This window comes from Neisseria sp. P0008.S002 (assembly GCF_051962805.1).
GTDB classification, from domain to species: Bacteria; Pseudomonadota; Gammaproteobacteria; order Burkholderiales; family Neisseriaceae; genus Neisseria; species Neisseria perflava.
This window is the reverse complement of record NZ_JBQCUY010000004.1, coordinates 171,001-283,010: the sequence shown is the minus strand read 5'-3', so window position 1 is coordinate 283,010 and position 112,010 is coordinate 171,001. Positions and strand designations below refer to the sequence as shown.

Annotated in this window: 102 protein-coding genes and 2 tRNA genes (1 of these 104 running past the window's edge); 40 read left to right on the top strand and 64 right to left on the bottom strand. The window is 48.8% G+C overall.

Annotated features, from left to right (window positions below; all coding sequences use genetic code 11):
• Positions 1-347 precede the first annotated feature (347 nt).
• The 6 genes from rpsT (at position 348) to lpxH (ending at position 7,135) form a co-directional block, all read left to right on the top strand.
• On the top strand, positions 348-611 hold the full coding sequence (rpsT, locus tag ACTHSA_RS06520) for a 30S ribosomal protein S20 (RefSeq protein WP_002212556.1): 264 nt from the start codon (positions 348-350) through the stop codon (positions 609-611).
• A 168-nt stretch (positions 612-779) separates the two neighbouring features.
• Positions 780-1,919 (top strand): phospholipase A, encoded by a 1,140-nt coding sequence (locus tag ACTHSA_RS06515; protein ID WP_070625057.1) that lies wholly within the window; start codon positions 780-782, stop codon positions 1,917-1,919.
• A gap of 152 nt (positions 1,920-2,071) precedes the next feature.
• Positions 2,072-2,773, top strand: a complete 702-nt coding sequence (locus tag ACTHSA_RS06510) for a DUF502 domain-containing protein (protein WP_070625058.1) — start codon at positions 2,072-2,074, stop codon at positions 2,771-2,773.
• 65 nt (positions 2,774-2,838) lie between these two features.
• Positions 2,839-4,647, top strand: coding sequence for an aspartate--tRNA ligase (gene aspS / locus ACTHSA_RS06505; protein WP_070625059.1), 1,809 nt, complete (start codon positions 2,839-2,841; stop codon positions 4,645-4,647).
• Between the two features lie 239 nt (positions 4,648-4,886).
• Positions 4,887-6,272: a PIG-L deacetylase family protein gene (locus ACTHSA_RS06500; RefSeq protein WP_070625060.1), complete on the top strand. Its 1,386-nt coding sequence runs from the start codon at positions 4,887-4,889 to the stop codon at positions 6,270-6,272.
• 152 nt (positions 6,273-6,424) lie between these two features.
• The gene (lpxH, locus tag ACTHSA_RS06495; protein ID WP_210386326.1) at positions 6,425-7,135 is read left to right on the top strand and encodes a UDP-2,3-diacylglucosamine diphosphatase; all 711 of its coding nucleotides are present in this window, start codon (positions 6,425-6,427) and stop codon (positions 7,133-7,135) included.
• A gap of 71 nt (positions 7,136-7,206) precedes the next feature.
• Here the strand turns inward: lpxH and serB are convergent, their stop codons facing one another.
• The gene (gene serB, locus ACTHSA_RS06490; protein WP_083307453.1) at positions 7,207-8,037 is read right to left on the bottom strand and encodes a phosphoserine phosphatase SerB; all 831 of its coding nucleotides are present in this window, start codon (positions 8,035-8,037) and stop codon (positions 7,207-7,209) included.
• Between the two features lie 1,122 nt (positions 8,038-9,159).
• Here serB and argC point away from each other — a divergent pair.
• Positions 9,160-10,206 carry an N-acetyl-gamma-glutamyl-phosphate reductase gene (gene argC / locus ACTHSA_RS06485; protein WP_070625062.1) on the top strand — a complete coding sequence of 349 codons (1,047 nt, stop codon included), beginning with the start codon at positions 9,160-9,162 and terminating at the stop codon, positions 10,204-10,206.
• 76 nt (positions 10,207-10,282) lie between these two features.
• Here argC and ACTHSA_RS06480 read toward each other — a convergent pair whose 3' ends face one another.
• The gene (locus tag ACTHSA_RS06480) at positions 10,283-10,558 is read right to left on the bottom strand and encodes a hypothetical protein (protein ID WP_003680156.1); all 276 of its coding nucleotides are present in this window, start codon (positions 10,556-10,558) and stop codon (positions 10,283-10,285) included.
• Between the two features lie 261 nt (positions 10,559-10,819).
• On the opposite strand from ACTHSA_RS06480, the gene ACTHSA_RS06475 reads away from it, so the two are divergent.
• The 3 genes from ACTHSA_RS06475 (at position 10,820) to ACTHSA_RS06465 (ending at position 12,987) form a co-directional block, all read left to right on the top strand.
• Positions 10,820-11,506, top strand: a complete 687-nt coding sequence (locus ACTHSA_RS06475; RefSeq protein WP_004518834.1) for a S24 family peptidase — start codon at positions 10,820-10,822, stop codon at positions 11,504-11,506.
• Between the two features lie 132 nt (positions 11,507-11,638).
• Positions 11,639-11,977 (top strand): iron-sulfur cluster insertion protein ErpA, encoded by a 339-nt coding sequence (erpA, locus tag ACTHSA_RS06470; RefSeq protein ID WP_003680162.1) that lies wholly within the window; start codon positions 11,639-11,641, stop codon positions 11,975-11,977.
• A 335-nt stretch (positions 11,978-12,312) separates the two neighbouring features.
• Complete coding sequence (locus tag ACTHSA_RS06465) at positions 12,313-12,987, top strand: hypothetical protein (RefSeq protein WP_004518836.1); 675 nt, start codon at positions 12,313-12,315, stop codon at positions 12,985-12,987.
• Positions 12,988-13,067: 80 nt separating this feature from the next.
• Here ACTHSA_RS06465 and ACTHSA_RS06460 read toward each other — a convergent pair whose 3' ends face one another.
• On the bottom strand, positions 13,068-15,257 hold the full coding sequence (locus ACTHSA_RS06460) for a primosomal protein N' (RefSeq protein WP_004518837.1): 2,190 nt from the start codon (positions 15,255-15,257) through the stop codon (positions 13,068-13,070).
• A 135-nt stretch (positions 15,258-15,392) separates the two neighbouring features.
• On the opposite strand from ACTHSA_RS06460, the gene ACTHSA_RS06455 reads away from it, so the two are divergent.
• Positions 15,393-16,184 (top strand): DsbC family protein, encoded by a 792-nt coding sequence (locus ACTHSA_RS06455; RefSeq protein WP_004518838.1) that lies wholly within the window; start codon positions 15,393-15,395, stop codon positions 16,182-16,184.
• Positions 16,185-16,320: 136 nt separating this feature from the next.
• Here ACTHSA_RS06455 and ACTHSA_RS06450 read toward each other — a convergent pair whose 3' ends face one another.
• The 7 genes from ACTHSA_RS06450 to ACTHSA_RS06420 form a co-directional block, all read right to left on the bottom strand.
• On the bottom strand, positions 16,321-17,004 hold the full coding sequence (locus ACTHSA_RS06450; protein WP_049337039.1) for a 2,3-diphosphoglycerate-dependent phosphoglycerate mutase: 684 nt from the start codon (positions 17,002-17,004) through the stop codon (positions 16,321-16,323).
• Positions 17,005-17,106: 102 nt separating this feature from the next.
• Positions 17,107-17,859 carry a class I SAM-dependent methyltransferase gene (locus ACTHSA_RS06445; RefSeq protein ID WP_070625063.1) on the bottom strand — a complete coding sequence of 251 codons (753 nt, stop codon included), beginning with the start codon at positions 17,857-17,859 and terminating at the stop codon, positions 17,107-17,109.
• A 48-nt stretch (positions 17,860-17,907) separates the two neighbouring features.
• A complete protein-coding gene (locus tag ACTHSA_RS06440) occupies positions 17,908-19,536 on the bottom strand; it encodes a sigma-54-dependent transcriptional regulator (RefSeq protein ID WP_004518841.1) in 1,629 nt (542 codons plus the stop codon).
• Complete coding sequence (locus ACTHSA_RS06435) at positions 19,529-21,115, bottom strand: two-component system sensor histidine kinase NtrB (RefSeq protein WP_070625064.1); 1,587 nt, start codon at positions 21,113-21,115, stop codon at positions 19,529-19,531. Before ACTHSA_RS06435 ends, ACTHSA_RS06440 begins: the two co-directional genes overlap by 8 nt.
• Before the next feature lie 69 nt (positions 21,116-21,184).
• Complete coding sequence (parC, locus tag ACTHSA_RS06430) at positions 21,185-23,488, bottom strand: DNA topoisomerase IV subunit A (protein ID WP_440366997.1); 2,304 nt, start codon at positions 23,486-23,488, stop codon at positions 21,185-21,187.
• Positions 23,489-23,696: 208 nt separating this feature from the next.
• The gene (locus ACTHSA_RS06425; RefSeq protein WP_049344509.1) at positions 23,697-25,019 is read right to left on the bottom strand and encodes an MFS transporter; all 1,323 of its coding nucleotides are present in this window, start codon (positions 25,017-25,019) and stop codon (positions 23,697-23,699) included.
• 194 nt (positions 25,020-25,213) lie between these two features.
• Entirely contained in the window at positions 25,214-26,257 is a 1,044-nt protein-coding gene (locus tag ACTHSA_RS06420) for a LacI family DNA-binding transcriptional regulator (protein ID WP_049344511.1), read from the bottom strand.
• A gap of 258 nt (positions 26,258-26,515) precedes the next feature.
• On the opposite strand from ACTHSA_RS06420, the gene pgi reads away from it, so the two are divergent.
• A complete protein-coding gene (gene pgi, locus ACTHSA_RS06415; protein WP_440366999.1) occupies positions 26,516-28,156 on the top strand; it encodes a glucose-6-phosphate isomerase in 1,641 nt (546 codons plus the stop codon).
• A gap of 171 nt (positions 28,157-28,327) precedes the next feature.
• Here the strand turns inward: pgi and ftnA (ACTHSA_RS06410) are convergent, their stop codons facing one another.
• Positions 28,328-28,825 (bottom strand): non-heme ferritin, encoded by a 498-nt coding sequence (gene ftnA / locus ACTHSA_RS06410; RefSeq protein ID WP_003686798.1) that lies wholly within the window; start codon positions 28,823-28,825, stop codon positions 28,328-28,330.
• A 16-nt stretch (positions 28,826-28,841) separates the two neighbouring features.
• Entirely contained in the window at positions 28,842-29,327 is a 486-nt protein-coding gene (ftnA, locus tag ACTHSA_RS06405) for a non-heme ferritin (protein WP_003686837.1), read from the bottom strand.
• 913 nt (positions 29,328-30,240) lie between these two features.
• Between ftnA (ACTHSA_RS06405) and ACTHSA_RS06400 the strand changes: the two genes are divergently transcribed.
• Both ACTHSA_RS06400 and ACTHSA_RS06395 read left to right on the top strand, forming a co-directional pair.
• Entirely contained in the window at positions 30,241-30,414 is a 174-nt protein-coding gene (locus ACTHSA_RS06400; protein WP_224783520.1) for a hypothetical protein, read from the top strand.
• Positions 30,415-30,671: 257 nt separating this feature from the next.
• Positions 30,672-31,949: an AmpG family muropeptide MFS transporter gene (locus tag ACTHSA_RS06395; RefSeq protein ID WP_371459658.1), complete on the top strand. Its 1,278-nt coding sequence runs from the start codon at positions 30,672-30,674 to the stop codon at positions 31,947-31,949.
• Between the two features lie 73 nt (positions 31,950-32,022).
• On the opposite strand, the gene hpf is transcribed toward ACTHSA_RS06395, so the two are convergent.
• From hpf to ACTHSA_RS06360, 7 genes are all read right to left on the bottom strand, one after another.
• Positions 32,023-32,337 carry a ribosome hibernation-promoting factor, HPF/YfiA family gene (gene hpf, locus ACTHSA_RS06390; protein WP_003686778.1) on the bottom strand — a complete coding sequence of 105 codons (315 nt, stop codon included), beginning with the start codon at positions 32,335-32,337 and terminating at the stop codon, positions 32,023-32,025.
• A gap of 49 nt (positions 32,338-32,386) precedes the next feature.
• Positions 32,387-33,742, bottom strand: coding sequence for an RNA polymerase factor sigma-54 (rpoN, locus tag ACTHSA_RS06385; protein ID WP_004518851.1), 1,356 nt, complete (start codon positions 33,740-33,742; stop codon positions 32,387-32,389).
• A gap of 165 nt (positions 33,743-33,907) precedes the next feature.
• On the bottom strand, positions 33,908-34,642 hold the full coding sequence (gene lptB / locus ACTHSA_RS06380) for an LPS export ABC transporter ATP-binding protein (RefSeq protein ID WP_107737380.1): 735 nt from the start codon (positions 34,640-34,642) through the stop codon (positions 33,908-33,910).
• 70 nt (positions 34,643-34,712) lie between these two features.
• Positions 34,713-35,243 (bottom strand): lipopolysaccharide transport periplasmic protein LptA, encoded by a 531-nt coding sequence (lptA, locus tag ACTHSA_RS06375; RefSeq protein ID WP_049328829.1) that lies wholly within the window; start codon positions 35,241-35,243, stop codon positions 34,713-34,715.
• Entirely contained in the window at positions 35,224-35,805 is a 582-nt protein-coding gene (gene lptC / locus ACTHSA_RS06370) for an LPS export ABC transporter periplasmic protein LptC (protein ID WP_107737378.1), read from the bottom strand. Before lptC ends, lptA begins: the two co-directional genes overlap by 20 nt.
• Complete coding sequence (locus ACTHSA_RS06365; protein ID WP_063069321.1) at positions 35,802-36,338, bottom strand: KdsC family phosphatase; 537 nt, start codon at positions 36,336-36,338, stop codon at positions 35,802-35,804. The genes lptC and ACTHSA_RS06365 overlap by 4 nt, the downstream gene beginning before the upstream one ends.
• A gap of 66 nt (positions 36,339-36,404) precedes the next feature.
• A complete protein-coding gene (locus ACTHSA_RS06360) occupies positions 36,405-37,379 on the bottom strand; it encodes a KpsF/GutQ family sugar-phosphate isomerase (protein ID WP_063076105.1) in 975 nt (324 codons plus the stop codon).
• A 134-nt stretch (positions 37,380-37,513) separates the two neighbouring features.
• Here ACTHSA_RS06360 and tal point away from each other — a divergent pair, with 134 nt between their 5' ends.
• From tal to ACTHSA_RS06345, 3 genes are all read left to right on the top strand, one after another.
• Positions 37,514-38,569, top strand: coding sequence for a transaldolase (gene tal, locus ACTHSA_RS06355; protein ID WP_440378836.1), 1,056 nt, complete (start codon positions 37,514-37,516; stop codon positions 38,567-38,569).
• Between the two features lie 152 nt (positions 38,570-38,721).
• Positions 38,722-39,609 (top strand): tRNA glutamyl-Q(34) synthetase GluQRS, encoded by an 888-nt coding sequence (gluQRS, locus tag ACTHSA_RS06350; protein ID WP_070459492.1) that lies wholly within the window; start codon positions 38,722-38,724, stop codon positions 39,607-39,609.
• Positions 39,610-39,847: 238 nt separating this feature from the next.
• On the top strand, positions 39,848-40,582 hold the full coding sequence (locus ACTHSA_RS06345; RefSeq protein ID WP_070459495.1) for a LytR/AlgR family response regulator transcription factor: 735 nt from the start codon (positions 39,848-39,850) through the stop codon (positions 40,580-40,582).
• A gap of 276 nt (positions 40,583-40,858) precedes the next feature.
• Here ACTHSA_RS06345 and pilC read toward each other — a convergent pair whose 3' ends face one another.
• The gene (gene pilC / locus ACTHSA_RS06340) at positions 40,859-44,221 is read right to left on the bottom strand and encodes a PilC family type IV pilus tip adhesin (RefSeq protein ID WP_283116651.1); all 3,363 of its coding nucleotides are present in this window, start codon (positions 44,219-44,221) and stop codon (positions 40,859-40,861) included.
• 500 nt (positions 44,222-44,721) lie between these two features.
• Here pilC and carA point away from each other — a divergent pair, with 500 nt between their 5' ends.
• The 12 genes from carA to ispH all read left to right on the top strand — a co-directional run bounded on the left by carA (position 44,722) and on the right by ispH (position 58,058).
• The gene (gene carA / locus ACTHSA_RS06335; protein ID WP_070625072.1) at positions 44,722-45,852 is read left to right on the top strand and encodes a glutamine-hydrolyzing carbamoyl-phosphate synthase small subunit; all 1,131 of its coding nucleotides are present in this window, start codon (positions 44,722-44,724) and stop codon (positions 45,850-45,852) included.
• Positions 45,853-45,992: 140 nt separating this feature from the next.
• The gene (locus ACTHSA_RS06330) at positions 45,993-46,250 is read left to right on the top strand and encodes a SemiSWEET family transporter (RefSeq protein ID WP_049331825.1); all 258 of its coding nucleotides are present in this window, start codon (positions 45,993-45,995) and stop codon (positions 46,248-46,250) included.
• 223 nt (positions 46,251-46,473) lie between these two features.
• A complete protein-coding gene (locus tag ACTHSA_RS06325) occupies positions 46,474-47,109 on the top strand; it encodes a DUF1643 domain-containing protein (RefSeq protein ID WP_141750537.1) in 636 nt (211 codons plus the stop codon).
• 23 nt (positions 47,110-47,132) lie between these two features.
• Positions 47,133-50,348 carry a carbamoyl-phosphate synthase large subunit gene (gene carB / locus ACTHSA_RS06320; protein ID WP_049348628.1) on the top strand — a complete coding sequence of 1,072 codons (3,216 nt, stop codon included), beginning with the start codon at positions 47,133-47,135 and terminating at the stop codon, positions 50,346-50,348.
• Positions 50,349-50,751: 403 nt separating this feature from the next.
• The gene (gene pilB, locus ACTHSA_RS06315; RefSeq protein WP_004518864.1) at positions 50,752-52,431 is read left to right on the top strand and encodes a type IV-A pilus assembly ATPase PilB; all 1,680 of its coding nucleotides are present in this window, start codon (positions 50,752-50,754) and stop codon (positions 52,429-52,431) included.
• A 79-nt stretch (positions 52,432-52,510) separates the two neighbouring features.
• On the top strand, positions 52,511-53,752 hold the full coding sequence (locus tag ACTHSA_RS06310; protein WP_004518865.1) for a type II secretion system F family protein: 1,242 nt from the start codon (positions 52,511-52,513) through the stop codon (positions 53,750-53,752).
• A gap of 1 nt (position 53,753) precedes the next feature.
• Positions 53,754-54,641, top strand: coding sequence for a prepilin peptidase (locus ACTHSA_RS06305; RefSeq protein WP_004518866.1), 888 nt, complete (start codon positions 53,754-53,756; stop codon positions 54,639-54,641).
• Complete coding sequence (gene coaE / locus ACTHSA_RS06300) at positions 54,641-55,261, top strand: dephospho-CoA kinase (protein WP_004518867.1); 621 nt, start codon at positions 54,641-54,643, stop codon at positions 55,259-55,261. The genes ACTHSA_RS06305 and coaE overlap by 1 nt, the downstream gene beginning before the upstream one ends.
• Positions 55,258-55,440 (top strand): DNA gyrase inhibitor YacG, encoded by a 183-nt coding sequence (yacG, locus tag ACTHSA_RS06295; RefSeq protein ID WP_004518868.1) that lies wholly within the window; start codon positions 55,258-55,260, stop codon positions 55,438-55,440. The genes coaE and yacG overlap by 4 nt, the downstream gene beginning before the upstream one ends.
• Before the next feature lie 81 nt (positions 55,441-55,521).
• Positions 55,522-56,421, top strand: coding sequence for a glycine--tRNA ligase subunit alpha (gene glyQ, locus ACTHSA_RS06290; protein WP_004518869.1), 900 nt, complete (start codon positions 55,522-55,524; stop codon positions 56,419-56,421).
• Between the two features lie 148 nt (positions 56,422-56,569).
• A complete protein-coding gene (lspA, locus tag ACTHSA_RS06285) occupies positions 56,570-57,076 on the top strand; it encodes a signal peptidase II (protein WP_070625073.1) in 507 nt (168 codons plus the stop codon).
• 13 nt (positions 57,077-57,089) lie between these two features.
• Positions 57,090-58,058: a 4-hydroxy-3-methylbut-2-enyl diphosphate reductase gene (ispH, locus tag ACTHSA_RS06280; RefSeq protein ID WP_004518871.1), complete on the top strand. Its 969-nt coding sequence runs from the start codon at positions 57,090-57,092 to the stop codon at positions 58,056-58,058.
• Positions 58,059-58,177: 119 nt separating this feature from the next.
• Here ispH and ftsZ read toward each other — a convergent pair whose 3' ends face one another.
• The 23 genes from ftsZ to mraZ all read right to left on the bottom strand — a co-directional run bounded on the left by ftsZ (position 58,178) and on the right by mraZ (position 82,042).
• A complete protein-coding gene (ftsZ, locus tag ACTHSA_RS06275; protein WP_004518872.1) occupies positions 58,178-59,377 on the bottom strand; it encodes a cell division protein FtsZ in 1,200 nt (399 codons plus the stop codon).
• A 252-nt stretch (positions 59,378-59,629) separates the two neighbouring features.
• Positions 59,630-60,880 carry a cell division protein FtsA gene (gene ftsA, locus ACTHSA_RS06270; RefSeq protein ID WP_004518873.1) on the bottom strand — a complete coding sequence of 417 codons (1,251 nt, stop codon included), beginning with the start codon at positions 60,878-60,880 and terminating at the stop codon, positions 59,630-59,632.
• 74 nt (positions 60,881-60,954) lie between these two features.
• A complete protein-coding gene (locus tag ACTHSA_RS06265; RefSeq protein WP_004518874.1) occupies positions 60,955-61,674 on the bottom strand; it encodes a cell division protein FtsQ/DivIB in 720 nt (239 codons plus the stop codon).
• Positions 61,664-62,578 carry a D-alanine--D-alanine ligase gene (locus ACTHSA_RS06260; RefSeq protein ID WP_049335322.1) on the bottom strand — a complete coding sequence of 305 codons (915 nt, stop codon included), beginning with the start codon at positions 62,576-62,578 and terminating at the stop codon, positions 61,664-61,666. Before ACTHSA_RS06260 ends, ACTHSA_RS06265 begins: the two co-directional genes overlap by 11 nt.
• Before the next feature lie 87 nt (positions 62,579-62,665).
• Positions 62,666-64,075 (bottom strand): UDP-N-acetylmuramate--L-alanine ligase, encoded by a 1,410-nt coding sequence (gene murC, locus ACTHSA_RS06255; protein WP_004518876.1) that lies wholly within the window; start codon positions 64,073-64,075, stop codon positions 62,666-62,668.
• Positions 64,076-64,241: 166 nt separating this feature from the next.
• On the bottom strand, positions 64,242-65,309 hold the full coding sequence (gene murG / locus ACTHSA_RS06250) for an undecaprenyldiphospho-muramoylpentapeptide beta-N-acetylglucosaminyltransferase (RefSeq protein ID WP_004518877.1): 1,068 nt from the start codon (positions 65,307-65,309) through the stop codon (positions 64,242-64,244).
• A 4-nt stretch (positions 65,310-65,313) separates the two neighbouring features.
• A complete protein-coding gene (locus ACTHSA_RS06245) occupies positions 65,314-66,576 on the bottom strand; it encodes an FtsW/RodA/SpoVE family cell cycle protein (RefSeq protein WP_004518878.1) in 1,263 nt (420 codons plus the stop codon).
• Between the two features lie 291 nt (positions 66,577-66,867).
• Positions 66,868-67,428 carry a L,D-transpeptidase family protein gene (locus ACTHSA_RS06240; RefSeq protein WP_004518880.1) on the bottom strand — a complete coding sequence of 187 codons (561 nt, stop codon included), beginning with the start codon at positions 67,426-67,428 and terminating at the stop codon, positions 66,868-66,870.
• A 13-nt stretch (positions 67,429-67,441) separates the two neighbouring features.
• A complete protein-coding gene (gene murD / locus ACTHSA_RS06235; protein WP_070625074.1) occupies positions 67,442-68,779 on the bottom strand; it encodes a UDP-N-acetylmuramoyl-L-alanine--D-glutamate ligase in 1,338 nt (445 codons plus the stop codon).
• Positions 68,780-68,823: 44 nt separating this feature from the next.
• Positions 68,824-70,086: a tetratricopeptide repeat protein gene (locus ACTHSA_RS06230; protein WP_004518882.1), complete on the bottom strand. Its 1,263-nt coding sequence runs from the start codon at positions 70,084-70,086 to the stop codon at positions 68,824-68,826.
• A gap of 70 nt (positions 70,087-70,156) precedes the next feature.
• Positions 70,157-71,062: an SEL1-like repeat protein gene (locus ACTHSA_RS06225; protein WP_049335334.1), complete on the bottom strand. Its 906-nt coding sequence runs from the start codon at positions 71,060-71,062 to the stop codon at positions 70,157-70,159.
• Positions 71,063-71,114: 52 nt separating this feature from the next.
• Positions 71,115-71,603, bottom strand: coding sequence for a group II truncated hemoglobin (locus ACTHSA_RS06220; protein WP_004518885.1), 489 nt, complete (start codon positions 71,601-71,603; stop codon positions 71,115-71,117).
• Between the two features lie 115 nt (positions 71,604-71,718).
• Entirely contained in the window at positions 71,719-72,801 is a 1,083-nt protein-coding gene (gene mraY / locus ACTHSA_RS06215; RefSeq protein WP_004518887.1) for a phospho-N-acetylmuramoyl-pentapeptide-transferase, read from the bottom strand.
• A gap of 101 nt (positions 72,802-72,902) precedes the next feature.
• Positions 72,903-73,052 carry a hypothetical protein gene (locus tag ACTHSA_RS06210; protein ID WP_049335337.1) on the bottom strand — a complete coding sequence of 50 codons (150 nt, stop codon included), beginning with the start codon at positions 73,050-73,052 and terminating at the stop codon, positions 72,903-72,905.
• A gap of 442 nt (positions 73,053-73,494) precedes the next feature.
• Positions 73,495-74,862, bottom strand: coding sequence for a UDP-N-acetylmuramoyl-tripeptide--D-alanyl-D-alanine ligase (locus tag ACTHSA_RS06205; RefSeq protein WP_070625075.1), 1,368 nt, complete (start codon positions 74,860-74,862; stop codon positions 73,495-73,497).
• Positions 74,859-75,371, bottom strand: a complete 513-nt coding sequence (locus tag ACTHSA_RS06200; RefSeq protein WP_070625076.1) for a hypothetical protein — start codon at positions 75,369-75,371, stop codon at positions 74,859-74,861. Before ACTHSA_RS06200 ends, ACTHSA_RS06205 begins: the two co-directional genes overlap by 4 nt.
• Positions 75,372-75,392: 21 nt before the next feature.
• The gene (locus tag ACTHSA_RS06195) at positions 75,393-76,247 is read right to left on the bottom strand and encodes a peptidase (RefSeq protein WP_070625077.1); all 855 of its coding nucleotides are present in this window, start codon (positions 76,245-76,247) and stop codon (positions 75,393-75,395) included.
• Positions 76,248-76,271: 24 nt separating this feature from the next.
• Positions 76,272-76,793 carry a M23 family metallopeptidase gene (locus ACTHSA_RS06190; RefSeq protein WP_049335339.1) on the bottom strand — a complete coding sequence of 174 codons (522 nt, stop codon included), beginning with the start codon at positions 76,791-76,793 and terminating at the stop codon, positions 76,272-76,274.
• A 180-nt stretch (positions 76,794-76,973) separates the two neighbouring features.
• On the bottom strand, positions 76,974-78,452 hold the full coding sequence (locus ACTHSA_RS06185) for a UDP-N-acetylmuramoyl-L-alanyl-D-glutamate--2,6-diaminopimelate ligase (RefSeq protein WP_070625078.1): 1,479 nt from the start codon (positions 78,450-78,452) through the stop codon (positions 76,974-76,976).
• Positions 78,453-78,478: 26 nt separating this feature from the next.
• Positions 78,479-80,227, bottom strand: a complete 1,749-nt coding sequence (locus tag ACTHSA_RS06180) for a peptidoglycan D,D-transpeptidase FtsI family protein (RefSeq protein ID WP_070606084.1) — start codon at positions 80,225-80,227, stop codon at positions 78,479-78,481.
• Between the two features lie 74 nt (positions 80,228-80,301).
• Positions 80,302-80,565 (bottom strand): cell division protein FtsL, encoded by a 264-nt coding sequence (gene ftsL / locus ACTHSA_RS06175; protein WP_003681879.1) that lies wholly within the window; start codon positions 80,563-80,565, stop codon positions 80,302-80,304.
• 62 nt (positions 80,566-80,627) lie between these two features.
• The gene (gene rsmH / locus ACTHSA_RS06170) at positions 80,628-81,590 is read right to left on the bottom strand and encodes a 16S rRNA (cytosine(1402)-N(4))-methyltransferase RsmH (protein ID WP_004518896.1); all 963 of its coding nucleotides are present in this window, start codon (positions 81,588-81,590) and stop codon (positions 80,628-80,630) included.
• Positions 81,587-82,042, bottom strand: coding sequence for a division/cell wall cluster transcriptional repressor MraZ (mraZ, locus tag ACTHSA_RS06165; RefSeq protein WP_039861849.1), 456 nt, complete (start codon positions 82,040-82,042; stop codon positions 81,587-81,589). The genes rsmH and mraZ overlap by 4 nt, the downstream gene beginning before the upstream one ends.
• 402 nt (positions 82,043-82,444) lie before the next feature.
• Between mraZ and ACTHSA_RS06160 the strand changes: the two genes are divergently transcribed.
• The 3 genes from ACTHSA_RS06160 (at position 82,445) to ACTHSA_RS06150 (ending at position 83,861) form a co-directional block, all read left to right on the top strand.
• The gene (locus ACTHSA_RS06160; RefSeq protein WP_070625079.1) at positions 82,445-83,596 is read left to right on the top strand and encodes a class I SAM-dependent methyltransferase; all 1,152 of its coding nucleotides are present in this window, start codon (positions 82,445-82,447) and stop codon (positions 83,594-83,596) included.
• Positions 83,597-83,702: 106 nt separating this feature from the next.
• Positions 83,703-83,779 (top strand) — tRNA-Met (locus tag ACTHSA_RS06155).
• Positions 83,780-83,785: 6 nt separating this feature from the next.
• Positions 83,786-83,861 (top strand) — tRNA-Ala (locus ACTHSA_RS06150).
• A 140-nt stretch (positions 83,862-84,001) separates the two neighbouring features.
• Here the strand turns inward: ACTHSA_RS06150 and ACTHSA_RS06145 are convergent.
• The 6 genes from ACTHSA_RS06145 to ACTHSA_RS06120 all read right to left on the bottom strand — a co-directional run bounded on the left by ACTHSA_RS06145 (position 84,002) and on the right by ACTHSA_RS06120 (position 88,860).
• Positions 84,002-84,406 carry a ClpXP protease specificity-enhancing factor gene (locus tag ACTHSA_RS06145; RefSeq protein WP_070587997.1) on the bottom strand — a complete coding sequence of 135 codons (405 nt, stop codon included), beginning with the start codon at positions 84,404-84,406 and terminating at the stop codon, positions 84,002-84,004.
• Positions 84,407-84,417: 11 nt separating this feature from the next.
• Entirely contained in the window at positions 84,418-85,023 is a 606-nt protein-coding gene (locus ACTHSA_RS06140; RefSeq protein WP_039861850.1) for a glutathione S-transferase N-terminal domain-containing protein, read from the bottom strand.
• A gap of 214 nt (positions 85,024-85,237) precedes the next feature.
• Positions 85,238-86,023, bottom strand: a complete 786-nt coding sequence (locus ACTHSA_RS06135; protein ID WP_199900956.1) for a cytochrome c1 — start codon at positions 86,021-86,023, stop codon at positions 85,238-85,240.
• A 14-nt stretch (positions 86,024-86,037) separates the two neighbouring features.
• Positions 86,038-87,387 carry a cytochrome b gene (locus tag ACTHSA_RS06130; RefSeq protein ID WP_003681866.1) on the bottom strand — a complete coding sequence of 450 codons (1,350 nt, stop codon included), beginning with the start codon at positions 87,385-87,387 and terminating at the stop codon, positions 86,038-86,040.
• An 18-nt stretch (positions 87,388-87,405) separates the two neighbouring features.
• A complete protein-coding gene (petA, locus tag ACTHSA_RS06125) occupies positions 87,406-87,987 on the bottom strand; it encodes a ubiquinol-cytochrome c reductase iron-sulfur subunit (RefSeq protein ID WP_049335346.1) in 582 nt (193 codons plus the stop codon).
• A gap of 123 nt (positions 87,988-88,110) precedes the next feature.
• Entirely contained in the window at positions 88,111-88,860 is a 750-nt protein-coding gene (locus tag ACTHSA_RS06120) for a Nif3-like dinuclear metal center hexameric protein (protein ID WP_070587994.1), read from the bottom strand.
• 175 nt (positions 88,861-89,035) lie between these two features.
• On the opposite strand from ACTHSA_RS06120, the gene ACTHSA_RS06115 reads away from it, so the two are divergent.
• Positions 89,036-89,962: a LysR family transcriptional regulator gene (locus ACTHSA_RS06115; protein ID WP_003748251.1), complete on the top strand. Its 927-nt coding sequence runs from the start codon at positions 89,036-89,038 to the stop codon at positions 89,960-89,962.
• A 75-nt stretch (positions 89,963-90,037) separates the two neighbouring features.
• On the opposite strand, the gene ACTHSA_RS06110 is transcribed toward ACTHSA_RS06115, so the two are convergent.
• From ACTHSA_RS06110 to ACTHSA_RS06090, 5 genes are all read right to left on the bottom strand, one after another.
• On the bottom strand, positions 90,038-90,688 hold the full coding sequence (locus ACTHSA_RS06110) for a TIGR01621 family pseudouridine synthase (RefSeq protein ID WP_070587992.1): 651 nt from the start codon (positions 90,686-90,688) through the stop codon (positions 90,038-90,040).
• 1 nt (position 90,689) lies between these two features.
• On the bottom strand, positions 90,690-91,268 hold the full coding sequence (locus ACTHSA_RS06105; protein ID WP_004518907.1) for a TMEM165/GDT1 family protein: 579 nt from the start codon (positions 91,266-91,268) through the stop codon (positions 90,690-90,692).
• 289 nt (positions 91,269-91,557) lie between these two features.
• On the bottom strand, positions 91,558-92,028 hold the full coding sequence (locus tag ACTHSA_RS06100) for an antibiotic biosynthesis monooxygenase family protein (RefSeq protein ID WP_004518910.1): 471 nt from the start codon (positions 92,026-92,028) through the stop codon (positions 91,558-91,560).
• Between the two features lie 39 nt (positions 92,029-92,067).
• Positions 92,068-92,505, bottom strand: a complete 438-nt coding sequence (locus tag ACTHSA_RS06095) for a cytochrome b (RefSeq protein WP_070625080.1) — start codon at positions 92,503-92,505, stop codon at positions 92,068-92,070.
• 23 nt (positions 92,506-92,528) lie between these two features.
• Positions 92,529-92,984 carry a hypothetical protein gene (locus ACTHSA_RS06090; protein WP_070625081.1) on the bottom strand — a complete coding sequence of 152 codons (456 nt, stop codon included), beginning with the start codon at positions 92,982-92,984 and terminating at the stop codon, positions 92,529-92,531.
• Positions 92,985-93,130: 146 nt separating this feature from the next.
• Here ACTHSA_RS06090 and ACTHSA_RS06085 point away from each other — a divergent pair, with 146 nt between their 5' ends.
• Positions 93,131-93,574: a MarR family winged helix-turn-helix transcriptional regulator gene (locus ACTHSA_RS06085; RefSeq protein ID WP_434061431.1), complete on the top strand. Its 444-nt coding sequence runs from the start codon at positions 93,131-93,133 to the stop codon at positions 93,572-93,574.
• Between the two features lie 65 nt (positions 93,575-93,639).
• On the opposite strand, the gene dnaJ is transcribed toward ACTHSA_RS06085, so the two are convergent.
• Entirely contained in the window at positions 93,640-94,797 is a 1,158-nt protein-coding gene (dnaJ, locus tag ACTHSA_RS06080) for a molecular chaperone DnaJ (protein WP_070459597.1), read from the bottom strand.
• Between the two features lie 470 nt (positions 94,798-95,267).
• Between dnaJ and leuS the strand changes: the two genes are divergently transcribed.
• On the top strand, positions 95,268-97,898 hold the full coding sequence (gene leuS / locus ACTHSA_RS06075; RefSeq protein ID WP_440378835.1) for a leucine--tRNA ligase: 2,631 nt from the start codon (positions 95,268-95,270) through the stop codon (positions 97,896-97,898).
• Positions 97,899-98,045: 147 nt separating this feature from the next.
• Here leuS and merA read toward each other — a convergent pair whose 3' ends face one another.
• The 5 genes from merA to ACTHSA_RS06050 all read right to left on the bottom strand — a co-directional run bounded on the left by merA (position 98,046) and on the right by ACTHSA_RS06050 (position 104,964).
• On the bottom strand, positions 98,046-99,686 hold the full coding sequence (gene merA / locus ACTHSA_RS06070) for a mercury(II) reductase (protein WP_001031935.1): 1,641 nt from the start codon (positions 99,684-99,686) through the stop codon (positions 98,046-98,048).
• Positions 99,687-99,714: 28 nt separating this feature from the next.
• On the bottom strand, positions 99,715-100,107 hold the full coding sequence (gene merR, locus ACTHSA_RS06065; protein ID WP_001863748.1) for an Hg(II)-responsive transcriptional regulator: 393 nt from the start codon (positions 100,105-100,107) through the stop codon (positions 99,715-99,717).
• A 197-nt stretch (positions 100,108-100,304) separates the two neighbouring features.
• Positions 100,305-100,586, bottom strand: coding sequence for a helix-turn-helix domain-containing protein (locus ACTHSA_RS06060; protein ID WP_070625083.1), 282 nt, complete (start codon positions 100,584-100,586; stop codon positions 100,305-100,307).
• Positions 100,587-100,711: 125 nt separating this feature from the next.
• Complete coding sequence (adhE, locus tag ACTHSA_RS06055; protein ID WP_070625084.1) at positions 100,712-103,327, bottom strand: bifunctional acetaldehyde-CoA/alcohol dehydrogenase; 2,616 nt, start codon at positions 103,325-103,327, stop codon at positions 100,712-100,714.
• Between the two features lie 317 nt (positions 103,328-103,644).
• A complete protein-coding gene (locus tag ACTHSA_RS06050; protein ID WP_440367283.1) occupies positions 103,645-104,964 on the bottom strand; it encodes an MFS transporter in 1,320 nt (439 codons plus the stop codon).
• Positions 104,965-105,314: 350 nt separating this feature from the next.
• Here ACTHSA_RS06050 and ACTHSA_RS06045 point away from each other — a divergent pair, with 350 nt between their 5' ends.
• Complete coding sequence (locus ACTHSA_RS06045; RefSeq protein ID WP_070625086.1) at positions 105,315-106,688, top strand: Na+/H+ antiporter family protein; 1,374 nt, start codon at positions 105,315-105,317, stop codon at positions 106,686-106,688.
• Position 106,689: 1 nt separating this feature from the next.
• Positions 106,690-106,917, top strand: coding sequence for a SlyX family protein (locus ACTHSA_RS06040; RefSeq protein ID WP_049348560.1), 228 nt, complete (start codon positions 106,690-106,692; stop codon positions 106,915-106,917).
• A gap of 101 nt (positions 106,918-107,018) precedes the next feature.
• Here the strand turns inward: ACTHSA_RS06040 and lysA are convergent, their stop codons facing one another.
• Positions 107,019-108,239 (bottom strand): diaminopimelate decarboxylase, encoded by a 1,221-nt coding sequence (gene lysA / locus ACTHSA_RS06035; protein WP_070625087.1) that lies wholly within the window; start codon positions 108,237-108,239, stop codon positions 107,019-107,021.
• A gap of 15 nt (positions 108,240-108,254) precedes the next feature.
• Positions 108,255-108,446: an LPS translocon maturation chaperone LptM gene (lptM, locus tag ACTHSA_RS06030; protein ID WP_003684659.1), complete on the bottom strand. Its 192-nt coding sequence runs from the start codon at positions 108,444-108,446 to the stop codon at positions 108,255-108,257.
• A gap of 50 nt (positions 108,447-108,496) precedes the next feature.
• Here lptM and cyaY point away from each other — a divergent pair, with 50 nt between their 5' ends.
• From cyaY to ACTHSA_RS06015, 3 genes are all read left to right on the top strand, one after another.
• Positions 108,497-108,820 carry an iron donor protein CyaY gene (cyaY, locus tag ACTHSA_RS06025; protein ID WP_070625088.1) on the top strand — a complete coding sequence of 108 codons (324 nt, stop codon included), beginning with the start codon at positions 108,497-108,499 and terminating at the stop codon, positions 108,818-108,820.
• A 54-nt stretch (positions 108,821-108,874) separates the two neighbouring features.
• Positions 108,875-109,381 (top strand): S-ribosylhomocysteine lyase, encoded by a 507-nt coding sequence (luxS, locus tag ACTHSA_RS06020; protein ID WP_049328425.1) that lies wholly within the window; start codon positions 108,875-108,877, stop codon positions 109,379-109,381.
• A 185-nt stretch (positions 109,382-109,566) separates the two neighbouring features.
• Positions 109,567-111,171, top strand: coding sequence for a hypothetical protein (locus ACTHSA_RS06015; RefSeq protein ID WP_440367286.1), 1,605 nt, complete (start codon positions 109,567-109,569; stop codon positions 111,169-111,171).
• Between the two features lie 110 nt (positions 111,172-111,281).
• Here ACTHSA_RS06015 and ACTHSA_RS06010 read toward each other — a convergent pair whose 3' ends face one another.
• Positions 111,282-111,971 (bottom strand): hypothetical protein, encoded by a 690-nt coding sequence (locus tag ACTHSA_RS06010; RefSeq protein WP_004518931.1) that lies wholly within the window; start codon positions 111,969-111,971, stop codon positions 111,282-111,284.
• Positions 111,953-112,010 carry the final stretch of a beta-ketoacyl synthase N-terminal-like domain-containing protein gene (locus ACTHSA_RS06005; RefSeq protein ID WP_070625090.1) on the bottom strand. Its footprint extends 998 nt past the window's final position, so the window shows 58 of its 1,056 coding nt (coding positions 999-1,056); the start codon falls outside the window, past its right edge; it ends in the stop codon at positions 111,953-111,955. Before ACTHSA_RS06005 ends, ACTHSA_RS06010 begins: the two co-directional genes overlap by 19 nt.

Sequence of the window (112,010 nt, the reverse complement as noted above, 5' to 3'; positions counted from 1 at the left end):
GATCTATCAACCATCTGAGGGTGGTATCAGATTGATGGGGTGAAGGTGCCCCATCAACCATTAAATCCGTATACCCTAAATAAGAAACCCTGCACCCCATAAACACCCCGGCGCAAAGTTAGGCTATTGTAATGGAAACGTAAGCAAACGCAAAGCAATATCCATCTGATTTTTATTGAAATAAGGCAAAGCAATATCATCTTTTTCCCAAAAGCGTTGCACCGGCTGTCGTTTTTGGGCAAAATACGGCTGATTTGCGCACGTTTATAGAGAAAAAACTTGCATACAAGGAAATCTGTCTTTAAAATTGCGCGTTTACAGAATTTATTTTTCAGGAGATATTCAATATGGCAAACAGCGCACAAGCCCGCAAACGTGCCCGCCAGTCGGTTAAACAACGCGCCCACAACGCCAGCCTGCGTACTGCATTCCGTACCGCTGTGAAAAAAGTGTTGAAAGCAGTTGAAGCCGGCGACAAAGCTGCTGCTCAAGCAGTTTACCAAGAATCCGTTAAAGTCATCGACCGTATCGCTGACAAAGGCGTATTCCACAAAAACAAAGCAGCCCGTCACAAAAGCCGTCTGTCTGCTAAAGTAAAAGCTTTGGCTTAATACTGATGCAGATGCTGGAAGTCCTGATAACCAAAGCAGGATAATCGAGCTGATACGATGCCCCTGAGGTCCTGCCTTTCAGGGGCATTGCCGTATTCACCGCCCAAACCAACTAAATAAAACCATTTACCCTTTCATCAGGCCGTCTGAAAAACAACGGAAACTCTCATGACCAAGATGTTGAAACATTCCCTAAGTATCGGATTCATTGCCGCAGCCCCGCTGGCCACCGCCGATACCGCCCTACACTGCACCACCATTCAAGACAACGCCACCCGTTTGGCGTGTTACGACAACATCTACTCGGCGCAACTCCCCCCTCAATTCCCACTGCCGCAAGCGCAAACCGAAACCGCCAAAACACCAGTTGACCTCGAACAAAGCGTCCGCAAGAGCATCGAGAAAAAAGAAGCGGCCATCGTATTCGACAACCCTACCCATCCGAATATTTCAGACGACGTATTAAGCGAAACTACCGACAGCTACACACCTTTAAGCCTGATGTACGATTTGGATAAAAACGACACACGCGGCCTGTTGAGCGTACGCGAGCACAACCCTATGTACCTCATGCCCGTTTGGTACAACAGCAGCCCCAACTACCACCCGGAATCCCCCAGTCGTGGCGTAACCACGCAGGAAAAATTCAGCGAGCAAAAACGCCTTGAAACCAAAATGCAGGTTTCCTTCAAAAGCAAGATTGCCGAAGATTTATTCAAAACCCGTGCCGACGTATGGTTTGGCTACACCCAAAAATCCGACTGGCAAATCTTCAACCAAGGCCGCAAATCCGCTCCGTTCCGCAATACCGACTACGAGCCTGAAATCTTCATTACCCAACCCGTTAAAGCAGACCTGCCTTTCGGCGGCAAACTGCGTATGGTTGGCGCAGGTTTTGTTCACCAGTCCAATGGTCAAAGCCGCCCCGAATCACGCTCATGGAACCGGGTTTACGCCATGGCCGGTATGGAATGGGGCAAGCTGACCGTCATCCCTAGAGTTTGGATGCGCGCCTTCGACCAAAAAGGGGATGACGATGACAATCCGGACATCAACAAATACATGGGCTACGGCGACTTGAAAGTCCAATACCGTTTCAACGATAAGCAAAATGTTTATTCCGTCCTGCGTTACAACCCGAAAAGCGGACGCGGTGCCGTTGAAGCGGCCTATACTTTCCCCATCAAAGGCAAACTCAAAGGCGTTGTCCGCGGCTTCCACGGCTACGGCGAAAGTCTGATTGACTACAACCACAAACAAAACGGCATCGGCTTCGGCCTGATGTTCAACGACTGGGACGGCATCTAAATGCCCCCATATTGTTTCAGACGGCCTATGCAATCAAGGCGGCTGTCTGAAACAATAAAACAAAACAAGCCATTCGTTTAAAATACTCGTTTCCTAGCGCCCAAACGCGTATAATGTAAAGTTTGGGCAAAACTTGCCGGAATGAAACAAAGATGACAGAAGCCGCAGCCGAAAGCGGAAAAATCGCCAAGGCTTTAAAGAAATACCTGATTACAGGCGTGCTGGTTTGGTTGCCGATTGCCGTAACCATCTGGGCGATGAGCTACATCATCTCCGCCGCCGACAGACTGATCAACCTATTGCCGGAAAGCTGGCAGCCCCAGCATTTCTGGGGATTCAACATTCCCGGCTTGGGCATCGTCGCCGCCACAGTCGTCTTGTTCGTTACCGGCGTATTCGCCGCCAACGTATTGGGTAGACGGATTCTCGGTGCATGGGACAGCCTTTTAGGACGCATTCCCGTCGTCAAATCCATCTACTCCAGCGTTAAAAAAGTTTCCGAATCCCTGCTCTCTGACAGCAGCCGCTCGTTCAAAACCCCCGTACTGGTTCCCTTTCCGCAACCGGGCATTTGGACGATAGCCTTTGTTTCCGGCCATATTCCCGCCAAACTCAAAGGCAGCCTGCCGCAAGATGACGACTATATTTCCGTTTACGTCCCAACCACGCCCAACCCGACCGGCGGCTATTACATCATGGTGAAAAAAAGCGACGTGCGCGAGCTGGACATGAGCGTGGATCAGGCATTGAAATATGTGATTTCACTGGGCATGGTCATGCCAGACGACTTGCCGGTTAAAGCCCTACCTGCCCAAAAACCGTCTAAAGACGGTGATACCGAACACAACAATTAAGGTCTTCTTTTTTTCAGACGGCCTTTCCTTCTTTTTCAAATTGAACAATATAAAAAGGTGATTTTATGCGTACCAACTATTGCGGCCTTATCAGCGAGCAATACTTAGACCAAACCGTTACCGTCAAAGGCTGGGTACACCGCCGACGCGACCACGGCGGTGTGATTTTTATTGACCTGCGCGACCGCGAAGGCATCGTTCAAGTCGTTATCGACCCTGACACTCCGGAAGCATTTGCCGCTGCCGACTCTTCCCGCAACGAATACGTTTTGAGCATTACCGGCCGCGTACGCAATCGTCCAGAAGGTACAACCAACGACAAAATGATTTCCGGCAAAATCGAAATCCTTGCCAAAGAAATCGAAGTCTTGAACGCTGCTGCTACGCCTCCGTTCCAAATTGACGATGAAAACATCAGCGAAAACGTGCGCCTGACCAACCGCGTTATCGACTTGCGCCGTCCTACCATGCAACGCAACCTGCGCCTGCGTTATCAAGTGGCCATGGGCGTTCGCCGTTATCTGGACGCGCAAGGCTTCATCGACATCGAAACCCCGATGCTGACCCGCTCCACTCCGGAAGGCGCGCGCGACTACCTCGTGCCAAGCCGCGTTCATCCGGGTGAATTCTTCGCTCTGCCGCAATCTCCGCAATTGTTCAAACAATTGCTGATGGTTGCCGGTTTCGACCGTTACTACCAAATCACCAAATGTTTCCGTGACGAAGACTTGCGTGCCGACCGTCAACCTGAATTTACCCAAATCGACTTGGAAACCTCGTTCTTGAACGAGGATGAAATCATGGACATCACTGAAGGCATGGCCAAACAAGTCTTCAAAGATGCTTTGAACGTAGATTTGGGCGACTTCCCACGCATGCCTTACTCTGAAGCCATGTTCTACTACGGCTCTGACAAACCGGATATGCGCATCAACTTGAAATTCACCGAGTTGACCGACCTAATGAAGACCGAAGAATTCAAAGTCTTCCGTGGTGCAGCCGACATGAAAGGCGGCCGTGTAGTCGCTCTGCGCGTACCTAACGGCGCGAAATTCAGCCGCAAAGAAATCGACGAATATACTAAATTTGTCGGCATCTACGGCGCGAAAGGTCTGGCATACATCAAAGTAAACGATGTGAGCAACCTCTCCAACGGCGAAGACAGCGGCCTACAATCTCCAATCGTCAAATTCCTGTCTGAAAACGCCCTGAAAGAAATCATTGCGCGTACCGGCGCGCAAAACGGCGACATCATCTTCTTCGGCGCAGACAAAGCCAAAGTCGTGAACGAAGCCATCGGCGCGCTGCGTATCAAAGTCGGCTTGGAACACGGCAAAGACAACGGCTACTTCGTAGACGAATGGAAACCTTTGTGGGTTGTCGATTTCCCAATGTTCGAATACGACGAAGAAGCCGACCGCTACGTTGCCGTACACCATCCGTTTACCGCGCCTAAAGAAGGTCATGAAGACCTGATGGTTTCCGACCCGGCAAACTGTTTGGCCCGTGCCTACGACATGGTGTTGAACGGCTGGGAAATCGGCGGCGGCTCTATCCGTATCCACCGCGCAGACGTACAAGAGAAAGTGTTTGCCGCGCTGAAAATCAGCCCTGAAGAACAACAAGAGAAATTCGGCTTCCTCTTGGACAACCTGAAATTCGGTGCGCCTCCTCACGGCGGCCTTGCATTCGGCCTCGACCGTCTGGTTACCCTGATGACTGGTGCGGAATCCATCCGCGACGTGATTGCCTTCCCAAAAACACAACGTGCACAATGTCTGCTGACCAATGCACCTAATGTGGTCGACGACAAACAACTTCGCGAGTTAAGCCTACGTCTGCGTCAGAAAGCAGTTGAAACAAAAGAAGCATAATTTACCGGCTTAACCTTTAAAATATCAAGGCCGTCTGAAATTTTTGAAATTTCTTTCAAATTTTTCAGACGGCCTTTCTACATTTTGGTCGTTTATATATAATCAACCCGCAAACTGTTTTATTTTAAATGTTCACTTTAATGACGTTAGAGTATGAAAAACAACCGTTTGTAAGAAAAACAAACAAATAAGCTCCACAAGCACTATCATGACTGTTACAACAATAAAGGAACCAAACAATGTTTCTGATACTGACGGGGCTGATACTGACTTTTTTTATTTTGTTGTTTATTATTACTTCAATTATTCACAAAAAACAGTTTGCCTATAACACACACCAAGACTATAACTATCCCTCCCTTCCCTCTACCGCGCATGCTACCCTCAAAGGCGGCAGCCTAACCTTGCCCGCCACTGTCAGCGGACAGGATACCGTCATTGCCAAAATCCGCATCAAGTCCAACTGGATGGGACTGTTGTTCTTGCCTTTTGTCGAAACCATTTCATCCAAAGGCAAATGGAAGCAATATTTCGAATACGGCGCAAAAGGCGTGCGCTATATCAATCTGAGCGACACCTTCTCCGACAGCGACAAAACTGTCCGCTTGGAAGGCAAATACCTGTCCTTGCCCGACCAAGAAATCGAACTCTCTGTTTATCCACGTGAAAACCTAGACGGCAAAAAAATCCTTGTCCTCGCGCCTCATGCTGACGATGCCGAACTCAGCGCATACGGTTTGTACGAAAAACACGCGGCCAATTCAATGATCTGCACTTTAACCGCCAGCGAAGGCGGCAGCTTTCACTATGGCAATCTTTACAGCACATGCGACTGCGATACTCAGGCACAATATCTGCAAAAAGGCCGGATGCGCGTTTGGAACAGCCTGACCGTTCCCCTTTTGGCCGGCGTGCCGTCTGAAAACATCCTGCAACTGGGCTACTTCGACAGCACATTGACCGCCATGCGCCAAAATCCGGAAAAAGAGATTAAATCGACCAAAATCGATACAGCCGATGTCGATATTTTTCGCCGTGCCAATACCTCCTCATTGGCGAAGCACCTCAAACCCGGCTCGACTTGGACCAGCTTAGTGGATAACCTTGGCTATCTGATAGAAACGTTCCAGCCGGATATTATCGTATCGCCGTCCCCCAATATTGATGCGCATCCCGACCACCAACATACTGCGCTGGCCGCCATCGAAGCCCTACGCAAAATCGATTACCGCCGTGGCAATCTGTTTTTACACACCATACATTATCTGAGCGACGACTTCCCTATCGGCAAAGTAGGTTCCTCCCTCAGCCTGCCGCCATCCTCCGAGCAACCGTTTTACTTCCAAAGCATCTATTCCCATCCTTTGGATAAAGAAGAGCAAAACCGCAAACTCCTCGCCCTTGACGCCATGAACGACATCCGCCCTAATTCAGACGGCTATATGCGTTGGAGTACCATGATATTCAAAGGCCTAAACAAACTGCGACACCACGTCCTCCATCTCGACAAAGACTTGGTCAACCGCTTTGTCCGTAGCAACGAATTCTTCTATACCGTCCCCATCAGCGACTTGTACCAAGAAGATACGCTGAAACAAATCACTTATCAGGGCAAAGCCCAATAAACCAAAAGGCCGTCTGAAAAGATGTTTCAGACGGCCTTTATCACACCAAATCAAAACAATAAAATCACTACATTACAAACGAAAAACACCAAGCCCAAATCCAAACGCGGCAACCCAAGTTATAATAAAACCCTTCCCATACGCCCCACATCATCATGCCGATTTACTTCATCGCCGATTTGCACCTGAGCGAATCCCATCCTCAGCTGACCGCACTCTTCCAAAAATTTATGCAAGAAAAAGCCGTCCACGCCCAAGCCGTATACATTCTTGGCGACCTTTTCGATTTTTGGATCGGCGATGACGAAAACAGCCCTTTGGTTCAAACCATCAAACAAACTATCCGCGGCCTGACCGAGCGCGGCATCGCCTGCTATTTTATCCATGGCAACCGCGACTTCCTCATCGGCAAAACCTTCGCCCGCGATACCGGCATGACCTTACTGCCCGAGTACGCTGTGATCGACCTGTTCGGCACACCCACCCTACTCTGTCACGGCGACACCCTTTGCACCGACGACCATTCTTATCAAAAATTCCGCCGTACCGTCCATCAAAAATGGCTGCAACGCCTGTTCCTGCTTTTGCCGCTCACACTCCGGCTAAACATCGCCACCAAAATCCGCAAGCAGAGTAAACAGGACAAACAACACAAAACCGCCGACATCATGGATGTCAATCCGGCCTTTACCCACGAAACCGTCCAACGCTTCCACACGCCCCTGCTCATCCACGGCCATACCCACCGCGAAAACATCCACCGCAACGCCGATTACACCCGTATCGTACTCGGCGACTGGCGCGACAATTACGCCTCCATTCTCGAAGTCGATGCCGAAGGTTACCGTTTTATCGCCTTATAAAACATCAGGCCGTCTGAAAACCGGTTTCCCGATTGTTCAGACGGCCTGACTGACAAACATCCTCAAACCGTTTACGCAAACCAACCGCGTATCCGTTCCAAACCACCAAAGCGCACACACGCATCCGCATTCGCTTCAGTTTTCGGTTTCGCCCGATAAGCAATGCCGAATCCCGCCTCCCGTATCATCGGAATATCATTCGCACCATCACCCATCGCCACCACCTGCCACGGAGCCAAACCCAGACGCTCACGGTATTCACGCAACAAATCCGCCTTAGCCTGCGCATCGATAATCCGCCCTTTCAGACGGCCTGTCAGCTTGCCGTTTTCCACTTCCAATACATTTGCAAAATGGAAATCCAAGCCCAAACGCCGTTGCAGGCGTTCCGTAAAGAACGTAAATCCACCCGACACCAGCATAAACTTCATATCATTCCGTTTACACTCTTCCAACAAAAATTCCGCGCCCGGCGACAGCTGCAACACATTCTCGTACACTTCCTCCAACACGCGCTCGTCCAAACCGGCCAGCAAAGCCACACGCTTACGCAAAGACTGCTCAAAGTCCAGCTCGCCGCGCATCGACTGCTCCGTAATTGCAGCCACCTCATCCTTCAGCCCGACACCGGCCGCAATCTCATCCACACACTCAATCGTAATCAGCGTCGAATCCATATCGCTGACAATCAGTCCCAAATCAGCAAAAGCCACATCCGGCAATACTGCGCCATCTATCTGCTGCGCAATCAACGCCGCACGCATCTCGTCCGTCAATTCAAAATCATCATCAACCGGCACACGCAACACCGACTTCCCTGATGGCGCAGACACCAAACCGCCAAACACCGACCAGTCGCACGCGCCCAAATCCCCATGTTGCAACACCAAAACCTTCTTCATCTCTTTCTCCTCATACCCCAAAAGCTTTGCAAAAAAATCTGGTACACATTCAGCTTAAAACAACAAAACCATATTTTTGCAAAGGCCTTAAAAAACCAAAACAGCATTATAGCCGAACAACCCCGGCAATTTTCAGACGGCCTATAACAATTCAGCTCAAGCTACCAATACCAATCCCAGCATCAACTAACCAAGCAATTACTTAAAAATTTGATTTTAGGCAAGCCGACTAAAAATTTTTGCCAGTAACAGGCAACTTGTGTTGATTTTTCTTACAGTTTCGATATAGTTACTTATAGCTAGTTTGGCACTACTCCTTATATCTAGCTTTCATTGCATTACCACCTCCATTCGTTGCCAACGGCTCCCCTTCCGATGGCAACCTTTTTTTGGCCCGATGGTTTAACAATATCAAAATTGAATGAAATAAATGATTTGTAAATTTATATTTAAAAACAAACCCTTCCTCATCGGCGCACGCATTTCATGCCTTTCAGCTATTTTATCAATCAGTTTGAAGAAGGCCTCACTTTAGCTCAACTCGGTTAGTTAGAAGGTTTCAGCTTCCCCCCCGACCGACTCAATCAATATTGCCATGTACACACACATCAGAGTAATGCTCAGAGTATGGCTGCTCCCAATCACTGATACCTGCCGTTTTAATTGTTCTTAGCCTATCCTCTATTACCATTATCTCAGGATTCGATCCCTATCTGATAGCTCGCTGAATTTGAATGAAAAAATTATTTAACCGTTAAAATGTGCAAAACGCTTGCTTTCAATCCTAACAAGGGATATAGTACCAAGTAACTAGTTCTTGTTGATGAGAGCTACTCCTTGGATACTTGCCTCCGGTCCTCCAACCCGGGGGCATTTTTTTACATTTTTATTGTGTATTCGTATGGATAGGATAAAGACGAAACACCCACCACAAATCAAACCGCAAACTGCGTTTTCCAAACGCTCAGGCCGTCTGAAATCCTCTCTCCAATATCGTTAATCCCATATTTCAGACGGCCTGTTTAGCCCTCTATTGCAAAGCTTGGCACAAGCACCGCTGACCGACGGCAATTAATTACTATATAATCAAACGCATTGTTACCCCTACAAAGGAGCCACACCATGACCACAAAAATTAAAATTGGTATCGTCGGTGCAACCGGTTACACAGGCGTTGAATTGTTACGCCTGCTCAGCAGCCACCCCAACGTAGAAGTCACTGCCGTCACCAGCCGAAGCGAAGCCGGTATTGCGGTTGCCGACTACTTCCCCAGCCTGCGCAGCATTTACGACCTTGCATTCCAAACGCCCGAGGATGCCGGACTTGACCGCTGCGACCTTGTGTTCTTCGCCACACCCAACGGCGTGGCCATGAAAGAAGCACCGTCCCTTGTCGAAAAAGGCGTACGCGTGATTGACCTGTCTGCCGACTTCCGCATCCGCAACATCCCAACATGGGAACAATGGTACAAAATGACCCATGCCGCGCCGCAACTCGTTTCCCAAGCAGTGTACGGTTTGTGCGAACTTTACAAAGACGACATCGCCAAAGCCATGCTGGTGGCCAACCCAGGCTGCTACCCTACCTGCGTTTCCCTGCCCTTATTGCCGCTGCTTCAGGCTGGCCGTCTGAAAGCCAACGCGCCTCTGATTGCCGACTGTAAATCCGGTGTTTCCGGTGCAGGCCGAAAAGCCAGTACCCATGCCCTGTTGTGCGAAGCAGGCGATAACTTCAAAGCCTACGGCGTCAGCGGCCACCGCCATCTGCCTGAAATCCGACAAACCCTGTCTGGGCTGCAAGACCATGTTTCAGACGGCCTGATTTTCGTGCCACACCTTGTTCCGATGATACGCGGCATGCACGCCACCCTGTATCTGCACCTGCAAGAACATACCGATCCTGAAGCCTTACTGCGCGAATACTACCGCGACAGTCCTTTTGTCGATATCCTGCCTTCAGGTTCGACACCTGAAACCCGCAGCGTGCGCGGCGCCAACCTTTGTCGTATCAGCGTTCAAAAAGCGCCCGAACAAGACGATGTGTGGATTGTTCTTTCCGTCATCGACAACTTGGTCAAAGGCGCAGCCGGTCAAGCCGTGCAGAATATGAACATCATGTTCGGCCTACCCGAAACCACCGGCCTGACTAATGCACCATTGATGCCTTAAGCCATCATTATTAAAAACACAAGGCCGTCTGAAACTTTGATCATTCAGACGGCCTTTATCGATTCATTCACAAACATCACTCATACACTACGCCGGCAAGCATTTCTTCTTCATTCAAGTTGCCGTACTGTTGCTCCCAATCGTGGGTAGCCTCCACCATATCGCATTCTTTGGCAAAAGCCAGCAGCCTGCCGTCCATCTGATCCAGACTCAAGCTGCCCAAGCGTTCGCATTCCGAAGCCGTCAGATTACCGTCCGCCTCATGCGCCTCCGAAGATCCGAAAGGCAGAGCAAAAAAACCCAGTACCAACGCCAGCAGCACCCAAAAAGTATTTTTACGCGAACGAGTCATTTCACACCTCTCATCATAATCATATAGCAGGTTTAAATCAGAAAAACTAAACCAAATAAAATTAAACTAAGAAAAATCGAACAGAAATTTAGAAATATCGATTTATCTAAGACAAAACGAATAATACTAAGAAAAAATAGAATATGCAATACTTTTTCTTAGATGAAGTAATTTTTTTCTTACAATTTTATAAAAACTAAGGTAAAATACACTCAAATCGTCCAAACCATATAAAAAACATACCTCCACAAAGGCATAAACATGGATACCTTTAAAGACCGCCTGGCTTTCTTATGGAAAGATGAAGCCCGCCAAGCCAAAATTGCCGCCGACATCGATATGACCATCGCCGGATTCAGCCGTATCTGGAACGAAGGAGGCCTGCCGAAATCGGAAACGCTAAAAAAAATCAAACAACTTAAAGGCTGCAGCATAGACTGGCTTTTAACAGGCGAAGGTTCTCCCTTCCCTGATTCCGAAGCCCCAAAGGCCACAGCAACCGACACACTAGGCAACCCTGTCGATATAGACGAATTTGTCTTCGTACCGCGTTACGACATCCAGGCCGCGGCCGGACACGGCCAGCTCGTCGGCGATGAGCAACCCATATTCGCCATGGCGTTCCGACGCTATTGGATTGAAAATTATGTAACGCGAGACATCAAAAACCTTTCCGTTATCTCAGTCAAAGGCGACTCGATGGAAGGCGTGCTGAATGATGGCGACACCATCCTCATCAACCACGGCCAAACCACGCCGCGCGACGGCCTCTATGTTTTACGCCTCAATGAAAACCTTTTGGTCAAACGCCTGCAACTGATACCCGGTGGCATCGTCAACGTCATTTCTGCCAACGAAGCCTACCCTACTTTTGAAATCGACTTGAAAAACCCGACCGACGACGTTGCCATCATCGGCCGTGTAGAATGGTTTGGCAGAAGCATCTAAATCTGACATACTGGTGCTTGAAATTTCTGCCATGCCCTCCATGTAAGCTGGCAGACCCTGTCTGCACAAACTTGCCTTGGCTAACGGTTTGAGCGACAATAGTAAAAATATTCATATAAAAGGAATCACATCATGTCAGACGAAAGCCCTATTATCTTTACTGACAGCTGCTGCACCAAAGTTGCCGACCTGATCGCCGAAGAGAACAATCCCGATTTGAAATTGCGCGTATTCGTCAACGGCGGCGGTTGCTCCGGCTTCCAATATGGTTTTACCTTTGATGAAATCAAAAACGACGACGATTTCGAAATCCAAAAAAACGGCCTGACGTTCTTGGTCGACCCGATGAGCTACCAATATCTGGTTGGTGCAGAAATCGACTACACCGAAAGCCTGCAAGGTTCTCAATTCGTCATCCGCAATCCGAATGCCGAAACAACTTGCGGTTGCGGCTCGTCCTTCTCCGTATAAATAATCCGTTTCTTCATGAAAAACAGGCCGTCTGTATCTTCAGACGGCCTTTTGTGTGAATTTATTTTAAACAATATTGGATTTATCTTATAATAATAATATCGGGCGTGAATATTTACTCTACAATAGACATAACATTGGACATGCATATTGCCATATAAATAAAAAATCATTGTCCAGCCGATTAACGACACAAAGGCACCCCCTATCCGGTCTGCCTAAGACTGCGGCCTCTGTTTTTGCCTGCATCGCAAGCCAAAACAGCTCAAACACAATAACAAAACCTCAGACCCAACCCATTTGGTTGATGCAGTCGAAATATTCATGGGATATCAATGAGCAAACAAGAAAAATTTTTCGACGTATACGTTTCCTATCCGCCGAACACGGATAGGGAGCGCATCCATGCCTGCCTGTATGACAACCTGCCTGAAAACGAAGTCGAGAGTCTGATTCAAGCTTTGGCCGAGCGTCCGCAAGCTATTGTGGCCGAGAAATGCACCCAAGACGAGCGCGAAAATGCGCAGCATTACTTCAGCTATTTAGGTTTGGACGTAATCGTCCGTCAGGCTATGGAGTTGGAAGCGGTTGAAGAAGAACCCGTGTTGGCAGTCAACACGCCCGACCCTATCCAATGCCCAGTCTGCATGACGATTATCGACGAACTCGACGCACAGGAATGTAAAACCTGCCACTTTGATTTGACAGAAAAAAATGAGCTGGCCATCCAGCGCAAGCGCATTGAATGGCAGGAAAAAATCTCTTTCGAGCATAAAAAACAAACCGAAATTGCCCACAAGCTCAAATATGAACGCGAGCAGGAAGAGAAAAAGCTGCGCAAGAAAATCCGTGCTGAATTGGAATCCCAACTACGCGAAGAGTTAGGCCAAAATCCTGAGCTGGCCGCACTTGCAGCAAGGAAGAAAACACAGTTTCTGCTTACAATGGCTATCGTATTCGCCGTTTTGAGTCTGCTTGCACTCGGCTATATCGCTGCAAAATTCTTCTAAACTGATTCCAAAACTTAAGGCCGTCTGAAAAACAGATTTTCAGACGGCCTTTTATTTCTATATTGATTGAATCATTTCAATCAAGCCTCTTGCACATCAACGTCCACCGACCATCGGATTTTGCCGTCCCTGTTTTGCTGTAACACTTGTACCCACAAACTCACGGCGCGATGCAAATCTTGTCGAGATGTCGATTCGAGGAAAACTTGCGCACGTTCGCGTTCGGCAAGGCGCACCATCAGCATGGGGGCGGCGCCGAACTGGGAGACGCTTTCAGGCAAAAGCGGAGCAATGGTTTCTTTGGCGGCGTTGAGAAACTCCATCGCATCGGCAACGCGCGGCGCGTCGGCGCGGACGGCAGTCTGGAAACCGAAGGGCGGCATGGCGAACATTTGTCGCTCGTTCAATTCGTTTTCGGCAAACACGGCGTAGTCCTGCGCTTTGACGGCGGCGAAGACGGGATGTTCGGGCAGTTGGGTCTGTATCAACACCTTGCCGGGTTTGTCGGCGCGCCCCGCCCTGCCGGACACCTGCATCAGCTCGGCGAACAGCCTTTCCGGCGCGCGGAAATCCGCGCTGTATAGACTGCCGTCGGCGTTTAACACGATAACAAGGTTGAGTCGCGCGAAATCATGACCTTTGGCGAGCATCTGCGTGCCGACCAGAATATCGATTTCGTTGTCGGCGATGCGGCGGTACAAATCCGCCCAGTCATTTTTGTGCGCGGTGCTGTCCCTGTCGACGCGGACGACGGCGGCCTTGGGCAGGAAGGCGCGCAGGGTTTCTTCGACGCGCTGCGTGCCGTGGCCGACGGCGGTCAGGTCTTGGTTGCCGCAGTCGGGGCATTTGAATGGGATGGGTTCGCGGTGGTCGCAGTGGTGGCAGCGCAGTTGGCGGGCGCGTTGGTGCAGCACCATCTTGGCGGAGCAGTTCGGGCAGCCGAAGGTATGGCCGCAGTCGCCGCAAAACAGCGCGGGCGCGAAGCCGCGCCGGTTGAGGTACACCAGCGACATGCCGCCTGCTTCAAAGTTCTGTTTCAAAAGCTGCAAGGCTTGCGGCGAGAAGCCGTTGTCGAGTTTCAGACGACCTACGTTGAGGATGTCTACTTGCGGCAGTTGCGCAGTGGTATGGGCGCGTTCGGTCAGTTGCAGCAGGCGGTACGCGCCGCTTTGCGCCTTGTGCCAGCTCTCCAAGCTGGGCGTGGCGCTGCCCAAGACGACGGGACAGCCGCTCTGCTTCGCCCGCCACACCGCCAAATCGCGGGCGTGGTAGCGTAATTCGTTGTCCTGTTTGAACGAGCCGTCGTGTTCCTCATCGACCACAATCAGCCCGACATCATCCATCGGTGTGAACACCGCCAGCCGCGTGCCGATGACCAATTTCGCCTGTCCCAACATCGCGCGCAGATAATCCTGCGTGCGTTTGCCTGCCGCCATTTGGCTGTGCAACACAGCGGTCGGCACATCGGCAAAACGGTCTTCCACCCGCTTCAAAAGCTGCGGCGTGAGGTTGATTTCGGGCAACAGAAACAACACCTGCCGCCCCTGCGCCAACACTTTCGCCATCGCATCGAAATATACCTCGGTCTTGCCGCTGCCGGTGATGCCGTACAGCAAAAACGGCTGAAATTTACCGAAGGCCGTCTGAATTTCATCGGAAGCCTTCTGCTGGTCAGCATTTAATACAAATTCAGAGTGCGAAGCCTGCCCATTGCACGACCTTAAAACGGGTTTCGCCGCTTCCATAGTTTCAATCCAACCCTGTTCCGCCCAATCTTCAATTAATTTCGCCGCCTGCGCGTTCACCTGCTTCAACGCCGCCATCGTCATCCCGCCCGACAGCAGCGCGTCCCACAAAGCCGCTTTTTTGTTGAACCGAGACGGCGGCGGCGTTTGCGCCCTACCCGCTTCGTTCAAAGCGTAAAACAACGGCGGCTGCGGCATTTCCACCACGCGCGTTTCCTTCAAACCTTGCGGCAATGCGGCAAACACCGCCTGCCCGGTCGGATAGTGGTAATAACGCGACGTAAATGCCAACAAATCACGCCAGCTTTGAGGCAACGGCTTTTCTTCCATAAAGGCCGTCTGAACACTCAAAATCCGCGCCGTATCCATATCCGGCGCAATATCCGTTTCCCACACAACCCCAACAACGGTTTTATTGCGGAAAGGCACAAGCACCCGCGTTCCCGGAGGAAGCGGCTCGGAATAGGAATACGTCAAAAGGCCGTCTGAAAGCGGCACGTTTACGGCAATACGGTGGTAGATCATACAAACAATCAAATCATTTTTTCGTATTTTAACAGCCGAAAGCTATTTTCAGACGATAATTTGAGCCTTAGTACAATGCAGACATGACAGAGGTTTGATACAATGCCTTACTTTCAACACACGCAAGTCTCTCGCATGAAAACCAAGTTAATCAAAATCTTAACGCCGTTTGCCGTCCTTCCTTTGTTGGCATGCGGTCAACCTGCCGTATCCAACGCCAATGCGGCGCCTGCTCCGGCCGCCAAAGCGGAAGCGCCTGCCGACAAATCCGTTGCCGCTTCTTTGAAAGCGCGTCTGGAAAAAGTCTATGCCGCCCAAGATTTGAAAGTTTTGAGCGTCAGTGAAACACCGATTAAAGGCATTTATGAAGTTGTCGTCAGCGGCAAACAAATCATCTATACCGATGCTAAAGGCGACTATATGCTCGTTGGCGACCTCATCAACGTCAATACGCGCCAAAGCATGACTGAAGAACGCGCCGCCGATTTGAACAAAATCGACTTCGCTTCCCTGCCTTTGGATAAAGCCATCAAAGAAGTACGCGGCAACGGCAAACTGAAAGTCGCTGTTTTCTCCGATCCGGACTGCCCGTACTGCAAACGCTTGGAGCATGAGTTTGAAAAAATGACCGACATCACGATTTATACATTCATGATGCCGATTCCGAGCCTGCACCCTGATGCCGCGCGCAAAGCCGAGCTGTTGTGGTGTCAACCTAATCCGACCCAGGCATGGATCGACTGGATGCGCAAAGGCAAACTCCCAAGCGGCAAAGCAAACTGCGAAAACCCTGTTGCAGAAACCACTTCATTGGGCGAACAATTCGGCTTCAACGGCACACCGACCGTGGTCTTCCCTAACGGCCGCAGCCAAAGCGGTTACAGCCCTATGCCTCACCTCAAAGAAATTATCGAGAAAAACCAGTAATACAGGGTTTAATCTCCATAAAGGACGCTTTACGCGTCCTTTTTTCATGTCACCCGCCATCAACTGCCTTCAGACGGCCTCGATACTGACAAGTACAAAAAAGGACGTGTCCAACACGTCCTTTTTTCTCTTTACCTTACAGGTAGAATTTTTCAATCACTTTCAGGTTTTCATCCAATTTGTACACCAGCGGCTGACCGGTTGGGATTTCCAAGCCCATGATGTCTTCGTCGGAAATGCCTTCGATGTGTTTTGCCAACGCACGCAGGGAGTTGCCGTGTGCCGCAACCAATACACGTTTGCCGCTCAAGATGGCCGGAGCGATTTGGTCTTCCCAGAAAGGCAGGACGCGCTCGAGGGTAACTTTGAGGTTTTCGCCATCAGGTACGACATCGCTAGGCAGGTTGGCATAGCGGCGGTCGTTGTGGGCGGAGTTAGGATCTTTAGGATCGAGCAGCGGAGGCAGGGTGTCGTAGCTGCGGCGCCAAATGTGGACTTGCTCGTCGCCGTATTTTTCTGCGGTTTGTTTTTTATCCATACCTTGCAGCTGACCGTAGTGGCGTTCGTTCAAACGCCATGATTTGATTTGTGGAACAAACAGTTGGTCGGATTCTTCCAAAACGATGTTACAGGTTTTGATGGCACGGGTCAGAACGGAGGTAAAGGCGATGTCAAACTCGTAGCCTTTCTCTTTCAGCTTTTTACCTGCTGCTGCGGCTTCTGCCAAACCTTGCTCGCTCAGCTTGACGTCGCGCCAGCCGGTGAAAAGGTTTTTCGCGTTCCATTCGCTTTGTCCGTGACGGATGAATACTAATTCCATGATAGTTTGCTCCAATGAAGTTTGGGAAAGGGTATTTATATCACACTTTGCCGCCGCGCTGATAACGCCGGCGGTTTCTTTTGATATGTTGCAAGTTTGCTTTTAGTCTTCAGACGGCCTTGTCGGAAGGTAAACGTCAAAACGCGTGCTTTTGCCTGTATATTGATAAGCAGGTTTGCGCCTATCGAGAAATTCACCCAAGCGCGGGCGTTTGACGACAATGCGCTTTTTGGCGGTATTCAATGCAACGTTCAGAAGCTCGGCTTCGTCTTGTGCCGCACCGACCAAATCGTGAAAGTAAGCCATTTCTTTTTTCACAGCGGCGGTTTTGCGACGCTCCGGATACATCGGGTCGAGGTACACCACATCGGGGCTGCCGTTTTGCGTGGACAATTCCTGCATTAAATCAGCGGCATTGCCGAAGTGCAAAATAATTCGCTGGGCAATCTCCCGTGTCTCTTCACTTTGCCCTGCCCTGTTGAGGCCGTCTGAAAGTAGACAGGCAACAGCAGGATTTTGTTCAAAAGTTTGTACATTCAAGCCCAACGAGGCAAGCACAAAACTGTCGCGCCCCAGTCCGCCGGTAGCGTCCCAGACAGTCGGTTGCGCAGTATGGTTGACGGCTTTGGCAATCAACTCGCCTCCACCTTTAGTGCGCCGATAATGGGCGGCACCGCCATCAAAATCAACGCGAACACGGCCTTTTTCACCGGCGCGGCACAAACTGATGCCGCTTTCGTCAGCGATAAGGAAACTGCCTTCTTCAGGCTGCCGATCAATAACGGTCAGCCCGAAAGGTGCAGCAAGGCTGCGAAGTTCGGTAGATGCGGTTTCGTCAAAATAAATCTTGTACATAAGGCTTATGTTTCAGACGGCCTTGAAAACTCAGGCCGTCTGAACGTTTTAATTGATGTCCAAGCGTTCCATACGGTAGCGCATAGAGCGGAAGCTGATGCCCAAAAGCTTGGCGGCTTGGGTACGGTTGTAACGGGTTTGCTGCAAAGCCTGCTCGATGATGCTGCGTTCCACTTGGTCGAGGTAATCCTGTATCTGCATGGTGCGTGGATCAAACGGTGGAATGGGACTGTGATTGAGCGTAGTTTCACGCGCGTCGGGTTCGGCAATATCGTCAAAAGAGAAGCCGCTGCGTTCTGCCTTAACCTGCGGAGCATTTTGAATCTGCAAGTCGTCCACTTGTATCACTTGGCCTACCGTTAGCGCAACGGCGCGTTCGAGGATGTTTTCCAACTCACGGAAGTTGCCGGGATAGCTGTAATGCAACAGGGCTTCTTGGGCTTTCGGGCTGAGTTTGTAGGTTTGATTGCCGTGACGGTGTTTATACAGCAGATACAGAATCAGCGCGCCCAAGTCTTCGCGCATTTCGCGTAAAGGCGGCATATGCAGAGAGACTACGTTGAGGCGGTAATACAAGTCCTGACGGAATGCGCCGCTTTCAACCAAAGCTTCGAGGTTTTTATGGGTCGCACAAATAATGCGCACATCCACAAAGGTTTCCCGCGCATCGCCGATACGACGCACGGCTTTTTCTTGAATGGCGCGCAGGAGTTTGACCTGCATGGCAAGTGGCAAATCGGCAACTTCATCAAGGAACAAAGTGCCGCCGTCAGCGTGTTGGAAAAAACCTAAACGGTCTTGATCCGCACCGGTAAAGCTGCCTTTTTTGTAGCCGAAAAATTCGCTTTCCATCAGGTTTTCAGGAATGGCACCGCAGTTGACGGCAATAAATGGTTTGTCGGCGCGGTCGGACAGCTCGTGAATCGTGCGCGCCGCCTGCTCTTTACCCGTACCGGATTCACCGGAGATATAAACAGGAACAAGGCTGCGGGCCAATCTGCGAATCAGGTGGCGTACTTCGACCATTTGCGGCGAAGTACCCAACAGGCGCGGCATATCGTCCTCGCCTTCCAATACAGGTGCGTCTTGTTGCAAAGCAGGATTGATGCTGCCGGCCGAAAAACGCTCTTTTAAGGAATTGAGCCCTTCCGGAACAGTCAAAGGCCGGTTAAATTCACTCTGTACGCTCTTAGGAGGCGTAACGACAGGCTTAGCCGGCTGAGGTTCGGGTTTATACAGGGCGGCAGAAACAGGCGCAGGCTGCGATTTGACTTTTTCAGACGGCGTGGGTTCGGCAGTATTGTCTGAAACCGACACTGCCGATTTAACCAATGAACGCAACTGCGACAGCGTAATCGGTTTTTGCAGATAATCAAACGCCCCTGCTTTCAAGGCTTCAACAGCTTGGTCGGCATTGCCGAAAGCCGTAATCACGGCGACGGGCGTATCGAGCATCAGTTCATCGATGTATTGGACAACCTCGAGGCCGGAGCCGTCAGGCATACGCATATCGGTCAACACCAGCGAATAATCGTTGTTGTCCAGCTTGTCTTTAGCCTCTTCAACACCAGCCGCAGTATCGACGTGCAGACCCATTTTCATCAGGGTCATTTCCATCAGGTCGCGGATGTCTGCCTCGTCATCGACAACCAAAACCGGCTCTTGCAATTTATTCATCCTGCGCTTGCTCCTTCGGTAAAATCAATTCAAACCCGTTCATTTCAGGGTGATAATGCAGCTGCCCCATATTGGCGTGTGCCAACTCGCGTGCGACGTAAAGCCCCAAGCCGGTGCCTTGTTTTTCGGTGGTGTAAAACGGCTCGAACAAATGATTTCGTACATCGGGCGGCACGCCTTTGCCGTTGTCCGCCACGACGATGGAAATATGCATCCTGCCGCTTGAACGGATAAGGACGGTAATGGCGTTTTCGTCCTGACGGCTGTGTCTCCAAGCGTTGTTGCACAAGTTCCACATCACTTGCTGCAAGTGCATAGGATCGACCAATACGGTCAGGTTGTTGCCGTCCATATTCATGCGCAGACAGCCGATGGCATCGGGATTATTCAAGGTAAATTCCTGCTTGAACTCCAACCAGAATTTCATCAGATTAATCGGCTGGCGGCTGATGTTGTCTCGTTTGTTAAGCAGGGATACGTCTTCCAACATCTTGTCGATACGTTGGATATTGCTGTCGATGATGTTGTAGAGCTTGGCCTTGAGCGGATCTGCCTCGTCGCCTTCCTGCAACAAATCGCTGGCATGACGGATGGCGGACATCGGGTTGCGGATTTCGTGGGCAAGGTTGGCAGTCAACTGTCCAAGCGAAGTTAGCTTGGTGGACATGGCCTCCGCAGCCACTTCACGCAATGAGCGGACGTACAACATCAGCAGCTCGGTTTGCTCCTGAATCAGTGGAACGGCACGAACGTGCATGGCATGTTGGAAAATATGGATATCAGTTTCAAAAGGTTTGTCGGGTTGACGCTGCCAACGTGCCACCAGCTCGCCAAACACGATTTCCTGCTGATCGATAATCAGGCTGGGGAAATAGATTTTTGCCTGCTTGTTAAACAGCCACACGCGTTGAGTCGCATCAATCACCACAACCGCTTCCTGTACGCGGTTCAAAACCAAATGGTTCAAGCCGCTGATACGGCGGTAGGCAAGTTGATGGCGGCTGGCGGACTCTGAGGCCTGCTCCAAATAACGGGCGGCAAACGAGGTCAGCATCGCCACCAGATAGCCTGCGCCGATCAGCATCGAAGAATTCACCATTGATTTCGCGTCCCAATTAAACGAATCGAAACGCATGCTGCCGTCTAAAAACAGGTTCAAAATAAACAGCATGGCCGTATAGCCTGCATACAGCATGGGGTAATGGCCATAACTGAGCAGACACGACGTAGCAACAAACGGCAAAACCAAAATCCCGAAACCGGAAGCCGTACCGCCGGAGATATACACCAAAACCATCATCATGGTAATGTCGACCACGGCACTGGCATTGGGCAAATCCAAAGACTGCCACTGCCAGCCCGGGCGGAACACGGAGAGCATAATCAGGAAGAAATACAGCGTTACCCAGATATAAAACTCAACGTCCGGCAACGAAACGCCAATCAGGTTGCCGCCTGTGTAGCTGCCGAAAGCGTGCAAAACCAAAAGCGGTAAGACGATGGCTATTCGGGCAATGTTGATTACACCGGGAATCCGCTCCCTCAGATTACCCAGTTCTTGAAGATTGGCTCTGTTCATAAGTGAACCTTTTTTATTATCATGCAATGTCGTATAAATTTAATTTATTTAGATATATTTGTTCTTGTTTCAGGACAAACTTTTCAGACGGCCTGATATTTCCAATACCTTGCCTTTTTTACCGCGCTTGCCGTCAATATCGGCAATACGTAGTTTTTCCTGATGTTCTGCACCGCGTCGGCCGACCGATACAACGGTAAACTCAGAAGAGGTCGTCACCATAATGTGTTCCAAAGATGCACCCTCAGCCAACGACATCAGCTGCAAACCGCGGCCTTTAGGCATGACTTTGAGTTCGCCGATGGAAAACGCCAAGAGACGGTGGTCGCTGCTGGCCAGTACGACTTTGCAGTCGGGATTGATCAGTGAAGAAGCATAGACGGCAACCGGAGGCAGGACGGTTTCGCCACTGTCCACGGTCATGACCAATTTACCCGCTTTCACGCGTCCGACCATATCGGCCAACTTGGTGATAAAACCGTAGCCGCCGTTGCCTGAGAGCAAGTAATGCTGTTCTGGCTGGCCGGTGAGCATGGCGACGGGTTTCGCGCCGTTTTGTAACTCGATTAAGGATGAAACCGGCACGCCGTCGCCGCGTCCGCCAGGGATTTCGGCGGCATCAAGCGTATAGGTTCTGCCCAATGAATCCAGGATGACGACGGGCAAAACCGTGCGGCCTTCGAGGGTTTGTTTGAGACGGTCGCCTTCTTTGAACGCGGTTTGGCTCAAATCAAGGTTGTGTCCGGCACGGCTGCGTATCCAGCCTTTTTCCGACAGAATCAGCGTGATGGGTTCGTCGGCGGTGGTTTGTGTCAGCACGGCGCGTCCGGCCTCTTCCACCAGCGTGCGGCGCGCGTCACCAAACTGCTTCATGTCCGCCTGCATCTCTTTGATAATTAGCTTACGTTTTTCGTTTTCGTCGCCCAAAAGAATATTCAGACGACCTTGTTCTTCGCGCAACTCGTTCAATTCTTTTTCGAGTTTGAAACCTTCCAAACGCGCCAACTGACGCAGGCGGATTTCCAAAATGTCTTCGGCTTGGATTTCGGTCAGCCCGAACGCCGCCATTAAATCGGCTTTCGGATCATCTGATTCACGAATGACTTTAATCACTTCGTCAATGTGCAGAAAGACTTTCAGACGGCCTTCGAGGATGTGCAACCGTTTTTCCACTTGACTCAAACGGAATTTCAGACGGCGTGTTACGGTAACGACGCGGAAATCCAACCATTCCTGCAAAATCGTTTTCAGGTTTTTCTGCGCAGGGCGGTTGTCCAAACCCATCATTACCAAGTTCATGGACACATTGCCTTCCAGAGAAGTCTGCGCCATCAGCGTGTTGATGAAAGTATCCGTATCGATGCGGCTGGATTTTGGTTCAAATACAAGACGCACAGGATGTTCGCCGTCTGACTCGTCGCGCACGCGGTCGATTAAATCCAGCATCAGCTTTTTGGTGTTGAGCTGGTCTTGGTTGAGCTGCTTTTTTCCCGCTTTCGGTTTCGGGTTGGTTTGTTCTTCGATTTCGGCAAGGATTTTGGCGGAATTGGCGTTCGGCGGCAGCTCGGTCACAATCACGCGCCATTGTCCGCGCGCCAGCTTCTCGATTTCATAACGCGCACGCACGCGCACGCTGCCTTTGCCGGTTTCGTAAATCCGACGCAATTCGTCTGCCGGCGTGATGATTTGACCGCCGCCGGCAAAATCGGGCGCAGGGATATACTGCATCAGGTCGGCGGTTTCCAGCGTCGGTTTCTTCAACAACGCAATCGCCGCCTGTGTGACTTCGTTTAAATTGTGCGATGGGATTTCGGTCGCCATACCCACCGCAATGCCCGACGCACCGTTGAGCAACACCATAGGCAGACGGGTGGGCAGGTGTACAGGTTCGTCAAACGCGCCGTCGTAGTTCGGCACAAAATCCACCGTCCCCTGATTGATTTCGGACAACAGCAATTCCGCAATCGGCGTCAGCCGCGCTTCGGTGTAACGCATCGCCGCCGCCCCGTCGCCGTCGCGCGAACCAAAGTTGCCGATGCCGTCGATTAAGGGATAGCGCAAGGTAAAATCCTGCGCCATGCGAACCATCGCTTCATAGGCAGAACTGTCGCCGTGCGGATGGTATTTACCCAAAATCTCGCCGACCACGCGTGCCGATTTCACCGGCTTCGCCCCCGCCGTCAAACCCATATCGCGCATGGCAAACAAAATACGCCGTTGTACAGGCTTTTGGCCGTCTGAAACTTCAGGCAGCGCGCGGCCTTTGACCACGCTCATGGCGTATTCGAGATAGGCGCGTTCGGCGTATTGACCTAACAGCAGGTAGTCTTCACCGACAGGAGATGGACTTGGAGCGGAAATGTGTTCTGTCATCAGGATGGTAAAACGAAATAAATTAAAGAAGGATATTGTAAAGCAAAATCGGTAGTCATAGCCAATTTGAGTGATGAACGGTAGCGCAGCGACAATAAGGCTTTCCGAATCAGGTCAGCAAATGGAATCCGTTTCGACAAAAAAGGCCGTCTGAAACCCTTTCATGTTTCAGACGGCCTTTTCATTTTGGTTTTAAATCAAAACTTCGTTATTCTGCAGTAGCCGGTTTGGCCGCAGTTTTAATGGTTAAGGTCACCGCTGCGGCAATGGCCAGGGAAACACCGGCAAAAGTCATCGCGTTGGCAGGGTTTGAACCCAAGAAAGTTCTGTACACCCAGCCGAAAGATACGGTTTCAATCAGCATTGGAATCACAATCATCATGTTCACAATACCCATGTACACGCCGTAACGTTCTTTCGGAATAGAACCGACCACAATCATAAACGGCACGCCCATCATACTTGCCCAACCGACACCGAAACCAATCATCGGCGCAAACATCAGGTATTTGTTGCCGATGTGCGGAATGGTGAGCAAGGCTAGTGCGGCAAGGGTTACGGCAAAGGCGTGAACATATTTGGCGGCGTATTTGCGCGCCATCCACATCAGGCCAAAGGCGGAGATAAAGGTTATCACGTTGTAAAAACCGTTTACCAGGCCGGTCCATGCAACCGCTTGGCTATACGCTTCGGTATTTTCAACGGTCGAATCCCAGACGGATTGGACGATACTGTGGGAAATATATTGCCAGTAGATGAAGAGCGCGTACCATTGGAAGAGATACACCAAGGCCAGTTGCCACAGGGCAGTCGGCATTTCGCGCACGGCAACGACAATATCTTTAACAGCATGGGCCGGACCGCTCGGCTGGGCTTTAATGGCCGCCATTTCTTCAGGGCTGGGCTCGCGTTCGGCCGTTGATAAAACGGTAATCAAAACCGAACCGATGGAGCAGACCGCACCAATATAAAACGAACCGAATACCCAATACGGAATGCCTGCTTCGGAAGTTTGTTGCAACCAGCCGATTTGTTGGAAGATATAGAGGGAAACGTTGGCCAGGGTAATGCCCAAGCCGGTAAACACAGACTGCATCAAGAAACCGGTGGATTGCTGGTGTTCAGGAACGGTATCGGCAATGAAGGCACGGAAAGGTTCCATTGCAGTATTATTACTGATGTCCAAGAGCCACAGCAGCAATACGGCCACCCACAAGGCGGTAACGTGCGGATAGATAAAGAGACAGAGACTGCAACCAATGGCGCCAATCAAGAAATACGGACGGCGGCGGCCCAATCCGGGCACCCAAGTGCGGTCACTCATCGCACCAATCATCGGCTGCACCAGCAAACCGGTAATCGGGCCTGCCATATTCAAAATCGGCAATTGGCTCGGATCGGCATGAAGAAAGCTGAAAATCGGGTTAATCGCAGTTTGCTGCAACCCGAAGCTATATTGAATACCGAAGAAACCGAAGTTCATCAGCATAATCTGGCGAAGTGTCATCGCCACTTGTGGGGAGATTTTCATAGTAAGGCTACTCCTGGATAATAAACTATGGAAACAACAAACTCCAATTTCAGCGGTATGACGCTTTTATTGTATTGGGCCGCCTTTTTAATGAGGCAATCCTGTTTTCAGACGGCCTTTATTTTGACCGTTTACATAATCTTATTTTGATGTGTGTTTGCGTTGTTTAAAGCTTATTTTCAGGCCGTCTGAAACTATTTATTAATCACAGACTGACGCCAGATGGTTTCCCCAACGACCTTGACTGACTGAACCGAGCCGGTCGGGTGTTCAATGTATTGAAACAGCAAATCCGCCGCCATCGCGCCCATGCGCAGATAAGGCAGCTCGGTACTGGTCAACGGCGGAAACAGCGTCTCCGCAATCGCGCTGTGGTTATCATAGCCGGCAACCGAAACTTGCTCGGGAACCCGCACGCCGCGCGTCCTCAAAATCCCGTACACGCGTACTGCCATTTCATCGTTACCGCAGCAAATGACCGTCGGCGGAAGCGTCAAAGACAACAGTTTCAAAATAGCCGAAATCAAAGATCCGCTGTCATTGCTGAAGTCAGGATAACCAGTTTGCACCAAATCAGGATCGAAGACAATATCCGCATCCGCCAAAGCCCGGCGGTATCCGGCCAATCTCAATCTCGTTGCTTCTACGCCCGGCTGCAAAGTCACATAAGCAATCCGTTTGTGTCCGCTTTGGATAATCCGGCGCACCAAGCCATACTGCCCTGCTTCATCGTCCGGCAAAACCGACGGCGTACCTGCCAAATCGAAACAGTTGACCAACACCATCGGGCAACGGTTGGGCACTTCCGGCAGCAATACTTCCTGATGGAAACCGGCCACATATAAAATCCCCTCGGCACGATGCTCCATAAAGGTACGGATCAGCGGCTCCATCTGACCGGGCTGCCCTGGCTTGTTGTCGATGTCGGCAATCATCAAAATCTTGCCTTGTGCACGAATCTGCTGCTGAATGCCCTTAATCAAGAACATATCCGGTATGCCGTGTCCGCCCGTATTCTCGCCTGTCCGCGAAATGGCGCCGGTAATCAGACCGACCAAGCCGGAACGGTGTGACCGCATAATCCGCGCCGCAGAAGACGGGATATAGCCCAAAGCAGCAATCGCTGTTTCTACTTTAGAACGGGTTTTATCACTGACCGGCGCATCGCCGTTAATCACCCGGCTGACCGTCTTGGGAGATACCCCGGCATAAGCAGCGACATCATAAATTGTAGCCATCTTACGGACCCGTCCCGACAAGATTTCAATAATGTTACATAGGATAACACAGCAGACATCGGTGTCATACCCCTTTTTTTTACAGAAACTTGATGATAATCAATCATTTCTTTTTCATTTTGCATACATTTCTTAAACAAAAACACCCCCGCCACCTCCCAAAACCTGTTCAAATTTGTTAAACTACAAGCCACTACAAAAAAGCAGGAAATACCTATCTATCCTGCTTATTTTACCGTTACATACTAAGGAAACGAGATGACCGCATACTCAGACGCATGGCAGGCCTTGGAAGCCCATCATGCCGATACGCAACACGTTACCCTGCGCGAACGTTTCGCTGCAGATGCCGAACGTTTCAACAATATGCACGAAATTCTGCACGGTTTGTTATTTGATTACAGCAAAAACCGTCTGGATGAAAATACCCTTAATTTATTGTGCCGACTGGCCGAAGCAGCCGATTTGCCACAATATATGCAGGCCATGATCAACGGCGAAAAAATCAACACCAGCGAACACCGCGCCGTCCTCCACACCGCCCTGCGCCTGCCGGCCAATGCCCAACCCATTTACGTTGACGGCGAAAACATCGTGTCCAAAGTTCATCACGAACTCAACCGCACACTCGAGTTCGCACGCCAACTTTTGGACGGCACCCACGCAGGCATTACCGGCAAACCGATTACCGACTTGGTTCACATCGGTATCGGCGGTTCCGATTTGGGCCCGCGCATGGCCACACAGGCGCTGCAGCCTTATTGGCAAAACATCCGCGTCCACTTTGTCAGCAATTCCGATGATGCCGACTTGACCCAAACCCTTCTCGGCCTCAACCCCGAAACCACCGTATTCAGCATTGCCAGCAAATCGTTCCGCACACCGGAAACCCTGCTCAATGCCTATGCGGCGCGTACTTGGTATCGCGATGCAGGTTTGCCCGATTCCGGCATCTACCGCCACTTCTGCGCCATTTCTGCCGATGTGGCCGCCGCCCAAAACTTCGGCATTTCCCCCGACAAAGTCTTCGCCATGTCCGACTGGGTCGGCGGCCGCTATTCCGTCTGGTCGCCCATCGGCCTGCCGCTGATGGTTGCCGTCGGCGAAAAAGCATTCCGCAAAATGCTGGCCGGCGCACACGCGATGGATACCCACTTCTTCGAAACGCCATTCCGCCACAACATTCCCGTCCTGATGGCGCTCATCAACGTTTGGTACAACAACTTCCAACATTCAGACGGCCAAACCGTTGTCCCATACAGCCACAACATGCGCCTCTTCACACCATGGCTCAACCAGCTCGATATGGAAAGCCTCGGCAAACAGCGTACTTCAGACGGCCAACCCGTTTCCTGCACCACTGGCGGCATTGTCTTCGGCGATGAAGGCGTCAACTGCCAACATGCCTACTTCCAGCTTCTGCACCAAGGCACGCGTCTGATTCCCGTCGACTTCATCGTCCCCATGACCACAGTCTACGGCAACCACCGCCAACACCGCTTTACCGTTGCCAATGCCTTCGCCCAAGCCGAAGCGCTGATGAAAGGCAAAACCTTAGACGAAGTGCAAATCGAATTGGCCGCCCTACCCCAAGACGAACGCGACCGCCTTGCACCGCAAAAAGAATTCCCCGGCAACCGTCCGAGCAACAGCCTGCTCATCGACAGCCTGACGCCTTTCAACCTCGGCATGCTGATGGCTGCTTACGAACATCGTACTTTCGTTCAAGGCGTGATTTGGCGTATCAACCCCTTCGACCAATGGGGCGTGGAATACGGTAAAGAGCTGGCCAAAACCATCGAACCCGAACTCGAACGCGGCACGCCTGCACACGACAGCTCCACCAACGGTCTGATCGCCTTCTACCGCAACTGCAACGCAAGATCGAAGGCCGTCTGAAAATAAAATGCCCGTAAGACAAGCATATCTGCCTGTCTTACGGGCATTTCAAAACCTAATCGGCGGTAAGAATGAACCGTTAAAGCACCGCACTTTTAGACAAAAGTAGCTAGATTTTGATATAAAAAAAGGCTAAATCGATAATGACTTAGCCTTTTTCATCAGACTTGATTAGTTGTTTGTTGTTAATGCGCCTAAATCTTTATCAACTAAGAACAAACCTTTACCATCTTCACCAAGAAGATTTAATTTATCCAAAATTCCACTGAATAATTTTTCTTCTTCATGTTGTTCAGCCACATACCATTGTAAGAAGTTAAAGGCAGAGTAGTCTTTCTCTTCAAAAGTTCTACCAACTAATTCATTGATTTTAGAGGTAATTAACTTTTCATGTTCATAAGTTAATTCAAGTACTTGTTTCAATGATGAAAATTGATGAGGTGGTTCATCAATTTGTGTGATGATAGCCAATGCGCCGGTCTCATTTAAATAAGTGAAGAGTTTACGCATATGCTGCATTTCCTCAGCCGCATGCTCTGATAAAAATTTTGCAGCTCCTTCGAAACCTTGTTGTTCGCACCAGGCGCTCATTTGTAAATATAAGTTAGAAGAATAAAACTCTAAATTCATTTGATCATTTAATAGTTTAATCACGCTATTTGATAACATTTTATTTCTCCTATTCTTATAAAGTTTTTAATTCACGATCAATGTAGTAGAGCGCTGTACCACTTTCACCAAGAAGTTTGAATTTATCAACAATACTGTTAAATAATTTTTCTTCTTCATGCTGTTCAGCTACATACCATTGTAAGAAGTTAAAAGTAGAGTAATCCTTTTCTGCAAAAGTACTCTCAACTAACTCATTAATTTTAGATGTCACTAGTTTTTCGTGTTCAAGTGTTGTTTCAAAAACTTCTTTTAATGAAGCGTAATCGTGTTTAGGGGCGTCAATTTTACCTAACAAAGGCATTCCACTGGTTTCGCTCACATAAGTAAACAACTTTTGCATATGTTCCAATTCTTCATCGGCATGACGAAGTAAAAATGCTGCAGCGCCTTCATAACCATGTTTATGGCACCATGCACTCATTTGCAAATAGACATTTGATGAATACAACTCGAGATTAATTTGTTCGTTTAATTTTGCTGTAATTGACTTACTTAGCATAACTAACTCCTTTTCTTAATGCGGTTATGATAGATGTATCACAATACAAAATTTGTATTTGCGGATGAATTTTACTCATTTTATTGAGAATAGTCAATTTTATTTTATCAATTTTTATTGTAACCCATTAATTTAAAAGGATTTTATAAATAAATTATTCTCATTTGGTTCCATTTAATGAAATGAGTTATCAATATCGCCTTTGCCTAAATTCTCTAGAGAAATGATGAGGTGTTGGAAGGAGAATCGTAGATTTCCAAAGTTTTTTGCTCTCACTTATCAACTCCAAAATACTGGATAAATAGAAAACATGAAAATTCAATGTTTTTTATAGAATTACGCATCAAAGCGATATAGTTTCAAAGTAGGTTATCCTTAATATTTGAATGTGACAATTACCATTTATTATTTAACATAATATACATATTGTTGAAAAATCTACTGGTTAACTTCAATCAGGGAAAGCATGAAGAAGTTAGGAAGTTGGTTGGAAAGTTGATTAGGGTAGATTTTATTCAAATGAAAGACTAGGCTATGAAATCAAAATTTGTGTATAAGTTACTGGTAATTTCAAAGTACCTGTACATTTTAATTTGTATATCAATACCAATCGTTTTTATTTATGAAAGCTACCAAGGAGATAATGTTGATTTTATGATTTATATTCATGCTTTTATTATTTTTTCCATATTGGGTGTATTGACTCAATATTCTACATCTAATTTTTTTGAAAAGGAAAAATAACATGATTGAACTATCCATTGAGGATCTGGAACTAATTTATGGAGGAGGCTTAGGAGAGAGAATCCTTCAAGGAGGAGCAAATGGTGCATAAATAGGAGGATCAATTGGTGCAGGTATTGGTCTGGGTGTCGGTATAGCTTTTGGCAGTATTCCTGCCGGACCAGCTATTATGGTCGGTGGCACAATTGGTGCTGCTGTTGGTGCTGCAACTGGTATGGGTGTTGCAGCATATGAGTATTACCAAGAAACTCAGCCTAAAGGGACAGTAACGGTCGGTCCGATTTCTGCTTTTGCTGTGGACAAATCAGGAAACGGCTACACTGACGGCACAAATTACCACTGATATTTCTCATCGTTCAAACGATCTCTAGGGGTCGTCTGAAACTTTCTTAACTTCAATTTTATGAATACACCCAAGCAACCCTTCTTCCGTCCTGAAGTCTCCGTTGCCCGCCAAACCAGTTGTTCCAACAAAAGGCCGTCTGAAACTTAATTTGTCAAAGTTTCAGACGGCCTTTATTCAATAAAGATAGCAGAAGTTAATTCGCCATATCCCCCATCTTTGCTACAATATCCCTTTCCTTTTTTATTGATTCCACTATGACCACCGCACCCCAAACCAGCACTTGGCGCAAGATTTTCTCGCGCAGTATGCTGATTTGTATCTTTACAGGCTTCACTTCGGGGCTGCCGCTTTATTTTCTGATCAACCTTATTCCTGCATGGTTGCGCAGCGAACATGTCGATTTGAAAACCATCGGCCTGATGGCACTTATCGGGCTGCCTTTCACTTGGAAATTTATCTGGTCTCCCGTCATTGATTTGGTCAGATTACCTTTTTTAGGACGGCGGCGCGGTTGGATGCTGGTTACGCAAATTGGTTTGCTGCTGACCTTGCTCATTTACGCCTTCCTAAATCCTGCTCAGCATTTATATGTAATTATGGGCTTATCGTTGGTGGTTGCCTTTTTCTCTGCCAGCCAAGATATTGTATTGGATGCATTTCGCCGCGAAATTTTGTCAGATGAAGAATTAGGCTTGGGCAACTCCATCCACGTCAATGCCTACCGTATTGCTGCTTTGGTACCTGGCTCACTCAGCTTGATTCTGGCTGATTTAATGCCTTGGCACAACGTATTCATCATTACTGCACTATTTATGCTGCCCGGTCTGCTGATGACCCTGTTTTTAGCTAAAGAGCCTGACATTCCGCCAACTGTGCCTCGTACATTTGCCCAAACAGTCTCTGACCCTTTCAGTGAGTTCTTCTCCCGCAAAGGCATCAAACAGGCCATATTGGTATTGCTGTTTATCTTTCTCTACAAACTGGGCGACAGCATGGCCACTTCTTTGGCTACACCGTTTTATCTGGACATGGGCTTCAGCAAAACCGACATCGGCCTCATTGCCAAAAATGCCGGCCTGTGGCCTGCTGTGATTGCCGGCATTGCCGGTGGTATTTGGATGTTGAAACTCGGGATCAACAGGGCATTATGGGTTTTCGGCGTGGCGCAATGGGTTACTATTCTAGGCTTTGCCTGGTTGGCAAATTTTGGCAAGTTTGAAACCATCACACTGACAGAACAAATGATGCTTGCGGCAGTGATTGGTGCAGAAGCAGCGGGCGTAGGTCTGGGTACAGCGGCGTTTGTTGCCTATATGGCTCGTGAAACCAATCCTGCATTTACGGCCACACAATTAGCCCTCTTTACCAGCCTTTCCGCTGTACCGCGTACATTTATCAACGCCTCTACAGGCTATCTGATTGAAGCGATGGGTTACTTTAATTTCTACTGGCTGTGTTTCGCTTTGGGCATACCGGGTATGTTGCTGCTGTTTAAAGTGGCACCGTGGAATGGCGAAAAAGTGAGTAACTAGATTGCCAGTCTAAAACTTCTAGTAAAACAAAAGGCCGTCTGAATGTTCAGACGGCCTTTATCATACAAAAATTTTATTCTGCTTCAGGTTTGACAGTACTGCGGACATCGCCGCTTTTTTCTTTATGTTTCAAAACAGCGCGGTCGAGCTTGTCCATCAAAACATCAATCGCGGCGTACATATCCTGTTCAATCGCTTCAACGTGCAAATCTTTGCCTGCCAGATGCGCATCAGCTTCGGCTTTTTGATTGACTTTTTCCACCGAGAGCGTAATGGTCACAGAAATGATGTTGTCGGCATGGCGATTGATTCGTGCCAACTTGTCGGAAACATAGTTTTTGATGGCTTCGGTAACATCAAAATTCAGACCGGTGATTTTCAGATTCATGATACAGCTCCTTCGGTTGATTAGTCCGTCAAAACGGATCGGAATATATCTACTCGGTAAATTTTCGTTTGTGTGCCGGTGGGATGTCTAATGATTCTCTATATTTAGCAACTGTACGTCTGGCAATTTCAATGCCGCGTTGTTTTAATAATTTGACGAGGGTCTCGTCCGAATAGGGTTTGCTGCTGTCTTCACTTTCAATCAACTGGCTCAATACGGCTTTGATTGCGCCTTGGCTGAACCCTTCGCCATCATCATCGGCATTGACTGCCTGTGTGAAGAAATAGCGTAACGCAAACAGGCCGCGCGGGCAAGACAAATATTTCTGATTGGCGGCACGCGAGATGGTACTTTCCGCCAAACCCAATTCGGCGGCGGCATCTTTCATCAGCATGGGAGACAGGCCGATTTCTCCGAAGATGAAAAAATCTTCCTGATTTTTGACGATATACTCGGCAAGGCGGAGGACAGTGCTTTTACGCAGCTCCAAAGAATCAATGCGCTGCTTGGCTTCGTTGATTTTTTCCTTCCACTCCGGTGCGCCCTCTTCCTCTGATTTCATCAGGTCGCAATATTCCTGATTGAGCTGCAGCTTCGGCCAAGCCGCTTCGTTGCTGATGACTTCCCAGCCGTCCTTGCCCTCTTTGACCCAAACGTCAGGCTGAATATAAGGCGTAGGCGTGGCAGAGGCGAAGCCGTAGGCTGGATAGGGATTGAGCCCGGCAATCATATCGAGCGCGGCTTCTATGGTTTTGCTGTCGGTATCGGGATAAAGTTTGCGGAAACGCAGAACGTTTTGTTTGCGGTTTTTGCCTAAGTCTTGAAGCGAACTTTGCACCAAATGCGCGGCCATTTGTCGGGCAGGAGAAGCCGGCAAACGCATTAACTGCAACATAAGCGACTCGGTCAAATCCGCCGCCGCCACGCCGGGCGGCTCAAAGGTTTGCAATACATCCAGCGCGTTTTGCAGGGCTTCTTCGTCCAGCATCCATTCCAACGGCGTGTGGTCGATAATTTCTTCGAGGCTGTCGGTGAGGTAGCCTTGTTCGTCCAAAAAATCAATCAAGACGTGAACATAGGCCGCTTCCACTTGCGAGAGCGGATGCTCGCACACTTGGGCATGCAGATAGTGTTTGAAATCCTCTTCTTCGGCGATGTTGCTCCAAATATCTTCGGCATCGTCGCCGCTCAACTGCTGACCTGCGCGCGGCATGGTTACCGCACGGTTGAGCCCGCTATCGGCAAATTCATCGCTTTCCGGACGCTCAAGCAGAGGATTGTCTGACAACCAGTCTTCCACTTCGCGCTCAAGCTCAAGACCCGACATCTGCAAGATGCGCAGAGACTGTTGCAGCCGCTGGTTGAGCTGCTGGGTCTGTTTGAGTTTAAGGACGAGTGAAGACATAGTGTTTAATTCGAAATGTATGGATAGTTTTTCAGACGGCCTTTATACGGCAGGCCGTCTGAAAGATTAGTTTATCGGTATTATATTTGTATTTTTAGTGATTATTCCAATATTTATAGCCGCCCTCAATTGAAATGAGGGTCTCATATACCGTCAAATATGCATTCAATATTTGAAATTTTCACCCAAGTAAACCGAACGGACTTGTTCATTGTTGACCAAATCATCCGGCTTGCCTGAAGCCAATACCGTACCGTCGCTGATGATGTAAGCACGGTCGCAGATGCTGAGGGTTTCGCGCACGTTGTGGTCGGTAATCAATACGCCGATACCGCGTAATTTGAGGAACTCGATGATTTTCTGAATATCGATGACAGCAATCGGGTCAACGCCGGCAAAAGGTTCGTCCAACAAAATGAAACGCGGCTGCATGGCCAGCACGCGTGCGATTTCGACACGGCGGCGTTCGCCACCGGACAAGGACGGCGCAGGGTTGTTGCGCAGGCGCTCGATATTCAAATCGGCCAACAGTTTTTCAAGTTCGGCATCGATGCGGCTTTTATCCTTCATGCTGATTTCCAAAATGGCGCGGATATTTTGTTCCACGGTCATTTTGCGGAAAATCGAGGCCTCCTGCGGCAGATAGCCGACGCCAAGGCGGGCGCGTTCGTGAATCGGCAGGTGGCGCAACTCTTGGCCGTCCAACATCACGCTGCCTGCATCGGCGGCAATCAGGCCGACAATCATGTAAAAGCTGGTGGTCTTACCCGCGCCGTTGGGACCGAGCAGGCCGATGACTTCGCCGCTTTCGATTTCAAGGGAGAAGCTTTTGACGACTTGGCGTTTTTTGAAACTTTTTTGCAGGTTTTGAACCACAAGACGGCTGTTGTTTGCGCTCATATTCTGTTGACTTTCGATATTGACCTCAGGCCGTCTGAACCTTTTTCAGACGGCCTTTTTGTGTGTTTTCTTATTTGTTTTTCTGCGTGCTGGACGGCTGGATGACAACGCTGACGCGGCCGGATTTGGCGGCGGATTTCACACCGGATTTGGCGCTGCCGTTGATGGTATAAACCTCGGTTTTGGTGTTGTAAGTGATGACTGCACCTTCGGCCACATCGCCGCCGCGCTGTACTTTGGCATTGCCGGTCAGGGTAACCAGACTGGCTGCGGAAGAATACGTTACAGTATTAGCTTGGCCGTTGACCACGCCTTTGCCGCCGTCCAACTCTTGGCTGAATTTGACGGGTGAGCCGGTGGCTTTCATCAACTGCTCGCTTTTGTCGTTGCGCGAAACGGTCACGCTGCCGGCACGAATATTGAGCGTGCCTTGTTTGATGATGACGTTGCCGGAAAAGGTGGTGCTTTGGTTGTTTTGGTCAAGCGAGCCTTGGTCGGCTTCGATTTGAATCGGCTGCTTGCTGTCGCTTTGCAGGGCAAAGGCCGGGCTGGCCGCAAAAACGGCAACAAGGGCTAAGGTTTTACAAATTTTTTGTATCATAAATTGTGGCTTTCACTTTGGAAGGGAAATTCAGCAAACCGGTTTTGTGATCATAAGTCATGCCGTTTGCCTGACCGCTGGACTGTCCGTATTGGAAAGTAACGGGGCTGTCGGTATGGGCATATTGCGCCTCGGTATCGACATTCAAACGTTCGGTTTTGACGATGCCGGCCAAACGCTTGGCATCTGCCGCTTTGTTCAAGACAACATTCTGTTCAAAAACGACTTTTTTGTTTTGAATATTGTACTCTGCTTTGTCACTGCCGACTTCGTACAGCAGGCTGCCGTCGCGGTAAAACGAAAGATGCGGTTTGTCCAAATGCACGTCTGCGCTATTCGGATATTGGACGGCATCGACCGCGCTCAGGTTTTCTTTCAGACGGCCTTCTTGGTCAAAACGTTTGCCGTTGATGCCTTTCATCGAATATTGCGGCTCATTCGGATTGAGGACGACTTCTTCGACTTGTACTTCGCTGATGCGGCCGAGCCACGCCGCCAGTGCGCCGAGTGAAACGGCCAACACCAGCGGAAAGGCGATTCCGTAACGCCATCTGATTTTCATCGTACATACTCTTTCAAAGCAGGTTCAAGCGTACCTTGCGCCTGCATAATCAAATCGCACACTTCACGCACCGCACCTGCGCCGCCGGAACGTCGGGTTACATAATGGGCGTATTGCAAAGTAAACCAATGCGCTTCAGGGACTGCGACCGCCAATCCGCAACGCACCATCACGGGCAAATCGACAACATCGTCGCCAACAAAGGCGCACTCATGCTCCTCCACACCGGCCTGTTCGCGTAATTGGGCGTAGGCGGCACGTTTGTCGTGAATGCCTTTGAAGTAATAGTTGATACCGAGCTGCTTCACGCGGATACCGACTGAAGGCGCATCACGGCCGGTAATAATCGCCGTTTGCACGCCACCGGCCTGAAGCATTTTCAAACCGTGTCCGTCCAAAGTGTGGAACGATTTGATTTCTTCGCCGTTGTCGCGGATAAAAATGCGGCCGTCGGTCAAAACGCCGTCTACATCCAGTATCAGCAGTTTGATACCTAAAGCGCGTTGTTGCAGGTCGGAAGAGAGGTTTTGCATAAGGTTTCCTTATTTCAGACGGCCTATTCTAGCATAAGGCCGTCTGAAAACGTTTTTGCCGTCGATTCAGACAATTCGTGCCATCAATAAATCGTGCATGTTCAGCGCGCCAATCAGTACACCGTTTTCTTCGACGACCAGCAAACCGTTCACATGACCGCTTTGCATGGCTTTCAAAGCTTCGGTGGCGAGACGATCGGCAGAGATGGTTTTCGGAGAGGCGTGCATGATGTCGTCCACTTTCAAACCGGCAAAGCTGTCGCGTTCTTGAAACAGACGGCGCAAGTCGCCATCGGTAAATACGCCTTTCAGACGGCCTTCGGCATCGGTTACCGCCAACATACCCAAGCCTTTTTCACTCATGCGGACAATGGCTTCTTTTAACGGCGTGCCCAACAAAACGGCAGGCAAGGCTTCGTCTTTGTGCATAATATCCGCCACGCGCAGCAACAGGCGTTTGCCCAGGCTGCCGGCCGGATGGCTTAAAGCAAAATCATCCGGCGTAAACGCACGCGCCTGCAGCAATACCACCGCCAGCGCATCACCCAACGCCATCACGGCGGTCGTACTGGAAGTCGGTGCAAGGCCGAGCGGGCAGGCTTCTTTGGAAACAGCCGCGGTAATATGGATATCGGCATGACGCGCCATGGTGGAAGTCGGATGGGCGGTAATGCAGATCAGCGTGATGTTTTTGCGTTTCAACGCCGGAATAATCGCCGCAATTTCATCGCTTTCGCCGGAATTGGAAATGGCAACCACGACATCGTGGTCCACAATCATGCCCAAATCGCCGTGCGCCGCTTCGGCAGGATGGACGAAAAACGCAGGCGTGCCTGTCGAAGCCATGGTCGCCGCCATTTTGCGGCCGATGTGTCCGGACTTACCCATGCCAGTAATGACAACCCTGCCCTTGCAGTGCAACAATGCTTCCGCCGCACGGACAAAATCATGGTCCAAAGCCGCCGCAATTTCACGCAAACCTTCGGCTTCCGTATCCAATACATCGCGCGCCCAGTCGAGATAAAGTGTGTTTTCCGCCATCAAAGCCACCTTTCGTGCTTGAATTTAGGTTTGTTTTGCCCAAATTAATCGGCTGTAAACTGTTCAAATTCATCGAATCGGCGTAGCATTACCGCCACTTTACAAACAAACCTATTATGTAAAAGGAATCAGAGATGACTATTTTATCGGACGTTAAAGCATTAGGACAACAAATCTGGTTGGACAACCTCTCCCGTTCGCTGGTACAAAGCGGCGAATTGGCAGAAATGCTGAAACAAGGTGTGTGTGGCGTAACTTCCAATCCTGCCATTTTCCAAAAAGCCTTTGCCGGAGATGCCCTGTACGCCGATGAAGTAGCTGCGCTTAAACAGCAAGACCTGACCCCAAAACAACGCTACGAAACCATGGCGGTTGCCGACGTACAAGCCGCCTGCGACGTGTGCCTTGCCGAACACGAATCCACCGGCGGCAAAACCGGCTTCGTCAGCCTCGAAGTTTCGCCTGAATTATCCAAAGACGCGCAAGGCACGGTTGAAGAAGCGCGCCGCCTGCACGCCGCTATCGGCCGTAAAAATGCCATGATTAAAGTACCGGCAACCGACGAAGGCATCGAAGCACTTGAAACCCTTGTTTCAGACGGCATCAGCGTTAACCTAACCCTGCTCTTCTCCCGCGCCCAAACCCTCAAAGCCTATGCCGCTTACGCGCGCGGCATTGCCAAACGTTTGGAGGCAGGACACGACGTTTCCCATATCCAAGTTGTCGCCAGCTTCTTTATTTCCCGTGTCGATGCCGCGTTGGACGCCACCCTGCCCGGCCACCTCAAAGGCAAAGTCGCCATAGCGCTGGCCAAAGCCGCCTATCAAGATTGGGCGCAATACTTCGGCAGCAACGAATTTGCTGCACTTGCCGAAAAAGGTGCCAACCGCGTACAACTTCTGTGGGCATCTACCGGCGTGAAAAACCCTGCCTATCCTGACACTTTGTACGTTGACAGCCTGATTGGCGCCCATACCGTCAACACCGTTCCCGATGCCACACTCAAAGCCTTTATCGACCACGGCACCGCCAAAGCCACGTTAACCGAAGGTGTGAACGAAGCCCAAGCGCAGCTTGCCGAAACCGCGAAACTCGGCATTGATGTTGAAACTTTGGCAACTCGTTTACAGGAAGACGGTTTGAAACAATTTGAAGAAGCCTTCGCCAACCTACTGGCTCCCTTGGCTTAAGCGGATTGAACGGGCGGCAAAGAAACTTAAATCATTTTGAAAAGTCTCAGGCCGTCTGAAACCCAAATTCGGGCGTGTACGGCACACCCTTTTCTATCACGATTTGAATACCGTGCAGGCATACTGCCCCTGCCCTACAAAACCACCCTGCCATGTATATAGGACGTTTTGCCCCCAGCCCTACCGGCCTACTTCATATCGGCTCCCTACTGACCGCCGTTGCCTCCTATGCTGACGCGCGCGCTCATCAGGGTAAATGGCTGGTCCGCATTGAAGACCTTGACCCCCCGCGTGAAATGCCCGGCGCCGCCGACGACATTTTGCGCACGCTTGAAGCTTTCGGCTTTGAGTGGGACGGCGAAATCGCCTATCAAAGCCGCCGTTACGACCTATATCAAGACACCCTCGACCGCCTTAAAGCAGCCGGGCTGGTGTATCCCTGCTATTGCAGCCGCAAAGACTGGCAGGCGGCGGCAACACATGGCGCAGACGGATTTGTGTATAACGGCCGTTGCCGCAATCCTCAGCAAAGACCCGACACGCAAAACAAAACGCCGGCATGGCGCATTCAAGTGCCCGATCGCGTAATCGGTTTTCCAGACGGCATTGTCGGACATTACGCACAAAATCTGGCGCACGACATCGGCGATTTTGTCCTACTTCGTGCCGACGGCTATTGGGCATATCAGCTTGCCGTGGTTGCTGACGATGCCGACCAAGGAATAACGCATATTGTCCGCGGTCAGGACTTACTCGTTTCCACGCCACGCCAAATCTATCTGCAACAATGCCTCGGCGTTCCCACACCGGCCTACGCCCACCTTCCCCTATTGACCAACAACCAAGGGCAAAAATGGTCGAAACAAACCCTTGCCCCGGCTTTGGATTTGAATCAAAAAGAACAACTCCTACGCCAAGTCCTAACCTACCTCAACCTACCCGATGCACCTACCGTGAACCGTCCGCAGGAATTGCTTGATTGGGCGGTGGTACACTGGCAAATGGACAAAATCCCAAAATCGTCCATTATCACGGACTGAATTAGCGCAATTACAACAAAATTACTCTAGGTATTACAATATTTCATAAAATTATGTAAGTAATCTTCCGATTCATCCCAAACCATGCCCAAGAAGCGAAAAATCATGTATATTTTAAAAATTTCCTAAAATTGTCACAAACTGATAATTTCAAGCTGACAACAACATACGGCTGACGCGTTATCAAGGACGACAAAGCGCGACAGATCTCCCACGATACAACAAAAAGAATACCGCTATGCCAAGTGCCATTATTGTAGAAGACGAAGTATTAGCAGCAGAACGCTTACGTGTATTATTGGAAGAGTGCAATGTCGTACTGCTCAACGTCTTTCACCATGCCATGCCAGCATTGGAGTGGCTGAGCGTCCACGAAGTTGACATCGTCTTTGCCGACATCGGCATGCCGGAAATCGACGGTCTCGAATTTGTCGAACGCATTAAGCGTACCGCCAAGCGCCAGCCGGAAATTGTCTTCACCACAGCCTACGAAGAACACGCCCTGCGCGCATTTGAGCTGGCTGCCGCAGACTATCTGCTCAAACCGATCAAAATGACCCGCCTGCAAACCGCGCTTGACCGCATCATCGAGAAAAACCGCGAAAAAGCAGACAGTTTTACCCATTTCAAAGTGTACAACCGCGAACGCATGGTTGAAATTCCATGGCAACAGGCGCGTTACCTGATGGCGGAACACAAAACCGTCTATCTGTTTACTGGCGACGGCCAAAGCTACGAATTACCGAAGACCTTGGTTTACTGGGAAGAATTGCTGGGCGACAAAGTCATCCGCATCCACCGCAATGCCCTCGTCTTCCGCCACACCCTCGACAGTCTGATTCGACTGGACGATGACGAAAACGATGAATCCGCATCCACGTGGAGCGCTAAAATTCTCGATATTCCGACCCCGTTGCCCGTCAGCCGCCGGCAACTCTCCACCCTGCGGAAAATCATTAAAAACAGCATCTAACAATGCGCTCCTTGACTCGTTCTCTTTAAATCAAAGGCCGTCTGAAAAGATACTTTTCAGACGGCCTTTTAACTTATCAGCCAAATGGTAGAAATTTAAAAAAAGAATAGTCCAAATCTGTCGTTTAGCTCTATCCAAGCTTTCAATTTGATCAAAGCTTGTTTTGCCCTCAAACAAGCTTTTCTATCCACCAATCCAACATTTTTGAATTACTACTACTCAACAGAAAAGGCCGTCTGAAAAATTCAGACGGCCTCGATATTCAAGCCTTACAAATTAAAAGAACAATTCACGCCAGCTGATGCGTTTGAGTCCGCATGTACGGCCTTGTACTTCCAGGCTAACCAGCTGGTTAGACAAGAGACTGCGATCGCCTTTGGTTGCAAAACATTTATTGTTTGGCACGCTCGGCGTAGCGTTCAACTCCTTATCCGTACCCGTGCCGCCGCTATCGCCATCGGCAGTTACCGGAGAATCATCGGCTTTGCTGGAATTTATATAAGTAAAGTTGATAACACCATCAAAAGTCATACCGTTGGCGTAATAAATCTGGCCATTATTCTCGCGTTTGATAAATGTACGATCCTTGCTGGAGATACGCGCATCACGCAAGCCCAAACGACCGCCATTTTCAGCATTTACACCCAGAATAATCGTTTTCGCTGTCGTTTGTGTGGATGTACTGTCCGGTAAACAAACATCGGTACTAGAAGAGTCAGTATGAATTGTTTTGGTTTCATACTTGCGGATGGTCACAACAGCTGTACGCAAAATCATCGTCGGCTTGACAGTCACACGTTCATTCGGATCTAAAGTCAGACTCCAGCCTTTTTTACCTTCACCAACCTTATTGTCGCTGACATAAATATGTTCGTCGTCACTTTCTCTAGTTTGCTGTTCCAACTCACTACTTTTTGCCAAAACCGCATCAGTAGATACATCATCGTAAATACCGTAAACGGCATTGATTTGTCCGTTAGTACCTTCTAGTTCATTCTGATAAATCTCGCTACCCGTACCAAAAATAACGACATACTTATCTTTACCACGACGTGATACCGCAGGCGCAGACGTAATCGGTTGATTCCCCGAACCTTGGAAAATCATTTGCGCCGACCATTCAGACTCGGTTTTACCTCTCAAGTCGAAGCGGAACATATTGCCGTAACGGTCACCGGCATAAGCAATATCAACAATACCGTCAAAATCGGTGTCTACCAAAGTAGGGGTAGAGAGGCCGCCTTTGCCATTCGGTGCAGGAATTCTAGCTAAGAGCTTGCCGGCTTTAGAAGAAGAAACATTAGTACCAGTATTTTTTGTCCCTGCCTCTTTCCCTGTCATATCATAAACATACAAAGCCGTTTCATTGTCGGCACTGTTCACATCCTCAGTACGATAGCCGCTAGCCAAGAAGCCCGCATAACGCACATTCGATTCCAGATTGACCGGAGTGGTATCGCGTTTGATGGAAACACGGCCGATTTGTGTCGAACCAATGGTATAACCCAGCTTATTGTCAAAGCCTTTTTTTGTTTCAAACAAAGGCACAGTCGTATTCCAACCACTACGATCGCTGTTAGCTACCGCACCAATATTCAACGCATACGCACCGCGTCCACCCTGACCCATCGCACCAAACATAAAGGTTTGCTTATCAGGCGTTTGGCGGAGAACAAAGCCACCATTAACCATATAGCGGTGTGGCGTGCTAGAGCCGTAACCATCGCGTGCAATATCTTTCAGAACTTTGCCCAAAGTTGTTGCTTGACCTTTCTCGTCCTCGCGCTCCATGCCTGCCGGAATATAGCTGAGTTTCAAGTCATAAGGATTGCTAGGCGTACCATTACGGAAAATATGTACCATGCCGTCATTGGCAGCAGAGACCAAAAACTCTTGACGGTTGTCGCGCTTATCGCCAATAGCTGCAACCGAACCATCTAAAATATCGCCTAAATTACGTTCATCTTTACTTGAATCAGCAGAATCTGTCGGACGAATTCGATAAGACTGGCTATAACCTTTTGTCTCTGCATCCGCTTTGATGGTTTCATCACTACCTACTCGGCCAGTCCATTTCAGCAATGCATTTTTCCATTCCAACTTATCTTTCGCACCACCGTCTGAAATGCCAAAATCGGCATTTGAAGCCTCATTATCTGCAACTCTATCGATGAAATAGGTCTTACTGCCGTCATTAACCAAAGTAAGGCGGTTATTAAATGATGGCTGAACAAACTCAGTCGTATTGATAGGTGTACCATCACGGTTCAATTTATAAAACCGCAATTGACTACTCCAAGAGCCGGTATTCAAATGAACCGTTGCCGCCATATCGGGAATACCCATACTGGTCGTTGCCGGAGCAGTAGAGGATACTCCTTCAAATTTCGTATTTTTGCTGTCATTTTCAATATTGTCGACAATGGTTTTAAAGGCTTCAAGCAAATCTTCTTTTTTCGCAGCATTAAAATACCAGTCTGGACGGCTCGCACCCTTTTCCAGATACTCTCTCCCAACTTCAGAGATCCCCTCACCAAAACCCACAGTAAAAGTCTGAACCAATTGCTTGCTGTAATCTATGCCTTTGGGATCGCTTGGATCACCATCCCAGCTCTTACCCGCAGCATCTGAACCGTCTTTTGCTGTTTTAATGTCTTTTTCTGCCAAAGTCTGGCTAAAGAAACGCATACCGCGTTTTTCATCCTTATAGTTCCTATCCCAATAAGGAACAATAATTTCGCCTGCAGCTACCCACATATACCTACCATAATTAGGATCATACTCATGCTTATATTTACTAGATTGACATAGCAATTTCTTTTCATTCTCAGGCAAGCCAAAATCATTATCATATTGATAAGGTAGAAAATCAAAGTATCCTTTGATACGACCTCCACCATTAAAGAATTTACCTTTCCCATAGCTATCATCATTAGCCTTCACTTCAGACGGCCCAAAATATTGGTATGCAGACGTACCCGCACTACGTTCAATATCGCGGTAATAGTTTGAATAGTAATAATCCCTATCGTAGTTGAAGTTAGTATTACGAGATAAACGAGGATCTTCACCTGGAATCTGGTTACTACAACTCATATTGGCATCGCCGTCCGACATCACAATCACATAAGACTTCTGACAACGGTATTTGATATTGGGCATCACAAAGTTTTTGACTACTTCATAGTAGCGGCGCGTGATTGGCGTAGCATGGCCAGGATCAATGCCATCTACCCTCCTTTGAACATCCTTCCAATCATCGGTAAAGCCCCCCTCATCTGGAGTATCAGTACGACCATTGTTATGCAGAGTTTGCAAACCCCACTGGAATCGTTGTTTTTCGCCATACTCTTTCAATACCGATTTTAGGGCCTCCTTAGTAATCGTTATTCTTTTATCAGCCCGTACAGATGTTTCCTTACCTTGTACATTCCATTGCATACTGCCCGAGTCATCAATCAAAAACATAATATTGTGTTTGACTTTGGGTTGGCCGCTGACGTCGGTTTTGTTTTGCAGGTAAAAAGGAGTTTGGGCAAATTGCTGCGTATTTGCCTGAACGGAAATACTGATGAGTGCTAAAGCGGAAGCTACGCTTGCATGAATGAGGCGATAGCGGCCTGATGGAGCGTTTTGCATAATGTGTTCTTTTTTCATCGGATAATCTCAGCTAAAAATGACGTTGTTTTTATTTTTTATAAGGTTACGATTCTAGCATAAACAGCCTGTTTCATGTTTGATTCGGCTGAATTTCCCTACACCTGCATTTCAAACACAACAAAAATGAAACAATCTGCCTGCTCAGTTTTCAGACGGCCTGACTGAATATTTAGTTCAACTTTATTCATCAAGCATTCCAAAAGCAAGGGACTGTACCATAAAGATAAAACGTTTTTAAATTATCGATTATTTGCTCTACGCTTGAAATTCCTATTACTTTGACTTAAAATACACTGCTTCTACGGCATAGACCGCTATGTCTGAAAAAGCACGTTACACAGCAAAATCAAAGCTGCGGAGCGTGTTTTTTTTTAGCCGAGATTTCCGAAGGCTGTCTTTTTTGTAAACAATTTTTATTTTTCAGACGGCCTGACCCATTTTTTTCGAACCGACCATCATCAGGCAAACAGGATTCCATCATGACCACTCCGGCTCTTCTCGTTCTCGCTGACGGCAGCGTATTTCACGGCACATCAATCGGTTACGAAGGTTCGACTTCCGGCGAAGTCGTGTTCAACACTTCCATGACCGGCTATCAGGAAATCCTGACCGACCCTTCCTACTGCAAACAAATCGTTACCCTCACCTACCCACACATCGGCAACACCGGCACCAACGCCGAAGATGAAGAAAGTCGCAGCGTTTACGCCGCCGGTTTGATTATCCGCGACCTGCCGCTCTTGCACAGCAACTTCCGCGCCTCTGAAAGCCTGCACGACTATTTGGTACGCAACCAAACCGTCGCCATCGCCGATATCGATACTCGCCGCCTGACCACCCTGTTGCGTAAAAAAGGTTCACAAGGCGGTGCAATCTTGACCGGTGCAGATGCCACGGTTGAAAAAGCACAAGAACTGATTGCCGCATTCGGCAGCATGGTCGGCAAAGATTTGGCAAAAGAAGTTTCCTGCACAGAAACTTACGAATGGACCGAAGGCGAATGGGAATTGGGCAAAGGTTTCGTTACCCCTTCCGAACTGCCTTACCACGTCGTCGCCTACGATTTCGGTGTCAAAACTAACATCCTGCGCATGCTCGCCTCGCGCGGCTGCCGCCTGACCGTCGTTCCCGCACAAACCAGCGCGGAAGAAGTATTGGCACTCAATCCTGACGGCGTATTCCTGTCCAACGGCCCCGGCGACCCCGAGCCTTGCGACTACGCCATCAAAGCCGTACAAAAACTGATGGAAAGCGGCAAACCGATTTTCGGCATTTGTTTGGGACACCAGCTGATCAGCCTCGCCATCGGCGCAAAAACCCTGAAAATGCGCTTCAGCCATCACGGTGCCAACCATCCAGTACAAGATTTGGATAGCGGCAAAGTCGTCATTACCAGCCAAAACCACGGTTTCGCCGTTGATGCTGACACTTTGCCTGCCAACGCACGCATTACCCACAAATCCTTGTTTGACAACACTTTACAAGGCATCGAACTGACAGACAAACCCGTGTTCTGCTTCCAAGGCCACCCCGAAGCCAGCCCGGGTCCGCAAGACGTCGGTTATCTGTTCGACAAATTCATTGACAATATCAAAGCAGCAAAACAATAAAGCTGATTTTTTCAGACGGCCACACTCAACTCAACAACAGGCCGTCTGAAAACCAAACCTCAAATATATGAATTCAGGTACACTCTCTCTCAACATCTACACAGTCTGAAACCCAACCCTCTAATCAAAAAGGAAAAACCATGACAGAAAAGCAAATGCGCATTCTTTCCGTCGTCGCCACCCTAACCGCCGTCGGTATGTACGTTTCCTATATCCCACAAATCCAAAACAACCTTGCCGGCAACCCCGGCTCGCCGTTGCAGCCTCTCGTCGCCGCCATCAACTGCACATTATGGGTTGCCTACGGCTTTTTGAAAGAAAAACGCGACTACCCCGTTATGCTGGCAAACGCCCCAGGCATCATTTTGGGTTTGATTACATTTGTCACTAGTTTTTAAGGAAGTTTTCAGACGGCCTGTGCAAAATAAAAACGCAAAAGGTCGTCTGAAAAAGAGTCACCAAAATATCAACGGCAGGAATTTTTCAGGTAGCTTTTTATCGAAAAGCAGATGGAACAAATGCCGCGAGCGTTTTTTCAGACGACCTTTGAACCCATCGGTAGGGTGTGTGCCGCAAGGCACGCACGCGGTGGGTTGGAGTTGCAGGGAAAATGGAGAACGCGTGCGTACCGCACACACCCTACATGCAGGCTACGGCTTACTATACATTAAACAGGAGCAAATAATGAATCCGATAATGGGCGGTAACATCTATTCTGCGACACTGGATGGCTGGGAAATTTCTTGGGAAAGCCAAAAAGAATATCGACACTGGTGTATTCAGAAAAAATCAAATAATAACAGAACATTGTTGGTCATTATGTTCAACCCAGGGAGCTTGAGTAGCGATGGGAGAAATTTATCTAGAGATACAACTCTTCGTATACTTCGTGAAGTATGTGGCAATGCAGGATTTAATCAGGTAATTCTAAATCTTTTTGATTACGCAAATCCCCAAACCGCACCTTTGTTCTCAAATTGGGAGAAACGTGATTTAAATAGCAACCTGATATTTGAGCATCTTTCTGAATTTAAATACGATAATTATATTATGGCATATGGAAGCTATCAGTCAGATCTATTATATGAGAAGGATATTTTGGAGCGTATCAATTTAATACAAAACATGCTAAAAAAAGATAAAGAGATTGAGTTGCCAAGAAATCAAAATGGAACACCTAAACATCCAACTGTATGGCAGCGACAAAAATTAAAACCCGATATTACTAGAATATTATCTAAGTATAGAGAAAATTAACTGAAATCATAGAGAGTCATAACATGCCCAAACGTACCGACCTAAAATCCATCCTTATCATCGGCGCCGGCCCTATCGTTATCGGTCAGGCCTGCGAATTTGACTATTCGGGCGCACAGGCCTGCAAAGCCTTGCGTGAAGAAGGCTATAAAGTCATTTTGGTAAACTCCAACCCTGCCACGATTATGACCGACCCTGAAATGGCGGATGTTACCTACATCGAGCCGATTATGTGGCAGACGGTGGAGAAAATTATTGCCAAAGAGCGTCCTGACGCGATTCTGCCCACGATGGGCGGTCAGACTGCGCTGAACTGTGCGCTGGATTTGGCGCGCAACGGCGTGTTGGCGAAATATAATGTCGAATTAATCGGCGCGACCGAAGATGCGATTGATAAGGCGGAAGACCGCGGCCGCTTTAAAGAAGCGATGGAAAAAATCGGTTTGTCTTGCCCGAAATCTTTTGTCTGCCACACCATGAACGAGGCATTGGCAGCGCAAGAACAGGTTGGCTTCCCTACCCTGATTCGTCCTTCTTTCACGATGGGCGGTTCGGGCGGCGGCATTGCCTACAACAAAGACGAGTTCTTAGCAATTTGCGAACGCGGTTTTGATGCGTCGCCTACGCATGAGTTGCTGATTGAGCAGTCTGTTCTCGGCTGGAAAGAGTACGAGATGGAAGTTGTACGCGATAAAAACGACAACTGTATCATTATCTGCTCGATTGAAAACTTCGACCCGATGGGCGTGCATACCGGTGACTCCATCACTGTTGCGCCAGCACAAACATTGACCGACAAAGAATACCAAATAATGCGTAATGCTTCGTTGGCAGTATTGCGCGAAATCGGCGTGGATACCGGCGGCTCAAACGTTCAGTTTGCAGTAAACCCTGAAAACGGCGAGATGATTGTCATTGAGATGAACCCACGCGTGAGCCGTTCTTCCGCGTTGGCATCTAAAGCAACGGGCTTCCCGATTGCCAAAGTAGCAGCCAAACTGGCTGTCGGCTTTACACTGGACGAGTTGCGCAACGACATTACCGGCGGCCGTACCCCTGCGTCGTTCGAACCTTCCATCGACTATGTCGTAACCAAAATCCCGCGTTTTGCGTTTGAAAAATTCCCTGCCGCAGACGACCGCCTGACTACGCAGATGAAATCGGTGGGCGAAGTGATGGCGATGGGCCGTACCATTCAAGAAAGCTTCCAAAAAGCCTTGCGCGGCTTGGAAACCGGCTTGTGTGGCTTCAACCCTCGCAGCGAAGACAAAGCGGAAATCCGCCGCGAACTGGCCAACCCCGGCCCTGAGCGTATGCTTTTTGTAGCCGATGCGTTCCGCGCAGGCTTCACACTGGAAGAAATCCACGAAATCTGCGCCATCGATCCTTGGTTCTTGGCGCAAATCGAAGACTTGGTAAAAGAAGAAAAATCGGTTTCAGACGGCCAGTTGCAAGACTTGGATTATGCCGCTTTACGCCGTCTGAAACGCAAAGGCTTCTCTGACAAACGTTTAGCACAATTGTTGAACGTAAGCGAAAAAGAAGTCCGCGAACACCGCTACGCACTGAACCTGCATCCGGTTTACAAACGCGTCGACACCTGCGCCGCCGAGTTTGCCACCGAAACCGCCTATCTCTACTCCACTTACGAAGAAGAATGCGAATCCCGTCCTTCCGACCGTAAAAAAGTGATGATTCTCGGCGGCGGCCCGAACCGCATCGGTCAGGGCATCGAGTTTGACTATTGCTGCGTTCATGCCGCACTCGCTCTGCGCGAATCCGGTTTTGAAACCATCATGGTCAACTGCAACCCCGAAACCGTGTCCACCGACTTCGACACCAGCGACCGCCTGTACTTCGAGCCGCTGACTTTGGAAGACGTATTAGAAATCGTCCGCACTGAAAACCCATGGGGCGTGATTGTGCATTACGGCGGTCAAACCCCGCTCAAGCTGGCCAATGCCTTGGTGGCAAACGGCGTGAACATCATCGGCACATCTGCCGACAGCATCGACGCCGCCGAAGACCGCGAACGCTTCCAAAAAGTGTTGAACGACTTAGGTTTGCGCCAACCGCCTAACCGCATCGCCCACAACGAAGAAGAAGCCCTCGTTAAAGCCGAAGAAATCGGTTATCCGTTGGTTGTCCGTCCTTCTTACGTACTTGGCGGCCGCGCCATGCAGATTGTTCACTCTGCCGAAGAGTTGCAAAAATACATGCGCGAAGCCGTACAAGTTTCCGAAGACAGCCCTGTATTGCTCGACTTCTTCTTGAACAACGCCATCGAAGTGGACGTAGACTGCGTTTCAGACGGCCAAGAAGTCGTGATCGGCGGCATTATGCAACACGTCGAACAAGCAGGTATCCACTCCGGCGACTCCGGCTGCTCATTGCCTCCATACTCATTGGACGAAGAAATTCAAGACGAAATCCGCCGTCAAACCAAAGCCATGGCATATGCACTGGGCGTGGTCGGCTTGATGAACGTACAGTTTGCCGTACAAGACGGCGTGGTCTTCGTACTGGAAGTAAACCCACGCGCCAGCCGTACCGTACCGTTCGTATCCAAAGCCACCGGCGTACCGCTTGCCAAAGTCGGCGCGCGTGTGATGGCAGGCATTTCGCTGAAAGAGCAAGGCGTGGAAAAAGAAGTTATCCCAGACTTCTACGCCGTTAAAGAAGCCGTGTTCCCATTCATCAAATTCCCGGGTGTGGACACCATTCTCGGCCCTGAAATGCGCTCTACCGGCGAAGTCATGGGCGTAGGCGCAAGCTTCGGCGAAGCCTACTTCAAAGCCCAACTCGGCGCAGGCGAACGCTTGAGCACAACAGGCAAAGTGTTCCTCGCCGTACGCGACGAAGACAAACCGCTCATCGTCAAAACCGCACAAAACTTCCAAGCACTCGGCTACGGTGTCTGCGCCACTCGCGGTACCGCCGAATACTTGAAAGAACACGGCATCATCGTGCAAGCGGTCAACAAAGTGCAGGAAGGCCGCCCACACATCGTGGACGCAATTAAAAACGGCGAAATCGCACTGGTGGTCAACACTGTCGGCAGCACAGTGCAATCTGTTACCGACAGCCACAGCATCCGCCGCACCTCCCTCACCCAACGCGTACCGCAATACACCACCATCGCCGGCGGCGAAGCCATGAGCGAAGGCGCAAAAAGCCGCGAGCACTTGGGCGTGTACAGCGTACAGGAATTGCATGGCCGTCTGAAAAACAAAGCCTAATCAATCCTATCGGATTTAAATAGCTAAAAGGCCGTCTGAAACCTGATTGCTCAGTTTCAGACGGCCTTTTCATATTTCAAATTCCAACCGTCTGTCCATCAAAACAACCTTTTCTGCCATCTCCAAACAAGCAATAGCAACATGAAATATAATTTCGTTATTGATTGGATTCATACGACAAAATTGTTGTTTTTTCATCATAATCCAAAAATATCGAGTTTAACGCCTATTCTCCTTGCTTTATAATGGCCGTCTGAAATAAAAATACAATTAAAGCAGAAGCATGTCTTTGCAACTTAAGCAGATTTGCATAATTAAATATATGCTTTAATCATAATAATGATAAAATAATACGGCTTTCCTCTAAATTAAAGGGAAAACTGCACAAGAAACGGAAAATAAAATGAGTGTCGGATTATTGCGTGTTTTGGTTCAAAGCCAGACCATCTCAAATCAACAAGCGGAACATTACAACAACCTTTTACAATCAGGCAAAGAAATCCTGCCCAACCTGTTTTCAGACGGCATCATCTCCCCTAAAGCTTTGGGGGAGTTAGTTGCGCGCGTATTCAGCTATCCCCTTTTGGATTTGCACTACTACCCGCGCAATAATGTAGTCAGCGACATTCTGACGGAAGAGCAAATGGTGCAAAACCGTTGCATTCCGATTTTCAAACGCGGACGCAAGGTTTATTTCGCCGTATCCGATCCAACCCAAATCCAAAACTTTCAAAAAATCGCTTTTGCTTCAGGTTTAAGTGTCGACTTGGTCGTAGTTCCCGACGACCAGCTCAGCTCATTGCTGGAATGGCTGGGTCAACGTTCGACAACCATTCTGAAAGAAATCAACGACGAACATGAAGCAACGCAGCAATCGCAATCGCTTTATATCGACAATGAAGAAGCTGAAGACGGCCCTATCCCCCGTTTCATCCACAAAACCTTATCCGATGCCCTGAACGCGGGCGCATCGGACATCCACTTTGAATTCTACGAACAAATGGCGCGCGTCCGTTTCCGTGTGGACGGGCAATTGCGTGAAGTCGTACAGCCGCCTGTCGCCGTACGCGGCCAGTTGGCATCGCGTATCAAAGTGATGGCGCGTTTGGATATTTCCGAAAAACGTATTCCGCAAGACGGCAGAATTCAAATTGCCTTCCATAAACACGGCCGTCCGATTGACTTCCGTGTCAGCACTTTGCCGACATTGTTTGGCGAAAAAGTGGTGATGCGTATCCTAAATTCCGATGGTACATCGCTCAATATCGACCAGCTCGGTTTGGAGCCTTTCCAAAAAGAAATGCTGCTGGAAGCCATCAACCGCCCTTACGGCATGGTATTGGTTACCGGTCCGACAGGTTCGGGCAAAACCGTTTCGCTCTATACCTGCCTGAGTATTTTGAACACAGAAGATGTGAATATTTCAACGGCAGAAGATCCGGCCGAGATTAACCTGCCAGGCGTCAACCAAGTCAACGTCAATGAAAAACAAGGCCTGACGTTTGCTGCCGCACTCCGATCCTTCTTGCGTCAAGATCCTGATATTATTATGGTCGGTGAGATTCGTGACTTGGAAACCGCCGACATCGCCATTAAAGCCGCCCAAACCGGCCACATGGTTTTCTCTACCCTGCATACCAATAATGCACCAGCCACGCTGTCCCGCCTTTTGAACATGGGTGTTGCGCCTTTCAACATCGCCAGCTCGGTCAGCCTGATTATGGCGCAAAGGTTGTTGCGCAGACTGTGTCCAAACTGCAAACGCGAAGTTGAGCGCCCGCCGGTTCCAGCATTGAAAAAAGCCGGCTTTACCGATGCAGACTTGGCTCAAGATTGGAAACTCTACCGCCCGGTTGGCTGCGACAGCTGCCGCGGCAAAGGCTTTAAAGGCCGCATCGGTATTTATGAAGTCATGCCGGTCAGCGATGAAATGCAAAAAGTCATTATGAACAACGGTACAGAAGTTGATATCATGAACATGGCCTATCAGGAAGGCATGGTAGACTTGCGTCGTGCCGGCCTCATGAAAGTCATGCAAGGCCTGACCTCGTTGGAAGAAGTGACTGCTCATACCAATGACTAAACTGCCATATTTTCGAAAATTAAAATAAAGCGGTACGGGGAAACAGTCCGCTTTATTTCTTACAAACAAGGGATAACTCATGGCTCAAGCAGAGCAAAAAAGAAGTCTGTTCGGCTCAAGAAGCAAAGGCAAGCGTTTTACATTTGAAGGAAAAAATACCGAGACCGAACGTCTTGTCCGTGGTGAAGTAGTTGCCAAAGACGAAGAAGAAGCACGCAAAAAACTCCAACGCAGAGGCATTCGCCCTTTGCGTATCAGCAAAGTTAAAACCGCACGCAAACGCCGTATTACCCAAGAAGACATCACGGTGTTTACGCGCCAACTGGCAACGATGATGAAGGCAGGCTTGCCGCTGATGCAGGCTTTTGAAATCGTTGCTCGCGGCCACTCCAATCCGAGCATGACCGAAATGCTGATGCAGGTTCGCTCCGATGTCGAACAAGGTAGCGCATTAGGCAAATCATTCTCCAAATATCCAAAATATTTCGACCGCTTCTATTGCAATCTGGTCAGCGCAGGCGAGTCCGGCGGCGTATTGGAAAGCTTATTGGACAAACTGGCTGTCTATAAAGAAAAAACCCAAGCCATTAAGAAAAAAGTCAAAACCGCACTGACCTATCCGATTGCCATTATCGTGGTGGCGATTGCGCTTATCTTCATCATGATGATGTTTGTGCTACCTGCCTTTAAAGAAGTTTATGCCAATATGGGTGCAGAGTTACCAAGCCTTACCCAACTTGTCATGAACTTGTCTGATTTATTCGTCGACTACGGCTGGATTATGATCATCCTTTTGATTGTTTCGGCCTTCGGCCTGTACAAACTCCATGAAAAATCGCCTACTTTCCAAAAACGAATCGATGCTTTGATTTTGAGACTGCCTGTTTTTGGCACCATCGTCCGAAAAGCGACCATCGCCCGTTGGGCGCGTACGACTTCCACCCTCTTCGCAGCCGGCGTTCCTTTGGTGGAAGTATTAGATTCAGTTGCAGGCGCATCCGGCAATATTCTCTATGAAGAAGCCACTCAAGATATTCGAGCCAAGGTAACCCAAGGCCTGTCGCTAACATCCAGTATGCAAAGTACAGATATGTTCCCAAATATGGTGATCCAAATGGCAGCCATCGGCGAAGAGTCAGGCTCTTTGGACGATATGCTGAACAAAGCAGCCGAATTCTACGAAGATGAAGTAGACAACTCCGTCTCCCGCTTATCTGCCTTGATGGAGCCTATCATCATGGTGGTATTGGGTTCGCTCATCGGTATCTTGCTGATTGCCATGTATCTGCCTCTGTTTAACTTGGGTAATGTCGTAGGTTGATATGCTTGATAGTATTTACTCTGCCATCGACGCCCTCTCCGTTCTTGCGCCATTCGCTATTCCTTTAGCCGTTATTTTGGGATTACTGATTGGCAGCTTTCTGAACGTTGTTATTTATCGCACGCCGATAATGATGGAACGCGAATGGACACAATTTTCTAAAGAGCATTTGGGCATCGAGCTGAAAGACGAAGAAAAACAGCCATTTAATCTGCGCAAACCGGATTCACGCTGCCCCAAATGCAAAAGCCCAATCAAACTTTGGCAAAACATCCCCATCCTCAGCTATGTTTTCCTGGGAGGAAAATGCCACTCCTGCAAAACCGCTATCGGCATACGCTATCCGCTGATTGAGCTGCTGACAGGTGTCTTATTCGGTATTGTCGCATGGCAATACGGCTGGTCATGGGCAACTATTGGCGGATTCATTCTGACTGCCATATTGATTGCGCTGACCTTTATCGATGCCAATACTCAATATTTACCCGACAGCCTGACTCAGCCCCTAATTTGGATCGGCCTGCTGTTTAATCTGAATGATACATTCGTGCCCCTGCATTCAGCCGTTTTAGGCGCAATCGCAGGCTATATGAGCCTTTATACTTTATGCGCCGTCTATAAACTTCTGACCGGTAAAATCGGCATGGGCAATGGCGACTTCAAACTTTTGGCTGCGCTTGGTGCATGGCTGGGCGTAGGAATTTTGCCTGTTCTGATCTTCATGGCTGCCTTAGTCGGGCTGGTGGGCGCACTCATCGCCCGTGTCGGCAAAGGCCAATATTTTGCTTTTGGTCCCAGTCTTGCTGTGGCAGGATGGATTATTTTGGTTGCCAATGCACCTATTACCCAACTGGTACAATGGTGGCTCGTACAATCAGGATTCCGATAATGACATTATGGATAGGCTTGACCGGCGGTATCGGTAGTGGCAAATCATCTATCGCCCAAATGTTTGCCGAACTTGGCGTACCCATTATCGATGCTGATGCCATCAGCCGCTCACTGACCGCTGAAAACGGCGAAGCCCTTCCTGCCATCCGCCAGCTTTTCGGGGATGAGGTTTTTGATCATAAAGGCCGTCTGAATCGTATGGCTTTACGGGAAGAAGTTTTCAGACGGCCTCAATCTAAAAAACAACTGGAAAACCTGCTTCTGCCATTAATCTTAAACAAAATCCAACAGCAGAAACAAAAACTTGCCTCATCCGCCTACGGCATTGTCGATGTACCGCTTTTGATTGAGAATCCGGCATTTAAAGCGGAGACCGACCGTATTTTGGTTGTAGATGTTCCAGAGTCCGTCCAAATCAAACGCGTACACCAGCGCAATGGTTTTTCAGAAGAACAAACGCGTCAAATCATGGCCACCCAAGCTTCTCGACGTGACAGACTGCTGCATGCCGACGATGTATTGGACAATACCCATAGCATGGAAGAAGCAAAAATCAAGGTTGCCCATTTGCATCAATACTATCAATCCATTGCAAAAACTCTGAAAGAAACTGCATGACCGCTCCTGTTGTAAAATGTCCGACCTGCCACAAAAAAGTCGTTTGGAACACCGACAGCCCCTACCGCCCTTTCTGCAGCAAACGGTGTAAACTCATTGATTTAGGCGAATGGGCGCAAGAAAAATACACTGTTTCTTCAGAAGACGACCCTTTTTCAGACCTATTGAACAGCAAATAACCTACGCCGCTTCCTTCAGCCTATCCAAAACAAGCTCAAAACAGTAAAATACCCTCTTTATTCCAATCTATTCCATCCACCATGCTCACCTTCCAACAAATTATTTTCAAATTACAAAACTACTGGGCAGACAAAGGCTGCACCGTTATCCAACCTTTCGATATGGAAGTCGGTGCCGGTACTTCGCATCCAGCCACCTGCCTGCGCGCATTAGGCCCGGAGCCTTGGTTTGCCGCTTACGTTCAACCCAGCCGCCGCCCCAAAGACGGCCGCTATGGCGACAACCCCAACCGCCTGCAACACTACTATCAATTCCAAGTTGCGCTCAAACCAGCTCCCGCCAATATTCAAGACCTATACCTCGACTCCCTGCGCGAATTGGGTATCGACCCTAAAGTACACGACATCCGCTTTGTCGAAGACGACTGGGAAAACCCTACTCTCGGCGCTTGGGGTTTGGGTTGGGAAGTTTGGCTCAACGGTATGGAAGTAACCCAATTCACCTACTTCCAACAAGTCGGCGGTATCGACTGCTCCCCTGTACTTGGTGAAATCACCTACGGTATCGAGCGTCTCGCCATGTATTTGCAAGGCGTAGAAAACGTGTACGACCTCGTTTGGGCAAAAACCCTTGATGGTAACATCGTCACTTACGGCGACGTTTATCATCAAAACGAAGTCGAACAATCCACCTACAACTTCGAATACAGCGATGCCGATTGGCTCTTGCGCCAATTCAACAACTACGAAGAACAAGCTAAACGCCTGCTTGCAGTTGAAGACACCAGTCTTGCCCTACCTGCTTACGAGCTTGTACTCAAAGCCGGCCACACGTTCAACCTCTTGGATGCACGCGGCGCCATTTCCGTTACCGAGCGCGCAACCTACATCGGCCGCATTCGTGCACTGAGCCGTATCGTTGCGCAAAAATTCGTTGAAAGTCGCGAGAAACTGGGCTTCCCATTACTTAAAAACCAATAAGCCCTCACATACATGCCACGCCGCCCTTTGATACATTCAAGTGGCGGCGTTTCTATTTTCAGACGGCCTTAACGTCGATGCCATCGCAAACACTTCCTGCCTGCTTTCAGGTAAAATAAGCCCTTTATTACATAAACCGTCTGAAAACATGAGTTCATTCTCTTCTGCAAAAACGCCCTTTTTCTTACTTTCCCTCGTTGCCATCATTCTTGACCAACTGAGCAAATGGGAAATCTTGAAACACTTTACCGAAGGCGAACGCCTCAATATCATTCCAGACTTTTTTGACCTGACGCTTGCCTATAATCCAGGCGCGGCATTCAGCTTTTTGGCAGACCAAGGCGGCTGGCAAAAATTCTTCTTTTTAGGTCTGGCCGTCGTCATCAGCCTGTATTTGGCCCGTGCCATCTGGCGCGATGAGTTTGGACGCTGGGGCAAACTGGGGGCAGCCATGATTATCGGCGGCGCAATTGGCAATGTGGTTGACCGTCTGATTCACGGCCACGTTGTCGATTTTCTGCTTTTCTATTGGCAAAACTGGTTCTACCCCGCATTTAACATTGCCGACAGCTTTATCTGCGTTGGCGCAGTTTGCTTGGTAATAGACGGTTTGCTGCACAAAAAAACACCTTCAAACGACACAAAGGCCGTCTGAAAACGGAACGCACATGACTCAAAAAACCATTATCCTTGCCAATCCCCGCGGCTTCTGTGCCGGTGTTGACCGTGCTATCAGCATTGTTGAACGTGCACTCGAAGAATTCGGCGCACCCATTTACGTCCGCCATGAAGTCGTTCACAACAAATTCGTCGTGGACAATCTGCGGGCAAAAGGTGCCGTCTTTGTCGATGACTTGGCGGGTGTCCCAAAGGGTGCCACACTGATTTACTCTGCTCACGGCGTATCCAAAGCCGTACAGGAAGAAGCGGCACAACGTGGTTTCCGCGTTTTTGATGCCACCTGCCCTCTGGTCACCAAAGTTCATAAAGAAGTAGCCCGCCTCGATGAGCAAGATTACGAAATCATCATGATCGGCCACAAAGGCCACGTCGAAGTGGAAGGCACGATGGGACAGTTGCCCCCGGGTAAAATGTTTTTGGTTGAGACAGTGGAAGATGTAGCCGGACTGAACATCAAAAATCCTGACAAACTTGCCTACGTCAGCCAAACCACTTTATCGGTAGACGAAACCAAAGACATTATTGCTGCTTTAAACCAACGCTTCCCCAATATCCGCAATCCGCACAAAGAAGACATCTGCTACGCTACAACCAACCGTCAAACTGCCGTTAAAGAATTGGCGGAAGAATGCGATATTGTGATTGTTGTCGGCTCGCCCAACTCTTCCAACAGCAACCGCTTGCGTGAAGTAGCTGCATTGCGCGGAGTTGATGCCTATATGGTCGATAATGCTACCTATCTGAAGAAAGAATGGTTTGAAAACAAAACCAAGGTCGGTGTCACTGCCGGGGCATCTGCGCCCGAAGTCTTGGTTCGAGAAGTCTTGCAAACCATTCAAAACTGGGGACACGAGACCATACGCGAAGGAGAAGGTGCAGAAGAAAGCATTGTATTTGTCTTGCCTAAAGAGTTGCGTCGTGAGGGTGAAAACAAGCAAATCCTAAATAAAGGGTGAGTTTGTTATTTGCTTTATTTGAACTTAAGGCCGTCTGAAAACTTTCAGACGGCCTTAAGTTTATTTTGCTAATAAAAAAGACCCGCCTTTAAGGCAGGTCTTTTCATACATGATCCTGATTATTTCTCAGAAGTATGTTGCTGACGGCGCAAGATAGCCGGAATTTCAAAGTCATCCAGTACAGACTGGTTGCTGAAATCAGCCGCAGTCAGATTCATAGAACGGATATTGCGGTTGGTACGAACCAGGCTTTCAGCACTGCTTTGGCTTTGAGCTTGAGGCGTTTCTTCCGCACCACGTACCAATTGTTGGGTACGAGCAGCAGCGCGCAGTTGGTTGTCAGTACCGTTTTCTTTCAAGCCGGTAGCAATGATGGTAATACGGATAGCGTCTTCGCTCATGCTCTCGTCTTCGGCAGCACCAAATTTGCATTCCACTTCAGGGTGTGCATTTTGGTTGACGATACGCATAATCTCGTTGAACTCAGACATTTTCAGGCAACCAGGAGCAGTGGTAATGTTTACCAATACACCGCGTGCACCATCCAAAGTAACGTTATCCAAGAGCGGGCTGGAGATAGCTTGGTCGGTAGCCAAGCGAGCACGGTCGATACCTTGTGCGAAACCAGAACCCATCATGGCGATACCGCGATTGCTCATCACAGTTTTCACGTCGGCGAAGTCCAAGTTGATCATGTCGCTAGGACAAGTCACCACTTCGGAAATACCGGCAACCGCATCACGCAGTACATTGTCGGCCGCACGGAAAGCTTCACGCATGGTCACGTCTTCGCCCAAAGCAGTCATCAATTTGTCGTTAGGGATAATAATCAGGGAATCAACGCGCTCTTTGAGCTGATCCAAACCTGCTTGAGCGATGTGTACGCGTTTGCCTTCGTAAGCAAACGGACGGGTTACAACCGCAACGGTCAGGATACCCATTTCTTTAGCGATTTCAGCTACAACAGGAGCAGAGCCAGTACCTGTACCGCCACCCATACCGGTAGTGATGAACAGCATGTTTGCACCACGGATGGCATCTTCGATGGCTTCGCGATCTTCTTGAGCAGCGGCGCGACCGATCTCAGGATTTGCACCGGCGCCCAAACCGCGAGTCAGGTTTGTACCCAATTGAATGCGTTTAGCCGCATTGTTTTTAGCCAATGATTGTGCATCGGTATTGGCACTGATGAACTCAACGCCATGAATAGTGTTGGCAACCATGTTGTTGATGGCATTACAGCCGCCGCCGCCCAAACCGATAACTTTAATAACAGCAGGGCTCGTTGCTGATTCTGCTACGTCGTAAACAAATTCCATTCAATAATCCTCCGCGCCCCGCTTTATAAGGACGGTTCAAAAATAACTCATTATCCGTATTATATAAGAAGTATTCAGATACTGGCAAAAATCTTCTTACCATTCGGCTGTCGGCGTTATATTTTTACTACATTCTTTAACAGAAAATATACAAGTTTTAAATTATTCACTTGGCAATTATTTAAAACCGTTTAATTCCACTTAAATATTCAGGACAAACGGTTGCTGCACCGCCTGCCCTGAAAACTTTTATCAGAAATTGTCTCTGAAGAATCTTTGGATTTTTTCCCACAGACCCATTTTTTTGCCTGAATCATTCAGGGCAATCGCACCGGTTCGGCTGGTTTGCTCACCCTCTTCGGCTGCATAGGCCGTCTGAAGCAGGCCGATCGCTGTTGAATAGCGTGGATTGCGGATACGCTCGGACACACCGCCCATTTCTTGTGGAACACCGATACGCGCCGGCAAATTAAAGACTTCTTCCGCCAACTCAACAATACCAGTCAACATAGAAGCACCGCCGGTCAAAACGATACCGGAAGTCAGCACTTCTTCAGGGAAGCCGGAACGGCGCAATTCGTTCAGCGTCAATTCCAAAATCTCTTCTACACGCGGGCCGATGATTTCAGCCAATACACGGCGTGAAATTTGACGTGATTGACGGTCGCCAACACTAGGAACTTCAATCATTTCATCCAAGCCGTCCATAGTCGGAATAGCAGCACCGTAATGGATTTTGATGTACTCGGCTGCACTGTGCGGCGTACGCAAGGCTTGTGCCAAGTCTTTGGTAATCAAATCGCCAGCAACGGGAATAACCGCGGTATGGCGGATGGCGCCATTGGTATAAACCGCGATGTCGGTCGTACCGCCGCCAATATCGATGACGCACACGCCCAAATCTTTTTCGTCTTCAGTCAAAACGGCGTGACCGCTTGCCAAAGGCTGAAGCATGATTTGATCCATTTGCAGGCCGCAACGTTGGATACATTTTTGGATATTTTGCAAAGCAGTGTTCGCACCGGTGATGATGTGTACACGGGTATCCAAACGCACGCCGCTCATGCCGATAGGCTCTTTCACACCGGGTTGGTTGTCGATGATGTACTCTTGAACCACGGTATGTAAGATATTGTGATCAGGCGGAATATTGATGGCTTTAGCCGTTTCGATGGCGCGATCGATATCGGCTTGCGATACTTCGCCATCTTTAATTTTTACCACGCCTTGTGAATTCAGGCTGCGGATATGGTTACCGGCAATACCGGTAACGACGTGGGAAATTTTGGTATCTGCCATCAGCTCGGCATCTTCTACCGCCTGACGAATGGCTTGTGCAGTGGCGTCAATGTTGGTCACCATACCTGCACGCAGGCCGCGTGAAGGGCTTTGACCCAAGCCAACAATGTGGATTTCGTTATCTTCCCGAATCTCACCGATTAAGGCAATGACCTTGGACGTACCAATGTCTAAGGCACTGATATATTTATTTTGTTGTTCCATAATTGCTCGTTCGCTATGTTGTCTGACTGACGGTTTGATTATTTTTGAAACAAGATTGCTTCACGTCTAATCGGCTATTCACTCTCGGAAGGGTTTTCAGACGGCCTGTAACGGACTGAAAAACCATCCTTATAACGCATATCGACATACTCGATACGACTTTGTTTTTTACGCAGCAGCGATGGCCAAATCTGGGCAAACTGCTGCAAACGTTTGATTTCATTTTCACGCCCCAAACGCACGGTAATGCCGTTGTTCAATACAAGCAGCCATGCCGAACGCGGCGTGTAGATCAATTCTTTGATGGTCAGTTTCAACGGGCTCAAAATACCGGAAAAGTCCGCATAATGTTTGACCATGTCTTTGCCTGTCCCCTGCTGCCCTTCAAATATAGGCAGGTCCTGTTTCAGACTTGCGGCAAACACATTGCCCTTACTGTCCACCAAGCCGCCAGCGCGCCAATGCGCAACCGGCACACGCTCGGTCAGGATAATTTCCACGGTTTCCGGAAAACGGCGGCGTACCATTGCCGAGTCAATCCAAGGCAATTCCTGAAAAGCGGCCTGCGCCGAATCAATATCGGCGCGGAACATATTACCCCTGATATGCTCTCGTGCAACGGTTTGCAATTCTTTGTTGGAAGCATATTTCAGCTTACCCTGAATGGCAATCTGTTTCACAGGAAAATATTTGGAATTGTAAAGCCAAGCTATGCCCGAACCTATCAGTAGAAAGGTCATCAGCACCAATAGCCGGCGGGTCAGCCGACCCAATGCGCCTGCATCATCCCACATGAGCGGTCTTCAAAATCTCAATACATAAATCAGCAAAATCTACGCCGGTATGGGCTGCAGATTTTGGCACCAAACTGTGGCTGGTCATACCGGGCAAGGTATTGATTTCCAAAAGATACAGCTTACCGTCCGTATCTTTTAGGAAGTCCACGCGCGAACAACCGTCCGCACCAATCGCCTGCGCGCCACGCACGGCCAGTTCGCGCATCAGGTTTTCCTCATCCTCACTCAAATCTTCCGACGGGCATTGATAAACCGTATCGTCGCGGTTGTATTTAGCCTCGTAGTCGTAAAACTCAGTAGCTGGAATAATATGAATGCTCGGCAGGCCTTTGCCGTTCAATACCGGGCAAGAATACTCGCCGCCGCCGATAAAGCGTTCGGCAATAATTTCACCCTGCAAATGTTTCAATTCTTCGTAAACGCTTTTCAGACGGCCTTTTTCTTTTACTTTTACCACACCGACGCTGCTGCCTTCCGCGGCAGGTTTCACAAACATCGGCAGGCCCAATTTTTCTTCAACAGCATCAAAGTCGCTGTCGTCATGCAATACAGCAAACTCAGGAACAGGCAAACCCACGGCCTGCCAAATCAGTTTGCAGCGGTATTTGTCCATACCCAGCGCGGAAGCGGCCACACCACTGCCGGTGTAAGGAATACCCATCAGTTCCAACGCGCCTTGAACCGCGCCATCTTCGCCGAAAGTACCGTGCAGAATATTGAAGGCCGTCTGAAAACCTTGTGTTTTCAATTCAGACAACGGAGTTTCTTTGGGGTCGAACGCATGGGCATCGACGCCTTTGCTTTTCAAGGCAGCCAAAATAGCGGCGCCGCTGTCCAGAGAAACTTCGCGCTCGCTAGAGAAGCCGCCCATCAACACGGCCACTTTGCCAAAATTCTGCATAATTTCCACTTTCTTAAATACTGATACAGGCCGTCTGAATATTGTTCAGACGACCTATCTGCCCTCAAAGACCAATATGCCCGTTTATTATGATTGTTTCGACAATTCCACCAATGCAGACGGAACGCGGTTGATGCTGCCGGCACCCATATTCAACACAACATCGCCGTCCTGCAAAACATTCAGCAGCATTTGCGGCAAGTCGGCAACGTTTTCGCAGTAAATCGGCTCAAGTTTGCCCAATATGCGGATGGCGCGTGCCAAGGCGCGGGAATCGGCTGCGGCAATCGGCTCTTCGCCTGCGGCATAAACTTCGGTCAACACCAGCGCATCAACGGTATTGAGGACTTTGGTGAAATCTTCGAACAAATCACGTGTGCGGGTATAGCGGTGTGGTTGGAAAGCCAAGACCAAACGTTTTTCAGGGTATGCACCGCGCGCAGCGGAAAGGGTTGCTGCCATTTCAACAGGATGATGGCCATAATCGTCCACCAGCAAAGCAGTTCCGCCGTTTGGTAATTTAATGTCGCCATATTTTTGGAAGCGGCGACCGACACCTTCAAAGCCGAGCAAGCCTTTTTGAATGGCTTCAACCGATGCGCCAACTTCCAGCGCAACGCCGATAGCCGCCAACGCATTGAGGACGTTGTGGCGGCCGGGCATATTCAAAACAACTTCAAACGGCTCTTGCTCATGTCCTTTCATTTGAACATGAACGGTAAATTTCATTTGCGCACCGATGTTTTCGATGTCGGTTGCGTAGATATCAGCGGTATCGTCCAAGCCGTAAGTGGCGTAAGGTTTGCTGATTTTCGGTAAAATCGCGCGGACGTGTTCGCTGTCGATACACAAAAATGCCTTACCGTAAAACGGCATACGGTGGATAAAATCTACAAACGCCTGATGCAGTTTATCAACGCTGTGACCGTAAGTATCCATGTGATCTTCGTCGATATTGGTCACGACGGACATAATCGGCGTCAGATACAGAAAAGAAGCATCGGATTCGTCGGCTTCGGCAACAATGTATTCGCCTTTACCCAAACGGGCATTGGTACCAGCGGCATTGAGTTTGCCGCCGATAACGAAAGTCGGGTCAAGTCCTGCCGCGCCGAGAATAGAAGCAGTTAGACTGGTGGTTGTGGTTTTGCCGTGCGTACCGGCAATGGCGATACCATCGCGGAAGCGCATCAATTCTGCCAACATCAACGCGCGCGGAATGACGGGGATTTGCTGTTCCAACGCGGCAACGACTTCGGGATTGTCTTTTTTGACGGCAGTAGAGGTAACAACTACGTCGGCGCCATTGACGTGTTCGGCAGTATGGCCGGGATAAACTTGGATGCCGAGAGCGCTCAAATGCTCGGTAACGGCATTACGCGCCTGATCCGAACCGGAAACTTTAAAGCCCAAATTGTGTAAAACTTCGGCAATACCGCTCATGCCGACGCCGCCGATTCCGACAAAATGGATGTTGGTCACTCGATTTTTCATCATAACGTTGCGTTCCGGTTGGTTTTTAGTGCGTAAAGGCGTTATTTTAAAGGGCTATCCGCTTCTGCGCTATGCTTTTATTGTAAAGGAATTTTAACAAAAGCAATAAAGGCCGTCTGAAACGCCGTTAATCAACTTTTCAGACGGCCTTTACTCGAAGTCCGCCTGCTTATTCGGTACAAGAGATGGCAACTTCCGCCACATCGTCCGCACTGTGCGGCAACGCCAAGGTACGGGCATTTTTCGCCCATTTCAGGCATTTTTCACGGTTTAATCCGCCGAGGATTTCGGCCAGTTTTTCTGCCGTCAGTTGAGTTTGCGGCAGCAGCAAACCAGCTTCAGCCTGTACCATAAAACGCGCATTGGCTGTTTGATGGTCGTCCACTGCGTGCGGATACGGCACCAGCAATGCGCCCAAACCGGCAGCCGTCAATTCGGCAATCGTCAGCGCGCCGGCACGGCAAATTACCAAATCGGCATCGCGGTAGGCAGACACCATATCGGTAATAAATTCGACGCACTCGGCTTGCACACCCAACGCATCGTAATCCGCCTGCAAGTTGCCCAATTTATTGCGGCCGGACTGATGATACATTTGCGGACGAACCTCCTCAGGCAATAATGCCAAAGCTTGCGGAACGGTTTTGTTCAACACATCCGCACCCAAACTGCCGCCCACCACCAAAACTTTCAGACGGCCTTGACGGTTTTCAAAGCGTTCTTCGGGAACAGGCAATGCCGCAATATCGGCACGGACAGGATTACCCACCAAGCCGCCTTCATGTTGAAAGGCTTTGGGGAAAGCGTACAAGACACGTTTTGCCCAACGCGACAATTGGCGGTTGGACAAACCGGCTACGGCGTTTTGCTCGTGAATCACAATCGGCACACCGGAAATTTTTGCCGCTAAGCCGCCGGGGAAAGTAACGAAACCGCCAAAACCGATAACACACTCGACACGGTGTTTCTTAATAATCTGCTGAGCCGCACGGACGGTTTTATACAGTGTAAACGGCAACATCAGCTTGCGCTTGATGCCGTTGCCGCGGATGCCTTTAATCGCCAGCGTTTCCAAGCGTATGCCGTATTGCGGCACAATGCGCTCTTCCATCGAATCCTGACTGCCCAGCCAAATCACATGATGGCCGCGCTTTTGCAGCGACTCGGCAACCGCCAATGCAGGGAAAATATGGCCGCCCGTACCGCCGGCCATCAGCATAAAAGTTTTACCGCTCATGGTTTTACTCCACCGAATAACCGCGCATTTTTTGGCGGTTTTCATAATCAATGCGCAATAACAAAGTAACGCACACCAGCATGATAAAGACAGCCGAACCGCCGTAAGACATAAACGGCAAAGTCAGGCCTTTAGTAGGCAGGATACCGATGTTTACACCGATATTGAAGAAACTTTGAATACCAATCCAAATACCGATACCGTTGGCAATATACGCGCTGAACATCAAGCCCGAATCACGCGCCTGCTTGCCAATGGAAAACGCGCGCCACACCAGCCAGCCGTAGCAGAACACCAAAACCAGCATCCCTAAAAAGCCGAATTCTTCGCCGATGACGGCAAAAATAAAGTCAGTATGCGCTTCAGGCAGGTAGAAACGTTTTTCCAAACTTGCTCCTAAGCCCTCGCCAAACCAGCCGCCGCGCGCAATCGCCATCAAGGAATGTGTCAGCTGATAGCCTTTACCCAAAGGATCACTCCAAGGGTCCAAAAACGCCGCCACACGCGCCATACGGTAAGGTGCGGCCAAAATCAACAAACCCATACCACTCACAACGGTCGCCACCAATACGGCAAAATACTTCCACGGAAAGCCCGCCAAAAACAGCATACCCATGGTAATCACGACAATCACGACAAACGAGCCAAAGTCCGGCTGACCCATAATCAAAACCAAACCGAACGCCACCAACATAATCGGCAGAATCAAGGTCTTAAACTTGCGGAAACGTTCCTTTACCCTTACCCAAGCTTCACTTTTAAAAGGGCTGCACACCAAATCGCCAATACCGGTAAACAAAGACGACCAACCCAAAGAATCCAAATCGCGCAACATTTCTTCACGGCGCGTAAACAGGCTGGACAAATACAAGACCGTCGCCAATTTGAAAAATTCAGTCGGTTGCAAGTTGAGCGGCCCGATATGAATCCAGCGCGTCGCGCCATTAATCTCACGGCCGACAAACAAAACCAGCAACAACAGCAAACCTGAAACAGCAAAATAAAACGGAATAATCCGCCGCCAGAAACTCATCTTCAGCAGGAAAAGCGGCAAGCATATAGCCACTGTAAACAGGATAAACATTGCCTGTTTGGACACAAAAGAAAACTGGCTGCCCCCTTCCGATGCTGCATACGCAATAGAAGCCGAATAAATCATAATCAGGCTGAAGACCGTCATTAAGACGACCATCCACAAGAGAGAAACATCAAACTTCCGACCATCGCGCGCAATCGGCCGGTCAAGCATTTTGGAAAGACTAATCATGAAAACATCCGTAACGGCTTGAATAAAATATTCAGACGGCCTGCAAATGGGCAAGAGGCCGTCTGAAAAAATGAATTAACGTTATTTTAAAGGTTTATTTCCAAACCAACAATTCAGAATCTACGGTTCAAAAAAGAGAAAGCGTGTTGACCTATCCTTAGAAAGGATTGGCGGCTTATTTTAGATAAAAATCCCAGTATCAAGTCCCCTGCCCTGTCGAGCTTTTCAGACGGCATGATAAGCAATCGACTACCCGTTACAACCGCCCCATCACTTCAACAGGCATAAAACCTACGGCAGAATCTCAATTTCCGCGTTGTGTTTTACGCTGCGGTAGAGTTCGTCGACTTCTTCGTCTGTTACCGCGATGCAGCCGTTGGTCCAGTCTTTTTGCAGGTGTTTTTTACCGATAAAACCCCAGCCGTTTTTCATGCCGTGGATTTTAATCAACCCGCCCGGGCTTTTGCCTTGTGCCGCAGCGTAGGCTTTATCGGCTTCGTTGGGATAGGAAACACCGAGGTTTTTATGGTAGCCGCTATTGGGATTACGCTCATTGATGCGGTATTTTCCTTCAGGCGTTTTGCCGTCGCCTTCAAACTGTTTATGCCCGACCGGTTGCTTGCCCAACGAAATGGGATAGGTTTTCAGCAACCTGCCTTGCGAGTACGCCGACATGGTGCGCTTGCTTTTATGCACAACCAACCTGTCGATAACGGCATTTTCAGGCAACGCCGCTTCGCTTGGCGTGGCTACGGTTGTCGTGGAACGAATCGGCGCGGCAAACCAAAATACTAAAGCGGCGACAGCCGAAAGCATAGCTACCGCCAAGCCGATCTTCAACCCAACTTTCATCTTTCAGACGGCCTTACAAAGCTTTGAACACTTCAATAAACACTTCCGAACGGTGTGCATAGCCTTTAAACATATCGAAGCTCGCACAAGCTGGGCTGAGCAACACGATATCGCCCGCTTCGGCTTGGGCGTATGCCTTCTGCACCGCTTCTTCCAAAGTGGCGCAGTCGATCATATTCAGACCGCAGCCGTCCAAATCGCGACGGATTTGCGGCGCATCGACACCGATCAGGAACACGCCTTTTGCCTTGCCGGCAAGCGCGTCGCGCAGAGGCGTGAAGTCCTGCCCTTTGCCCATGCCGCCCAAAATTACAAAGAGCGGATTTTGCAAACCGGCAATCGCGGCGGCAGTCGCACCGACGTTCGTGCCTTTGCTGTCGTCGATAAACACCACGCCGTTTTTCTCGCCGATTTTTTCCACGCGGTGCGGCAGGCCTTGGAAGGTTTTAACATGTTCGAGCAATGCTTCGCGCGGCAAACCGACCGCTTCGCACAAGGCGATGGCAGCCATAACGTTGGCGGCGTTGTGCAGACCTTGCAACGGAATGTCTTGCGTGGCAATCAAGTCCTCATTGCCTTGTTTCAGGCATCCTGTCTCACGTTCCAACCAAAAATCGGCTTTATGTTCCAACGAAAACCATTTCACCTCGCGCCCGGCACGCTTCATCGCACGGCAGAACGCATCGTCTGCATTCAAAACCTGCACGCCATCGCCACGGAAAATCTTGGCTTTGGTATGCGCGTAGTCGAGCAAATCGTCGTAGCGGTCGAGATGGTCTTCGGAAATGTTCAGCACCGTCGCCGCAGTCGGGCGCAGGCTTTCGGTGTTTTCCAGTTGGAAGCTGGAAAGCTCCAACACCCACACGTCCACCTTTTTGCCTTCGCGCTGCAATTCCGCTTCCAAAACCGGCGTGCCGATATTGCCCGCGATGACAGTATCCAGCCCGCACTTGATGCAGAGATAGCCGACCAAGCTCGTTACCGTCGTTTTGCCGTTGCTGCCGGTAATCGCAATCACCTTGTCGCCGCGGCGGTTCACAATGCCCGCCAGCAATTCGATATCGCCCAACACGCGCCCACCGTTTTGCTTGAACGCCTCGATATCTGACTGACGCTCGCTGATGCCGGGACTGAGCGCCAAAATATCGAAACCATTATCCAACGCATCTTTCAGACGGCCCGTATAAAACACCAGCCCGTCAAACATCTTACCGATTTGCGACACGCGCTCCGGTTTCAGCTCCGCATCATACGCGGCAACCTCCGCGCCGTTTTTGCGCAGGTAGGCAATCATAGAAATGCCCGTGCCGCCTAGTCCGGCGACGAGGATTTTTTTATTTTGAAAAGTCATTTTGGTTTTGTCCTAAGTTTTTCAGACGGCCTTTGAATAAGGATTCAATATCCTTTCTGATTCAATTCTCGGTAAGCATCGCAACCTCGTTGCAATCCATTATCACAAGCCTTACCAAACCAATCTTTGGCAATCTTATAATTCTGACGAACACCTTCTCCGTTGGCATACATCACACCAAAATTATATTGGGCTTCTGCATATCCTTGCTCTGCCGCCTTACGATACCAATGCACTGCCTGTGCATCATCTTGACGAACTCCTTGCCCTTGATCATACATTATACCCAAATTGAATTGCGCTTGAGCAACACCTTGTTCTGCAGCCTTGTGATACCACCTCACCGCCTGTACATCATCTTGACGAATTCCTTGCCCATTGGCATACATTACACCCAAATTATATTGGGCTTTAGCATGCCCTTGTTCTGCCGCCCTGCCAAACCACTGCACTGCCTGTGCATTGTCTTGACGGACTCCTTGCCCTTGAAGGTACATCATGCCCAAATTAAATTGAGCTTGAGCATCTCCCTGCTCTGCTGCCTTTCTGTACCACTTAATCGCCTCTACATAATCTTGACGTACACCTTCCCCACTCGCATACATATCGCCTAAATTATATTGTGCATCTACATTCCCTTGTTCCGCAGCTTTACGATACCATCCTATAGCCTGTATGTAATCCTGATGCACTCCTTCCCCGTTAGCATATGCCACACCTAAATTATACTGACCTATGGCATCTCCATGACCAGCCGCTCTACGAAACCATTTCAACGCCTTCTCATAGTCTTTGCCAACACCTTGCCCATTAGCATACAGCATACCCAAATTTAACTGAGCATCTGTATTTTCCTGATTCGCAGCCCTATAAAACCATTCCGCAGCCTGAGCATAGTCTTGACTAACACCTTGCCCATTTTGATACAACATACCCAAATTATTTTGAGCTCCAGTATCACCCTGTTCGGCAGCCTTACGATACCATTCTGCCGCCTGTACATAATCTTGACCAACACCTTGCCCCAGCTGATACATTACACCCAAGTTAAATTGAGCTTTAGCATTCTCTTGCTCTGCTGCCTTACGAAACCACTGCACTGCTAGCCTGTTGTCTTGACTAATACCCTGTCCATTCGCATACATTGCTCCAATACTTAATTGAGCTTCTGGATCTCCTTGCTCCGCAGCTCTCAGCATATTCTTAAAATCCGGAATACTTTCAGCTAAAGCTGCCTGCCCTAACCCAAAGCAAGCCATCACACCCATTATTATTTTTTTCACCGAAACCTTCATTTTAAAATCCATTACATTCAAATTATTATTTCTGTTTTATCCTAGTTTTTCAGACGGCCCTTAGCAAAATTTAATATCCTGCCTAATCCAATTTTTGATAAGCATCACAACTTTGCTTGTCTCCATTAGCACAAGCCTTCTTAAACCATTCTTTAGCAACTATTTTACTTTGACGTACACCTTGCCCTTTTAGATACATTACACCTAAATTGTATTGGGCCTCAGAACTTCCTTGCTCCGCTGCTTTACGATACCAATATAAGGCCTGCTTATCATCTTGACGAACACCGAATCCATTATGATAAGCCACGCCAAGATCTGATTGAGCTTTGATATTTTCTTGATCTGCTGCACGATGTAGCCATAGCACCGCCTGTTTAAAATCTTTTTGCACGCCTAAACCATGCATATACCTTGTAGCCACAGTATATTGTGCTTGATTATCTCCCTGCTCCGCCGCCTTTCGATACCATTGGAACGCCTTCTCAGGAGCTTTACCGACACCTAATCCGTTATCATACATAATGGCTAAATTGTATTGGGCATCAAGATACCCTTGTTCTGCCGCCTTTTCATACCATTGAGCTGCTTGATCATAATCTTGTTCAATGCCTTTACCAAAAAAATAGATTGTTCCTAAATCATACTGAGCTTTAGCAAAGCCTTGTGCAGCAGCTTTTTGAAACCAATATTTGGCTTGCTCATAATCTTGAGCAACACCTTGTCCCTTATAATATAATCCCCCTAGATTGCTCTGCGCTTCAACATCCCCCTGTTCTGCCGCTCTACGGAACCAATGTTCTGCCTGTTTATAATCTTTGGTAGCCCCTTTCCCCAAGTAATACATCAAACCTAAATTAAATTGGGATGCAGCATTCCCTTGTTTGGCTTCTTGCTCTGTTTCTGCAAAATTTGGGATATCACTTGTATTAGCCATCTGTCCGAATCCAAACAAAGCAACTGCTATTTTTCTTAACCAATTTTTCATTTTACATTCTCTCTTATATTCTTTAATGTCATAGCAGCATTTTCAAACAGACTTAATCTGAAAATTCCTCAAAAAATCTGTTTACACCGTAGCTACTCAAAATCTGCTGCAATTCCGGTGTGCGCACCCATGGGTCAACCGCCATTGGCGGCATAGGCGGTTCGATACCGTCTTCGTTTTGGTTACGACACCAATCTGCCATGGCAAAAACTTGGATTAAAACCGGCTCGGCAAGTGCTTTATCGATGTCCAGTTCGCTCATGGCTTGGGCAAAGCAGGCGATCCATTCGTTGCGGACTTGTACGTTGACGGCAAAAGGCATATGGCGGGCACGCAGTTGGGGATGGCCGTATTTTTCGACAAAGAGTTGTGGACCGCCGAGCCAGCCGCTGAAAAATTCGTAGAGCTTTTCGCGTATCAGGGTCATGTCTTCGCCGTGCATTTGGCGTAAGGCTTGGTATTTCGGCTCAAGTTCCATTAAGTCGTAGAAACGGTCGGTCAGGGTGCGGATGCCGGTTGCGCCGCCGAAAGATTGGTACATGTTTGGAGACTTTCTGTGTGGATTATTGCGGGATTTATTTTGGGACGTAGGATTCAGGCAAGCATGCTTACCTTACATAATGGCCGTCTGAAACTTTCAGACGGCCTTTGGAGATTTAGCGGATTTTGAGGGTACTTAAACCAATCAGCACCAAGACGATGGTGATAATCCAGAAGCGGACAACGACTTGGGTTTCTTTCCAGCCTTTTTGTTCGTAATGGTGATGAATCGGCGCCATCAGAAAGATGCGTTTTTTGGTTCGTTTGTACCAACCGACTTGCAACATAACGGAAATGGCTTCAACAACAAACAGGCCGCCCATGATGACGAGGACAAATTCTTGGCGGATGATGACGGCAACGGTACCGAGCGCCGCACCAAGCGCGAGCGCGCCGACGTCGCCCATAAAGACTTGTGCCGGATAGGCGTTAAACCACAAAAAGCCGAGACACGCACCACACATGGCGGTACAGAAAATCACCACTTCGTTTGCGCCGGCAACGTAAGGCAATTGCAGGTATTGGGCAAATTGGGAGTGGCCGCTGGCATAGGCAAAGATAGCAAGACCGGCGGCGACAAGTACAACGGGGAATGCGGCTAAGCCGTCCAATCCGTCGGTCAGGTTAACGGCATTGGATGTGCCGACGATGGTCAGGTAGGACAATACCAAGAAGCCAACTACGCCAAGCGGCAAGGCAACTTGTTTGAAGAAGGGAACAATCAGGATATTGTTGGCAGAATTTGTCGCAAGGTAGAACAACGCCAAACCGGCGATGATGGCAACGCTGGACTGCCACACCATTTTGAATTTGGCAGACACGCCGTTAGGGTCTTTATAAACCACTTTACGCCAGTCGTCGTAAAAACCGAGTGCGCCGGTAGCAAGCAAGACGCCTAAGAGAATCCAGATATAAGGATTTGCCCAGTTGCCCCACAAAATTGTGGACACGGTAATAGCGGTCAAAATCAGCGAGCCGCCCATGGTTGGCGTACCGTTTTTGATCAGGTGGGTTTGAGGGCCGTCAGTACGGACGGCTTGGCCGACTTTAAGCGCAGTCAGCTTGCGGATGGTCCACGGACCAAGCAATAGAGAAAACGCCAAAGCAGTCAGCGCAGCCATCACGGCACGGAATGTGGTGTATTGAAAAATATTCAGGCCGGTTAACCAGTTACTGAAATGTGCGAGCCATAAAAACATGGGGCTTCCTTTTTTGTTTTTGTTGTTACAGTGGGCTTATTGCCCAATTAAAAATAAATCGGTATGCCGTCTGAAATTTCAGACGGCCTTATTGAGTAAGATTATTTCTCTACCACGCAAATCGGATAGTTTCCGGGATTCTTTCCGCCGCCTAAATCCAAGCAGGTATCTTCATAGATAAATGCCTGTACTTTCATTCCGGCATAAAACGCGGCAATCAGCAAACCAGTCAATAGTAAAATCTTTTTCATATTTCAGACGGCCTTCTTAAGTTTTATTTTCTTGGGTCTGAAAATAATCCTTGGGATGTAAGCAAAACAAGCTGTAACAAATTGCAGCGCGAATAATGACATCCAACAATGGAAACCCGATTCTAGGGGAAACCAAATAACCGACCATATTGTAGACGATATACAGTATACAGCCATAACCTACGCGCCCAATCCTTACCTCTCCATAATCCAACAGCACTAACCAGCATCAATATCACTTGCACAAGCAAATGAAAATTTCCTAACCAAAATTCAAACCAACCCCAACGTCCTCTTGTGCTTTCGTATGCTTCGCTTATTGTCTCAAATCCTACATCTTTGATGTACTGCCACACTGCAACCGGCCATAAAACTGCTGCCACTACCATCATCCCAACGATAACCTGCAACAGTATAGGCCGTTTCCTTTTCTGTTCCATTTTCAGACAACCTCTTTATCCGTCAGTGCCTCGACCACTTCTTCCATCTTCATAAAGCGTGATCCCTTGACCAATACAGTAGCGCGTTCAGGCAAATCGTGGCTCAACACTTGAATCAGCGGATCTTTGTCAGCAAACCACAAACCTTCCGCGCCAAACGTTTCCGCTGCTTCAACGCTGTTGTCGCCGACAAAATATGCGGCCTCGATGCCTTTATCCCGTGCATACGCGCCAACTTCGGCGTGCATGGCGGCGGCTTCGTCCTCACCCAATTCGCCCATGTCGCCCATCACAAAAATACGCGGCGCAGGCATAGCAGCGAGCACATCAATGGCGGCTTTCATACTGTCGGGGTTGGCATTATAAGTATCGTCAATCAAAGTCGCGCCTTTAATGCCTTGCTTGATATTCAGACGACCTTTGATATTACTGAAATTTTTCAGGCCGTCTGAAACTTCGGCAAGGCTCAAACCTGCCGCCAAAGCCAGAGCAGCCGCCGCTACGGCATTATGCACATTGTGACGGCCGGGGACTGGCAACACCACGGCAACACGTTCATTGCCACGCACCAAATCAAATTCGCAGGACAACGGTTTCAACTCAATATTTTCTGCATGGACATCGCCACTGGCAACGCCGAAAGTCTGAGCATTCAATTGCGCAGTAGCAGCTTCAAATGTAGCGATATTGGCATCTTCGCACGGAATCAGCGCAATGCCGTCTGAAAGCAAACCTTCGTAGATTTCACTTTTTGCTTTAGCAATATCGCCGACGCCATCAAAACCGCAACCGACATGCGCGCGCAAAGCGTTATTAACCAGAGCAACATTCGGACCGGCAATTTGGGTCAGCAAAGACAATTCGCCAAAATGGTTCATACCCATTTCAATGACGGAGTAGCGGTGTTTTTCGTTCAGTTTCAACAAAGTCAGCGGCAGGCCGATATGATTGTTAAAATTGCCGGCAGTCGCCAACACAGCTTCATTACCGAATCGATGACGCAATACGCCGGCCAACATCTCTTTAACCGTCGTTTTACCGGAAGAGCCGGTAATGCCAAAGACAAACGGATTCACATTTTCACGCCACGCCTTCGCCAGTTTTTGCAAAGCCGCAAGCGTATCGTCAACCTTCAATGCGCCTTTCAAAGCCGCACAATCTTCGCGCGAAACCACAACTGCCGTTGCCCCTGCTGCCAAAACATCTTCAACAAAGTCATGCGCGTCAAAGCGCTCTCCGGCAAGCGCGAAAAATACGTCGCCTTCCTGAATATCGCGGCTGTCTGTAACAATACGCGAAACGGGTTGATTTTCAGATGGCATCGGAAGGCCGAGCGTTTGACAGATGAAATTTAGGTCTAGTGGTTTCATGATTGTGTTTCTTGTCCTTGTTCTACTTGTTCTAACGATTCCACATTTTTATCCGTATTTTGGGAAACCATTTTTAAATGACGATAATTACGTCCTGCCAGCACAATAAAAAGAATAGCGGCAAAATTTACACCGACAGAAAGCTTATTTACCGTAAGGCTGAACCATAGTTTCAATACACTATCTATATAAAATACAAAAGAAAATACATCGCTTGCAAAAGCAATTTGCAATAAGCATGGCATGTACACATATGTCATTCTCTTAAAACCGACTTCACGGAATTTAAACGCATTCCATGCTGCAGACAACGCCAACATACCCAAAATGAAAAGTAAAATCCCAAAAAACACAGCCCATGCTATGCTGTTAATCAGTCCTTGCACACTCTGAATTGATGCCAGAATCAACCAAACCACGCCCTGCACAAAAGTCAGCCATGCCATAAATTTGCCGCTTTTGGGCAATTTTTTATATTCAGGAAATGTATTGGAAAACCAACTTTTCATACTACAAATCACTTTCTCTTATCAACTGCCGATTTTCCCGTACTGCTGGTAATCGGAAAAACACAATACAATGGTTTTACCGTTTTGGCGGTAGGGGTGGCAAAGGCTGTAATTGCCATCTTTTGCCTCATAACGTATTTCATTTGTTTGTCCGGCAAATACCCTCTGCAAGTATTCACGCTCGCTCAGATTTGGGGCATAAAGATATTGCGTTTTGCTGATTGTTTCTTTATTGCCATTCCGAGTAACGACAAAACCATTATCATCGCCTACTCCCTGAGCATTGGGTGTCTGCTCATCAATCCCACTTAACTGGGAATCAGCTGAGAAAACCAAATAAACCTGTTTATTACCGATCGTATCCGGCACAATCACTGTAGCTGCTTTAAAGGCAGAATCTTCCTTCGACATCAGCTCAAGGATTAACGCTGCTTTTTTAATATACGCAAAATCAAAACGATAATCTGCCAACGCATTGATTTGCGATGGATTATCCTTGACGATACGCTCTAGAGATTGAGTCAAAATCTGACGTTTTTTCTGAACAGTCAGATAATTTCCACCAAATAACAGGGCTGCTAAAACGGGAAATACTGCCAACAACAAATATAAGGTTTTCCGGCCACCTTTGCTTTCTTCCTCTTGTCCTCGCTCGGCGATACGGGTCAAATTCAGCATGATGCTCAGTATCAAGGCACCCGCCATCACGGCAAAAATCCCAAAAATACTCATCAGGAAAATTTCCGTAATGTATTCACGGAATACCTTAAGCCCGAAAACATTGGATAGAATCAGAACAAATACCCAGTACACCAGCAGCACAACTGCCACCATACCGACGATATTCGTTGCCTTAACCAATTTCTTTGCGTTCATACTCTCAAATCTTGTTCAGACGGCCTATCTGTTCTGATTAATCAGCGGATACGGATTCACCGCGCCGTTCGGCAGATATACACCGTAATGCAGGTGGGCCGGTGTGGTTCTGGCATTGCCGGTTTTACCGACATAGCCGATGACCTGTCCTTCTTTTACTCGTTCATACAGGCGGATACGGGCAAATTTATTGAGGTGGGCATAGTAATGCCACGCACCCGGCCCTTGAATACCGATAACTTTACCGCCCAATCGGTTGCGCCCGATTTTGGTGACGATACCGGGCGTGGTACTGCGTATCGGCGTGTTTTTCTTAGCAAAAATATCCACACCTTCATGCCTTCGCCCCTGACTGCGCGCTGCGCCCCAAGTGTCGTCAAAACGCTTGCCTTTAACGGGATTCGGCAGGCTTTGCTCGACCGGAGGCTGTTGCGCCCTCAACTGCTCGATTTCGGCAGTAGGACGCGGAAGTTGTTTGGTTGTACAGCCTGCAAATAAAACTACGGCTGCACTGATTAATAAGGTTTTTGTCGGCATTTTCAGCATCAAATCGGTCTCCTTGTTGTTCAGACGGCCTTATTAAAAAGTCTTCCGAAACAAACAACTGTGATGGGTTTAATGGCTAACGTGCCGTAATGCGTGTGTCGTATTGCTTTTATTGTATATGTTTAAATCTTTTTCAGACGGCCTTAAGGTTTCGGGCCGTCTGAACATTTGCGATATGGCTTAACCGCGCTCTGCCAATGCTTTTTCTGCGATTTCAAAATCGGAGAAATGATGCTTCACGCCTTGTACATCCTGATAGTTTTCATGCCCTTTACCGGCAATCAGAATGATGTCGTTTGCGGCAGCCTGCTCAACCGCATAACGGATGGCAACGGCACGATCAACTTCGACGCGTTCAGGATGAGGCACGGCAGGCAAAATATCGTTGATGATGTCTTGAGGATTTTCCAAGCGTGGGTTGTCGCTGGTTACGACAACTTTATCGGCACCCTGCACGGCTGCCGCACCCATCAATGGGCGTTTGCCACGATCACGGTTACCTCCGCAGCCAAATACGCACCACAAAGCCGCGCCCTGTGGTTTGATTTCCTGCAAAGTGGAGAGTGCTTTTTCCAGTGCATCAGGCGTGTGGGCATAATCGACAACGACCAAAGGTTTGCCGCTGTTCATAATGCAATCCATACGGCCTGAAGCGGGACGGATTTTTGCCAGTACTTCCAAAACGTTATTGAGTGGATAACCGTTGGCACACAGCAAGGCAACGCAGGCGGCGAGGTTTTGCGCGTTGAATCGTCCGAGCAGACGGGTACGGCATTTTCCTTCGCCCCACGGGGTTTGGAATACGGCTTCCATGCCGTCTGAAGAAGCGGTGAAATCGGTAATACAAATATCGGCTTGCTCGCTGAAGCCGTAGCCGTAAACGGCTAAATCGGGACAGTCTTTTTTCAGACGGCCTACCAGTTCTGCACCGTATTCATCATCGACATTGATGATGGCGTGTTGCAGACCATGCCAGTAGAACAGGCGCGATTTGATAGCACCATAGGCTTCCATGGTGCCGTGATAGTCGAGGTGGTCGCGGGTGAGATTGGTGAAGATTGCGCTGCGAAATGGCACGCCGTTAACACGCGATTGGTCAAGGCCGTGACTGGAGACTTCCATCGCGGCGGCTGTTGCGCCTTGCTGGCGGAAGCGGTAGAGCAGGGTTTGGACATCGACGGGGGCGGGGGTGGTGTGCGTGGTTTCTTCCAATGCGCCCCAAAAGCCGTTGCCGACTGTGCCGATAATGGTGGTTTTTTCGCCCAGAAAATCAGCAGCTTGCGCCAGCCATTGTGTGATAGAGGTTTTGCCGTTGGTGCCGGTTACACCCCAAACTTTAAGGCCGTCTGAAACATTGCCGTAAACCTGTGCCGCCAACATACCGGCGCGATGTTTCAGATCTTTAATGCCTTGATTGGGAACATTCCATTCGGGATTCCATGTGAATTTGCCGTCATCATCCCAAAAAACAAAGGTTGCACCGTTGGCAATGGCGGCAGGGATATAGCTGCGGCCGTCTGTATATTCGCCCTGACAGGCAACGAAAATGTCACCCTGTTTAATTTGTCGGCTGTCTGAATGCAACAAACGCCCTGCTGCGTTTTCACACAGCAGAGGCGGAAAGTTGGTTTCAGCCAAGGGGGTTAACTTGCTGAACATAAACAATATCTCTTTGATTGTTTGGATTATGACGGTACTTTGACAGTAGCGGTATTACTTAAAGGCTTAGTCGGGGAAACGCCCAAGATGTTCAAGCTTCCGCTCATGACTTCTTTGAATACGGGACCGGCAACCACGCCGCCGTAATAGCCGTTGGCAGTCGGTTCGTCAATGGTAACGGCCACAATCACGCGTGGATTTTTAGCCGGAGCAAAACCGATAAATGTACCGACGTGCTTGTTGTCTACATAGCGGCCATTGACCAGTTTACGCGCCGTACCGGTTTTCGCACCTACGTCAAAACCATCCACAGCACCGGCAGTACCGGTACCGCCGGCTTCAGTAACGGAAACCATCAACTCGCGCACTTTTTTCGCAGTAGAGGCTTTGATGACGCGCTTGCCTTTAGGTGCAACCGCTTGTTTTTCAAAGCTGACCGGCAACAATTCACCATCATGGGTTAAGACAGTATAGGCACGCGCCAATTGCAATAAGCTTAATTGCAGGCCATAACCGAAAGACATGGTTGCCTGTTCGATTTTTTGCCATCTGCGCCAGCTTCTCAACAAACCTGCAGTCTCACCAGGAAATCCTGAATGCATACGCACACCCACACCTAAATCGTGATAGAAATCGTACATTTCTTTAGGCGTAAACATGGCAGAAAGTTTACTGGTACCGACGTTGGAAGATTTTTGCATAATGCCGCGCACATCCAAAGTAGGATAAACGTGGGTATCTTGTACGGTAGCAGGACCGATTTTGTAAGGCAGGGTGTTGAACGTATCGGTTGCATCCACTTTGTCTGAATCCAATGCTTTGGCAATGGTAAACGGCTTCATGGCAGAACCAGGTTCGATCATATCGGTTACGGCGCGGTTACGGCGCTGTTCGCTATTGGCTTGACCCGGTTGATTCGGATCGTAAGCAGGGCTGTTGACCAAAGCCAAAATTTCGCCGGTTTGCGCATCCAATACCACAACCGTACCCGCTTTGGCTTTGTGATAAGCCACAGCCTTGTTCAACTCGTCATAAGCCAGCGTTTGAATACGCTGATCCAAAGACAAAATCATGTCTTGGCCATTTTTAGGCACGCTGTTGCGTGGAGAGTCGAGGCTGTCAACGATATTACCTTTGTTGTCACGCAATACGACTTTCGCACCATCTTCACCGCGCAGACTGTCTTCACGGGAAAGCTCCAAGCCCTCTTGACCTTTGCCGTCGATATTGGTAAAACCGATAACATGCGCAAACAGATTGCCCATCGGGTAATGGCGTTTCAATTCTTTTTGGAATGCGATACCTTTAATGCCCAATGCTTTGATTTCTTCTGCTTTCTCGTAGCTGAGTTGACGTTTCAGATAGATAAAGCCTTTGTCTTTTTTAGACAATTTATTTTTCAAAACTTCAACAGGCACATCGGCAATGGCCGACAGTTTTTCTAACTGCTCGTCAGTCGGCATTTCCTCCATGCCGGAAGGCATGGCATACAATGATTCGGTAGGCGCACTCAACGCCAATGTAGCACCATTGCGGTCGGTAATCATACCGCGTGATGCAGGCAGCGGAAGTGTGCGCACAAAACGTTGGTCGCCCTGATTTTTCAAAAACTCATGCTGACTGGTTTGCAGATAAACCCCGCGCACCAACAGACCGGTAAATGCCAGCGCAACGGCACCCAGCACCAAACCAATACGTCCGTTACTTGTCAGCGGTTTTTTTGTTTTTGTGGTTCCAGACAGCATTTGAGGTTTATATTCGTTCTTAATTAACATGTTGGACTTCTCATGACTTAGCTGCTCAGTGAGCTATTAATTCCCGTAAACACCTTGAAAACAAGGCTATATTCTTATTTTTTGCGTTCCAGCATAGCCGTATTATGCGCACCCGGCGGAAGCAGATGTTGCTTTTCGGCCGCCACTTTAATCAGTTTGTGGTTTGCCAATCTTGCTTGCTCCAGTTTCAAGCGCGCGTAATCCTGTTCCAACTGAATTTCCCGCTTTTGCGCCTTATCCAACTCGATAAAGTGCAAGCGCGACTGGTTTTGCTTAAACACTACGGCAAAGGCAGAAACCGTCACCAAAACCAGTAATAAAATATTCAACTTACCCATTTCAAACTTTCAGACGGCCTGTCAACAGAAACATCCCTTGCGACAATGCCGAAACGCTTTCCCTAGTCAACAACCGAAAATTCGCCGCTGCTGCGCTCCGCCACACGCAAAACTGCACTGCGCGCACGCGGATTGGTTTCAGTCTCTGTCGAACCCGGTTTGATTGCTTTGCCCACAGCCTTCAAAGGCGGTTGAGGCAAATCCGCTTCCTTGACCACCGCCCAACGGGGCAAAGGCGCATGTTGCGAATATTTTTTAATAAACTGCTTCACAATTCTGTCTTCCAGCGAATGGAACGCAATGACGGCCAAGCGTCCACCCTCTTTCAGACGGCCTGCAACCTGCGGCAAAACTGCCTCTACCTCTTCGAGCTCGCGGTTAATAAAGATGCGAACTGCTTGGAAGGTGCGCGTAGCAGGGTCTTGTCCGCGCTCACGAGTACGGACGTTTTGCGCCACAAGCTGCGCCAGCTTGCGGGTTGTATCGATGGGACTCTCCTCGCGTTGCGCAACAATGGCGCGCGCAATCTGGCGACTAAACCGCTCTTCACCATAATTCTTAATTACCTCGTGTAAATCCTGTTCGGATGCGGTTGCAATCCATTCTGCCGCAGACATCCCGCGAGTCGGATCCATCCGCATATCCAACGGCGCATCAAAGCGGAAACTGAATCCGCGGCTGCCATCGTCAATTTGCGGCGACGAAATCCCCAAATCAAAAAGCGCACCGTCAATCTTATCGATGCCCAATTCATCCAAGGCCGTCTGAAATGTTTCAAAACCATTGTGTACGACACTGACACGTTTATCTTGCACCGCCAGCTCATTGGCTACCGCAATCGCCTCAGGGTCTTTGTCAAAAACAACCAAACGACCCTGCTTGCCCAAACGCGACAAAATCAGCCGGGAATGCCCTCCCCTGCCGAACGTACCGTCCACATAAATCCCATCTTCACGGATTGCCAACGCATCCACCGCCTCATGCAACAAGACAGTAACATGCTGATAATTTTCAACTTTACTCACAATTGCAAATCCGTTTGACTCAATTGGAAAGCCAATTCATCAGGATCGATATCCAAAGCCTGATTCATTTCCTCTTCCCAATGTTCGCGGCCCCACAACTCCATACGGTTTGCACGGCCAACCAAAGTAACTTCTTTTTCAAAATCTACGCGTTTGCGCAGATTGGCCGGAATCAAAACGCGTCCGGCGCTATCCCACTCCAAAATCTCCGCATTGTGCAGCAGCAAATTCTGATACCGTTGCAAAGCTTCATTGCCGGCCACTTTCAACTTCAAAATCTGCTCGGCTTTTTCTTCCCAAACGGGCTCGGGGTACATCAATAATTTTTTTCGGGAATCCAGTGTGACCACAATTGCAGGCGTATAACGGCGCAGCAAAATATCGCGGAATTTGGCAGGAATAGCCAACCGCCCTTTACTGTCCATACTCAATTCATGAGCACCGCCAAACACATTACACCCCAAATTCGATTAAAATAAAACTAGAGTGGGATTAAAAATCCCACCTTCCTAAAATATTTCGTCTTCACTTCTACGGAACACTTTTTAGGAAAAAGTAACCACTTTCACCCACTATGCCCCACCAACCGACACTATAAGAAATTTTGGCAATCAGGTCAAATCAACCCTTTATCTGAAATGAAACACTAAACACTTAAAATTCAATAGCTTATATATACAAAAATGCATGACAAATTAATATGCTAGCCATTTTATATGGCATAAAACACCATATCTAGTATTGTTTATGTTTTTAAAATACTACATATAGTATTTTTACACCAGATTACCACCCCTCTCACAAGGGGCTATAATATACAAACAAATTCAAATTTTTTACATTATCTAACAGTCATGAAGCCACAACTCCCCCTTCCTTCCACTGATGCACAAGCCTCTTCAGCACACCTGACGAAGCTCATAAAAAACGAAATTGAACAATATCAAAACTGGATACCCTTCTCCCGTTTTATGGAGCTTACCCTTTACACACCTCAATACGGTTATTACAGCGGAGGCAGCCATAAAATCGGTACGGATGGCGACTTCATCACTGCCCCTACCCTTTCTCCCTTATTCGGACAAACCCTTGCCAAACAACTTGACGAATTACTGCCGCAAACAGCAGGCAATATCTATGAATTTGGTGCAGGTACAGGTCATCTCGCTACCACACTCTTGCAAAACTTTTCAGACGGCCTGAATCATTACTATATTATCGAGCTATCGGCAGAGCTTGCAGAGAGACAACGCCAATATATTCTTGAACATACTTCCCCTGAAGCAGCCGCCAAAGTCATCCACCTTACCGCATTACCTGAACACTTTGATGGCATTATCATCGGCAACGAAGTATTGGATGCCATGCCGGTTGAACGCTTAATTTATCAAGATGCAGGGTTTCAACAAATTGGCGTCAGTTTAGAGAATGACGAGCTAATCGAAGCCATCAGACCATTGGCCCAAGCCGAACTGATACAAACAGCCTCCTTGTACTTCCCTCCCCTCCCTTCATACACAAGCGAGCTGCATCCGACACAATATGCCTTTATCCAAACCCTGGCCGCCAAATTGCAGCGCGGCGGCATGATATTTATCGATTACGGCTTCGATGCCGCTCAGTATTACCACCCGCAACGTAAAGAAGGCACATTTATCGGCCACTATCGCCATCACACTATCCACGACCCATTTTTCAATATCGGCCTGACCGATTTGACTGCACACGTCAATTTCACCGATATTGCACGCGCTGGCACGGAAGCAGGTTTGGACTTAATCGGCTACCTGCCCCAATCCTATTTCCTGCTCAATCTCGGCATCACCGATTTGCTGGCACAAATCGGCAGCCCAGATTCAGTTGAATACATCCAAGCAGCCGCCGCAGTACAGAAACTGATACATCAGCACGAAATGGGCGAACTTTTTAAAGTGATCGCTTTTGGCAAAAACATCGATATCGACTGGGTAGGCTTCGGCCACGGCGATATTTGCCATAAACTATAGTCTGACAACCTACTTTTTATTTTTTAAAAACAATAAGAAATAAAAAAAACCAAAATTAGCGCTTGCCAAATATTCAAAAAAAACTATAATAGCGACTTCACGAAACGGCGAATTAGCTCAGTCGGTTAGAGCAGAGGAATCATAATCCTTGTGTCCGGGGTTCGAATCCCTGATTCGCCACCAAATTTCGGGGGTATAGCTCAGTTGGTAGAGCGCTTGCATGGCATGCAAGAGGTCAGCGGTTCGATCCCGCTTACCTCCACCACTAAACAAAAAAGCTCTTGTTAAACGCAAGAGCTTTTTTGTTTGGCTTAATTAATAACTGATTGCTCATTAATTTTGCCATTTCAATACCCAATCAATAAAGGCCGTCTGAAACATTTCAGACGGCCTTTTATCTTTTAATTACTTCACAAGCTTCAATACTTTTTTCGGTTTTTCTTCCGTAGATTCAGCTTTTTTATCTTCGGCCACTGCAGCTTCGATAGAAGCAGGCTGATATGGTTCTACTTCAAACCCCATACCCTCTCCACTTTCGCGGCCAAATATACTGACAATATGACCGACCGGAATCCAAATCTCGTGCGCTACGCCGGAAAAGCGTGCAGAAAAATTGACCCACTCGTTGTCGATATTCAAGTTATGGCTGGCAGTAGGGCCAATATTTAAAACAATCTCATTGTCGCGTACATACTGCATCGGCACACGGGTATGTTCATTTACCCAAGCCACAATGTGCGGTGTTTGGTTATTATCCAAACACCATTCATACAAAGCACGCAATAAATACGGTTTGGTTGAAGTTGCCATAGATCCGTCCTTTAACGACGCATGGCTTTTTCAGCCGGCGTTAATGCTTCAATAAAGGCTTCGCGTTGGAAAATACGCTCGGCGTACTTCAGCAAAGGCGCAGCAGATTTACCCAGTTTGATATCGTAATAGTCCAAACGCCATAACAATGGAGACAAGGCAACATCAATCATAGAGAAGTCGTCGCCCAAGATGTATTTGTTTTTAGTAAAAGACGGTGCCAACAGTGTCAAACCATTGCCAATGGCTTCACGCGCTTTAGCTTGTTCTTTATTGGTAGATTCAGGGTTTTCCAACACTTGCACCAAGCTGAACAATTCTTTTTCCATACGGTACAGCACCAAACGGCCGCGACCGCGCATAACAGGATCACCCGGCATCAATTGAGGATGAGGGAAACGCTCGTCAATGTATTCGTTGATAATGTTTGATTCGTGCAAAATCAGATCACGCTCAACCAAGACCGGTACTTGGTTATACGGATTCATCAAAGCCAAGTCTTCAGGTTTATTGAACACGTCCACATCTTTGATTTCAAAATCCATACCTTTTTCATACAACACAAAACGGCAACGTTGGCTGAATGGACAAGTAATACCCGAATACAAAGTCATCATAATCTTCTACTCCTGATCAATCTTTTCAGACGGCCTTAAGCCTTATAAAAATTCAGACAGAATTATATATAATTTCAAACACTTAATCCAGAAATTTCATATATCACATTGTTTATATTAAGTAATTTTAAAATTTACATTATTTCCGCATAAACCAATTTCACAAACAAAAAAGGCAAACCTGAAACAGGTTTGCCTTTTTGATTCAAAAGAATTAATGAACGTCTTTCCAGAATTCTTTTTTCAGGAAGTACGCCAATGGCAACATTACGGCGAACAGGAATGTCAAAACCATGTAACCGATACGGTGGCGTTGCAATTGAGCAGGCTCACCCATGTATACCAGGTAGTTTACCAAATCGCGCACATAAGCATCGTACTCTTTTTGGATTACTTTACCGTTAGGCAGACGACGGCTGTGCAGACCGGTAGATTCCCAATACAGTTTAGGAGTCAGGTTGCCATGCTCGTCTTTAATCATAACGGGCTGACCTTTGGCATCCAACTCAACGGCTTGAACACCTTGTTGCTCCCACAATGGGTGAGGCATACTTGCGCCGGCCAAAACTGTATTGTTCCAACCGTTCGGACGAGTTGGGTCTTTATAGAAACCGCGCATATAAGCGTACAGGTAGTCTGCACCTTTAGAACGAGCAATCAGGGTCAAATCCGGCGGAGGCGCACCCAACCATTTGGAGGCATCTTTCGGATCCATTGCCGCTACCATTACGTCACCAACGTTGTCTGTTGTGAACATCAGGTTTTTCTTGATTTCATCTTCAGTCAAACCAATATCTTTCAGACGGTTGAAGCGCATACCGCTTGCAGAGTGGCAAGACAAACAGTAGTTTGTAAAGATTTGCGCACCGTGCTGCAGACTAACTTGGTCACGCAGGTCGATATCGACTTTTTCGTAGTGTCCGCCGCCGCTAGCGACGGCTGCACTCATAGGCACTGCCAGCAATAAGGCAGCAAACCAGTTTTTCAGAGTTTGTTTCATTTTCGCTGCCCTCATCAGATATTGGTTGCAAACAAGTAAGCACCAACAACGGTAATACCGACGTAAACAAAGAACATAATTTTTTGTTTAGTAGTGCTCATGGTTACGCGTTCAGGAACTGGTTTGTTGGTATCCAGTTTGGTATAGAACGGCATACCCAAGAAGAATGCAAAGTAGACGAAAGACAGGATACGTGCAACCAAAGTACGAGTATCAGTTGCTACCATTGCACCCAAAATACCCAAACCGATGAAGGCAATGATGAACAGAACCAACGCAGTTTTGAAGATTGGGCCGCGATAGCGGACAGATTTAACCTCGCCTTTATCCAACCAAGGCAACAAGGCGATCAGGACAACTGCTGCACCCATACCGATTACACCCCATACCTGAGTACCGGCAAAGGAAGGAATCGCACGCAAAATTGCGTAGAACGGAGTGAAGTACCATACCGGCGCAATGTGAGGAGGTGTTTTCAGCGCATTTGCTGCATCGAAGTTTGGTGCTTCCAAGAAGTAGCCGCCGCCTTCAGGTGCAAAGAACAACACAGAACAGAAGACAATCAGGAATACAACAACACCCAAGATGTCTTTAACGGTGTAGTAAGGATGGAATGGAATACCATCGCGTGGAATACCGTTTTCGTCTTTGTTTTTCTTGATTTCAACGCCATCAGGGTTGTTAGAACCCACTTCGTGCAGGGCGATGATGTGAGCCACAACCAAGCCGAGCAATACTAGAGGTACTGCGATAACGTGCAGGGCGAAGAAGCGGTTCAGAGTAACGTCGGAAACGTTGAAGTCACCGCGGATCCAAGTGGACAAATCAGGACCGATAACAGGGATGGCGGAGAACAGGTTAATAATTACCTGCGCACCCCAGAAGGACATTTGACCCCAAGGCAACAGGTAACCCATAAAGGCTTCTGCCATCAATGCCAAGAAAATCAGGGAACCGAAAATCCACACCAATTCACGAGGTTTTTTGTACGATCCGTAAATCAGACCACGGAACATGTGCAGATAAACGACGATGAAGAAGAAAGATGCGCCGGTGGAGTGCATGTAGCGGATAATCCAGCCGCCGGACACGTCGCGCATGATGTACTCTACTGCGGTAAAGGCAGCAGGTAGATGGTAGGCGTTAAGGTTGCCGTCCGGTTTGTAGTTCATGGTCAGAAAAATACCGCTGACGATTTGAATTACAAGGACAAGCAGGGCCAAAGAGCCGAAGTAATACCAGAAGTTGAAGTTCTTCGGCGCATAGTATTGAGCCAAATGCTCATTCCACATTTTAGACAGAGGGAAGCGAGCGTCCATCCAGCCTAACAATGCTTTTGCTTTGCTATTGGTTTGGTTTGCCATAATTATCGTTCCTTATTTTTAGTCTTCGCCCACCAAAACAGTCGTATCGCTCAGATATTTGTAAGGCGGTACAACCAAATTGGTCGGTGCAGGAACACCTTTGTATACGCGGCCTGCCATGTCGAATTTCGAACCGTGGCAAGGGCAGAAGAAACCGCCTTTCCAGTCTGCACCCAAATCCGCAGGGGCAACGTCGGGACGGTAAGTCGGAGAGCAACCCAGGTGGGTACAGATACCGATAGCGACGAGGAGGTTCGGCTTGATCGAACGGTGCTCGTTTTTAGCGTATTCCGGTTGCTGATCCACTTCGGAATTAGGGTCTGTAACTGCACCATCCAAACTTTTCAAGTCTTTGAGCTGTTGATCTGTGCGGTTGACCAGCCAAATCGGTTTACCCTGCCATTCGGCAGTCAGCATTTGGCCTGCTTCGATTTTGCTGACATCCACTTCGACAGCAGCACCGGCAGCCTTAGCTTTCTCCGATGGGAAGAAGCTTGCCACGAAAGGCGTAGCTACGCCTAGAGCCGCCACACCGCCTGCACCGCAAGTAGCCAGTGTCAGAAAACGGCGGCGACCGTTGTTGATTTCTTGATTATCCATTATTCAGTCGTCCTAAAATTTTGGGAATACCGAGCCATTAAACAGCGTAATTCTACCTAGTTTGTTGTAATACTCAAAGCATTATTTAAAATAAGGTAAAGTTTTTATGATATTGCTCAATACTCAGGCAGGGTTGTTTTCATCAAAGTGAACCACTTCAATACCGAATTTTTCTGCCACAGCATCGCCTAAGGCGCGGACGCCGTAACGTTCTGTCGCGTGGTGGCCTGCGCTGATAAATGCCACACTCGTTTCATTGGCAAGATGATATTGCGCTTCCGAAATCTCACCGGTCAGATACGCATCGACACCTTCGTCTACGGCTGTCTGAAAAAATCCCTGCGCACCGCCGCTACACCAGGCAATGCGTTTGATTTCGCGTTCAAGATCGCCGATAACGGTCGGCTTGCGGCCGAATACCGCCTCGATGCGTTCAGACAACTGCGCCAATGTTTGCGTAGTTTTCAGACGGCCTGTATTCAACAGGTTTTGCTCGCCGAATTGTTTTTCGAGCACCCAATCGAGTTTCTCGGCCAACTGTGCGTTATTGCCTAATTGCGGGTGCGCATCCAGCGGCAGGTGGTAGCCTGCCATATTGATTTGGTGTTGCAGCAAGGTTTCAATGCGTGCTTTTTTCCAACCGGTAATCGTGACAGGCTCGCTTTTCCAAAACATACCGTGGTGAACCAAAAGCAGATCCGCCCCCTGCTCTACGGCAAAATCGATTGCAGCTTTGCTGGCGGTAACCGAAGTGGCGATTTTGGCAATTTCTCCTTTGCCTTCGACCTGCAAACCGTTGGGTGCATAGTCCTTAAACAGCCCGACCTGCAATGTCTCATCGCACCAAGCCAGAATTTCACGGCGTAAAGCCATATTCCGCTCCTTATATCTATCTTCAAAAACAGCTTCGCATTCTAACCGCAAAATCTGTTTATGCCTCAAATTCTTACATTCCGATTTCAGCAATCATTCCCAACATTAATCATTTGCACATCATCATGAATTATTTTAATATACACCACCTTACCCACAGGCCGTCTGAAAACACATGGACTCTATTATCGAATTGCGTCATCTCAAAACCTTGCTGGCTTTAGAAGAAACCGGCAGCGTTTCCCTTGCCGCCAAACGGGTTTTCCTGACCCAATCCGCCCTGTCGCACCAAATCCGCGCCTTGGAAAATTATTACGAAACGCCGTTGTTTGAACGTAAATCAACACCTTTGCGCTTCACGCCTGCCGGTATGCGCCTATTGCAACTGGCGCGTGAGCTGTTGCCGCAGGTTGCCGCCGCCGAACGTGATTTGGTGCGGATTATCGAAGGCGAAGCGGGCGAACTCAGGCTTGCCGTCGAATGCCACACCTGCTTTGACTGGCTGATGCCTGCCATGGGCGAATTCCGCCCCTTATGGCCGCAAGTTGAATTGGACATCGTTTCCGGTTTCCAAGCTGATCCGGTCGGGCTGCTGCTGCAACACCGCGCCGACCTTGCCATCGTTTCCGAAGCCGAGCCGCTCAACGGCATCAGCTACCGCCCCCTATTTGCCTATGAAATGGTCGGCATCTGCGCAGAAGACCACCCGCTTGCCGACAAAGACGTTTGGGAAGCGGAAGACTTTATCGACGAAACCCTGATTACTTATCCCGTCCCCGACGAAATGCTGGATTTGCCCAAAAAAGTGCTGCTGCCCAAAGGCATTAATCCGCCGCGCCGCCACAGCGAGCTGACCATTGCCATCATTCAATTGGTTGCCAGCAAACGCGGCATCGCCGCCCTGCCCTATTGGACGGTCATGCCGTATTTGGAAAAAGGCTACGTCGTCCACCGCAAAATCACTTCAGACGGCCTGCAGAGCAAACTTTATGCAGCCATTCGTACGGAAGATGCCAACAAAGGCTATCTGGACAACTTCTGCCAAATCACGCATGACCGCTGTTTTGCCGACTTGCCGGGCTTGAGCGAATTGGAAATGTAAACTTGAAACAATCAAAAGGCCGTCTGAACAATTTTCAGACGGCCTTTTTTAATATACACAAAAATCTCACTGCTTCTATTCGGATTCATCCGAACCCAAACACGCCGACAAATCGATTTCAGACGGCCATGTTTTATCAGGCGCAACCCGAATATCGAAATGCTCGCCGCGATAGTCGAAAACCAAACGCCAAGCGTGCAAAAACAGATATCCCGCCTCATCGCCGCCATACAGCGTATCGCCCAAAATCGGACTGCCTATGCTTTTCATGGCCACGCGCAGCTGATGGGTTTTGCCTGTAAACGGTTGCAACACAAACAGGCGCAAACCGGGCTTCAGGCTTTGGCTGCTGAAACGGGTAACGGCAAAATTATCCTCGTCTCGCGTCAGCTTCCATGTACCGCGGCGCGAACGCACCATACCGCCTTTCACCCAGCCCTGCTTTTTCGCCGGCTTGTGCGTACCGAGTGCCAAATAAGTTTTACGCATGGTTTTTTCGGCAAACTGCGCCGACAAAGCGGCCGCGCTGTCTCGGTTGAGCGCAAGCAGCAACAGGCCGCTGGTGGCTTTGTCCAAACGGTGAACCAGCCACACGCGTTCAACGCCGAGCTGCTGCGCCAGCGAAGCGGTCAGGCAAACATCTCCTTCCGATTCGCTGTGCACCGATACGCCGCAAGGCTTATTAATGACCACAAAATCTTTGTGTTCAAAAACAATGTCCCACATTTCAGACGGCCTTCAACACGATACCGTCGCCAAGCAGGGTCAAAATACCCAGCAGGCAGAACAAGATACATGCGGCAATGCGCACTGCTTTGGCCGGAATCTTGCGCATCAGCATTTCGCCCAAATACACGGCAGGCACAGAAGCAATCATCAAACCGGCAATACTGCCGACCACGACCAGCAGGATAGATTGGTATTTTGCTGCCAAAAGAACTGTTGCAATCTGCGTTTTATCGCCGATTTCAGCCAAGAAAAACAGGACAACCGTCGCCGTAAATGCGCCGTATTTCAGCCACTTACCGTCAGGATCTTCGTCTTTGTCCGGCAATAGCAGCCACAATCCAACCGCAATAAAACTGCCGCCAACCACCCATTTCATGACTTCGGGCGAAATAGCGGATGCCAGCCAGACACCGAGTGCGGCTGAAACAAGATGGTTCAACAGGGTTGCAATAAAAATACCGGCAACAATCGCGTTTTTGTGGGCAAAACGTGCAGCCAAAAAGAGTGCGAGCAATTGCGTCTTATCGCCGATTTCGGCAATGGCAACGCCCAGCGTCGAGGAGAAAAAAGCTTCCATGATTTAAGATACTCAACCGAAAAGCGGGCAAACAAAAAGCGCTGTGCATACCGCCCGCAAGGGTATGGACAACGCTTACGTCTTGCCTGTCTTCCGATAAAGCAGAGAAGATACCGCTGCCACGGCCGCACAAGCCGATTATGTTGACAACGGTTTCGGCATTGCGCCGAATGGCTACTCCCGTAAGAGTGAAGCGCGAATTGTAAGGCAAACCATGGCTTGAAGCAACAGAAAGAAAAACAAAAGTCCGCCTGAAACCTGATTCAAGTAGGTTTCAGACGGCCTGCGATTACTTGCCGCATACTTCAAATTTACGGCCGAATCCTTTGCCATTGTATCTGCCAAAACCATGCGGCATATCGTTTTCAATCACTTTAAACAAACCCGGGCTGGCTGCAACCCCTTCAGGCATATTATCCGGCAGGGCCTGACGCATCTTGGCAGTAGCGGCTTTAAAATCTTCCATATTGCGCCAACGGGCTACGTTGACCAAATGATATTTACCGTTTGGATCTATATTTTGGTGCAGGCGCGTAGCTATATAGCCTGGCTGGGTTTTCAAAAAATCACGCGCTTTTTGCCAAGAAGCCAAAGCTTCGGCTTCTTTACCCTGCGGCACTTCAAAAGTATTAATGAGGACAACACTGTTTTGAAAGGCTTCACATTTTTCCTGCCACTGTTTGGCATTTGCAGTACAACCGACAGCGACAAAGGCAGTGGCGGCAGCGGCAATCAGAGCTGTTTTTTTACGGATATTCATATGGATAGTTCCTTATAGGTTTGAATTGATGTGAGATATTTAAGCTCTTCCGAACATTCGGGGCATTACGGATTCGCCTTTGATGTAGTGGTAAACGACCATGCCGATATGTCCCAGAGACAAGAACAGCAACGAAAATGCCAGTGCTCCGTGAATCTGTCCTTCCTGAGTAATTTGTCTCATAACACCTGTGACTGGAACGGCAAGCATCAGGAGATACATTGCCCAATGTCCAAATTTGGCAGCCATACTGCCAACCGGTCGATTTCTGGACTGGCGGATTGCCCACATCACACGCCAAGCAGACAATATCAGCAGAAGAAAGCCAACCGCTTTATGAGGATTAGTCAAAAACTTCAGACTTTCATCCATATTCCAAGCAATGGCGGTTGCAAACATAAACAGATAGCAGGCCGCCATAGTCCAATGCAGAAAGCGGGTTGTAATGCCGTAACGTTGCGGAGTATCAGGTTTCATGATGTTTTCTCTTAAATTAACAATTAAATGGATTTCAATTTGGGTTTACGGATAGAAAATCCGTCTTTCATGCTCAGTCCCAACAGCGTCAGATTAGCCATACCGGCAATCAGTTCTACGATTTGAACGATATAAAACACGCTGTCAAACTGTCCTGCGGCGGCGCGGCTGTTTAAGAAAAACGCACAAGGCAGCAAAATCAGCATTCCGTTGGCAGCGATAAACGGCATGCGTCGGCGTTTCGCGGCAATCGCAGTATGTTTGCTTTTCCCACCCATTTTCATGCCTGTTGCACCTGCAACTGCCATACAAGCCATCAACCCGAATAGCGCATAAACAATGGTTTGTTTTACGACAACGATGGTTTCATGCGAGCTGAAGAGTTCGCTTAATACGGTACTGATCCAAAATGAGGCGATGAATAAACATGTACCTGCTCCTGCCGCAGCATGGATTTTGCGTAAAGTATCGCGGTTCATAATATTTCCTTTGAATGTTTGAGATAGGCCGTCTGAAATTTATATAGCAAGCTATTAAATTAAAATAAGCATAGCTTGCTATTAATTAACATAGCAAGCTATATTTGTGATATAATCCGCAACAACCTGATTTTAAAGGAAACAAAGTGAACGAAGTTTTCAAAACTGAATCGGCAGGCTATTTGATGAACCATATTGCCCGCCAATTTGCCATTTTATTGAGCGAAGGCTTAAAACCACTGGGGATTGCGCCTGCACAATTTCCAATTTTGATCGAGCTATGGAATAAAGACGGCTTGAGCCAACAGGAATTAGTTGAGCGTGCCGATTTGAAGCAGGCAACGATTGCCAACACTCTGGCACGGATGGAGCGAGACGGATTGATTACACGGGAGCCTAATCCTGAAGATGCACGCAGCCGTTTGATTAAGCTGACAGAACACGCGCGTGCTTTACAATCAAGCTCCACCGAAATTGCCAAAGCCATCAACCAAGAAGCCTTGGCGGTTCTGTCTGCAGACGAGCAGAAACTGTTTTTGGAAATGGCACAGAAAATTATATTGAAACAACAAAAGATGATAAAAGTCTGAAAAATATAAAAAAGGCCGTCTGAAACTCAATGTAAACAGGTTTCAGACGGCCTTTTTCACAACGATTAATTATCGGAGAACAAATCGCCTACCTTTTCCCAAAACGATTTTTTGCGCGGGGTTTGGCTGAGGTCGAGGCCGGAGGAGATTTTTTCAAATTCTTCCAGCAACTCTTTCTGACGGTCGGTCAGGTTGACCGGTGTTTCAACCAAAATGTGGCAGTACAAATCGCCGGTCGAGCCGGAACGCAGAGACTTGATGCCTTTGCCTTTCACGCGCATGCGGCGGCCGGTTTGCGTTTCTTTCGGAATGTGCAGTTTGACTTTGCCGTCCAGAGTCGGCACTTCGACTTCGCCACCCAATGCGGCAATGGCAAAGCTGATCGGCAGTTCGCAATGCAGGTCCAAGCCGTTGCGCTCGAAGATTTTGTGCTGTCTTACGCGGACATTGACGTACAAATCGCCTGCCGGTGCGCCGTGTTGACCCGGCTCGCCCTCGCCGCTCAAGCGGATGCGTTGACCGTCGTCGATACCTGCCGGAATGTTGACTTCAACTGTTTTACTGGTTTTGGTGCGGCCTTCGCCACGGCATTTGACGCAAGGGTCTTTGATTTCTTTGCCTGTACCGTGACAAGTCGGACAAGTCTGCTGCATTTGGAAAATGGCTTGGCGGACGTGTACCGTACCTGAGCCGTGACAGGTCGAACAAGTCGATGCGGATGTGCCCGGTTTGGCACCTGAACCGTGGCAGACATCACATTCTTCGTAAGTCGGAATGTTGATGCGTTTTTTCACGCCTTTGGCGGCTTCTTCAAGCGAAATCTCTATGCCGACCTGCAAGTCCGCGCCGCTGTAATCCGGCTGACGGCCGCCTGCGCTGCCGCCACCGCCGAACATTTGGCTGAAAATATCGGAAAAATCGAAGCCTTGCGCACCACCAAATCCGCCTTGGCCGCCGAAACCGCCAAAGCCACCGAATCCGCCCGCACCTGCGCCCTGTTCAAACGCGGCATGGCCGTATTGGTCGTACATGGTACGTTTTTCCTTGTCAGACAAGGTGTCGTACGCTTTTTGGACTTCTTTAAATTTTTCTTCCGCTTCTTTGTTGTCAGGATTGCGGTCGGGATGGTATTTCATTGCCAGCTTGCGGTAGGCTTTTTTGATTTCATCGTCGCTAGCGCTGCGGGCAACACCAAGGGTTTCGTAATAATCTTGGGTACTCATAATTTTGATAGTGTTTTGAATAAGTTTGAACTGGGTCGGATATGTGGGCGGAAGGTAAAAAACTCAAGTCGATATTTTTAAGGCCGTCTGAAAATTTTGTTTCAGACGGCCTTCCTCGCTTTGTCAAAGCATGATGATGGCCTTAAAGTGAAAGAAGATTTGACTCTATATCGCTGTTTTGTATTAGAAAGGTTTTCTTCCATGATACAAAAAATTGCTTCCTTTTTATGCCTGATGCTGATGATGACCGCTGCCAGACTTACCGTTAACCGTTTCATACTCAGGCCGTCTGAAACCCTGTTTTCAGACGGCCTTTTGATTGTTTGCGTTCTTCCACGTCAAAACAAACGGGAAACAACAATGCCAAAGCGGTTTGACATGATGTTACGACACAAGCAATCCGCTTCTGAATCCGCTATAATCTGCGTTTGATTTTATTTTCCAACGCCTTTTGTATAAAGCAAAACATCATGCAAGAACAATATCAACCCGCCGCCATCGAGCCTGCGGCGCAGAAAAAATGGGATGACGCCCGTATTTTCAACGTCTCCGAAGACGCTTCCAAACCCAAATACTACTGCCTTTCCATGTTCCCCTATCCCAGCGGCAAGCTGCACATGGGGCATGTGCGTAACTACACCATCGGCGACGTATTGAGCCGCTTCAAACTCTTAAACGGCTTCAACGTCATGCAGCCTATGGGTTGGGACGCGTTCGGCATGCCGGCGGAAAACGCGGCGATGAAAAACAACGTCGCCCCCGCCGCTTGGACGTACGACAACATCGAATACATGAAAACCCAGCTCAAAAGCCTGGGTTTTGCGATTGACTGGGAGCGCGAAGTCGCTACCTGCAAACCCGAATACTACCGCTGGGAACAATGGCTGTTTACCAAGCTGTTTGAAAAAGGCATCGTCTATCGCAAAAACGGCACGGTAAACTGGGACCCGGTCGACCAAACCGTCCTTGCCAACGAGCAAGTCATCGACGGGCGCGGCTGGCGTTCGGGCGCATTGATCGAAAAACGCGAAATCCCGATGTATTACTTCAAAATCACGGATTACGCCGAAGAGCTGCTCAATGATTTGGACAAGCTGGAACACTGGCCTGAACAAGTCAAAACCATGCAGCGCAACTGGATCGGCAAATCTCGCGGTATGACCGTGCGCTTCGCCGTTTCAGACGACAGCAAACAAGGCTTGGAAGGCGATTACGCGAAATTCCTGCAAGTTTATACCACCCGTCCCGACACGCTGATGGGCGCGACTTATGTTGCCGTTGCTGCCGAGCATCCGCTGGCAACCGCAGCCGCAGCCGACAAACCTGAATTGCAGGCATTTATCGCCGAATGCAAAGCCGGCTCGGTTGCCGAAGCCGATATGGCGACGATGGAGAAAAAAGGCGTACCGACCGGCCGCTACGTCGTCAACCCGCTCAACGGCGACAAGCTGGAAGTGTGGATTGCCAACTATGTATTGTGGGGCTACGGCGACGGCGCGGTCATGGCGGTTCCGGCGCACGACGAACGCGATTTCGAGTTCGCCACCAAATACAATCTGCCTAAAAAACAAGTCATTGCCGTTAGTGACAACGCATTTGACGCAAACCGATGGCAAGAATGGTACGGCGACAAAGAAAACGGCGTATTGGTCAACAGCGGCGACCTGGACGGCATGAATTTTCAGACGGCCTTCGACGCCATCGCCGACAAGCTGCAAAGCCAAGACGCGGGCGAACCGAAAACCCAATACCGCCTGCGCGACTGGGGTATTTCGCGCCAACGCTACTGGGGCTGCCCGATTCCCATCGTCCATTGCGAAAAATGCGGCGACGTCCCCGTCCCCGCCGACCAACTGCCCGTCGTCCTGCCCGAAAACGTCGTACCCGACGGCATGGGTTCGCCGCTGGCAAAAATGCCCGAGTTTTACGAAACCACCTGCCCATGCTGCGGCGGCGCGGCGAAACGCGAAACCGACACCATGGACACCTTCATGGAATCGAGCTGGTATTTCTTCCGCTACATGTCGCCCAAGTTCGCAGAAGGCATGGTATCGGCAGAAGCCGCGAAATACTGGGGCGCGGTCGACCAATACATTGGCGGTATCGAACACGCCATTCTGCACCTCTTGTACGCGCGCTTCTTCACCAAACTGATGCGCGACGAAGGCTTGGTCAGCGTGGACGAACCGTTTGAACGCCTGCTCACACAAGGCATGGTCGTCTGTGAAACCTACTACCGCGAAAATGCCAACGGTAGCAAAGACTGGATCAACCCCGCCGATGTCGAGCTGACTTTCGACGACAAAGGCCGCCCCGTGTCCGCCGTCCTCAAAGCCGACGGCCTGCCCGTCGTCATCAGCGGCACGGAAAAAATGTCCAAATCCAAAAACAACGGCGTCGATCCGCAAGAACTGATTAACGCCTACGGCGCGGACACCGCCCGTTTGTTCATGATGTTCGCCGCACCGCCCGAACAGTCCCTCGAATGGAGCGACAGCGGCGTCGAAGGCGCACACCGCTTCCTGCGTCGTCTGTGGCGTACCGTTTACGAATACCTGAAACAAGGCGGCGCGGTCAAAGCGTTTGCAGGCAGCCAAGACGGTTTGTCTAAAGAACTCAAAGATCTGCGCCACAAACTGCATTCCACCATCGCCAAAGTCAGCGACGACTACGGACGCCGCCAGCAGTTCAACACCGCCATCGCCGCCGTGATGGAACTGCTCAACCAATACGACAAAACCGACACCGACGGCGAACAAGGCCGCGCCGTCGCCCAAGAAGTATTGGAAACCGCCGTACGCCTGTTGTGGCCCATCGTGCCGCACATCTGCGAAACCCTGTGGAGCGAATTGAACGGCGCGAAACTGTGGGAAGCAGGCTGGCCGACAGTCGACGAAGCCGCCTTGGTCAAATCCGAAATCGAAGTCATGGTTCAAGTCAACGGCAAACTGCGCGGCAAAATTACCGTTGCCGCCGACGCATCCAAAGCCGACCTCGAAGCCGCCGCACTCGCCACCGAAGGCGCGGTGAAATTCATGGAAGGCAAGCCTGCGAAGAAAATCATCGTCGTACCGGGCAGACTGGTGAACATCGTGGTGTAAAGTCTGATTCGGCATTGATTGCTGTAATAAGAAAGGTCGTCTGAAAACTTGGGAACAGGGTTTTCAGACGACTTTTTTAAGGTAGATAGAGTTGTCTACATTACAGACCTCAAATAACTTAAATCTCAAAATCCTAAAAAAGTTCCCTTAGCCTGCACAACAAGATAATTTCGAAATATCTTTATCGAACGTAAGTGCAACTAATTTTAGCCCTTCAGCCATTGTTAAATATGGTGCTAGGGTTTCTGTTAAATCTTCTATCGTTAAGCCAAATTTAACAGCTAATGATGCTGCATAGATGACATCTCCTGCATTTTCAGATACAATATGAACCCCTAATACTTTTAGTGTTTCTGCATCTGCTACTAGTTTAAATACACCGGTTGTTTCACGGTTTACAATTGCTCTTGGAACAGCATCTAAAGGTAATACAGATGTCTTCACATCATACCCTTTCTCTTTTGCTTGTTCTTCTGTTAAACCAACCGTTGCAACCGTCGGATTCGTAAACGTAACAGCAGGAACTACCGATAAATCTATTTTTTTGTTTAATCCACCAATAGCATTATCAGTAATAATTCCACCTTCATAGGCTGCTACATATACAAATTGTGGTCCTAAAGTCACATCTCCTGCTGCATAAATCTTTTCATTACTTGTTTGACCAAAATCATTGATCAGGATTTCATTATTTTTTCCAGTTTCAACACCTGCTGCACTTAAATTTAAAGAATCCGTATTTGGTTTTCTTCCAGTGGCAACAAGTAACTGATCTGATTCAATGACTTCTCTACTGCCATTTACTGTTACGTAAACCCTTTTTATCTCTCCACTTTGTTCAACACGCTCAAAAGTTGCCCCTTTGACAAGGTTTATACCCTGTTCAATTAACGCTTTTTCAACTGACTCTGAAATCTCAGGATCATACTCCTTTAAAAGTCGCTCACTTCTTTGCATAAGCGTTATTTCTGAACCTAAATGATGAAATAGTTGTCCAAGCTCCATTCCAATGTATCCTGAACCAATTACAGTTAATCGTTTTGGTATTTTCTTTAACTCAAGAAGTGTTGTACTAGTTAAATAGTCCATTTTTTCAAGTCCTGAAATTTGGGGCAACGAAGGCGATGCACCTGTTGCAATTAAAAAGCGTTTTGCAGATAACTTTGCCCCATTGACCTCAACCGTACTAGCATCAACGAATTTTGCTTCACCTTTAATTAAATCAAAATTATATTCATCAATTAAATCCATATATTTTTGATTCCGAAGTTCGCTCACCAATTTATCCTTTTGCGTGATTAAACTAGCTAAATCCACTTCTCCAGCGGATGTTTGTAAACCTATAAACGGATTGTCTTTTGATAAATGATTGATTTCCCCTGCCCTAAGAAGAGTTTTTGACGGAACACAGCCAATATTCACACAGGTTCCCCCAACCGTTCCACGCTCAATCATTCCAACTTTTGCACCGTATTCTATAGCTTTAATTGCCGAAGAAAAGGCAGCAGCACCAGAACCAATAATAAGAAGGTCATAATTGTCTTCATTAATTAACGCCACGTTTTCTAGTGATGATACTTCTTCAATTTCTCCGGCTTGGTAATTTGCTTCATCAATCGCCTTTATTGCACTTTCAACCTCAATATCATCGGGCAGTTCAAATACTGCTTCACCACGACGATAACTAGACTCAATATTTTTAGCACCTATCTTTTCAAGTGCTGATTCTACGTGTTTTTCACAACCCGTACATGTCATTCCTGAAATGTTTACCTTAAATTTATTCATAAAAAAGCTCCTTTCGTTAATTAATCTCTCATGTTAATGTTTCTATTATTGGACACGAATGTAATTGCTTTTCATCTGGACATCGTTGTTTTAAGTCGTCTAACATAGTTTCAATTCGTTTTAAATCCTCTATTTGTTTTTGCACTTCCTTTTGTTTTTTAGAAACAAATTCGAACATATCTTGACAACGAACTTCATCTTTATCTACAACACCAAGTAATTTATAAATCTCGCTTAAAGAGAAACCAAGTTCCTGTATTCGTTTAATAAACCCAACACGCTTAACGTCATCATATGAATATATCCGATAACCAGCTTCCGTTCGGTGAGGTTCTTGTAATAAATTTTTTCGCTCGTAATATCTGATCGTTTCTTTATTAACTCCACATTTATCTGCAAACTCACTAATGCGATAAATCATCTTATTTCACCCCCTGAATATTATAAACCATGTACCATAGTACACGGTCAAGTAAATTGGACTATTTTATTTTTTTCCCAAAGTATCACTCGTATGTGATTGATACTTTTATATAATACTATTGATTATCCTAACATCCCACCAGAAAATCCGATTTAAACACCAGTTGTTTTTAAACTATTAAGAAAGTAATTCCACTATATATTCCGAAGACCCAAAAAACCATACGAATCAGTTAGATTCATTATCACAGTTCCCGTCATTAACATAGCCCTTAAAAGTTCAGGCAAAGAAATATCTAATGCGCTAGCCAAACGAATAAGATTTAATAGGGCGGGGTTACGCTCTCCACGTTCTATCATTCCGATATAAGTCCGGTGCATATTCGCTTTTTCAGCCAATGCTTCCTGACTTAAATCCTGGAGTTGTCTTAAATGACGAACATGTTTGCCAAATTGTTTTAAAATTTCTGATTTCATGATGACTATTCTTAATGTTTGCAAATTAAATTCCACATACAATAAGTATCAACTTTAGTTCTAATACGAAAGGCCATCCGAAACCCTATATTCAGTTTTCAGACGGCCTTTTTAACTGCCCGATTTTATTCGCCGTAGTAGGCTTTGGTCAGGATTTCTTCCATATCGGCCACCATCGCGAGGCGTGGGTTGGCCGGGGTACATTGGTCTTCAAAAGACATCATGGCCAGCTCTTTTCTGCCGTCGAGGAAGGTCTTCTCATCGATGCCCTGCTCTTTCAACGACATTTTGATGCCGACGTTGACTGCCAGCTCATGGCAGGCGCAGGCGAAGGATTCGACACCTTCTGCCGGTGTGCTGCATGGCAGGCCTAAGGTACGGGCGATTTCCTGATATTTCAGGTCGGCTTTGTAGTAGTTGTACTTCGGCCAAGTGGCGGTTTTCTGCGGACGCGTGCCGTTGTAGCGGATGACGTGCGGCAGCAGGATGGCGTTGGCGCGGCCGTGCGGAACGTGATATTTGCCGCCGATTTTGTGTGCCATCGAGTGGTTGATGCCCAAGAACGCATTGGCAAACGCCATGCCTGCGATGGTGGAGGCGTTGTGCATATGCTCGCGCGCTTCAGGATCGGCCGCACCGTGCTTGTAGGAGCGTTCGAGGTATTGGAACACGAGCTTGATGGCTTGCAGGGCAAGGCCGTCTGTAAAGTCGTTCGCCAGTACGGAAACGTACGCTTCTACGGCGTGGGTCAGTACGTCCAAACCGGTATCGGCGGTTACACCTGCCGGAACGGTCATGGTAAACGCAGGATCGACAATCGAAATGGTCGGTGTCAGCGAGTAGTCGGCAATCGGATATTTTTTGTCGCCGTCGCTGATGACGGTAAACGGTGTTACTTCGGAGCCTGTGCCTGATGTGGTAGGGATGCCGATAAATTTGGCTTTGCGGCCCAATTCAGGGAAGCGGAAGGCGCGTTTGCGGATGTCCATGAATTTTTGTACCAAGTCTTCAAAATCGACTTGCGGCTGCTCGTAGAAGAGCCACATGGCTTTTGCCGCGTCCATTGGCGAACCGCCGCCCAGCGCGATGATGGTGTCGGGCTGGAAGCTGCGCATCAAATCCGTGCCTTTATAGACGGTTTGGACGCTCGGATCGGCTTCGACATCGGTAAACAGCTGGATGGTCACTTTGTTTTTGCGTTGATGCAGTTGATGGGTGATTTTATCGACAAAGCCCAGGTCAACCATCGAACGGTCAGTCACAATCATGACTTTTTCGCAGTCTTTCATGTCTTGCAGATATTGGATGGAATCGCGTTCAAAATAGATTTTGGCGGGCACTTTGAACCATTGCATGTTGTTTCTCCGACGGCCTACTTTTTTGATGTTTAACAGATTGACTGCGCTGACGTTGCCGCCGACGGCGTTTTTACCGTAAGAGCCGCAACCGAGGGTCAGAGAAGGCAGGAAGGCGTTGTACACGTCGCCGATGCCGCCGAAGGTGGAAGGCGAATTCCAAATCACGCGTAGGGCTTTGACGCGGGAGCCGAACGTTTTGACCAATTCTTCGTTAGCGGTATGGATGGCGGCGGAGTGTCCCAAGCCGTCAAAGGCAACCATTTCTTCGGCGAACTTCAAACCTTGTTCGGTCGAATCCGCCTTAATCATGGCCAACACAGGCGAAAGTTTTTCGCGGGTCAGCGGCTCGTTCGGGCCGACTTCGCGGCATTCGGCGATGATGATGTTGGTTTTTTCAGGCACTTTAAACCCGGCCTGTTCGGCAATCCATGTTGCCGGTTTGCCCACAACGGCGGAATTAAGTTTCGCCCCGCCGCAGCTGGCGCAATTCGCCGTCACGCCGAAGATAAACTCTTCGAGCATGGCTTTTTCTTTTTTGTTAGCAAAGTACACGCCGTAGGATTTGAATTCTTCGGCCAACTCTTTGTAAATCTCTTTATCGGCAATCACCGCCTGCTCGCTGGCGCACACCATGCCGTTGTCGAAAGATTTCGACATCACAATATCGTGTGCTACCTGTTTGATGTCCGCCGTTTTTTCAACATAAGCAGGTACGTTGCCCGCCCCGACGCCGAGCGCAGGTTTGCCGCAAGAATACGCCGCCTCCACCATCGCATTGCCGCCGGTCGCCAAAATCGTTGCCACGCCCGGATGCTTCATTAGTGCGGAAGTGCCTTCCATAGACGGCTTTTCAATCCACTGGATACAGTTTTCCGGCGCACCGGCCGCAATCGCCGCATCACGCACGATACGCGCGGCATGGGCGGAACACTGCTGGGCGGACGGGTGGAACGAGAAAATAATCGGATTGCGGGTTTTCAGTGCAATCAGGGATTTGAAAATGGTGGTGGAAGTCGGATTGGTCGTCGGCACGATACCGCAAACCACGCCGACCGGATCGGCGATTTCGGTAATGCCGGTTACATCGTTTTCGCTGATGACGCCCACGGTTTTCAAATCGCGCAGGCGGCGCACGACGTTTTCGCAGGCAAACAGGTTTTTCGTCGCCTTATCCTCAAACACGCCGCGTCCCGTTTCTTCTACCGCGTGCATGGCGAGCACACCATGTTTGTCCAGCGCGGCGATAGAGGCTTTGGCAACAATAAAGTCAATCTGCTCCTGATCGAGCTTAAGAAACTCGTCCAATGCCCGTAAACCCTTGTCAACCAGGCTGTTTACCTCGGCTACGGCTGGGCTGACGACGTTGTCGGCTGATGCGTTCATGGTGTATCTCCTTAATAAAAGGTGGCAATAAGGTCAATAAATTTTCACTACGATAACTATAGGTAATTTAGTTACATTTTGCTTTGACCTACATCACAAACCATGATTGAACTTTTCAGACGGCCATTTTATCGTTTATTCATTTTAATTCTTTGAAGTATAATATTTTTATCTACACAAAAACAAAGACGGTTATTCTTCGTCGCTTTCCTCGATAATTAAGATAAAAACAGAAAATCGATGTATTAAAATTACAAACGTAAATGAAAAAGGCCGTCTGAAAATATTTTTCAGACGGCCTTTTTCATGTCTATCTTTTATTGGCTAATGTCTTCCAGCGTACGGCCTTTGGTTTCCTCACCCAATACCAAGACTACTGCCACAATCAGCAGCATAACCAGCGCAAACATCATAAAGATTTTGCCGAAGCCGCCGCTGTTGCCTACCATCGCCGCCACCACCATGGGCGCGAGTATGCCGCCGACGCGACCGATGGCGCCTGCCCAGCCGGATGCGAAAGCACGGAAGCGCAAGGGGTAGAGTTCGGGGGTGTAGGTGTATAAAACGCCCCATGCGCCCAAGTTGAAGAAGGACATCAGGCTGCCCCAGATCATGACTTCGGCCGCAGTTGTGCTTTGCCCGAAAAACCATGCGCACACGGCGCAAGCAGCCAAAAAGCCTGCCAGCGTTGCTTTGCGGCCGATTCTTTCCACCAAAGCCGCGGCGGCTATATAGCCGGGCAGTTGCGCAACAATCATCACCAGCACATATTCAAAAGTTTTGACCACGGTATTGCCCTGCTCGACCAGCAGTTTGGGCAACCAAGTGAAAATGCCGTAATACGAAAACACGATGCCGAACCAAACCAGCCACAGCATCAGCGTGCGCCGTGCAAACGGATGTTGCCAAAGTTGGATGAAGCGGATGCGTTCGCGCGGGGCGGCCGGTGCGGCAACAGCTTCTGCCGGCGGCGTGATGCCCGATTGAATTTCCAACTCAGATACCAAACGGTGCGCTTCGTTGGTTTTGCCGCGGGAAAGCAGGTAAGGCACGGATTCGGGAACGAATTTCAACACCAACGGCACATAAAACAGGGGCAAGGCACCGAATAAAAACGCGCTGTGCCAGCCGGTTTGCGGAATAAAGAAATAAGACACCAGCGCAGCCGAAAGCCAGCCCAAGCCCCAGAAGCTTTCCAGCAACACAATAAAACGGCCGCGTACTTTCGGCGGCGCATATTCGCTGACCAGCGACACGGCGACGGGCAGCTGGCCGCCCAAGCCGACGCCGACAAAAAAGCGGCACACAAGCAAAACCGTCAAATCAGGTGCAATTGCGCACAAACCTGTGGCAATACTGTACACCACCATCGTACCGGCAAAAACGGTTTTCCGTCCGAACCTGTCCGCCAGCCAGCCGCTGAATACCGCGCCCAGAGCCATGCCGACAAAGGCAATGCTGACAATCCAGCCCAACTGCGCCGGAGCCAGCACCCAATCTTTGCCCAAAGCCGGCAATACAAACGACACCAAGCCTGTATCCATGGCGTCAAACAGCCAACCTATGCCGACCAGCACTAAAAGTTTGTAATGAAAGCGGGAGGGCGGCAGATTGTGCAGCCGCGTCAAAATATCCATAACTTCTTTCCTTTATTTGCGTATTATTGAATTGGATTTTATCAATAACTGCTTTAATTTCAGTGACAAACCTAATACCGAGACATTGTGTCGATTTTAACATTGGTACCCTATGCAAAGAATAGGAAGCGCGTGTTTTTTGGCTATTTTTTATCGCCAAAACTGCACGCCATATTAAAACGCTGAATAAGGGTTCACGGCAGGCCGTCTGAAACCGATGCTTCTGGTTTCAGACGGCCTGCCGTTTTTTGCAAAGGCTTCCTGCTTGGGTTATGATGTTTATTTGTAATATGTAAACAGACGATTGCCTGTTTTTACATAACGGGCCGTCTGAAACAACGGAGAACGATATGAATGCGGTTGTAATTGCGGTCATCATCATGCTGGCGCTGTCTTTATCGCGCGTGCATGTGGTGCTCAGCTTGGCTGTCGGCGCGTTTGTCGGCGGCTTGGTGGCCGGTATGCCTTTGGAGAATATAACCAACGCGGCCGGCGATGTGGTGCAGCAAGGGATTATTCCCGTTTTTAACGAAGGCCTGAAAGGCGGGGCGCAAATCGCGCTGTCTTATGCCATGCTCGGCGCGTTTGCCATGGCCATCACGCATTCCGGCCTGCCGCAACAGCTCGCCGGTGTGATTATCCGCAAGCTCAACGGCGGCGAAGGCAATGCAAAAGGCGAAGGCGCGGTCAAATGGCTGCTGCTGGCGATTATTTTGTGCATGGGCGTGATGAGCCAAAACGTTGTGCCGATTCATATTGCGTTTATCCCGATGATTATTCCGCCGCTGCTGTTGGTATTCAACCGTTTGAAACTCGACCGCCGCTTGGTGGCCTGCGTGATTACGTTTGGCTTGGTAACGACTTATATGTTCCTGCCTTACGGTTTCGGCGCCATCTTCTTGAACGACATCATGTTGGGCAATATCCGCTCGGCAGGCATGGACACCAGCGGCATCAATGTGATGCATGCAATGGCGATTCCGGCTTTGGGCATGGTTTCCGGTTTACTGCTGGCCTTTTTGCACTACCGCAAGCCGCGCATTTATCAAAACAATACCACTGACACGGAAGACAACCGTGCGGCAGTGCAACAACAAGAGCCTTCAACCTATCGCAGCTTGGTGGCGGCCGTAGCGATTGCCGTGTGTTTTGCCATTCAGCTTTTGTATGATGGTTCGCTGGTATTGGGCGCTATGTTGGGCTTTGCCGTGTTTATGATGCTGGGCGTGATGAACCGCTCCGCCGCCAGCGATGTGTTCGGCGAAGGCATCAAAATGATGGCGATGGTCGGCTTTATTATGATTGCGGCACAAGGTTTCGCCGCCGTAATGAACGCAACCGGCGAGATTCAGCCTTTGGTCGAACGCAGCATGGCTTTGTTCGGAAGCAATAAAGGCATGGCCGCCTTTACCATGCTGTTTGTCGGCCTGCTGGTAACCATGGGCATCGGCTCGTCTTTCTCCACCTTGCCGATTATTACCGCGATTTATGTGCCTTTGTGCATCAGCTTGGGCTTCTCCCCAATGGCTACCGTGGCCATCGTCGGCACGGCAGGTGCGCTGGGTGATGCAGGCTCCCCTGCTTCCGACTCGACACTCGGCCCGACCATGGGCTTGAACGCCGACGGTCAGCACGACCACATCCGCGATTCGGTTATCCCGACCTTTATCCACTACAATATCCCGCTGATGGTTGCAGGCTGGATTGCCGCGATGGTGCTGTAATATGAGCGATATTCAGGAATTGGAACACCGCATCACGGAGCTGGAAATTCAGACGGCCTTGCAGGAAGATTTAATCGGCAGCCTGAACGACACCATCGCCAAGATGCAACAGGCTTTAGATTTACAACAAGGCCAGTTGCGGCTTCTGTATCAACGGATGCAGGACAAAGGCGCAAACGGCGAACGCGAACCGTACAGCCTGCGCGATGAAATTCCGCCTCATTATTGATCAACTGAAAAGGGCGTGTTTGATACATGCCCTTTTCTTTCATAACAAAGGCCGTCTGAAAGTCAATCAAGCTTTCAGACGGCCTTTTAAACAATCAAACCTTACAAACAAGCTAATTCGTTGGCCATTTGCTGCTCGACAGTTTCACGTTGGCGGATAAGTTTGCATTCGTTGCCGTCAACCAATACTTCCGCCGCACGGTTGCGCGTGTTGTAGTTGCTCGCCATACTTGAGCCATACGCACCGGCGCTGCGGATAAGCAGCAAATCCCCTTCTTCGCAGGCGATGGTGCGGTCTTTGCCGAGGAAGTCGCCGGTTTCGCAAATCGGGCCAACGATATTGGCCGTCAGAGGCTCAATGTCTTTGGTTTCGACCGCTTCAATGTGATGATAGGCATCATAAAGTGCCGGACGCATCAAATCGTTCATCGCCGCATCGATCATCACAAAGTTTTTCTCTTCGCCATGTTTGACAAACTCAACGCGCGTCAACAACGCACCTGCATTGCCAACCAAACTACGGCCTGGCTCGAGGACCAGTTTCAGACGGCGTGTACCGATTAGTTTTTGAACGGCTTGGGCATACGCGCCCAAATCAGGCACATTTTCATCTTGGTAAACAATGCCGACACCGCCGCCCAAGTCCAAGTGTTCCAACACAATGCCTTCGTCTGCCAGTTGGTCGACCAAGGCCAAAATACGTTCGCAGGCTTCGACCAGCGGGCTGAGGTCGGTCAGTTGCGAGCCGATATGGCAGTCGATACCGACAATTTTCAAATGGCTTTGTTGAGAAGCATGACGATAAGCCTCAAGTGAATCGGCATAGGCAATACCGAATTTATTGGCTTTCAAACCGGTGGAGATATAAGGATGAGTTTTGGCATCGACATCGGGATTGACGCGCAGGGAAACCGGGGCGACTTTACCTAAACGCGCGGCAACTTTCTGAATACGGTCGATTTCAGGAATACTCTCCATATTGAAGCATTTCACGCCTGCATTCAGCGCAAATTCAATTTCTGCCTCACTCTTACCCACACCGGAAAAAATCGTTTTCGCCGCATCGCCGCCGGCCGCCAAAACGCGCGCCAACTCGCCGCCGGACACAATGTCAAAACCGCTCCCCAAAGAAGCAAAGTGTTTGATGATGCTCAGGTTGCCATTCGCTTTAACCGCGTAGCAGACAAGCGGATTTAAAGCGGAAAACGCGGTTTGGTAGTTTTCAAATGCCTCGGTCAGCGCAGATTTGCTGTACACATAAAGCGGCGTACCAAACTCTTCGGCAAGGTGTGTATAAGGGAGTTGTTCGCAGAATAAGGTCATGTTTGTGAATCTTTTTTAGTCGTTGGTTTGAGTAGTCGGCTCTTTTGCCGTATCGAATTTCAAGCCGGTCTGAATCACGCCGAAGCGCGCCTTGTCGCCTTCTTTGGGCAGGTAGAGGTCGCCTTTGTAGCCGCAGGCAGAGAGCAGCAGAGCCGTTGCCGCTGCAAAAAATACGCCGTATTTCATCAGTAAAACTTTCTTCATCATTACGAATGTGGCAAGATTCGGTATCTTAAACAAAAACCACACAAAAAGCCATGATGACCGAAAGCGAATTCATCCGCATGAGCGAAGAATTGTTTGAACACATTGAAGACCAAATCGATGAAAACGGCTGGGATTTCGACTGCCAGTTTGCCGGAAACGTACTGACCATCGAAGCCGAAGACGGTACGCAAATCATCGTCAACCGCCACACGCCCAACCAAGAATTGTGGATTGCTGCCAAAAGCGGCGGCTACCATTTCGCCGAGCAAAACGGCAAATGGCTGGCAACGCGCGACAGCCGCGATTTCTACGACGTTTTAAACGAAGCACTGAGCGCGGCTTCGGGCAAAGCAATTGAGATTGCGGAATTGTGATTCAGTCTTCAAATATCCCTAGCTAAAAATCTATTTACCTCAAAGGACACCCAAATGCCCCTACTAGACAGTTTCAAAGTCGACCACACCCGTATGCACGCCCCTGCCGTACGCGTGGCAAAAACCATGACCACGCCCAAAGGCGACACCATTACCGTGTTTGACCTGCGTTTCTGCATTCCCAACAAAGAAATCCTGCCTGAAAAAGGCATTCATACGCTGGAACACCTGTTCGCAGGCTTTATGCGCGACCACTTAAACGGCAACGGCGTTGAAATCATCGACATTTCCCCGATGGGTTGCCGCACCGGTTTCTACATGAGCCTCATCGGCACGCCCGACGAGCAAAAAGTGGCCGACGCATGGCTCGCTTCAATGCAGGATGTTTTGACCGTTCAAGACCAAAGCAAAATCCCCGAGCTGAACGAATACCAATGCGGTACCTACATGATGCACTCGCTTGCCGAAGCACACGAAATCGCCCAAAACGTTTTGGCACGCAAAGTAGCCGTCAATAAAAACGAAGAGCTGACATTGGACGAAAGCCTGTTGAACGCTTAATCCGCCATGACAACAAAGGCCGTCTGAAACTTTAGTATGACAAGTTTCAGACGGCCTAAGACCTTTTATTCCAATTTTCAACCTTTCAACCACAGTTTTACACCGCCTAAAAATAAGTTGGCGGATGCTGACAGTGTACATAGTATAATTACACTTTAAACAAACAACCTGATTCTATTGCCTTTATGAAACCGTTTTTCTGCAAAACCGCCATTGCCCTCAGCCTGACCCTCCCCGCCGCCGCCGCCAATGCTGCTGAGTATGTCTGCAATGTTGAAGGCATCACCGTTTATGTTTCATACCAGATCAATGACGCCTGTCGCATAGTTGAAACAAACAATGTAACAGAAAACAGCGTCGTTGCGATTCCGGGCGACACTCCGGTTTTAAAAACGGTACAAACAACAGAATTTAAAGCATCTGCCGCAGACTACATTAATGCTTCTCAAGCAACGCCCGCGGTACAAACCCCAGTCGTTGTTGCTCGAAATGAATACGGTATTCCGGCACCTATTTCCATTCCGATGGCACAAACTCGACAAGCTATGCTAGCGAATAAAACCATTGCAGACAGCGCAATCGTTTCCAACAATACGCCTGCTTTGGAAACATCAGCCGTTGCAAAACCTGAAAACTATGTTGTCGATGCTGCTGTCCACAACACAACTCCTGTCGTACAAACTCAGACGACTGCCGTTCAAGAGGACAACACTATTGTTCCTCCTGTACTCATCGCGCAAACCCATACCGTTACAGCCGACAAAGCCATTGCAGACAGCGTAATCGTTCCCAACAATACGCCTACTCTGGAAGCGCCGCCCACAATAAAAGCTGAAGACTATGTTGCCGACACTACTGTCCGCAATACAACTCCTGTCGTACAAACTCAGTCTAGTGCAACCCAAACAGAAAACAGTGTTGTTCCTGTAATGCTTGCCGCACAAGCCCAACCTACTGCTTCTACCGAGAAAACAGTTTCAGACGGCCTTGCTATTATTAATGAAACACCAGCTGTTCAACCTGTTGTACCTGCAATCCAAACTCCACAAGAGATTATTCAGAACTCGGCAGTTCAGCCGCAAACTTCAACTACCCAAAATAACCAAGCGGTAACAGCTCAGGATGAAGTGCTCGATAAAACACCTACCAAAGTCGAGACTAAGCATAAAGGCAAAACTTATGCCAAAACCTCCTCTCGACGCAAAGCCAAGGTTAACCGTACTAAAGCCGATAAAACAGCCGTTGTCCGCGCATCTGAGGAACAAGCAGCCAAACCTATTGCCACCGCTTCAACCGAACCAAGCACGCCGGCAACTGCCACTCCGGTAGAGCATGGCAAAACCACTGTCCCAACACCTTTCCCACAAGCATACAAACCGGCAGCCGATATTTTGCTGGATAAAGGAAATAGCGACAGCGATATCAAAATCCTGCCGAATGTACCGATTACCAGCGTGACCAACACAGCCGAAGCTGCCAATCCGCGCATCAATATTACCCTGCGCAACCGTCAGAACAAATCACGCAGTTCTTCATACAGCAAATACAAAGCCCCTGTTATCCGTACTGCACCTGTGGTTACGCCGGCTCCTAAGCCAAGCCCTAAAGAAACCCGCAAACAGATATTGCAGACCGAAGTACGCAACGAACAGGCTGCTATTACCCGCCTTCAAACCCAGTTGAACGCGGCCAAACAAAAAGGCGATCAGATTAAAATCCAACAACTGACCCGTACCATAAACGCCCGTAAAGCGAATATCCGCGCTATTCAAGGCGAGATGTCTCGTTGATTGGTTTTTTATACAAAAAGGCCGTCTGAAAACATTTTCAGACGGCCTTTTTAATGGTACAGACCTTATTTATTCAACAGACAAATACTTTCTCTAAAATCATTTGCTGATCACGCCAAAGTACATTTCTTCACATCCCTACCCTCGTGCGCCATTACTGCTTCTATCCAATCGGCGATATTTTGCCAATAATATTGCGGCTTTTCAGACGACCTATCAGTCTGCATCACTTCATCATTCAACACAACGGGAACACCCTGCTCTGCACCGGCTTCAAGCACAATCCAAATACTGCCTTCATGGGTATCGGCTCGGGCTACTTGATGTTCATATGCCCAGCCAACCGCAGCTTGTCCGCCATTTTGCAAAGACTGCATCGCCAGAGATAATGGATGAAAGCAGGTATCTACATTGTTGTCGGCAGTAACGACCAAAGTTGCACCATGCGTGCCTAACGCTTGCGCGGCATGAAAGACTGGGGAGTTGTGCAGGTTGGCAATAAAGTCAAACGGCATCGCGGCGTGATGGTTCAGCACATTGTCTGCCATTTTTTCAAACACGGATGGCGAAGAAAACGGCGTACCAAGAAAAACGGCGCAATCAGGGCGGATTTCGCTTTGTTCCTTTAGCTGCCCTGCACCAAGCGCGGCAATCAAACTCAAGCGGCTGAGGCGGCGAGTATCTATACCGCTTTGCTGCTTTAAGATTTGTTTGAGGATTTTACCGCCGGTGCCGGCGTCAGTATCAAAACGCACGGCGGCGGTAATACGGATATTAGGATTTACGGTTGCCATTGCCATACCAAAGATGTGTTGCTGCCGCCAAAACCAAACTGATTG

Coding starts and splice junctions, on each gene's coding strand:
- rpsT (WP_002212556.1), top strand. CDS start 348: ATGGCAAACAGCGCACAAGCCCGCAAACGTGCCCGCCAGTCGGTTAAA.
- ACTHSA_RS06515 (WP_070625057.1), top strand. CDS start 780: ATGACCAAGATGTTGAAACATTCCCTAAGTATCGGATTCATTGCCGCA.
- ACTHSA_RS06510 (WP_070625058.1), top strand. CDS start 2,072: ATGACAGAAGCCGCAGCCGAAAGCGGAAAAATCGCCAAGGCTTTAAAG.
- aspS (WP_070625059.1), top strand. CDS start 2,839: ATGCGTACCAACTATTGCGGCCTTATCAGCGAGCAATACTTAGACCAA.
- ACTHSA_RS06500 (WP_070625060.1), top strand. CDS start 4,887: ATGTTTCTGATACTGACGGGGCTGATACTGACTTTTTTTATTTTGTTG.
- serB (WP_083307453.1), bottom strand. CDS start 8,037: ATGAAGAAGGTTTTGGTGTTGCAACATGGGGATTTGGGCGCGTGCGAC.
- argC (WP_070625062.1), top strand. CDS start 9,160: ATGACCACAAAAATTAAAATTGGTATCGTCGGTGCAACCGGTTACACA.
- ACTHSA_RS06480 (WP_003680156.1), bottom strand. CDS start 10,558: ATGACTCGTTCGCGTAAAAATACTTTTTGGGTGCTGCTGGCGTTGGTA.
- ACTHSA_RS06475 (WP_004518834.1), top strand. CDS start 10,820: ATGGATACCTTTAAAGACCGCCTGGCTTTCTTATGGAAAGATGAAGCC.
- erpA (WP_003680162.1), top strand. CDS start 11,639: ATGTCAGACGAAAGCCCTATTATCTTTACTGACAGCTGCTGCACCAAA.
- ACTHSA_RS06465 (WP_004518836.1), top strand. CDS start 12,313: ATGAGCAAACAAGAAAAATTTTTCGACGTATACGTTTCCTATCCGCCG.
- ACTHSA_RS06460 (WP_004518837.1), bottom strand. CDS start 15,257: ATGATCTACCACCGTATTGCCGTAAACGTGCCGCTTTCAGACGGCCTT.
- ACTHSA_RS06455 (WP_004518838.1), top strand. CDS start 15,393: ATGAAAACCAAGTTAATCAAAATCTTAACGCCGTTTGCCGTCCTTCCT.
- ACTHSA_RS06450 (WP_049337039.1), bottom strand. CDS start 17,004: ATGGAATTAGTATTCATCCGTCACGGACAAAGCGAATGGAACGCGAAA.
- ACTHSA_RS06445 (WP_070625063.1), bottom strand. CDS start 17,859: ATGTACAAGATTTATTTTGACGAAACCGCATCTACCGAACTTCGCAGC.
- ACTHSA_RS06440 (WP_004518841.1), bottom strand. CDS start 19,536: ATGAATAAATTGCAAGAGCCGGTTTTGGTTGTCGATGACGAGGCAGAC.
- ACTHSA_RS06435 (WP_070625064.1), bottom strand. CDS start 21,115: ATGAACAGAGCCAATCTTCAAGAACTGGGTAATCTGAGGGAGCGGATT.
- parC (WP_440366997.1), bottom strand. CDS start 23,488: ATGACAGAACACATTTCCGCTCCAAGTCCATCTCCTGTCGGTGAAGAC.
- ACTHSA_RS06425 (WP_049344509.1), bottom strand. CDS start 25,019: ATGAAAATCTCCCCACAAGTGGCGATGACACTTCGCCAGATTATGCTG.
- ACTHSA_RS06420 (WP_049344511.1), bottom strand. CDS start 26,257: ATGGCTACAATTTATGATGTCGCTGCTTATGCCGGGGTATCTCCCAAG.
- pgi (WP_440366999.1), top strand. CDS start 26,516: ATGACCGCATACTCAGACGCATGGCAGGCCTTGGAAGCCCATCATGCC.
- ftnA (WP_003686798.1), bottom strand. CDS start 28,825: ATGTTATCAAATAGCGTGATTAAACTATTAAATGATCAAATGAATTTA.
- ftnA (WP_003686837.1), bottom strand. CDS start 29,327: ATGCTAAGTAAGTCAATTACAGCAAAATTAAACGAACAAATTAATCTC.
- ACTHSA_RS06400 (WP_224783520.1), top strand. CDS start 30,241: ATGGTCGGTGGCACAATTGGTGCTGCTGTTGGTGCTGCAACTGGTATG.
- ACTHSA_RS06395 (WP_371459658.1), top strand. CDS start 30,672: ATGACCACCGCACCCCAAACCAGCACTTGGCGCAAGATTTTCTCGCGC.
- hpf (WP_003686778.1), bottom strand. CDS start 32,337: ATGAATCTGAAAATCACCGGTCTGAATTTTGATGTTACCGAAGCCATC.
- rpoN (WP_004518851.1), bottom strand. CDS start 33,742: ATGTCTTCACTCGTCCTTAAACTCAAACAGACCCAGCAGCTCAACCAG.
- lptB (WP_107737380.1), bottom strand. CDS start 34,642: ATGAGCGCAAACAACAGCCGTCTTGTGGTTCAAAACCTGCAAAAAAGT.
- lptA (WP_049328829.1), bottom strand. CDS start 35,243: ATGATACAAAAAATTTGTAAAACCTTAGCCCTTGTTGCCGTTTTTGCG.
- lptC (WP_107737378.1), bottom strand. CDS start 35,805: ATGAAAATCAGATGGCGTTACGGAATCGCCTTTCCGCTGGTGTTGGCC.
- ACTHSA_RS06365 (WP_063069321.1), bottom strand. CDS start 36,338: ATGCAAAACCTCTCTTCCGACCTGCAACAACGCGCTTTAGGTATCAAA.
- ACTHSA_RS06360 (WP_063076105.1), bottom strand. CDS start 37,379: ATGGCGGAAAACACACTTTATCTCGACTGGGCGCGCGATGTATTGGAT.
- tal (WP_440378836.1), top strand. CDS start 37,514: ATGACTATTTTATCGGACGTTAAAGCATTAGGACAACAAATCTGGTTG.
- gluQRS (WP_070459492.1), top strand. CDS start 38,722: ATGTATATAGGACGTTTTGCCCCCAGCCCTACCGGCCTACTTCATATC.
- ACTHSA_RS06345 (WP_070459495.1), top strand. CDS start 39,848: ATGCCAAGTGCCATTATTGTAGAAGACGAAGTATTAGCAGCAGAACGC.
- pilC (WP_283116651.1), bottom strand. CDS start 44,221: ATGCAAAACGCTCCATCAGGCCGCTATCGCCTCATTCATGCAAGCGTA.
- carA (WP_070625072.1), top strand. CDS start 44,722: ATGACCACTCCGGCTCTTCTCGTTCTCGCTGACGGCAGCGTATTTCAC.
- ACTHSA_RS06330 (WP_049331825.1), top strand. CDS start 45,993: ATGACAGAAAAGCAAATGCGCATTCTTTCCGTCGTCGCCACCCTAACC.
- carB (WP_049348628.1), top strand. CDS start 47,133: ATGCCCAAACGTACCGACCTAAAATCCATCCTTATCATCGGCGCCGGC.
- pilB (WP_004518864.1), top strand. CDS start 50,752: ATGAGTGTCGGATTATTGCGTGTTTTGGTTCAAAGCCAGACCATCTCA.
- ACTHSA_RS06310 (WP_004518865.1), top strand. CDS start 52,511: ATGGCTCAAGCAGAGCAAAAAAGAAGTCTGTTCGGCTCAAGAAGCAAA.
- ACTHSA_RS06305 (WP_004518866.1), top strand. CDS start 53,754: ATGCTTGATAGTATTTACTCTGCCATCGACGCCCTCTCCGTTCTTGCG.
- coaE (WP_004518867.1), top strand. CDS start 54,641: ATGACATTATGGATAGGCTTGACCGGCGGTATCGGTAGTGGCAAATCA.
- yacG (WP_004518868.1), top strand. CDS start 55,258: ATGACCGCTCCTGTTGTAAAATGTCCGACCTGCCACAAAAAAGTCGTT.
- glyQ (WP_004518869.1), top strand. CDS start 55,522: ATGCTCACCTTCCAACAAATTATTTTCAAATTACAAAACTACTGGGCA.
- lspA (WP_070625073.1), top strand. CDS start 56,570: ATGAGTTCATTCTCTTCTGCAAAAACGCCCTTTTTCTTACTTTCCCTC.
- ispH (WP_004518871.1), top strand. CDS start 57,090: ATGACTCAAAAAACCATTATCCTTGCCAATCCCCGCGGCTTCTGTGCC.
- ftsZ (WP_004518872.1), bottom strand. CDS start 59,377: ATGGAATTTGTTTACGACGTAGCAGAATCAGCAACGAGCCCTGCTGTT.
- ftsA (WP_004518873.1), bottom strand. CDS start 60,880: ATGGAACAACAAAATAAATATATCAGTGCCTTAGACATTGGTACGTCC.
- ACTHSA_RS06265 (WP_004518874.1), bottom strand. CDS start 61,674: ATGTGGGATGATGCAGGCGCATTGGGTCGGCTGACCCGCCGGCTATTG.
- ACTHSA_RS06260 (WP_049335322.1), bottom strand. CDS start 62,578: ATGCAGAATTTTGGCAAAGTGGCCGTGTTGATGGGCGGCTTCTCTAGC.
- murC (WP_004518876.1), bottom strand. CDS start 64,075: ATGATGAAAAATCGAGTGACCAACATCCATTTTGTCGGAATCGGCGGC.
- murG (WP_004518877.1), bottom strand. CDS start 65,309: ATGAGCGGTAAAACTTTTATGCTGATGGCCGGCGGTACGGGCGGCCAT.
- ACTHSA_RS06245 (WP_004518878.1), bottom strand. CDS start 66,576: ATGATTAGTCTTTCCAAAATGCTTGACCGGCCGATTGCGCGCGATGGT.
- ACTHSA_RS06240 (WP_004518880.1), bottom strand. CDS start 67,428: ATGAAAGTTGGGTTGAAGATCGGCTTGGCGGTAGCTATGCTTTCGGCT.
- murD (WP_070625074.1), bottom strand. CDS start 68,779: ATGACTTTTCAAAATAAAAAAATCCTCGTCGCCGGACTAGGCGGCACG.
- ACTHSA_RS06230 (WP_004518882.1), bottom strand. CDS start 70,086: ATGGATTTTAAAATGAAGGTTTCGGTGAAAAAAATAATAATGGGTGTG.
- ACTHSA_RS06225 (WP_049335334.1), bottom strand. CDS start 71,062: ATGAAAAATTGGTTAAGAAAAATAGCAGTTGCTTTGTTTGGATTCGGA.
- ACTHSA_RS06220 (WP_004518885.1), bottom strand. CDS start 71,603: ATGTACCAATCTTTCGGCGGCGCAACCGGCATCCGCACCCTGACCGAC.
- mraY (WP_004518887.1), bottom strand. CDS start 72,801: ATGTTTTTATGGCTCGCACATTTCAGTAACTGGTTAACCGGCCTGAAT.
- ACTHSA_RS06210 (WP_049335337.1), bottom strand. CDS start 73,052: ATGAAAAAGATTTTACTATTGACTGGTTTGCTGATTGCCGCGTTTTAT.
- ACTHSA_RS06205 (WP_070625075.1), bottom strand. CDS start 74,862: ATGAAACCACTAGACCTAAATTTCATCTGTCAAACGCTCGGCCTTCCG.
- ACTHSA_RS06200 (WP_070625076.1), bottom strand. CDS start 75,371: ATGAAAAGTTGGTTTTCCAATACATTTCCTGAATATAAAAAATTGCCC.
- ACTHSA_RS06195 (WP_070625077.1), bottom strand. CDS start 76,247: ATGAACGCAAAGAAATTGGTTAAGGCAACGAATATCGTCGGTATGGTG.
- ACTHSA_RS06190 (WP_049335339.1), bottom strand. CDS start 76,793: ATGCTGAAAATGCCGACAAAAACCTTATTAATCAGTGCAGCCGTAGTT.
- ACTHSA_RS06185 (WP_070625078.1), bottom strand. CDS start 78,452: ATGTTCAGCAAGTTAACCCCCTTGGCTGAAACCAACTTTCCGCCTCTG.
- ACTHSA_RS06180 (WP_070606084.1), bottom strand. CDS start 80,227: ATGTTAATTAAGAACGAATATAAACCTCAAATGCTGTCTGGAACCACA.
- ftsL (WP_003681879.1), bottom strand. CDS start 80,565: ATGGGTAAGTTGAATATTTTATTACTGGTTTTGGTGACGGTTTCTGCC.
- ACTHSA_RS06160 (WP_070625079.1), top strand. CDS start 82,445: ATGAAGCCACAACTCCCCCTTCCTTCCACTGATGCACAAGCCTCTTCA.
- ACTHSA_RS06145 (WP_070587997.1), bottom strand. CDS start 84,406: ATGGCAACTTCAACCAAACCGTATTTATTGCGTGCTTTGTATGAATGG.
- ACTHSA_RS06140 (WP_039861850.1), bottom strand. CDS start 85,023: ATGATGACTTTGTATTCGGGTATTACTTGTCCATTCAGCCAACGTTGC.
- ACTHSA_RS06135 (WP_199900956.1), bottom strand. CDS start 86,023: ATGAAACAAACTCTGAAAAACTGGTTTGCTGCCTTATTGCTGGCAGTG.
- ACTHSA_RS06130 (WP_003681866.1), bottom strand. CDS start 87,387: ATGGCAAACCAAACCAATAGCAAAGCAAAAGCATTGTTAGGCTGGATG.
- petA (WP_049335346.1), bottom strand. CDS start 87,987: ATGGATAATCAAGAAATCAACAACGGTCGCCGCCGTTTTCTGACACTG.
- ACTHSA_RS06120 (WP_070587994.1), bottom strand. CDS start 88,860: ATGGCTTTACGCCGTGAAATTCTGGCTTGGTGCGATGAGACATTGCAG.
- ACTHSA_RS06115 (WP_003748251.1), top strand. CDS start 89,036: ATGGACTCTATTATCGAATTGCGTCATCTCAAAACCTTGCTGGCTTTA.
- ACTHSA_RS06110 (WP_070587992.1), bottom strand. CDS start 90,688: ATGTGGGACATTGTTTTTGAACACAAAGATTTTGTGGTCATTAATAAG.
- ACTHSA_RS06105 (WP_004518907.1), bottom strand. CDS start 91,268: ATGGAAGCTTTTTTCTCCTCGACGCTGGGCGTTGCCATTGCCGAAATC.
- ACTHSA_RS06100 (WP_004518910.1), bottom strand. CDS start 92,028: ATGAATATCCGTAAAAAAACAGCTCTGATTGCCGCTGCCGCCACTGCC.
- ACTHSA_RS06095 (WP_070625080.1), bottom strand. CDS start 92,505: ATGAAACCTGATACTCCGCAACGTTACGGCATTACAACCCGCTTTCTG.
- ACTHSA_RS06090 (WP_070625081.1), bottom strand. CDS start 92,984: ATGAACCGCGATACTTTACGCAAAATCCATGCTGCGGCAGGAGCAGGT.
- dnaJ (WP_070459597.1), bottom strand. CDS start 94,797: ATGAGTACCCAAGATTATTACGAAACCCTTGGTGTTGCCCGCAGCGCT.
- leuS (WP_440378835.1), top strand. CDS start 95,268: ATGCAAGAACAATATCAACCCGCCGCCATCGAGCCTGCGGCGCAGAAA.
- merA (WP_001031935.1), bottom strand. CDS start 99,686: ATGAATAAATTTAAGGTAAACATTTCAGGAATGACATGTACGGGTTGT.
- merR (WP_001863748.1), bottom strand. CDS start 100,107: ATGATTTATCGCATTAGTGAGTTTGCAGATAAATGTGGAGTTAATAAA.
- ACTHSA_RS06060 (WP_070625083.1), bottom strand. CDS start 100,586: ATGAAATCAGAAATTTTAAAACAATTTGGCAAACATGTTCGTCATTTA.
- adhE (WP_070625084.1), bottom strand. CDS start 103,327: ATGAACGCATCAGCCGACAACGTCGTCAGCCCAGCCGTAGCCGAGGTA.
- ACTHSA_RS06050 (WP_440367283.1), bottom strand. CDS start 104,964: ATGGATATTTTGACGCGGCTGCACAATCTGCCGCCCTCCCGCTTTCAT.
- ACTHSA_RS06045 (WP_070625086.1), top strand. CDS start 105,315: ATGAATGCGGTTGTAATTGCGGTCATCATCATGCTGGCGCTGTCTTTA.
- ACTHSA_RS06040 (WP_049348560.1), top strand. CDS start 106,690: ATGAGCGATATTCAGGAATTGGAACACCGCATCACGGAGCTGGAAATT.
- lysA (WP_070625087.1), bottom strand. CDS start 108,239: ATGACCTTATTCTGCGAACAACTCCCTTATACACACCTTGCCGAAGAG.
- lptM (WP_003684659.1), bottom strand. CDS start 108,446: ATGATGAAGAAAGTTTTACTGATGAAATACGGCGTATTTTTTGCAGCG.
- cyaY (WP_070625088.1), top strand. CDS start 108,497: ATGATGACCGAAAGCGAATTCATCCGCATGAGCGAAGAATTGTTTGAA.
- luxS (WP_049328425.1), top strand. CDS start 108,875: ATGCCCCTACTAGACAGTTTCAAAGTCGACCACACCCGTATGCACGCC.
- ACTHSA_RS06015 (WP_440367286.1), top strand. CDS start 109,567: ATGAAACCGTTTTTCTGCAAAACCGCCATTGCCCTCAGCCTGACCCTC.
- ACTHSA_RS06010 (WP_004518931.1), bottom strand. CDS start 111,971: ATGGCAATGGCAACCGTAAATCCTAATATCCGTATTACCGCCGCCGTG.